Here is an 85,819-nt window from a genome sequence, read left to right as displayed (position 1 = left end):
TCACCCGAAGGCGCGCACGACTTGCATGTGTTAGGCCTGCCGCCAGCGTTCGTTCTGAGCCAGGATCAAACTCTCAAGTTGAAAGACCGTTGCCAGTCTATCCTTGACGTTCGAACCTCTGCACATCCTTTGTTTGTGCTACCGCTTCGCTACTTGAGCACGTATGCCGCATAGCTCGACCGGTATGGCTCACCCGGCTAAGGAAGAGCCCAAACAAAGAGTCATCTGTTTGATGTACATCGTTCCAAGGGAACGAAGTCCATACAAACAGTGAAGCTGACACTTCATCATCGGACCGAAGCCCTAGAAGCGCGATATACAGAAGCTTGATCCATCGAAATGAACCAGAGCCGCCCGCATATCTCTTCAGATACCATCAATGTCAAATAGCGTAGAGACAAAAACCGAACCGGTGCGCCCTAACTTGCTCGGCGCGCCCGCCCGTCATTGCCTCAGATTGTTGCCTCGCAGTCCCCGGAGCATCGCCCCGCCGTCCCGTCCGGCCTCCCGATCAGCGCCTCAGCGCCGCCGGTGAAGGGGCTTTTACGGTTACACATCAAAACCCGCAAGCAGTTTTTTGGAGAAATTCGGATTTTTTCGGGAAATCCTACAAAACCTATTGAAGACAATCACTTAAATGGCTCAATTGAGCAGCCATGCCTCCGAAAGGGCGCCCTCCCCCACCTTTCCAGACCGAACCCCGTATCGCTCCGGGACGAATCCGGCCCGGCAAGGGGGGCTGGCTCCGATCAGGGAGACATGCCCACCCCGGTTTCCTCCCTTCACCCGCCCTCTGCCCAGGTGTGACCTGTCCAACAGAGCGACCGGTGCGCTCGAACAAGGCCCGATGGGGCCGGTCCGCTGGCCGGACAAGACGATCTCCGACCAATTCCCCGGTCGACATCTGCTCATATTTTGCGCTACGCGTTCAAATATGGACAACCGTGCCAGGGACGATTTCATGCCGGACGACATCGACGCCAAGCCCCATCCTGACTACTCTGTTCCGCCCGTTGTGCGGGCCCTTGCGGTTCTGCGCCATATCGCGGCCGGCAATCGTTGCCGCAACATGAGCAAGACGGCCAAGGACATCGGCATCAACCGCACGACGCTGATCCGTCTTCTGGCCACGCTCGAAGCCGAGCGCATCATCGAGACCTTGCCGGATGACGGCGGCTATCGTCTCGGGACCGGCTTGATCGCCCTTGCGACAGAGGCGCTGAACGAACGCGGGCTGATCCCCACGGCCCGGCCGATCCTGGCCAAGCTGGTCGACCGGCTCAGCCTCTCTGCACACCTGGGGATACGCGAAGGGCATGAGATCATCTACCTCGCGCGCGAGACCCCGAATTCGCACCTTGCCAGCACCGTGCGCGAGGGCACTCATCTGCCCGCCCATGCCACGACGATCGGGCGCATCCTGTTGGCCGAACTGTCGTCGGCTGATCTGCGGACACTCTACAGTGCCCATCCGCTGGAGGCCTACACGAACAAGACCCGCACCAGCCTCGAGGAACTCGAGAACCAGCTGGCCGAGGACCGGGCGCGTGGCATGTCGTGGAGTGTCGCGAACTTCGAACGCGAAATCGGATCGGCGGCCGTGGCCGTTTATGACCACCAGGGGCGCGCCATCGCGGCCATCAACGTGACCGGTCACGTCAGTGCCTTTGCGCCGGACAGCCCGCAGGCCGGCCAGATCGAGGCAGACCTGAAATCCGCGGCACGAGAGATTTCCGAGGCGCTTGGCTATCGCGGCTGGGCCTCGGAGCAGATCTAGGCGCGCGCCGGTAACGCGCGCGCCTTTTCAGAGATAGGTATAGCCGAAGGACATCCCGAAGGCAGCCGGTTTCAGGGCGCCGTTCCCCTGCCGTGCCCCGCGCAGCCAAAGGCGCCCGTGCACCTGGGTTTCGGCCAGGTCGGCATCGGCTGGCAGCGCGGCATCCTGGCACCACAGACCGCCCAGCCATTCGCTGTCGCGAAAGCTGGTCGGCCCCTGCATGGACACCTGCGCCAGCGAGCAGTTGCCATAGCCCACCGCGCCCGAGAAATCGGCCTCTGCCTCAAAGCGCGCGCCATCGAAGCGACCGATGCCTCTAAACTCGATCCCCGAGAAACGGGCGGCACCGTCAAACCGGGCACCTTCGAAACGGGCGTCATTCAGGAAGACCGCGCCGCCGAAATCCACACGCCCGCCAAACCGCACATCCCGCAACCAGCTGAGCCCCAGGAAGCGTGCGCCCCGGGCGTCGATGCCTTCGGGGAACCTGGCTCCGGAAAGGTCGAAGCCCGCGACCTCGCAGCCAGACAGGTCCAGCCGCCCCTCGCAGGTCACCCCGCGCAGGTCGGCGTGTTCACCGTGCCGCCAGGGAGCGACGAGCCTTTCGCGCAGTTCCGCGGGGGTCATCAGGCTGCCTCGCCCAGCTTTTCCGATACCTCGGCGATGACAGCTTGGGCCCAGGGAAAGGCCAGGTCTTCGGCCATGTCGCTGCCGGAGGCATCATGCGCCACGCGTTCACCCACCTGGTGGGCGCCGTGCGCAATCATCAGTTCCGCCAGTTTCTTGGGGCCGTGGTTGAAGGTCTCGTCGTATTCGCTGTCGCCCAGGCCGAAAATCGCGAAATGGATCGCCGCCAGGTCCGGCTTTTCCGCCGCCATCGCATCCGCAAAGGGCTGGGCCGAGGCAGGAAGGTCACCATCGCCATAGGTCGAACAGACCAGCAGGTAAAAGCAGTCCGCGTCGAAATCCGCAGGCGCGAAATCCTCGAGGTTGGAGATTTCGACCTCGTGGTCTCCCTCGATCTCGGACTGGATGTCCTCGGCCAGCATTTCTGCGTTGCCAGTTTCGGTGCCGTAAAGGATGGTGATCTTCATTTCGTCGTCTCCCTTGCTCCTGCAACCCCGAGCATTGTCTCCCGGGTGGCGAGTTTGGTGCGGCAGCGCCCCTCAGGCGCGGCCTCTGTTTCGGCGGCGTCGATGCGGCTCCAGCCAGAGTAATCGACGATATTGTCCAATCCGTCGAACACCTGGCCGCCCATACGCGCCGGATCGGCCGAGAGGTCATCAAGGATGACCGATGCTAGCGCCTGCGCGTCGGTACGGTTCTCGGGGATCGTGCCGCGCGGACCGCGCCGGAACCATCCCGCCGCGAAAAGTCCGGGCGCCAGGCGCCCTGCTTCGGCATCGGCGGCCTCGGCGACCAGCGCATCGCGCGGAAGGCCCGGCGCCGCCTCGAAACCGATGGCGGTCAGGACGGATGTGCAGGGGATGACCTCTTCGCCACTTTCCGTGTCGAACCGTACCGCCTGCACCTGCCCTTCGCCTTCCACCGCCTTCGGCGTCAGGCCAAAGCGAAAGATGATCCGCTTGGCCCCACCCCCATGTCCGTGGATCGCCGTCAGCGCCTCCAGTGTCTTCAGTTCGACCGGGTCGTCGCTGTCACCGGCGCCGACCACCTCGATCCGCACATCCGAAAGCTTGGCCAGCTCCTTGACCATGACGGCGTCGAACTTGGCCCGCGCCGCAGGCGACCGCCCGGTGATGGTGATCGTCTCGATACCGCTTTGGGCCAGCCAGCGGCTCGGCCCGTCGCCAAGGTCGGAGCCGTCCAGCTCCTCCGGCGCCTTGGCCAGCAGCCTCAGCAGGTCGATGGCCACGTTACCATTGCCGACGATGACCGGATGCGCACCCAGGTCGGGCAGCTCCTCGGCGTCCGGATGTTCGAACAGCGCCCGGGTCAGCCGACCGGCGCCATAGACACCCGGCAAATCGTCACCGGGCACACCCAACCTGCGGTCCGTCGAGAGACCTGCCGCCAGCACCACGGCATCATAGGCCGCGCGGAGATCGTCCAGCGTCACATCCCGTCCGATCGCCACGTTGCCGAAGAATCGCGCCCCCTGGCGTTCGAAGACCCGCGCAAACTGACGCGCGACCCCCTTGGTGCCCTGGTGATCCGCAGCGACGCCATAGCGGACCAGCCCGTACGGCACCGGAAGTTGGTCGATCAGGTCGACCTGCAGGTCAGGCGCCTTCTTCAGCAGCGCCTGCGCCAGGTAGCAGCCCGAAGGCCCGGCGCCCACGATTGCGATCTTGCCGCTCATGACGCCTCCAGCGCGGCACCGGCCCAGGGATGGGGCGCACCGCTCAGATCGGTGTAGAAACTCTTTTGCGTCATGTAGGCGCGCAGGCCCTGGCGGCCCTTTTCGCGTCCGATGCCGCTGTCCCCGTCACCGCCGAAGGGTGTCGAGATCGAGAACTGCTTGTAGGTGTTGTGCCAGACGGTCCCGGCCTTGATTGCGCTGCCGATGCGCCAGGCACGCGGAAAGTCTCGCGTCCAGATTCCGCAGGCCAGTCCATAATCATTGTCGTTCGACAAGGCGATGACATCGGCCTCGTCGTCGAATGGCATGACGACCAGCACCGGTCCAAAGACCTCTTCACGGCAGATCCGTGCCGTGTTGTCGACCCCGGCAAGGATGGTGGGCAGGTAATAGCTGCCCGCTGAATAGTCTGCGCCTTCGGGCGCTGCACCACCGCAGAGCAGGTCCGCCCCCTCGTCCAGCGCACGGGCAACGTGGTCCGCCACCTCGGCCCGGTGGTCCATGTGGATCAGCGGCGCCACCTGCGTTCCCGCCTCGAAGGGGTGGCCCACCTTTAGCGCGCGGGTCGCCGCGACCAGCCGTTCGACAAAGCCGTCATAGATCGACCGCTCCACGAAAAGGCGCGATCCGGCGATGCAGCTTTGCCCCGAGGACGAGAAGATCCCGAACAGGATCCCGGCAATCGCCATATCCATGTCCGCATCTGCAAAGACGATGGTGGGCGACTTGCCGCCAAGCTCCAGGCTGACCGGCATCAGTTTCTCCGCCGCCTTGCGCGCCAGGGTCCGCCCCGTCGAGGTGCCGCCGGTAAAGCTGACCTTGGCGATGTCGGGATGTTCCACCAGCAGGTTGCCGATCTTGCGCCCCGACCCGGGCAGGACGGAAAACAGGCCCTTGGGCAATCCGGCCTCATCCACGATCCGCGCCAGTTCCAGCGCCGTCAGGGGCGACCAGGAGGCGGGTTTGAGGATCACGGCATTGCCCGTCGCCAGTGCCGGCGCCACCTTCTGCGCGTCCGAGGCGATGGGCGAATTCCACGGCGTGATGGCGGCGACGACACCCAGCGGCTCATGCACCGACAAGGTCATCGCCGTTCCGCGCCGCGCCGTCAGATCGTCGTCCATCGTCTCGGCCACGGCGGCGAAATAGCGGAAGGTCCCCGCCGCCGAGGCAGCCAGCGCGGCTGTTTCGGTCAGCGTCTTGCCGGTGTCGCGGGATTGGATGCGCGAAATCCGTCCGGTGTTCGCCTCGATCCCGTCGGCGATGCGGTACAGGACCCGCGCCCGCTCAAAGGGTTTCAGCGCGCCCCAGGCGGGCTGCGCCGCCTTGGCCAGGGCAATCGCCTCTTCGCCATCGGCGGTCGAGGCACCGCGCAGCACGCGGTTCACCGTACCGTCCGCCGGAAAGACCGATGTGATCTCGGCCCCCTGCCCCTCGCGCCAGGTGCCGCCAAGGTAAAGCCGCCCGTCCGGCAGTGTCGTGTCCATCATGTTCATCAGATCACCACTGGGTTCATGCGGTTCCGGATCTCTCGCAGGACCGAGTAGACCGTCGAAACGCTGGTTTTCACGTTGCCTGCCGAGGGCAGGTTCTCGATTTCCATCGTGTAGTTCGCCACAGGCGAGCGCACGTCGTAGGAATGCACGTTGCCGGGCGCCTCTGGGTCCGCGATCAATTCGACCTGCGTCTCCTCGAAACCGGCCCCGGCCAGGGCCAGCGCCGCCGCGACATTGGCATTCTTCGGGAAGGCGCGCGCGGCATCCCGCGCCGATCCACGGAAAAAGACCTCGCGCGTGGTCAGGGTATCGAGGTCAAGCGTTTCCCCGGCAGGCGTCCCCGCCCAGGCCTTGGGCGGCTTGATCCCGCGATAGGTGACTTGCAGTTCGCCTGTTGCCGAGAGCGCCGACAACAGGTCCAGGCCGCCGACCGCGCCTGCGGGCAGCACAATCCGCGCCCCGCCCTCCTTGGCGGCTGCGCGCAACTGGGCCTCCAGCGCCGGATCCGACATGGCGCCGACAGAAACCTGCACCATGTCTACCCCCGCGCGCAGCACCACAGGCCCGTGTTCGGATACCGCCGCATGGCCCGCGCATTCCACGATCAGATCGGGCGTTTCGGCCAGCAGCGCTTCGGCACTGGTCACTACCACGGCCCCGGCGGTCTCGGGCACGCTGCCCTCGCGGCCCGGACGCACCAGAACCGCCAGGTGTGCCGGGGCAAGCCCGGCCTTCTGCATCAGGTCCAGCAGCGTGGCGCCGATGTTGCCAAAGCCGATCAGTCCCAGACGCATGTCGTCAGTCCTCTTTCTGCGCGGCACCGGCGGGCGGGCCTGCAAAGGCTTCGGCAAAGGGACCGATGGCGATCATGTCCACCTCGATCAGCTGCGGACCTTCGGCGGCCAGCGCGTCGTCCAGCGCCGCCTCGAAGGCGTCAAGCGCGCTGACCTTGCGATGCGGCAGGCCGATGGAGGCGCAGAAGGTCCCGAACTCAGGCACGCGGATCGCCGAATAGTGCCGGCGGCTGTCGTATTGCGCATCCTGGATGTTCTGGATCACGCCATAGGCCTGGTCGTTCATCAGGACATAGACCAGCGGGGCGTTCTCATCGACGGCGGTGATCGCCTCGGCCAGGCCCAGCATCGTACCGCCATCGCCCAGCAGGGTGATCGCCTTGCGGCCTTCACCACAGGCCAGCGCCGCGCCGATCCCCATCGAGACCCCCTGACCGATGCCCCCACCCAGCGCATGCACGCCCTGGGTCGGCTCGCTGAGCCGGACATACCGGTTGCCGAAGGTCGAGTTGGAAATCGTCACGTCACGCACCCAGGCGTGGCCGCCCTCGACCACCTTGGCGCTGAGCGTGTCGGCCACGGAGGAATAGTGGCCAAGCCGGTCGCGCAGGGCGCCTTCGGCCTTGGCCCGCGCCTTGGCAATATCGAAGCCAAGGTTCGGGTCGGTGTCGAGTTTCGCGGGCAAAAGCTCCAGCACGCGCGCCAGCGTGTCCGCCGCGTCGCCGTGGGCGAACAGGTCCACCGCGTAGTTGCGCCCGCCCTGCGAGGCATCCGCGTCGATCTGGATCAGCGGCTTGGGCAGCGGCATCTCATTGTTGCGGGTCTCGTTGCCGCGCAGGCGCGACCCGATGACGATCATCAGGTCACTGCTCTGGTAGAGGTCGACCGCTTCCGGCCCCATGTTGAAGGCGCCCAGCGTGCCCGGCTCTTCCTCGGAGACCACGCCGCGCCCGTTGGTCGAGGAGACGACACCGACACCGCGCCGCATCAGTTCCGTCGCCTCTGCCACGGCGCCGCGCGCGCCGCCACCCAACCAGATCAGCGGACGCTTGGCCTGCTTCAGGTGGTTGGCGATTTCCTCGATCACCGCGTCGCACACGCGGGGCACGACCGGCACCGGCGCAAATTGCGTTCCCTGCGGCGCCGCAAGGCTGCGCTGCACGTCCACCGGGATCTCCAGCGACACCGGACCGCTGGGCGCCGAAAGCACCGCCGAAACAGCCGCGGTCAGCGCGCCGATGGCGCCATTCGCGTCCCACATGCGGAACACCGCCTTGGACACCCCGCGCAGCATCTCTGGCTGGCGCGGCACGTCGTGGATCGCCGCGCGGTCACGGTCGGCATAGGCCAGGTCGACCTGGCTGGTGATGTGCAGGACACGGCTGCCGGCGGTCAGCGCCTCGGCCTGCGCGCCGGCGGCATTGCCCGCCGCGGTCCCGGTGGACGTCAGGCAGACGCCCATGCCACCAGACACCCGTGCATAGGCATCGGCCATGTTCATCGCGCCCGCCTCGCCCCGTGCCGGGACGAACCGGATACGACCCTGCCGCGCCACCGCGTCGAGGATCGGCATGTTGTGGATCGAGATCACGCCGAACATCGTCGTGACCCCCACATCTGCGAGGTAGCGGGCAATAAAATCGCCGACCGTCTCGGTCTGCTGAATGGCTTCGTGTTTCATACCCATCTCCCTAGATGTGCCGTGCCAGGCCGCCCGAAACGTCAAGCTGGGCGCCGGTGATGTAACTGGCCGCGCGCGAGCCGAGGAAGGCAATCGCGTTGGCGGCCTCTTCGGGGTCGCCGAGGCGGCCCATCGGAATGCCTTTCTTTTCGGCCAGCGCGCCGTACCAATCGGCGCGGCTGACGCTCTGGTCCTCTCGCGCGGCAAAGCGGCGGGTCCATTGGCCGGATTCGATCAGCCCCATGAGGACCGAATTGACGCGCACGTCGGGGGCCAATTCGACGCTGAGCGATTTCAGCATGTTCTGAACCCCCGCGCGGGCCGAAGAGGTGCAGACCATGTGCGGTTCCGGCTGGTAGGCCAGCAGCGAGTTGACCGCGACGATCGCGCCTTGCGCCTCACGCAACATCGGCAGGAAAGCCCGGACCGGCAGCACCTGGCTGAAGATCTTCAACTCGTATTCGTCGCGCCAGTCCTGGTCGCTGGTTTCGGCGAAGGTCGACAGACGCCCCTGGCCCGCGTTGTTCACCAGCAGGTCGCAGCGGCCAAAGGTCTGCTTCACCTCGTCGGCAAAGCCGTTCACCTCATCCGCGTCCAGCACAGAGAAGGCTCGGGACAGAACGCGATCCTCGCCGTAGTCCCGGCGCAGCACGCTGGCCACGTCCTCCAGCCGCGAAGCGTTGCGCGCACAAAGCGCGACCCTGGCGCCCGATCCCAACAGGACCCGCACAGTGGCAAGGCCGATGCCCGAGGATCCGCCGGTGACGACCGCCACCGATCCTTCGTATCCGAAATTCATTCCGCTGCCCCCCGGTTGCGTTGTGCCAGTTCCGGCCAGCCCGGATCGGGCCGCCCCTGCATCACCGCGCGTTGCGCCGGTGTTGGCGGGCCGGCGGTCATCCAGCGGTCCATCAGTTCGGGATTGTCGCGCGGCCAGACCTGCGCCTCATGCGTGGTCTCGTCGATCTGCTGCAGTTCCGAGGTGAACTCGATCACAAAGCCCGAGGGCGAGACGAAATAGGCGAAGGGATTGTTGCCCGGCCCGTGACGGCCCGGCCCCCAGGTGGGCACATGGCCCTTCTGCTTCATCCGGCCGATGGCACGCATGAATTCGTCGATCGTCGGCAATTCAAAGGCGACGTGGTTGACGCTTGCATAATGCGCGCGGACCAGGGCGATCGAGTGGTGGTCGGTGTTACAGCGCAGGAAAACCATCTGGTCGGCCGAGTAATCCGAGGTGCGGAACCCCAGAACATCCTCGTACCAGGCCTGCACGCCTTCCATGTCCGGCGTGTTCAGCACCACGTGGCTGACCTTCTTCGGCTTGGACCAGTCCGGTTCCTCGGGCAGTTGCCGGGCCTCGGTGCGGAACCGCAGGCGGCGCATGTCCGGGTCGAGGACCTCGAAGCCATAGCCACCGGCCCAGTCGTCGAACTCTGCCGGGGCGCCCAGTACCTGCGCGCCTTTTGCCACGCATTGCGCGTGCAGCGCGTCCGTTTGTGTGCGGTCGGGCATGGCGAAATGCACGTATTCGATGCCAAAGACATCGCCCTCGGTCAGCCCGTAGAGAAAGGGCTCGGTCCCGGTGCCGCGCAAAAGCGCGGTGCCGTCGTCGCTATGGGCCAGCTTCAGGCCCCACATGTCCTCGTAGAAGGGCAGCGTTTCCGCCAGGCCCGGGCCGCGCATCATGATGCCGCGCAGGCTGCCGGTACGGATCGGGGTCTCGCTCATCGGGTTTCCTCCTTCGTTCCGCCGGTCAACCGGCTGTCTCGGTGTGCGCGGCCAGCGCGGCGGCGAATGCCGCCGGGGCCTGCAGGTAAAGCGCGTGCCCCGCGTCGGGCACGATGGTCAGGCGCCCCTGCGCGGCGCGATGCAGCGCGGCAAAGGCGCGGCGGGCGCCATCGGGGGGCGTAACCACGTCTCCGGCGCCGACGATCACGTCGGTCGGCACCATCAGCCGTTCGGCATCATCCAACAGCCGGCCCGAGGCCAGCATCCGCGCGGCCTGCCCGTAGCCGGGCAGCGTGACCTGCGACATGGCCGCCTGCACCAGGGCGACATGGCCCGGGTTCGCGTCAGGGTCATGCACCAGCCGCGCGGCGCGCAGGGCGGCGAACTTTGCGGCGCCAAGACGCTGAAGGTCGTCGATCCGCGCCTGGGCGGCGGAACTAAGGCCACCACCCCGCGGCACGCCATGCCCCAAAGCGGGCGAGGCCAGGACAAGGCGGCTGACCCGGTCGCGGTGCGCCGCGGCAAAGGCCGCGCCCATCAGCGTGCCCAGCGAGTGCCCGGCCAGCATGACCCGGCGCAGACCCAGCGCGTCGCAGAAAGCCTCCAGCGCGCGGGCGTAGTCGCTGGCCAGCGGCCAGTCCATCCCAAGCGGCGCAGAGGCTCCATAGCCCGGCGCGTTCCAGGCGATCACCCGGCGCGTCGCATCGATATGATCCAGGAGCGGGGTAAAGGAAGCCGCCTGCGATCCGATGCCATGCAGCAGAACCAGCGCCTCGCCCTCGCCCGCGCGCTCGAGATACTCGATCCCGGCGGCGGTTTTCGTTTCCCAGCCGGTCATTTGAACACGAACCCGTTGTTGACGGGCAAAACCTGCCCGGTGAGCGTCAGTGCCCCTTCGCTCAGCAGAAAGGCCACGACATCGGTGATCTCTCCCGGCGCCTGCGGCCCGGGGACGGCGCGGCCGTCGGAGTACTGGCGGTGGCGTGCCTCCGGGACGTAATCGGTCGACTCGGTGGTCAGGATGCCCGGCGCAACGGCGCTGACACCCACCCGGTCCTTGCCCAGTTCGCGGGCCAGCGAGCGGGTCATCGACATGACTGCCCCCTTGCTGGCGACATAGGACATGAGATTGGGCGCCCCCCAGAGCGCAGTGTCCGAGGCCACGTTGACCACCCGGCCCGAGCCGGATGCGCGCAGCATCGGCGCGGCGGCGCGGGTCATCAGCCAGGTGCCGCGCACGTTCACGCGTTGCACCAGGTCCCAGCTGTCGATCTCGATTTCCTCGAAGCCGATGCCGCCGATGCCGGTGGCAATGGCACCGTTGTTGACCAGCCCGTGCAGCTTGCCTCCCGTGGCCTTGCCGACGGACCCCGCCAGCGCGGTGATCGACGCGGGATCGCCCAGGTCGACGGGCAGGAACTGCGCGCCGACCTCCTTGGCGGTGGCGCGGCCCTCGTCCTCGGCGATGTCCGCCAGGATCAGTTCCGCACCGTGGCCCGCGAGGCAGCGGGCGATTTCCGCCCCCAGCCCCCGCGCCGCGCCGGTCAGCAGGATAAGACGTCCTTGCAGCATCATCACTCTGCCGCCACGCTGTCCTGCTTCAACTCCGCCTCGACCTGCGCCTTGGCGGCACGGGTCAGGATCTGGCGGATACGGCTGACGCCCAGGTCATGCTGATACAGCATCTCGCGCTTGCGGGCGTCGTCGGGCATGCCTTCCAGCATCACGCGGTCCTGTTCCAGCACGTCCCAATGGGTCTTTTCCATCTTGGCACGGTAGAGGAAGCGCCAGCTTTCGCGCGCCATCCCCTCGACCTGGCGCATCCGCCAGAAAAAGACCTTGGTTGTGGTCTCGTCCATCGGGGTGACAAAGCCGATGATGCGGAACACGCCCCCCGGCCCCGCCGCCGGCGGATAGGGGATTTCGAGAAAGCAGAACATGTCGCCCGGGTAGACCTCGAACTCGGTCCAGTCGAAATTCTCGCCGGTCTGGCCGACGCGCTCGATCCGGAAGCCGTTGTCGGTCTTGTCCAGCTTCATCAGGTCCTGCTTGGACCCGTAGGCAAGGGTAAAGCTCTCGGCGTGCAGGTAGCAGCCGTGCATCGGATCGGCGAGGTTGTCGAGCGCGTAGCGATAGTTCGACTCCCAGACCGAGGTGCAGAGGAACCCGGCCCAGGCGTCGTCGCTCATGACGTCGGGCATCACCAACTCCGGCGCCTCCGGCCGGTCGATGGAGGGGACATAGACAAAGACCGCGTCGTTGGCCTCTGTCACCTGGAAGGACTTGACCGCCTTGCGGCCTTCCAGCGCGCATTCGGGCATCGCGGGCACCTGGACCACCACGCCGTCGCCGTCCACGACCACGCCGTGATAGCGGCAGGCGACATGGCCCTCGTGGACCTCGCCGTAAGACAGCGGCGCGCCGCGATGGGGGCAGAAGTCCTCGATGCAGCGCAGCTTGCCCGAACCGTCGCGCCACAGCACGATCTTGTCACCCAGCAGCTTGGTGCCGTAGGGGCGCGAGGCCTTCACCTCGACCGATTTGCAGACCGGGTACCACTGGCCGCGCAGACCTTCGTTCACGCGCTTTTCGATCAGGGCTTTCTTGTCGATGGCAGTCATTGTCATACTCCCTTGGGAATGCGTCCGCCGCTCAGCCGTGGGCCTTGGGCAGGTAATGGAGAACACGCTCTTCGATGCGCACGAGGGCCGAGTAGAGCACGAAGCCGATCACGGTCAGCAGGATGATGGCGTTGAAGACCATCGCGGCATTCGCCTGTCCGCCACCGTAGGAAATCAGGAACCCGAGGCCGGTGTTGCCGCCCACCAGTTCGCCCACCGTCACGCCGATCACGGCCAGTGTGGAGGCGATGCGCAGGCCGGCCATCAGGTTCGGCACGGTCGAGGGCATCTCGATCTTCCAGAAGATGCCGAAGCGCGACAGATTGTAGGCACGGGCCAGGTTGATCAGGTCGCGGTCGACGGTGCGCATGGCCTGCAGCACGTTGACGAGGACCGGAAAGAACACGATCAGCACCGTCACCAGCAGCTTGGGCATCGAGTTGTAGCCGAACCACATGATGAAGAGGGGCGCAAAGGCGACCTTGGGTGCGATCTGCAGCGCCAGGATGTAGGGCGACAGGACCTTTTCCCAGAAGGCGGACATGCCCAGCAGGTAGCCCAGCACCGCGCCCAGCAGGCTGCCGATGGCAAAGCCCAGTGCCGTGTAGAGCGCGGTCGACAGGATATGTGCCCAGAGCCCCTCGAAGGCCCACATGCGCTGGAATTCGGCCAGGCAGTCGCTCAGCGTGGGGATGATGAAGCGCGGGACATCCAGCGCCGGCGGCAGGAATTCCCAGGCCAGCAGCACGAGGGCCAGCAATGTCAGGCTGACGATCGTTGTCATGTGACGCTGCGCCATGCTTGGTCTCCCGGTTGCAGATTTGTGTTTGGTCGGGCGGGTCCCTTGGGCCGGGGCCTTCGCCCCGGCCTGGATTTGCGTTGCGTCGGTCATTTCACGAATTCATTGGTGTAGAGGTCTTCGATCGGCACAGCGGTGCGCACGATGCCGCGATCGACGTAGAAGGTCTGGACGGCCTTGATCCGCTCGGGATCGAAGGTGCCCAGGGGCTGGTTTTCGCCTTCGGGATAGATCAGCGAGGCGTAGGCGCGCATCACGCCCTCGACCATCTTTTCCTTGCCGCTGTGCTGCGGAACAAAGCTGACGTAGTCCTTGGCGGCCTGCTCGGGATCGTCCTGGATGTCGCGGATGCCCTTCAGGACCGCATTCACGAAACCGCTGACGATCTCGGGGCGTTCCGCGATGGTCTTGTCAGAGGCGATAATGGCCTGCGCCATCGCCGGGAAGACGGCGTCGACCGGCATCTGCTTCATCTCGACACCCGCGCCCTCGACGGCGGCGATCCACTCCGGCACACCGGAGAATGCATCGAGGTTGCCGGCAATGGACAGCTGGATGATGCCACCCGGGCCAACGGCCTGGATGTCGACGTCATTCTTGGTCAGCCCGACGGAGGCGAGCACGCCCAGCAGGTTGTAATAGGTGGTGTCCTGGAACGAGAGCACGCCGACCGACTTGCCCTTGAGATCCGCCGGGCTTTCGATGCCGCTGTCGGCGCGCCATGCCAGCTGGGTCAGGCCACGGCCGCCCAGCAGGGCCACGCCGCGGATGTCCAGACCATTGGCCCGCACGATGATCGAGGTGTCGCCGATGCCGCCGCCAAGGTCGGCATTGCCCAGAGCAACCTGCGTCGCCACATCCGCGCCGCCCTTGCCGACGCGAAAGGTCACGTCAAGGCCGGCCTCTTCGAAGTACCCCTTGCCCTTGGCAAGTTGGAACGGCGCGAAGGCCGGCAGGAAATCCGGCGCCGGGAACAGGTAGGTCACCTGCTCTGCCGCGCTTGCGAAAGAGGCCGAAACGGCCATTGCAGCGGCGGCGATCGTGTTGATGAACGTGTGTTTCATGTCTTTTGACTCCCTGCAGTCAGGCTGCTTTTTCTTCGAGCTTCAGTAGTTTGAAGAGCTGCGCGGCATAGTCGGCCACTTCGGGCAGCGTGCGCCGCTTGATCGGTTCGTCGCGGTGTGGCAGGTCCACCTTGATGTCCGCGATCACCGTGCCGGGACGTTCGCTGAGGACCAGGATGCGGTCGGACATCAAAACGGCCTCTGCCAGGTCATGGGTGATCAGCAGCGTGGTCTTGCCCGCCTCGGCGATGGTCTTGGCAAAGGAGTTCTGCAGCAGCAGCTTGGTCTGCGCGTCCAGCGCCGAGAACGGCTCGTCCAGCAGGATGATCTCGGGGTCGATGGCGAGGGTGCGGGCCAGTGCCGCGCGCTGCCGCATGCCCCCTGACAGTTGATAGGGATACTGCTGGTCGAACCCTTCGAGGTGGCAGTGCTTGAGCTCCTGCATGGCGCGTTCGCGGCGGGCTTCCTTGCCGACGCCGCGCGATTCCAGCCCGAATTCGATGTTCGAGATGATGTTGCGCCAGGGCAGCAGCAGGTCCTTCTGCAGCATGAACCCGACATGGGTATTGGGGCCCGTGACCGGCTCGTCGCTGACCAGCACCTGGCCCTCGGTGGGCTGGTAAAGGCCTGCTGTCATCGACAGGATCGTGGACTTCCCGCAGCCCGAGGGGCCGACCGCCGAGACGAATTCGCCCTCTTCGACGCGAAAGTTCACGTCCTTGACGGCGGTCAGTTCCTCGCCGGAATTGGTCGGGAAGCGCTTGGTGACGGAACGGAACTCAAGCGCCATAACCCTGAGCCTCGTATGCTGCGTCCAGGTCGGCGTTGATCGCCTTCAGCTCGTCGCCCAGCAGCGCCTCCGTCCAGTCGGTGCGGCCCGACTTGGGCGCGGTCACGCCCTGATCCGCCAGCGCGGCGGCGACCTTGGCAAAGTCGTGCTCGCCGGTGCCGTAGATTTTCATCAGGGCCTCGGCCAGGGCCATTTCCGCCGGTTCCAGGTCGCGCCCGCGGCACTGGTTCGCCAGTGCCGGGCGGCTGGTGTCCTGTGCGCGCTCCGTGAGCCTGTCCTTGAATGCGTCATGTCCACTCATGTGCCGGTCTCCCTTATCCATCGTGGCTTGCTTTATCGCGTCGCGTCTTTGCGATGTGTTCATATTTTAACATGATGTTCAAATATAGACTGCCTGACCGCCCTGCGTTCTGTCAACGAATTTCCGCGGATCGCGCCAGCCAAAGGCACCCGCATTGACAGATGCCCGCAGATCCGACACTGATTATATCTGAACAAGATGTTATTTTATGAACACTTGCGGAGAGGGAGACACCTTATGAATGCCTTGAAAATTGCTATTGCCGGCGGGGGTGTAGGCGGGATGGCGGCGGCCATCGCGCTGCAGTCACACGGCCACCAGGTCGCGATCTACGAACAGACTTCGGCCTTTGGACGAATCGGCGCCGACGTGAACCTGACGCCGAATGCCGTTCATGCGCTGGACGGACTGGGGACGGGAATCGGTGACCGGCTGCGCGAAACCGCGGCCCGCCCGGAATACCGCATCAGCCGGATGTGGGACGATGGCCGCGAGACCTCGCGCCTGCCGATGAGCGCGGCGGCCGAGGAGAAATACGGTGCCCCGCAGCTGACCATCCACCGCGCGGACCTGCTGAACGCCCTGCAGGATGCCCTCGCACCCGGCACCATCCGCTTTGGCGCGGCGGTCGCCGGGCTGGAACAAGGGGAGCAAGGCGCCACACTGCTGCTGAAGGACGGAAGCCGCCACGCGGCGGACGTGTTGATCGGTGGTGACGGCATCCATTCCGCCCTGCGCACGGCGATGTTCGGCCCCGATGCGCCGCGCTTTACCGGGCTGGTGTCCTGGCGCGCGGTTGTTCCGCGCGCGGCGGTGGCCGAGTTGCCCAACCTCGACAGTTTCACCAAGTGGTGGGGGCCGGATTCGGACCGCCAGATCGTCACCTTCCCGCTGACCGGCGGCGAAGAGATATTTGTCTTTGCCACCACGCCGCAAACGGACTGGAGCGAGGAAGGCTGGACCCTGCCCGGCGACATCGCGGAGCTGCGCGCCGCCTACGCCGATTTCCACCCCGAGGCCCGCACCCTGCTGGAGGCCTGCACAGAGGTCACGCGCTCGGCCCTGCACGTCCGCGAACCGATGCCGCGCTGGTCACAGGACCATGCCGCCCTTCTGGGCGACGCGGCGCACCCGATGGTGCCGTTCATGGCCCAGGGCGCCTGCATGGCGATCGAAGACGCGGTCGTTCTGGCCCGTGCACTCTGCGACGGTCCGGAGACTGTGCCCGAGGCGCTGAAGGCCTACGAGGACGCCCGCCGCGACCGCACGGCGGCGATCCAGCGCGGCTCGCTGGCGAACGAATGGCTCAAGGAAGGCGGGAACGCCGACTGGGTCTATGGCTATCACGCCTGGACGGCACCGCTGGGCGAACCGGCGCCCGTGTGACGGGCGGCGCGACGCGAAATCAACAGGGGTGCTGATGTCAGCGCCCCTGTTGCGACAATCTTGGCAAATAGCCTGACGGAGAGCAGTCTTCAGCTACGACTATCGAGCCGACGTGGACGCAGTTGTCGCATCGCGAATGGCGGAAGAGCGCACGGCGCGGACGCGAACAACATTGACGCCAGTACGGGTGCGACCTCTATAACAGCACGGAGTTCATTCGCCTGGACCCTTTTTTTCTTCGGGAGATCACTTTGAGTCCATTACTGATAGACCGGGACGTTGCACTAAAGCTGAACGAAACCGAGCCACCGAGTTATCAACTCTACGACTGCTTCGAAGACTTCTTTCCGCCCGAGATTGAAAAACGCATTCGGGAGCTTAATCAGAGCTTCCCCTTGATGGGTTTGAAGGCACAAGTCGCCGCAGGGCAAATATCCTACGGTCAATGGCTTCTTTACACGACAGTGTGTCTTACCGGGCAAATCACCAACGGCGGAGTCGAGGGTTTTCTTGCCAATTGCCCCGGGTTGATACTAGATGCGGCCGTTCTTCTTGATGAATGGGCCAAGCCCGAACTTTCGACAGCGTACAAGACCACGGCGGAACCATTTCTAAAGGTCATCCGGTCTTATGCTGAGTCGAATCCAACTGCGACCGGCAATGAACTCGATCAGTTCTGGGACAGCTTCGAAGCTGCTTTCAATCATTTTGACGAGGATGCCTCAGAAAAAATTGAAGATTCGCTGTACGACGGAGGCCGCAAAGACGACCCTGAGAACTGGTTCTTTGCACTAGACGTTCGTGTTCTCAAGTTCGTTCTCAAAAACAGGGATCACTTTCAAAGATCGACGTAGCTCTTTGGGCGGTGTTGGAACGTCCAACCTGGGCTCCAACCCGTCATTGAGGAGTTGTCCACTCAGGGCCACCAGTCGCACTCAGCCCTTGGCCAGCACTCTGAAAGACGAAAAGCGGGGCACCCGAAGGCGCCCCGAAGTCCAAACAGGGAGTGACGGGCTGCTCAGGCCGCCTTGTAGGCCACGCCGTCGTCCGACGAGGTTCCGATCACCGTCCAGACGGTCGCATGACCGGCCGAGTTGTTGCGGAACCAGTGCTTGCGGCCTGCCGGCGTCTTGACCAGGTCGCGCGGCCCCAGTTCCACCTCGACGGTTTCACCGTTTTCTTCCCAACCCACGGTCAGCGAGCCCTCGATCACCATCATCGCGTCCTCGACCGGACGGGTGAAGGCCTGCACGCCGGTGCGGCTGGGCACGCCCCACATTTCCTTGCGGCAGGTGTCGTTGGCGATGCCGCCCTCGCCCACATAGACCTTGCGGGTGAACCCGGCCTCTTCCCAGATCGTCGGCGCCTCTGCGTGACGGATGACGAATTTGCCCATCAATTGCTGCAGTTCATGCGTGCCGTTCGGGTCGAACGGCATGGTCTTGCCCGGCTCGGCGCCAAAGCTGCGCGCCAGTTCGGGGGCGTGCTCCTTGGGGTGGTAGTGGTATTTCGGCGGCAGCGGCTTGCCCACGTCGACCGAGATCGACATCAGCACCGGCTCGGGGCCATCGACGCGAAAGCCGTGGCCGACCTCACGCGCGTTCAGGATCATGTCCTTGGGGCCAAGGTTGACCTCGACCACTTCGCCGTCACGCTCCCAGCCGACGATCAGCGCACCGTCGATGATCAGAAAGCTCTCTTCGATCTCGTGGCTGTGGCAGGCGGCGTATTTACCGTGTTCCTTGTAGATCAGCGACAGGGTGAAATTGTCCGGCTTCATCGTGCTGGTGTCACCGACCTTGGGCGAGCCGCCAGAGCCGATATAGCGCATCTGCGCGCGGGCCAGGTCGGGGAAACCGGCGTTGGACGGGAAGGCGTTCCAGTCGAACTGCTTGTCGGTGAAACGGCCGGTATGGGCGGACAGCTCGGCGGCCAGGGTCGAAACCGCATCGGTCTTGATGTTCATCGGGTGTTTCCTCTTGTCGTGTCGCGCTTCAAATTCGATGCGATACGGGTAGCAAAACCGCGTTTTACATCCTATACGCCGTTTCATGGACAAAACGCGCTTGCCTCGAACCAACCTTGATCCCGCCGAGGATCGCTATCTTGTTCCCGGCCTCATACGGGGCCTTCAGGTGCTGACTGCCTTCACTCCCGAACGCCGGGAAATGTCCCTGTCCGATCTCGCGCGCGAGATCGGGCAAAGCCGGTCCGCCGCCTTCCGGTCCGTCTACACGCTGGCGCAGATGGGATACCTGTTGCACGACGAGGCGCGAAAGACCTATGCGCTTGGCCCTGCGGTGATGCGGCTTGGCTTTGGCTATCTTGCCACGCGCGAACTGGTTGAGATCGCGCTGCCCGAGCTGGAACGTCTGCGCGACGAAACCGACTGGTCCACGCACCTGGGGGTGCGGGACGGGACGCTGGTTCTGTACATGTTGCGGGTGCCCAGCAGGCTGGGTCTTGGCAGCATCGTCCATGTCGGCAGCCGCCTGCCCGCCGCCAATACAACGATGGGGCGGGTTCTGCTGGCGGACCTGGACGAGGAAACGCTGATCGCGCTGTACCGCGACGCAAACGCACAGCGCACGACCCGGAACACCGCGCCCGGCATGACCGAACTGCTGGCCCAGTGGCGGGCCGACCGCAGCAGCGAAACGGTGACCCAGGTCGGCAGTTTCGAGGCGGGGATCACATCGGTCGCGGCCCCCCTGCGCGACATGTCGGGCAAGACCGTCGCCGCGATCAATGCCACCAGTGCGACAGAGGGTCGGCAGGCCGTACCCGCAGAGGTCAGACGCGCGCTGGAGGACACGGCGGCCCGGATTTCGCGCCTCTTGGGAAACTAGGCAAAGAAAAACCGCCCGGAACAATCCCGGGCGGTCTCCAGTCTCAGGAAGCGCAAGGATCAGTCGCTGATCGAGCCTTCCTCGTCGCGGCGTGCGTGCATCTTGGCCTTGACCCGGGCGCCAATGATCAACGGCAGGACAAAGCCGATGATCGCGATGGCCCAGAGGCCGATGGACAGCGGGCTGTCGACCAGGGTCCACCAGTCGCCGTTGTCGATGGTCACCGCCCGGCGCAGGTTGTTTTCCATCGCGTTGCCCAGAAGTGTCCCGAGGATGATCGGCACCAGCGGCACGTCCAGCTTGCGCAGCACCCAGCCCATGACACCAAAGCCGATCATCACCAGAAGGTCGAAGGTCGAGCCCGAAATGCCGTAGATCCCGACAAAGCTGACCATCGCCACGATGGGCATCAGGATGCGGCTGGGGATCATCAACACGCGGGTGAACAGGCCCACCATCGGGATGTTCATCGCCAAGAGCATGAAGTTGGCGATGAACAGCGCCGCGATCAGACCCCAGACCACGTCCGGGTTCTGGGTGAACAGCAGCGGCCCCGGCGTGATGTTCAGTGCCAGTAGAACCGCCAGCAGAACCGCCGTCGTCCCCGAGCCCGGCACGCCCAGCGCCAGCATCGGCACCAGCGCGCCCCCGGCGGCAGCGTTGTTGCCTGCCTCCGGCGCGGCCACGCCGCGCGGATCGCCAGTGCCAAAGGTGCCTTCCTTGTCGACCAGCCGCTTTTCCATCGAATAGGAGATGAAAGACCCCAGCGAGGCCCCTGCCCCCGGCAGCACCCCGGCGAGGAAGCCCAGGAAAGAAGTGCGCAGCATGGTGGGAGTGGTCTGCTTGATCATCGACATCGGCGGATAGAGCTTGCCGACGGTGATCTTCTTGCCTTCGGCGTCAGAACCGCCGTGACGGTTTTCAAGGAAGATAAAGACCTCGGACAAGGCAAACAGACCGACGATGGCCACGAGGAAATCGAGCCCGTCATAGAGGTGCACCTCGCCAAAGGTGAAGCGCGGCACGCCGGTCTGGGTGTCGACACCAATGGTGGCCAGGCCCAGGCCCAGCGCGGCGGCAAAGGCCGATTTCGCCTGGTTGGTCGAGGACACGCCGCCCAGCGTCATGAAGGCCAGCGCAAAGAGGGCAAAATATTCCGCCGGGCCGAACAGCAGCGCGATCTTGACCAGCTGCGGCGCCAGCAGGATCAGGCCCCAGGTGGCAAAGAAGGCGCCGACGAAAGAGGCGATGCCCGACAGCGACAGCGCCTCACCCGCGAGGCCCTTCTTGGCCATCGGGTGCCCGTCGAGGCAGGTCATCATCGCCGGTTCATCGCCGGGTATGTTCAGCAGGATCGACGAGATCCGCCCGCCGTACATCGCCCCGTAGTAGACCGAGGTCAGCAGGATCAGCGAAGGCGTCGCGCCCAACCCCATCGTGAAGGCCAGCGGGATCAGGATGGCCACGCCGTTCGACGGGCCAAGGCCCGGCAGCGCGCCCATGATCGTGCCCAGAAAGCAGCCCAGCAGCGCCAGCAGCAGGTTCTGCCAGGTCAGCGCGATGGCAAAGCCATCGGCGAGATTTCCAAACATCTCCATTTTTCAGAACCCCCACGGCCCGCGCGCCAGCGACAGACCCAGAACAAGGTGAAAGATGACGTAGATGCCGACAGAGGTGCCGACACCGACAAGCACTGCCTCAAGCGGTGCGGACCCCAGGCGCCATGCCAGGTAGGCGGCGGCAAAGGCGGTGGCCACGACAAAGCCCGCGACGGGCAGCATCTCGGCATAGAGGATCAGCACCACGACCGAGGCAAAGACCTCGACCAGGCGGCCAAGCGCGGGCCAGTGCGGCTCGGCATCCGGGCGCAGCACGATCACCAGGCTGGACAGGCCCAGGATGGCGGCAATGATCAGGGGGAAGGCCTTTGGGCCGACGGCATCCGAGAGAAAGCTTTCCTCGATCGCAAGCGCGGCAAAGACATAGCCGATGGCGAGGAGAATGCCGACGACCCCGAAAATACGATCGCTCATGGCGGTCTCCTTTTCCGGGTGTCAGGTAGAAGGTCGGGCGCCGCACATCCGCGCGGCGCCCTGCATCAGGCAAGCGGCGGGCGCTTACTTGATGATGCCGATTTCCCTGGAAATCGCCTGGATCTGCGCAACCGAGTCGGCCACGAAGCTCTGGAACTCGGCGCCCTGCAGGTCCAGCGGGGCCAGGCCGTTTGCGGCCATCACGTCTTTCCACGCGTCCGAAGCGTAGAGATCGGCGATCTTGGACACCCATGCGTCATAGGCCTCGTCACTCATGTCGCCGGGGGCGTAGAAGCCGCGCCAGTTGGCGCCGATGGCGTCGATGCCCTGCTCGCGCGCGGTCGGGAAGTCGGCGAATTCGCCGGGCAGACGCTCGGGCGACAGGACCGCGATCACCTTGATGTCACCGCTGTCGACAAAGCCCTTGGCTTCGGAGATGTCCCCGGTGAAGGCCTGAACCGAACCGGCCAGCAGCTGGGTCACGGCCTCGCCGCCGCCGTCAAAGGCGATGTACTTGACCGAACGCACGTCGCTGATGCCATAGGCATTGGCTGCGATCAGGACCTTCAGGTGGTCCCAGCCACCCACGGCCGAGCCACCAGCCACGGAAACCGAGGTCGGGTCCGCCTTGATCTGGTCCAGCAGCGCCGGCAGGCTGTCGACTTCGCTATCGGCGGAAACGGCGATCACGCCGTAGTCCGCGCCGATGGTGGCCAGCCAGCGCACCTGGTCCATGGTGTTGCCCGGGTAGGCGCCTTGCGCGAGGCGGGTCGCGGTCGCTGTCGAGGCCGCCACGATCAGGTCATCCTCGTCGTTGCGCTTGTTCACCACTTCTGCAAAGGCCACGCCACCGCCGCCACCGGCGAGGTTGACGACCTGCATGGTCTTGTCGATCAGGCCAAGGTCCTGCATCGACTTGCCGACCTGGCGGCAGGTAAAGTCCCAGCCGCCGCCCGGGTTGGCCGGGGCGATGCATTCGGGGTTTTCCTGCGCCTGCGCCGCGACGGCGGAAAACGACAGGACAAAGGCGGCCAGTGCGCCACGGGTTGCGGAAAATTTCATGTGGTCCTCCAACACTCTGGCCGGACGCACTCCTCTGCATCCGGTCCGGTCCCCGCGCCATGAACGACTCTGCGCCCTTTTCCGCGGGTTGTGGATGTGTAACCAATGATCCTGTCATGAACCTGTCAGCCATAGGACAGAATGACATGAGAGGGAGGCCGCGGCGATGCGCGTGCTCATGATCGAAGACGCCGAGGATCTGGCCGAGGGCGTGATCCGGCAACTGGCCCGGTCCGGCATGGTCTGCGACCTGGCCCCCACGATCGAGGCCGCCCGCGACTATCGCGCAGTACAGGATTACGACGCGCTGATCGTGGACATCAACCTGCCTGACGGCTCCGGCCTCGGCTACCTGCGCGACATCCGGCAAGGCGGCAACCGCACTCCGGTCCTGATGCTGACCGCGCTGGCAGATGTGGACGACCGGGTGACGGCGCTGGACGCGGGCGCCGATGACTACCTCAGCAAACCCTTCGATCAGCGCGAGCTGGAGGCCCGACTGCGCGCGCTGGTCCGGCGCGAAGCGGACCGCAAGTCCCAGCAGATCACGCTGGGCCCGCTGGTCTACGCGCCCAACGACCGCAGCGCCACGCTGGAGGGAAAACGCCTGGACCTGACCCGGCGCGAGGCGGCCCTGCTGGACGCGCTGATCCGGCACCAGGGGCAGTACCTGTCCAAGGCCCGGCTCTACGATTCCCTCTACGGGTTCGACGATGCCGACGTCGGCGTGAACGCGATCGAGCTGTATATCGCGCGGCTGCGCAAGAAATTCGCCGACAGCCCCGTCAGCATCGCGACCCAGCGCGGTGTCGGCTACCGGATCGGGCTGGATGGCTGAGGCACGCATCCAGCGCAGCCTGGTCGCCCGCGTGCTGGGCGCGGTGCTGCTGATCCTGCTGCTGGGCGGATTGCTGGTGACGGTCTCGACCTGGTGGAACGGCAGACAGGCCGCGCGCCAGTCCTATGACCGCATCCTGCTGGGCGCCGCCAGCGACATCGCGGAATCGATCCGCATCCAGAACGGCGCACCTTTTGTCGATCTCCCCGTCTCTGCCTTTGAACTGCTGGCGCAGGCCCCCGAGGACCGCATCTATTATGCCGTGCGCGGCCCCGACGGCACCTTCATCACCGGGCTGGACGAGACCTCGGCCATTGCGGCCCCGGATCGGGCCGGCATAGCACCGGGCTATTTCGATGCGCCCCTGCAGGGGGAACCGGCGCGGTTTATCCAGGTCACGCGGCGCTTTGCCGAGCGGGAATATTCGGGATCGGTCGAGGTCATCGTGGGCCAGACCCTGCGCGCGCGGCAGGACATGACGGCGCGGCTGGTGCGGGATGCGCTCTGGCCGATGGGCGTGGCCGGCGTTGTGTTGCTGGTCATGTCCTGGTTCGTGATCCGCTCTGCCCTGCGCCCGCTCGAGGCGATCTCGGTCGATCTGGCGCTGCGCGACCCGAACGACCTGACGCCGATCCCCGTCGACCGCCTGCCCCGCGAATTACAGGTCATGCTGGGGGCGATGAACCGTTTCATGGGGCGGCTCGACCGGCAGGTCGACGCGATGCGCAACCTGATCTCGGACACCGCCCACCAGTTGCGCACCCCGGTCGCCGCGATCCGCGTCCAGGCCGAGGCGGCGCAGGCCGAGACTGGGAACGAGGGAGCAGACAGGGCGCTGGGCCGGCTGCTGGCACGCAGCCGGTCGTTGAGCAAGCTGCTGGATCAGCTCTTGTCCCGCGCAATGGTCATCCACCGCACCGACAGCGCCCCCCGCCGCCCCGTCGACCTGCGCGAGATCGCGCTGGAGATCATCGAGCGGGACGAGCACCAGGCCCTGGCCCCCGGCGCCGAGGTGCGGCTGGACATCAGCGATGCGCCGGTCATGGTCCTGGCCGATGCCTTTTCGCTGGGCGAGGCCGCCAAGAACCTGCTGGCCAACGCCCTGCGTCATGGCAAGGCCCCGGTGACCATTGGCGCAGACCAATCCGGCAAGAGCGCCGCGATCTGGGTGCGGGACAGCGGGCCTGGCCCCGGTCCGGAAATTGCACAACGGCTGGGCGACAGGTTCAACCGCGACCGCGCCTCTGGCGAGGCCAGCACGGGGTTGGGCCTGTCCATCGTGACCTCTGTCGCCGCAGCCTTTGGCGGTTCGGTCGAGATGGCCCGCGACGACAAGGGCTTTCGCGCGTCACTGGTGCTGCCCGCGGCGCCTGGGGAGGCAGATGAATGATCGTCCTCAGGACACTTCTTCCCTGGCTTATGGCGCTTGCATTTCTCGTCACGGGGGCTGCGGCGCAAGAGATGGAGGACAGGGCAGAATTCGGGTCTGGCGAGACCCGGCTGCTGCTGCGCTCGACCACCGATATCGCCATCCTGCGCCCGGTGATCCAGCTCTTTGCTGACCGGAACCCTGACCTGACCATCGTGTATGAACAATGGGGGTCGAACGATCTCTTCGCGCTCAGCCGTGCGGGTTGTCGTGAAGAAAGCGAGCCCGCCGATGCGGTCTTTTCCTCGGCGGTGCAACACATGGTCTGGCTGGTCAATGCCGCCTGCGCGCGGCAGGTCCAGTCACCGCTGGCCAGCGCCCTGCCCCCGGCCCGCCGCTGGCGCAACGAGCTGTGGGGCATCACCACGGAACCGGCGGTCATCGTCTACAACAAAGCGGCGATTTCGGGGGCCGAGGTGCCGCGCACGCGTTTTGCCCTGCTTGACGCCATGCGCACGCGGCCAGAGTTCTTTCGCGGGCGCATTGCCACCTATGACATCGGGGCCTCGGGGCTGGGGTTTCTCTTTGCCTATGCCGACAGCCTCGAGGCGACCAGTTTCGGTTCTCTGCTCGAAGGGTTCGCGCGGATCGAGGCGGTGGCGACCTGCTGTTCCGCCGAGATCATCCGGGGGGTCGCCGAGGGCCGGTATCTCATGGCCTACAACGTGCTGGGGTCTTACGTTCTGGGCGATCAGAGCGGCGAGATCGGGTTCATCCTGCCCGAGGATTACACCCTCCTCCTGTCGCGCGCCTACATGATCCCGCGGCAGGCCCGCCAGCCCGAGGCCGCCGAGCGACTGCTGGACTTCCTGCTGTCCACGCCCGTGCAGGCACAACTCGCCGATGCCGGGCTGGTCAGCCCCATCGACGACGCGGAAAATGGGCTGGCGCCCAGCGCACGGCGGTTCATTCCGCTGTCGCCAGCCCTGCTGGTGGCAATGGACCGTAACCGGCGCGCGGCGCTCTTCGCCATCTGGGACGATGCCTTTCGCCGCGCCACCGGCCCCTAGCAGACAGGCATCACGACCCGACGACGCCGCGCGCCGCAAGCGCCGCAATGTCCTCGGGGCCGTAGCCCAGCACGTCCGCCAGAACCTGCGGCGTGTTCTCGCCCAGCAGGCTGGGCGCGCGGGCTGCGGCGGGACCTTCCCCGTCAAACCTTATCGGGCCACGGACCAGGCGCATCTCTCCCTGGCTGGGGTGACGGACGGTTTCCACCAGGGCCCGGTCCTGTACATGCGCCTGTTCCAGTGCGTCGCCGATGGACAGGATCGGCGCGCTGGGGACGTCGTATTCGCCGAGGCGGGCCAGCCAGTAGTCCGTCGTCTCCTGGGTCATCCGCCGGTGGATGATCTCATGCAGGGCGTCGCGGTTGGCCAGTCGCGCGTCATAGAGCGCGAACCGGGGATCCTCGATCAACCCGTCCTCGCCCAGGCAGCGTGCGAAATTATGCCAGAACCGTTCCGTCAGGCAGGCCACGATCACATGGCCGTCCGAGGTCGGGAAGGACCCGTAGGGCACGATGCTGGGGTGCTGCGTGCCGACAGGCTGCGGGCTTTGCCCGGTGACGAAATAGATCTGCGACAGGTATCCCTGCAAGGCGATCAGGCTGTCCAGCATGGCCACCTCGACGTGCCGCCCCTTGCCGGTCACATTGCGCTCGTGCAGCGCCGCCAACAGACCGAACAGCGAAAAGATGCTGCCCGCCATGTCGCCCAGAGGCACGCCCAGCTTGTTCGGGGCCTGTCCCGGCTCGCGGTTGACGCTCATGACGCCGGAGAGGGCCTGCGCCACGATGTCGAAGGCGGGCTTGTCACCCAGCGGGCTGTTCTCGCCGAAGCCCGAGATCGAACAATAGATCAGGCCCGCGTTGTCCTGGCGCAACTGTTCGTACCCCAGGCCCAGGCGGTCCATCACGCCGGGGCGGAAATTCTCCAGCACGATGTCGCTTTGCCGGGCGAGGTCACGCGCGATCTGCACACCTTCCTCGGACTTCAGGTTCAGCGCGACGCTTTTCTTGCTGCGGTTCAGGGCGATGTAATAATGGCTCAACTCGCCGTGGAACGGAGGAAAGTTGCGGGTCTCGTCGCCCTTTCCGACCGGCTCGATCTTGATCACCTCTGCGCCGAGGTCGGCCAGCACCATGCTGGCATAGGGACCGGACAGGATGCGCGAAAAATCCAGGACCTTGATGCCGGCAAGCGGTCCGCTGGAAGGGGAAGGCTGGGTGTCGGTCATGTGGTGCGTCCTGTCTTCGAGGTGATTTTCATGATGGCCGAGGCGGTGGCCACGGGCCCTGTTTCGCTGTGGATCTCTGCATCGACGAAGATCAAGGACCGGGTGGCATGGCGGATCTCGGGCCTGATCTTCAGGAAGTCGCCGACCCGCGCCGCACCCAGGAACCGGCTGTCCATCTGGACCGTGACCGTGGGCTGACGATCGGCGGCCTTCCAGGCAAGGATGGCGATCGCCTGGTCCAGCAAACTGGTCAGCACGCCGCCATGCACCAGCCCGATGTGATTGCCGTGGCGGTCATCGGTCTGGAAGCCGTATGTCCCCCTGTCCCCGGCATCCGTAGCGCGCAGCAAGGGCCCCATCAGCGCCATGAACCCCTTGATGTCCAGCGGCCTCCATTCCCCGGTGTCCGTGTCAGTCACGCCTCAACTCCCCGCGTCGATCTGCAATTCCTGGATGTGGTCCCGGATGCCCTGCATGGCCCGGGTCAGTTTCGGCACCTGCTTGTCCTTGAGCCGTTCCGAGATGCCGATGGCGACGATGGACCGCGTCATGCGTCCGCTGTTGCCGAAGACGGGCACCGCCACGACGGTCACGCCCGAGATATAGGTGCCCTGGTCCACGGCATAGCCGCGCTCGCGCGCCTCGCGGATCTCCTGCACCCAATCCTCGAATGCGGGGGGATGATCCCAGACCAGACGGTCGAACTCCTGCCTGAGGGTCTGCTCATCCTCTACGTTGAAGGCGGCGAACAGGCGCCCCGTGGCGCTGATGAGCGCGGGAAAGCGGCTGCCCAGGTCCACCTGCAGCCGGAACGGCATGCTGGATTGCGACAGGGCCACGACGATCATCTGGTTGGGTTCCGAGAGCTGCGTGGCGATGCTGGTCACGCCGAACTTCTGCGACAGCTCGGACAGCTGCGGCTGGATCAGGGTCGAGAAACTGTTGCGCTGAAGCGCCGAGCGGGCCAGCGGCAGGATGCCGATTCCGATCGTGTAGCGCTTGGTCTGCGAATCGAAATCCACCATCCCCTCGTCTTGCAGGACACGCAGGATGTGCAGGCAGGTGCTGGGCACCAGATCCAGCTCGCGCGCCATCGGGTTGACCCCCACCGGTTCCGGCGACCGGGCCAGAAACCTCAATATTGCAAGGGCCCTGGTGACTGCCGGCACCTGCCGTTTCGTCGTCGATCCCGCCTGTTCACTGGTCATGCCTACCTCTCCGAACCACCGATTTTCATTGCCTATATACAATAATAACAGCGTATTGACAATAGATGACTGCAATCCCTACCGTTGTCAACGAACCGGACGGACACCTCGTGTCGATCCGCACACGAGACCTTGGGAGGCAGACAGGAATGACCCGCCTGACGGAATTCACGTCGTACGAAGACGCCAAGAAACACTATTCGAAGGACCGCCTGTGGGAGCTGTTCGACGGCACGCGGGAGCGGTTCAACATCGCCCACGAGTGCATCGACCGGCATGTCGACGGGAACAACGTGGCGCTGCGGGTGGCCCATGCGGATGGCCGCGACGAGGTCATCAGCTTCGAGGAAATCTCGCGCCGCTCGTCCCAGATCGCGCATTTCCTGCAGGGCTGCGATGTCGGCAAGGGCGACCGCGTCGCGGTGATGATCGACCCCTCGCTGGCCTTCTATTGCGCGCTGTTCGGCGTCATCAAGGCCGGTGCGGTTGCGGTGCCGATGTTCTCGCTTTTCGGGCCGGACGGCATCCGTCTGCGGGTCGGCGACTGCAAGCCCGAGGTCTTTTTCACCAACGCGGAGAAGGCGCCGGAAGCCGTCGAAGGCGGCGCCAGGAATGTCATCGTCGTCGACCAGGAGTTCCTGGACGGGCTGAATGATCTGCCCGCAACCTTTGACTGGGACACAACGGGCCGCGACCTGGCGGTTCTGCAATACACCTCGGGCACGACGCGCGCCCTGCCGGCGGCGGTGCAGCACAGCCACCAGTCCATCGTCACGCTGATGGTGGCCGCGCTTTATGCCACCGGCATCCGCCCCGGCGACCGGTTCTTCTGTCCGTCGTCGCCCGCATGGGGCCACGGGTTGTGGCACGGCACGCTTGCGCCGCTGGCATTGGGGGTTTCGACCGGTACTTTCAGCGGCAAGTTCGATCCCGTCCGCCTGTTGAAGGCGCTGCAGGATTTCAGGATCACCAACCTGACCGCTGCGGCCACGCATTACCGGATGATGCGCAACTCCGGCGAGGCAGAGAGCTACAGCTACAGTTTCGACAAGCTGTCCTTCACCGGAGAGCCCATCGACTCGGAAACCGCGCATTACGTCGAACGGGTTTTCGGGACCAAGGTGCGGTCGATGTACGGCACGACCGAGATCGGTGTCATCATCGCCAACTATCCCGGCGCCGACGACCTGGAAGTGCGCGATGGCGCGATGGGCAAGGCCGTTCCCGGCGTCGAGGTCGAAGTGCAGCGCGCCGACGGCAGCCCGGCGGATCCCGGCGAAACCGGCGAGCTGATGGTCAGGAAGCGTGGCGAATGGTTCCCGACAAAGGACCTCGGCCGCGTGGACGAGGATGGCTATTTCTACCACGGCGGCCGCGCGGACGACGTCATCATCTCGGCCGGCTGGACAATCGGCGCGGTCGAGGTCGAGGACGCGGTCCTCAGCCACCCGGCAGTGGCCGAATGTGGCGTGATCGGCGCGCCGGACGCGGTGCGCGGCCTGGTCGTCAAGGCCTACATCATTCTCAAGGCGGAAGAGACCGAGGGCCTCGTCGAGGACATCCAGAACCACGTTCGCGCCCGTCTCGCCCGTCACGAATACCCCCGCCAGATCGAGTTCGTCAGCGAGCTGCCCAAGACCCCTGCCGGCAAGGTCAACCGCAAGATCCTGCGCGATCAGGAAGCCAAGAAATTCGAAGCCGCGGAATAACCCGCGCGCCCCGAGAGAAGTTCTGAGGAGAGAAACATGAACGACATGACCCACAAGAAATTCCCGAAGATCACGCAGGAAGGCCTGGACGACCTGCGCCAGCGCATCGGCGTGAAGATCGAGAAGACGGTTGAGCCCTGGTGCTACGAGGCGACCCGCGACAACATCCGCCACTACGCCCACGGCATCGGCGACGACAACCCGCTGTGGTGCGATCCCGAATATGCCAAGAGCACGAAATACGGCGACGTGATCGCCCTGCCCTCTTTCCTCTTCGCGACCAACCGGATCATCTCGGGCTATGTCGGCGGCCTGCCGGGCGTGCATGCCATGTGGTCGGGCGCCAACTGGAACTGGCACAAGACGATCACCCGCAACATGGAATTCCGCACCGAGGCGGTGCTCAAGGACCTGGTCGAGCATGACACCCGGTTCGCGGGCCGCGCCGTGCAACAAATCTACCACGTCGATTTCTACGATGCCGCGACGGGCGACCTTGTGGCCGATGCCGACAGCTGGTGTTTCCGCACCGACCGCGACCAAGCGCGCGAGAACGGCACAAAGTACACCGAGGCCAAGGAAAAGGGCCGTCGCGTCTGGACCGAGGAAGAGCTGCAGGAATACTACAAGTACTACGAGCAGGAGACGGTCCGCGGCTCCGAAACCCGCTACTGGGACGACGTGGCCGAGGGTGAAGAGCTGCCGACGATGGTCAAGGGTCCGATGACGGCCACCGGCTTCATCGCCTATGCCCAGGGCTGGGGCGGCCTGTACATCCGCGCCAACAAGCTGGCATGGCAGCTACAGCAGAAGCACCCCAGCGCCGGACCCAAGAACAAGTTCGGCATTCCGGACTGCCCCGAGCGTGTTCACTGGGAAGAGGAATTCGCCCTGGAGGTCGGCGCCCCCGGTGCCTATGACTACGGCCCCGAGCGCACCTCCTGGCTGACCCACCAGGTCACCAACTGGATGGGCGACGACGGTTTCCTGCGCCAGGCCAAGTGCCAGGTCCGCCGGCACAACCCCGAGGGTGACATCATCCTGATCCACGGCACCGTGATCCGGAAATTCGAGGAAAACGGCCGTTTCCTGCTGGAAATTCAGCAACGCGCGGAACAGCAGGATGGCGAGCTGTCGGCCATGGGTTCGGCCATCGTCGAACTGCCCAAGCGCTAAGATCGGAATACCGCAACGGCAAGGGAGGCATGGCCGATGCTTGATAAAGTTCTGAGCAAGATAGAAGACGTCCTGCACCTGGTGGGCTGTCTGAGCCTTGTCGCCGTCGCGGGTCTGATCAACGCGGACATCCTCTTACGCTTGTTCGCGAACCGCCCGGTCCAGATCCAGTTTGAACTAACCGAACTGTACCTGATGCCGGCGCTTGCAACCCTGTCGCTGTCGCGGGTTTTCCGCGATGGCGGCCATCTGGCACTGGAATTCACCCCCGAACGCCTTCCCGGCCCGATCGGCGTGGTGATTTCCAAACTTCGCTTGTTGTTGCCCGCGGCGTTCTTCGTCGCGGTGACGGCAATGTCCGGAAAATTCGCCCTCGAAGCCATCGTCCACGGGGACGTGGAATACGGGGTGGTCGATTGGCCGCTCGGGTGGGCCTATGCCTCCATCCCCCTGGGATGTGGCGTTCTGGCCCTGCGGCTGCTGCATAACGCGCTGTTGAAGCGCGATCTTGCAGTGACCTGAATTCAGTTCAAACGGGAGGAGAAACCGATGAAATTGATGACCACTTGCCTTGCGGCCGTGACCGCCGCTTTGACCTTTGCCACGGCTGGCCAGGCGGAAACCCTGCGGCTTGGCGATTTCCAGTCGACCAGCCACATCGTGTCCGTCGAGGGCACGACCAAGTGGATGGCCGCGGTCGAAGAGGCCACCGACGGCGCGATCACCTTCCAGCACTTTCCCTCGCAGCAGGCCGCCAAGTCCAAGGCACAGCTCGATGCGGTGAACAACGGCATCCTTGATGCTGCGCTGCTGGGCACGCCGTACCACGCCGATGTTCTGCCGCTGAACTCTGTCGTCGCACTGCCGGGGTTCTACACCACCGCCGAACAGGGCACCAAGGCCCTGCAGGCCATGCTCAAGGACGGACCGCTGCGCGAAGAAATCCTTGCCGCGGGTGTGACGCCGATCTTCGGTTTTGTGCTGCCGCCCTACCAGGTTCTGGCCAAGGCGCGCCTGGGTCAACCCGCCGACTGGGACGCGCAGGATATCCGCACCTCGGGGTCGACGCAGGCGATGACCGCCCGCGCGCTGGGTGGCGTCGGAATCTCGATCCCCGGACCGGAAGTCTATACCGCCGTGGAACGCGGCCGTCTTGATGCCGTTCTCTTCCCGCTTGCCTCGGTGCCCGGCTACAAGCTGAACGAGGTCGTCGGCCATATTTCGACCAACGGGTCGTTCGGCGGCTACAGCTTTGTCATGGTGATCCGCAGCGACCTGTTCGACGGGCTGCCCGAAGAGACACAGGCCGAGCTGTTGCGTCTTGGCGATGAGAGCGCCCTGCACGTGGCGCAGGCTCAGGATGCCTCGGTGTCCGAGCTGATCGAAGAGTGGAAGGCCGAAGGCATCGACACCTACGAGTTCACGGACGAGGAACTGACTGCCGTGAAAGATGCGCTGAGTGCGGTCAGCCTGGACTGGGTCGAGCGGATCAAGAGCGACAATGCTCAGGCCGTTCTCGATGCCTACGCGGCCCAGACCAGCCAGTAATCCGACATCTAAACGGACATGAAGACAGCCGCCCGCGGCGGCTGTCTATCACTCTAACGCGCACAGGCCACTTATGCTGACCTTTCTTGCCATACTTGTCGTTTTGGCTGTCTTGATGACGTTTCGCGTTCCCATCGCTTTTGCCATGGGGATTTCCGGGACCATTGGCCTTGCGGCCCAACTGGGACCGCGCCCGGCCTTTGCGGTGCTGGAGCGGACATTCTTCGATACCTCCGCCTCTTTCATCCTGGTCGCCATCCCGCTGTTCATTCTCATGGCCGAACTGCTGACGGCGGGGGATGTCACCCGGCGGGCCATCATCGCCTGTCAGGCCTGGATCGGCCACGTCAAGGGTGGGCTGGCCATGGCCACCGTGGCCGCATCGGTCATCCTCGCCGCCCTTGTCGGCAGCTCCACTGCCTCGACCGCGGCGATGTCCGCCTCGGCCTTTCCGCAGATGCGGGCGCACAGGTATTCGGATCGGCTCGCGGCCGCGGTGGTCAGCGTCGGCGGTACGCTCGCCGTGGTGGTCCCGCCCTCGATCGTGCTGGTGGTCTACGGCGTGTTGACCGAGACCTCGATCGGCAAGCTGTTCATTGCCGGGATCATTCCGGGGCTTCTAACCGCCACCGGCCTGGCCGTGGTCATCAAGATCATTGCCGAAACGACCGACCAGGCGCCCAAGGGCGATCCTTTCGTCCTGAAAACCGCGGTCAAGGAAAGCCGTCATGTGATCCCGATGGTTCTGCTCATGGTGGCGGTGATCGGCGCGATCTACGGCGGCATCGCCTCGCCCTCCGAGGCGGCGGCGCTGGGGGTCATGGGGTCGCTGCTGATCGTGCTGGCGCAACGCACGCTGAGCTTTGTCCAGTTTAACAATTCCATCAGCAGTTCGATCCGCGCGACGGTGATGATCGTGGCCATCGTCGCCTGTTCGGCGATCTTCTCCAACTACCTCGCCTTTACCCGCATTACCCACAGCATGCTGGAGTTCGTGGCCGTCACCGAGATGCCGCGCGAGGTGATCATGGGGATCATCATCCTCGTGCTGCTGGTGATGGGCATGTTCATGGACCAGCTGGCGATCCTGTCGCTGGCGATGCCCCTGGCCTTTCCCACGGCCATGGCGCTTGACTATGATCCGATCTGGTTCGGGATCGTCGTGACCAAGACGGTTGAGATCGGTCTGCTGACACCGCCCTTGGGCCTGAATGCCTATGTCGCCGCCTCGCAGACCCGCGTTCCGCTGGGAACGATCTTTCGCGGCATCCTGCCTTTCCTGGCGATGGAGGTCCTGGTCCTAATCCTGCTGCTGTGCTTTCCGCAGATCACGCTGTTCCTGCCGGACCTGATGCTGCGGTGAACGGAAATGGCGCCGGGCCGCCCGTGGCTGGCCCGGCGCATCACCCCGATCCCTACAGGATAAAGTCGTCGGCGGTCAGGCCGCTGACGCCGACCACCCGGATACCGCCGTCGGCGCTGCCATCGCCATCGGTATCGAACTGAACCACGGTTCCGCCGCCTGCCGTCTCGATCAGCTGCAGTTCCGGCGCGCCGGTGCCGGTGAAACCATCCGTCCCGCGAAAGCTGAAGGCACCCGGCACAACGCCGGCCAGGTTGATCACGTCCAGCCCCTGTTCGAAATCCAGGATCTGGTCCCGAGCGGCGCCCAACCCGGCCTCGGCGGCAGAGGCGAACAAGAAGACATCCGCATCCGCGCCCCCGGTCAGGAGATCGGTGCCCGGGCCGCCGATCAGCAGGTCTTCGCCCGCGCCCCCGTCCAGCACATCGGCCCCGCCGTCACCGCGCAGGACGTCGTCACCGTCACCGCCGGACATCGTGTCGGCGCCCTGACGCCCGATCAGCACGTCACCGCCCGCGCCGCCCTCGATGACATTGCCCAGGTGGTTGCCACGCAGCACGTCCCCAAAGGCAGACCCCAGCAGGTTCTCGACCGACAGGTAGGTATCGCCACGCGCGTCGCCCGTGTTCAGCGTCGGATCGACGAGGTCGGCGATCAGGCCTCCGCCCGCCGATGCGTAGACCGCCGTATCGGACCCCGCTCCGCCGATCAGCCGGTCCTCCCCCGCGTCCCCGGCAAGGGAGTCGTCGCCATCATAGCCGATCAGCGTATCAGCCCCGGCCAGGCCGGACAGCAGGTTCGACGCGCCATCGCCGCGCAGGCTGTCGCCGTAGGCGCTACCAATCAGGTCTTCCACGTCGAGATAGCTGTCCCCCGCGGCCTCGCCCGTGTTCAACCCGGCATTGCCAAGGTCGGCGATCACGGACCCGGCGGCATTGGCGTAGCTGGCCGCGTCTGTCCCGGTGCTGCCGATCAACCAATCGGCGCCCTGCCCGCCCATCAGCGTGTCGTGGCCGCCCCGGCCCACCAGCGTGTCGTTCCCGGCCAGACCCGACAACAGGTTGGCGCCGGCGTCGCCGCGCAGGCTGTCGGAATGGGCAGAGCCTTCGAGGCTCTCGATCCCGATGTAGGTATCGCCACGCGCCTCACCCGTGTTCAGCGCTGCATTGGCAAGATCAGCAATCAGCCCGGCCGCCGCCCCGTCGTAAGAGGCCATGTCCATCCCGGTATTGCCCACCAGCCAATCGGCCCCGGACCCACCGTACAATGTGTCGTCGCCCTCCATCCCGTTCAGGATGTCGTTGCCGTCACCTGCATTCAGGCCGTTGCCCAGCGCGTTCCCGAACAGCCGGTCATTGCCGCCCGCACTGGTCAGGTGTTCGATGCCCAGAAGAACATCCACTCCGCGCCCGGTGTCCTGCGGACCCGAGATGCGCAGGTCGACCGTAACCGCGTCATCTCCGGCAAAGCTCGCGGTGTCCTCGCCCATGCCGCCGACCAGGCTGTCGTCCCCCGCGCCGCCGGTCAGGTCATCGTCGCCCGCGCCGCCCTCGAGCGTGTCGTTGCCCGCGCCGCCGTTCATCACGTCGTTGCCGCCGCCCGCCTGCGCCACGATCACGGGGACGGGACCGACGCCGCTGATGGTTTCCGCCAACAGGGGATCGCCGCCCATCGCATCCTCCATCCGTCCGGTTGCGGGATCGGGCACCCAAAGCGTCACCAGCCCCGGCTCCGTCGCGGGATCCACCGGCGACAGTGCCTTTTGCGCCACTTCCGTCGCGCCCAACGCCCGGTTCCAGACCCGGACTTCGCCGACTTCGCCCCGCAGCACCTGGTTGCTGTCGAAGGCGCCGTTCACCTGGTCCTGTTCCTGCCCGATGATCAGCGTACCCCCGGCGGTCAGCCCGCCGATGGTCGATCCGACGATCACGTTGGAATAGACGCTTTCGCCATCATAGTAGAGGCTGAAGGAGGCATTGCCGCCGGAGTCCGGGGTGACGGACAGGGTGATGCGATGCGCCTGGCCGTCGAAGAGACCGGCCAGCGGAACATTTGTCACGTAGTGCCGGCCATTAATCCAAAGCTCCATCCCGCCTGTCGGTGTTCCGATGAGCAGCAGTTCATTGGTGCTGCCCGGCACGGCGTAGGACAGGAACGAGGTCTGCATGCTCCCCGGCGCTTCTGTCGCGCGGAACGTCATGTCCACGGTGAAGGAGCCGCCGGGCATGTCGTCATACCCCTGCAGCCGCAGCATCTGGTCGCGCGTTCCATCGGCGTTCATGGCAAAGGCCGGCGTGTCGATCCCGTCGACCAGGTGGTCATTGCCGTCGCCGCCCGACAGCGTGTCGTTGCCGCCAAGACCCACCAGCAGGTCGTCACCCGCATCGCCGCTCAGCTGGTTGCGGGCGTCATCGCCGGTCAGACGGTCGTCCGAAAGCGACCCCGAGACTTTCTCGATCCCGCCGAAGGTATAGCTGTAGGCGACCCCGGTCGACAGGTCGCGAAAACCTCCGATCCCGTCGCGCAGGTGGATCGCGGCCTGGCCAGGCGTCTGGACGGGCTGCCAGTCGGGCGTTCCGTCCGACAATTCGCCGGTCTGGTTGGGGCCAAAGCTGGCGGTGTCGATCCCGGCGCCGCCCTGCATGTCGCCGCCGCCCATGCCGACCACCAGCAGGTCGTTGCCACTGCCGCCGCGCAGGGAATCCAGCCCCTCGCCCGCAAAGAGCACGTCGTTGCCCAGCCCTCCGTCGATCAGGTCATTTCCCGCCTGTCCGTTGAGATTGTTGCCCAGGTGGTTGCCCGTCAAATTGTCGCCATGCTGGCTGCCGCGCAGGTTCTCGACGCCGCTGGTCTGGATAGTGGCATTGCCTCCCTGCGAAAGATCCAGCGTCACCGGCCCGTCGAAACCGCTGAAATCCGCCACGTCCGTACCCGGCCCGCCGGACAGGGTGATCTGCCCCGGACCGCTGAACAGGCGCAGGATGTCGTCCCCGCGACCACCGGACATCAGGTCGTTGCCGCCGACATCTATGCCGCCTTCGGCATTGCGCAGGTCGTCGTTGCCATCACCGCCAAGGATACGGTCGTCGCTGCTGCTGCCGATCAGTGTATCGTCACCGTCCTCGCCGGCCAGCACGTCCAGGCCGCTGCCCGAATGGCCAAGGATCACGTCATTGCCCAGCCCGCCCCGCAGGTGGTTCGCCCGGTCGTTGCCGGCAATGAAATCGTTCTGGTCACTGCCGATGACGGCCTCGAACCCCTTGATCTCGATATAGGACTCTCCCAGCAACAGATCGAAACTGCCGCCTGGTGCGCCCAGCTGCCGCTGCAGGCTGTCGAAGGCGGCATAATCCGTCGCCCCCGGCAGCTGCGTGGTGCCGGGTTCATGTCCTTCGGCCACGCCCTTGTAGCCCAGCTTGAGCGGGTCGCCGATGTACTCGCCACTCAGGTCGATCGCCCAGCCAAGGTCGCTGCCCGAAAAGTCCAGCGTGTCGACCTCGGCGCTGCCGGCTGGCTCGGCGTCTGCGCTGCCATCGACCAGCAACCAGCCCTGGCGGGTGATCTCGACCGTGTCATCGCCGCTGCCGCCTTCCAGGTTGGTGCGCCCCTGCGCGGGCCGGAACCGGTCATCGCCCGCGCCGCCATCATAGAAATCGTGGACTGTAAAGCTGTTCTGAGGGTCCGCCGTGTCCCAGATCGGGCGAAAGTTGCGCGCGCCGCCCTCGAAGAGGTCATCGCCCTCGCCCCCGAAATAGACATCCTGCCGGTCAGAGCCGATGAAGGTGTCGTTGCCTTCGGCGCCAAAGACCTGGAACGACCCCTCGATCCGGTCGGTGCCGATCAGGTTGCCCGTGCTGTCGTACTTGCGGATCAGGTTCTGCGCCCCGTCGACCCGCAGGTGGTGGGGCAGCATCGCGTCGATCTCTGCCGGGCTGAGGCCGACCGCGGCCAGTGTCGGGAACATCGGGAAATTGGCCGCGTAGTCGACGCCGCCGTACCAAATGCTGCTGAAGTTGCCGCGCTCATTGATGTAGCTGTCATTGCCCGTGCCGGCCACGATCAGCTTGCGCCCTATGGTCGAGGGATCGGTCGGCTCATAATCCACCGCCGTGGCGATCACGGTGTCGTTGCCCGCACCGCCGATCATCAGGTCGGTGCCCTTGCCACTCAGCAGGGAATCGTTGCCACCCAGCCCGCGCAGCACGTCGTCGTCACCGCGCCCGTCCAACCGGTTGGCGCCATCGTCCCCCCACAGCCAGTCCTCGTTGTCGCTGCCGGTCAGGTTCTCGACCGCAACGTAGAAATCCTCGGAGACGAAGGGCTGCCGGGGATCGCCCGGCGCCAGCAGCGACACGAAATGCGGCCGGTCGGATTCGCCCAGGTAAGAGCCGACATCGCTGTCCGCGCCGCCGTCGATCCTGTCGAACCCGGCCCCGCCTTCCAGGAAGTCGCTTCCATTGCCACCGTAGAGAGAGTCGTTGCCGTCCCGTGCGGCGATGTAATCCATCAGCTCGTACCCGGCGATGCTTTCGGCGCCGTCGGTCCCGAACATGAAATCGCGCGACGGCCCGGTCGGGACTCCGGGCAGGGAAATCCCGTCGCCATCGGTCTCGCCGTTCGCGGCATCGTAGAAATAGTCGAAATCGTCGATGTGAAGCGTGCGATCCTCGAAAATGAAATACTCGACGTTGCTTATGACATCGGTGCCCAGATCCGGCGCATCGGAGGCGCCGTGCGTGTGGCTGACGAGAATGTCGCCGGTGACCGTGTCGCGCTTGATGCTGAACTCGCTCAGGTTGCCCTGCAGGATTACACCGTCGGTGCCGGTGCCACCGTCGATGATATCGTCGCCAGCGCCACCGATCAGCACGTCGTTGCCCGCCCCGCCGTGAAGGACGTCATCGCCCAGCCCGCCCGAAATCAGGTCATCGCCGCCCTGCGCAAAGATGTTCGTGCCCCCGGCGATGATCCCGTTGGGATCGCGCCCCTCGAAGCCGTCATAGCCCATTGCAAGGTTGGCGCTGTCGTCCAGCAGCAGGTTGACCGGATCGAAGGGCGTGATCAGCTTGCGCACCTCGACGGCCAGACGGTCGACGTCGTCGCGCATCCGCGCCATGACATCGGGTTCCAGCGCCACGTCCAGGTTGGGCGCATCCACCACGAGGTCACCGAATTCCACCTCGAAATTGCCCAGGTCCAGGTCGATCCCCTCAAAGAGGCTGAGCTCGGGGATCAGGTCGTTGATCGCATCCGACATCTGGTCGAAGAGGTCGGTGACGCCGAGGCTGTCCAGGATCGGGTCCAGGACCGGGTTGATGACCGCGTCGATCACCGCCTCTGCGGCATCCAGCGCCCATTGCACCGGCTCCAGCGCGTCGTTGAGCACATCCATCGGTGTCTGCAGGAAATCGACCTTGCCGATCAGGTCGATGAAATCCCGGGCCACGCCGATCAGCGTGGCGGCCGTGGACGGGAAATCCCCCAGGATGCTGTCGATCCGCACCTTCAGCGCGTTGATGTCCTCTGCGATATCCGCGATGCCGCTGGTCGACCCGTTGATGGTGCCGGCCGTGATCTCTGCCTGGTCGATCGCGTTCTGCAGCTCGGTCGGAATGGAATAGGCGTTCTCGATCCCGTCGGCGGCATCGGCGATCCCGTTCTCGATGGCCGAAAGCTCGGCCACAGTGATTTCCAGCGCGTCCCTTGCACCTTCCAGCCCGCTGATCAGTGCCTCGACGTTGTTCTTGAAGTCGCCGAACTTGCTTTCCACGTCGATGCCGTTTGCAACGTCATTGGCGCGCTCCTCGACGCTTTCGATCACCCGCTTCAGGAAGGGGGTCACGCTCGACAGCGGCGGCCCGACCTTGGAGATCAGCGCAAGCGCGTTCTTCAACCCCTTGGCAATGCTCTCCAGCTTTTCCGCGTCCTCGTCGATGTCCTCGAGAACCTCGAAGACATCCTTGACCAGCGTCAGCGCGTCAATTGCGCCGTTGACCGCATCCAGGGCCGTCTGCGCGGCGAGCCGCGTGTCCTGCACATTGTCGTCCAGTTGGGAAACTTGGCCAGGCATCGAATCTCTCCGTCAAATCAAGGGCCGGTCTTGCCGGTGTTGCGGTCAGGCTAAATCGATGCGTGCCCACGCAGGATGGGGTAGATCCCCCAATCCATCCGCACCGGTGGAACACCGGCCCGGTGCACACCGCAAGACAATGACGCCGCCTAAAGCCCCGATGTCGGCGCGATCAGCCCTTCGCGCAACGCGTAGGCGATCAACTGGGCGACCGAATGCACGTCCAGTTTCTGCATCAGGTTGGTCCGGTGGCGGTCGACGGTCTTGACGCTGATCCCCAGGATCTGGGCGATTTCCTTGTTCGATCGTCCGGCCACGACCAGGTTCAGCACCTGCCGCTCGCGTTCCGACAAGTCCGGAACCTCCGGCGCCTCTTCCAGCATCCTGCGGAACACCTCGGAGACGTGCCGCCTGCCCCTCAGGATGCCGGGCAAGGCGCCAAAGAGTTCATCGTTGTCCTCGCCCTTGGAAAACAGCCCGTCGACGCCGCAAGAGACCAGTTCCCCGATCTTGCCCGGCGACGTGACCCCGCTCAGCACGACGACGCGTGTTTCAGGCGACCAGCGCCGCGCCTCGATCAGGACCTCCAGCCCACCCGCCAGCGGCATCTGCACGTCCAGCAGCAACAGCGACGGCCGGTGCTGCCGGATCGCGGCGATGGCGCTGAGCCCGTCGGCGGCCTCGGCCACCACCTTGATGCCTGCCGGCTCGACAAGGCCGGGGCTTTCCAGTGCGGCGCGCAGGCCGGACCGGACAATCGCGTGATCGTCCGCTACAACGGCTTGGAAACGGGGCTCTGACATTCGTATGCTCCGCTTGGGGCGCAGGGAGAGGACAACGTGCGGTCAGTCTTAGCACTTTTCCTGGCCTGTTCGATGCTTTTGATCCTGGCCCCGCCGCTGTGCGCAGAGGCGCCGCCGACGATGGTCCTGGACCCAGAGACACCCGCCGTCGAGATCGGGGACAAGATGCGCTTTGCCCCCGGGACAGGCGACACGCTGGCCAGCCTTGCGGATCGCCATACGGCGGGCCACCTGTCGTCCTCCTTTGATGAGACCGTCGCAAAACTGCGGCCCTACCAACCGCTCTGGGCCGTCGTCGAAGTCCAGAACGGCGCCCCCGCGGACGGGCGGCCGCCAGACGACTGGGTACTGGCCTCGGACATATACGGATTGATCGCGCTGGACGTTGTGCTGGTGCGGCTGGGGGCCGAGACGGACCAATTGCTGGCGCATGACATCCGCAAGCCCTTTGCCCCCGGGGATTACACCGTCACCCGGGTTGTCAGCCGCCCCTTCGAGCTGCGCCCGCAAGAGCGCGCGCTGCTGCTGGTACGCATGGTCCACGGCACGGTAGAGGCGCTGGACCTCAGTCTGGAACGCAGCGCCTTTACAAGGGCCAAGGGATTTGCCAGCGGGTTGTCGCTGGCCGGGTTCTATGCCTTTCTCCTGTCCTGCCTCGCCATTTTCGCGGTGTTCAGCGCCATGATGCGGGCGGGGACGGGATTTGCCTACGCCGGACTTCTGCTGCTGGGTCTGGTCTTTGTCGCCTATCTCGACAGCTTCCTGTTTCGCTGGCTCTACCCCGCGCGCCCGGACCTGCATCTGCCTGTCGGACTGGTCCTGCTGCTGGGGATCACCGCGCTGGGGTTCCTGGCCGCCCTCCTGTCCCTGCGTCTGCCCGGTTCGGGGCCCGCCGTCCTGTGGGGGCTGGGGTCCGGAGCCCTGGCCGCGCTGGCCGCAATCCTCGCCGTTCCCTTCGTACCGCCCGAGATCATGGCACCGCTGGCCTACGTGCTGTTGGCCGCGATGCTGGTCGCGCAGGTCTTGGCCGTCTTCCAATGGGAGGGCGCAGGCGACAGGATGCGCCCGATCCTGCGGCTGATCCCTCTGATCGCGCTGATCGGCCTGGGCGGCGTCACAGCCCTTGCCCTGGCCCGTAGCCAGGCCGGGGGGCTGTCGATCCCCTGGACGATCAAGGGCACCTACGCGACGCTGGCGCTGGGGATCATGGCCGGCCTGTCCGCCGGGCTGATCGACATGCGCCGCGCCCACGCCGCGGCCCTGGCCCGCGAAATGGAGGCCGTCCGCAAAGAGGCCGGGGCCATGCGCGACCTGCTGGAGGCGGAACAGAATTATGCCCGCATGCGGGATCTCGCGGACAGCCGCCGGATGCAGATGGCCAGCATGTCGCATGACATTCGCCAACCGCTGAGCGCACTGCGCCTCTCGATCGAGCGCATGGCCCGGGAGGCCCCCCAGGACACGCGCGATCACCTGCGCGAGGCCTTTGACTATATCCAGACACTGACCGGCGGACAGTTGGACGTGGCCCGCGACGAGGTCCGGGCAGAGGCAGAAGATGAAACCGCCCCCTACCCTCTGTCACTGGTGCAGGAGGCGGTCGGCCAGATGTTCCGGGACGAGGCCCGGGCCAAGGGACTGGATCTGCGGATCGTGCCCAGCACGGCCCAAGTGCGGGTTCCCGCGCTGCACCTGATGCGCATCCTGTCGAACCTCGTGTCGAACGCGGTCAAGTATACACATGGAGGGGCCGTTCTTGTGGGCGTTCGGCGGCAGGGGGACAATCTGGCGCTGCAGGTTCTGGACACCGGTCCGGGCATGACCGAGGATGTGCTGGCCAGGAACATGAAAGCCTGGCAGTCCGGCACGGACAGTCAGGGGCACGGGCTGGGGCTGGCCATCTGCCACCAACTGGCGCAGCAGAACGGGCTTGTCCTGCGGGCACGGTCGCGGGTCGGCAAGGGCACGGCCTTTACGCTGGACATACCACCGGAGGCACGATCATGAGACACGGCCCGGCATCCGCCCTACTGACCATCTTTCTCCTGTCCGCGCTGCCGGTCTGCGCGCAGACAGTGGTCCCGGGCGCTGGTCCGGTCAGCCGGGGCGAGGTGGATGCCTTTGTCCGGGCCGATGCCGACAGGGACGGTTTTCTGAGCTTTGCCGAGTTCCGCGTCTTTGTTCGTCTCATGGCGGCCTCGGGCCAGTCGACGGCAATCACGATCCGCAATTTCGGCGCCTATCGCCTTGCCTTTCGCAGGGTGGATGCCAATCGCGACGGGCAGGCCAGCCCGGGTGAGCTGCGGCGGGCGGACGACGGGTTCCGCGCCGAAGGCGGCTAGGCCCCAAGACGGGCGTGTGAATGGGGGATTAGCCCCATGCCTACGCGCGCAGGCGCGGCCTAGGCTGCGGGCATCCGTCAAGGGCATCGCCCAAAGCCGCAGAGGTTTCCCCAGATGCGTCCATGCCTGACTGCCGCGCTTATCGGCGAAGTCCTGTCACAGTTTGCACCGACGGCTTTGCCGGCAGAGCCGCTGCCCGTCGCACCGGCCCCTTTCGAAGAGCCGCAAGAGGTTCTGGTCAGCGGCCAATATGCGGCGGAATGGCCCGAAGGGCGCCGCCTGGTGGTGACCATCCAGATGGTCACGCCGGACCTCATCACGCTGCAAAGGCACAGTTATTCCTCGATCCCGGTGACCTTTCGCAGGGTGGACAAGGGCGTGTTCCGAGACCGGCAGGGGAATAGCCTGTCGGTGCAAGGCCCCGCGCGCCTTACCTGGACGGACCCCACCCAGGAGACCAGCGTAACCTTCCAACGAGAGGCGAGATAGGAGACTTGTAGGTCTAGCTTGCAGCACGCAGCGGCGGCTGCTGGTGGCACGGCCAGGCCCTCTCTCCGGTGTCGCGGGCCCGAATGCGCCAGGCCTCGACCAGGGCGCGCGCCTCGCGGACACCAAGCGCCCGACCGCAGGGCTGCGCCGCCGGGTGCTGTTCCAGCGCCGCTTCCTCGACCCCCAGCGCGCGCGACAGCTTGCGCCGGTCCGCCTTGTCCAGCGTGCGCAGGCTGCGTTCCCGGATCAGCATGGATTCCGCCGGGATGCCCTCTGCGACCAGCAGCATGTGCTGTTCCGTCACCACGTGGATGTAGGTCACGGGGCGGTCCGCCTGTCGAAGACGTACCTGCGGCAGGCCGGTGAACCCCTTGGCCGGGCCAAGCAACGGCTCCGGCCCGTGCGGATCAGTGCCGGGAATGCAGATACGGTGCTGGGGTGAGACCTTGATCCGGCGATGCGGCAGCCCCTCGCCGAAGGCGCCCGGTTCGATCACCACCGGCTGCTGCCCGGCGGCGGGCGACAGGTGACGGGAGCGCAGGGTCGTTGCGACCGTCCCGACCGCCCCCCTGTAGTCCAGCACCTTGGCCCCGGGACCAAGATCCTGCACTGGAACCGGCCCGCGTGGTGTCAGGATATGTGTGTCGGGGCAAAAGCAGATCGTCCCGGTCACGTTCAGGTCGTAGCCGGTCTGGTCAACTGACAGGACCACGGCGATTGACGACAGCAGGTTCGGCGGCCCCTCGGGGTAGACCAGCAGTTTTTCCCCGGTCTCGGTGTCCTTCATCACCAGGACATCGACCGATGTGCCGGTCGGGACAATCAACCCCAACAGATCGACACCAGGCTGTGCCGTGCCCGACCCCATCATTTCCACGGTGCGGCCATCCAGCGTCATCTGCTCGCCCACGTAAAGCTTGCCGTCATTGTCCTCCAACGTGGCGGGGCTGGAGGTGGTGCCGACATCGCTGAGCAGCAGGGTCTGGTTGTCGGAAAAGAAGTTCGCGGACAGCAGGGCGAAGTTCAGCACCTGGTATTGCAGCGAGTAGGACATGCGTCGCGACCTTTCCTGACGTGCCCCCGGACGGGTCCGGGGCGGACGGAAGAGACGATGCGCGAAGACCGTTGTCATTCGGTTAAACCGCGACCGGACAAGGGAACTCGGGGCGCACGCCTGTGCACCCCCGGCCTTCCCGAAAGGTCTGTTCCGCTTTTTTGCGGCTGAACGGTGGGGCGGAACAGGATTTCGTTCACGTCCACGTTCGCCGGTTGCGAGATGGCAAAGGCCACCAAGTCCGACATGGTCGATGCGAGCACCGCGATGTCTGGCACGAATGCGTCGAGCCCCTGCTTGATCTCGTCGATCGAGATGTGGTCGTAAAGCTCCGTCGCCACGGCCCCGGGGGGATCACCATCACCCGGATGTTGTGCGGCTTGACCTCTTGCCGCAGCCCTTGGGACAGCGACCGGACCGCGTGTTTCGTCGCACAGTAAACCGCGCCTGTCACCATGGTGATATGGCCATAGACAGAGGCCATGTAGGGCAGCGCGGCGGACACACCGTAAAGCGTGCCCTTAAGGTTCACGTCGATCATCTGGTTCCGGTCAATGACCTTCTGCGCCTCGATCATCGACAGCGGCATCAGGCCCGCGTTGTTGAACAGCCGTCGATCCGGCCAAAGCTGTCGACCGCCGCTTTGACCAGCGCCTGCATGTCCTCAAGCCGGGTCACGTCGGTCTCGACGGCGATGGCCTCGCCACCCGCGGCCTTGACGTCGGCGACGATTGCGTCGAGGCGGTCCTTGCGGCGCGCGCCCAGGACAAGCTTGGCGCCCTTGGCAGCCAGGACGCGGGCAGTGGCCTCCCCCATGCCACTGGAGGCGCCGATGATGACCAGGCCTTTGCCAGTGATTTTGTCAGTCATTGTCTGTTTCCTTTGCATGACAGCACCCTTGCGGCGCGGCGCATGGCCGTCCGGTTCGGGCAATTTCGATGTTCAGGGATAGATCAGTCGGCGGCTTCGATCCGTACGGCGATCTCGCCCGGGTGTTTCAGGGCGTCGAACGCACCGTCGAACTGTCCCAGCCGCACCAACCCGCAAGAGTCCGAGAAGGGTGCGGTGAAGATGGCCAGGTTCTTCCTAGGCGCGTATTGGGTGATGTCGCCCGCCTTGGGTTCATAGCTGGGCAGAGCATCGGACGCGTCGAGCCTGCGGCCCAGGTCGGCCACCTTCTCGATGCCGTGGTAGTCCGACAGCACGAGGTCCAGTGGAAGCGAGGCCTACAGGGCGGCGGTGATGATCCGGTGCATTGTTCGTGCTCCCTTTCGATGCTCCGGATATAACGCCTTGCCCTCAGGAAAGAATGCACATGATTTTCCTGTCGGCCATGAGCCGCGCTCATGAATGAAAGGGGCGGTTTCCCGCCCCCTCATGAATCAGGCGAAATCGTGTTCGCGAGCGGCAGGCTGCGGATCCGCCGCCCGGTCAGCCGCGCCACGGCGTTGCCGATGGCGCGGCCGTGACCTGGGGCGACCATGTGACGGATGCCGAATATGGCGAACAAGACACGCGCTCTGCGGCGCGGGCCTCATCGGGGCCACGCTGTTTCCGCTGGCCGCCAGTGTCTCGGACACCGTGCTGGAGGGGCTCGATTACCCCTGGGACATCGAAGCGCACGGCGGGATATTCTACATCACCGAAAAGGCGGGCACGCTGGACCTGTTCGACGGGACACGCTTTGCCCGCCTGCCTATCATCACCAGCGCGCCGATCCTGGACGATCGCGGCGGTGGCCTGATGGGGCTGGCATTGCGTCCGGACTTTGAGGAAACCGGACGGGCGTTTCTCTATCACCACACCGGCACGCCGGAGGCGCGGTCAAACCGGGTGATCGAGGTCGTGCGCGACGGCGTCAGTTGGCGCGAGACGCGCGTGCTGCTGGACGATATCCCCGGCCATCCGCTGTACAACGGCGGGCGCGTGGCCTTCGGCCCGGACGGGATACTCTATGTCACGACGGGCTGGACAGAGAACCGCCAGCGCCCGCAGGACATGGACAGCCTGGCGGGCAATTCCTTTCCCGGCTCGCCGGTCTATTCGCTGGGACATCGCAATCCGCAGGGGCTTGCCTGGGGCGCAGACGGACAGATTTATGCCGCCGAACACGGGCAATCCGGCCATGATGAGGTCAACCGGATCGACGCCGGCCAGAACTATGGCTGGCCAGTGATCCAAGGCGACGAAGCCCGCGAGGGAATGCAAGACCCGCTGGTCCATTCCGGGCGCAACACCTGGGCCGCCTCGGGCCTGACCTGGGACGGGGAACGCCTGCTGCTGGCCGGTCTTCGGGCCGGAGGGATCGTTGCGATCACGCCAGAGGAGGGCACGGCGCGCGCCTACCCGGTCGATTGGCGTCTCCGCGATGTCGTCGTGGTCGGCGACCAGGTCTTTGCCAACACCAGCAACCGTTCGCCGCGTCGCGACGGGGCCGCGGACGACCGGATGATCCGGCTGTCGAAATAGGCCTGCACTCTCCATCGCCCCCATGAACAGGGTGCGAATCTAATGAGGGAGATCCCGTGATCTTCGACACACAAACACCGGACTCCCTCATGATCCGCGAGAAAATCAACGACCTGATCGCCTTTGCCGCCGTCGCGGAAGAGCGCAGTTTCACCCGCGCCGCCGCGCGGCTGAGCGTGTCGCAATCGGCGCTCAACGAAACCCGGGACGAGCCCAAGGGCACCCTGCGCATCGTCGCGGTAGAATACGCCATCGAGTCGATCCTCTGGCCGAAACTGTCACCAGTGCTGAAGAAATACCCGTCGGTGAACGTCGAACTGGTGATGGAATACGAATACACCGACCTCGCCCAGGCGCATTGCGACGCGGGCGTACGCTATGGCGACCAGGTGGCCGAGGGGATGATCGCGATGCGCATCGGCCCCGATGAGCGCATGATCTGCGTCGGCGCCCCCCCGATTTCAAGGCCCGTGGCCTGCCGGACGAGCCCGGAGAGCTGACCGAACACGCCTGCATCAACCTGCTGCTGTCGAACCGCGGCGCGCTTTACGCCTGGGAGTTCGAGGACGACTAAGGCAAGGACATCCAGGTCAAGGTGTCGGGCCAGACGACCTTCAACACGATCAACTCGGTCCTGCGCGCAGCCTGCGACGGGCATGGTCTGGCGCTGGTTCCGGAACGGCTGGCCCGCCCCACCTGGACGCGGGCGGCCTGCAAACCCGCCTGGACGCGTTCTGCCCCTCCTTCCCCGGCTTCCATCTCTATTATCCCAGCCGCCAGCGCTCTTCCTCGGCCTTCGAGGTCGTGCTGGAGGCGCTGCGCGAAAAGGCCTGAGGATTGATGAGGCGCAGTCATGAGTGCAGTGATTCAATGCGGCATTAAGATCGCAGGCAGAGGCACCACCTGTTCGGGGTAACGCTGAACAGGAAGGATGTTCCATGAAGACGACCCTTGCCGCCTCTGCCCTTGCGCTGATGAGCACCGCCGCCACCGCCCAGGACCTGGCGACGACGACGCCCGACGCCGTGGGCCATGTCGCCCCCGCGATGAACACCTACAGCACCTACGACATGTTCGGCACGGTCTGGGCGGGCGAGGAACTGGGCCAGCGGGACCGCGCGCTGGTGACGTTTGCGGCGCTCATGACCCGGCACGAAACCGAAGACCTGGGCGCGTTCGCGGCCCTTGCCCTGGACGCGGGCGTGACCCCGGCGGAACTGTCCGAGAGGATCACGCACCTTGCCTTTTACACCGGCTGGGGCAATGCCACCGCCGCCGCGCGCGCATAGGCCCCGGTGTTCGAGGCCCGTGGCGTTGCCGCCGAAGACCTGCCCGTCGCCGATCCGGACCTGTTGCCCCTGAACGAAGAAGCCGCAGCCGCGCACCAGAGCTTTGTGCAGGGCACCTATGGCGAAACCAGCAAGGGCGTGGTCGACTACACGGAGCAACTGCTTTTCCTCGACCTCTGGCTGCGCCCGGACCTGGCACCGCGCGACCGCAGCATGGTGACCGTCGCCGCGCTGATCGCGGCAGGCCAGCCCGACCAGATGAGCTTTCACCTCAACCGCGCGATGGACAACGGGCTGACGCAGGAAGAGGCAGGGGGCGTCCTGGCGCACCTGGCCTTCTACGCGGGCTGGCCCCATGTCTTCTCGGCCATGCCGGTGGCCAAGGAGGTATTCAAAAATCGCGCAGACTGATCCGCAACGGGCGGGCCTGAAGGCCCGCCCAACCAAGGAGCCAGAAGATGAAGATCGCGATTCTGGGATCCGGCCTGATGGGAGCGGCACTGGGCCCTGTCTGGGCACGGGCGGGGCACGCGGTGACGTTCCGCTATGCCCGCAGCGCGGACAAGCTGGCGCGCCTTGCCGACGAGACCGGCGGCGCCCATGCGCCGGTTTCCCAGGCGGTGCAACAGGCGGAGGCGATCCTGCTGGCCGTGCACTGGTCGCGCGTCGACGATGTGCTGTCACAGGCTGGCGATCTGGCGGGCAAGCTGGTGCTGAACTGCTGCGTGCCGCTGACGAGGCCAACGAGGCCCTTGTTTTTGGCCCCGACACCTCTGGCGCCGGGGAACTGGCGCGGATGCGCCCGCAGGCCCGCCGGGTCAGTTGATTCAACACGGCACCGTCGGAAAGCTTCGCGCCGATCCTTGCACGCAAGGGACAGGCCCCCGCCCCGCACCTGCTGACCTATGGTGACGATCCTCAGGCGAAACGGCAGGCGGGCCAGTTGATCCGCGATGCCGGGTTCGAGCCGCCGGACGCCGGAGGGTTGCGCACCGGGCGCTATGCCGAGCCCTTCGCGATGGTCACAGCCGTCCTGGCCTATGACCAGCCGGGCGGCCCGGCCCTGACCTATCGTTTCACGAAACTGGACCGCTACTCCCTGTGCCGCCAAGGGTCCCCCGGCGGGAATCTGCGACCGCGCATCATCACCCGTTCATTTTGGTCTGCACCGGGCCTTTTTTTGGTTAACTGGGACGGGCAAAGCTGACTATGGTCCCGGCAGGGGTCCTTGGCCGCCGATGCTTTGGCCCGAATGCATCATAGCCTTTGAAAGTTGAAACATGTCACAGACCACCTCCGCCACCAAAGCACGCTCTCACCTGGCAGCAGGGGCCAAGCTGGTCGGGGACCTGACGATCCCGGGCCACTTCGAGCTGGTCGGCCATGCCGACGGGCGCATCCGGGCGGATGGAATCACCATCGAGGCCGGCGGCTCTGCCGTCGGAGAGCTGCGCGCCGACACGATCATCGTGACCGGCAAGTTCGAGGGCCAGATCCTGGGCGGCGACGTCAAGCTGAGCGCGGGCGCGCAGGTGTCCGGAGAAATTTCCTACACCACCTTGACCATCGAGAGCGGCGCCAACGTGAACTGCAGCTTCTCGCGGGTCGGCAGCCAGGGCTGAGGCAAACGGCCTTCGCGGGCCGCCTGACAGCGGGAGCGCGCCACGATGGACAAGCTTTCCGTCATGCAAGCCTTTCGCCGCATCGTCGAGCGCGGCAGTTTTGCCCGTGCCGCCGAGGACCTTGGCGTCTCACCCGCGCTGCTCAGCCGGGAGATCAAGCTGCTGGAGGAAAGCCTGGGCAGCACGCTGCTGACACGGACCACTCGGTCGATGTCGCTGACCGATGCCGGGCGCCTGTACTACGATGAAACCAGCGGCATCCTGGATGCCGTGACCCGTGTCGAAACCCGCATACGCGATGGAGCCGGAGCAGTGCGCGGGCATCTCAGGGTGAATGCCTCGTCCTCTTTCGGGCAAGCGGTCATCGCGCCTTTCCTGCCCGATTTCCTGAACACCTATCCCGATCTCAAGCTGACCCTGTCGCTGGACGACCGCGTGGTCGACATGGTCGAAGGCGGGTTCGACGTTTCGATCCGCATTCGCTCGGCCATGCCGGATTCCGCCCTTGTCGCGCGCAAGCTGGGCACGATCCGGCAGAGGATCTTTGCCGCGCCCGCCTACCTAGAACGGGCCGGGACGCCAAAGGCCCCCGAAGAGATCCCAGGTCACCGGGTTGTCGGTTTCCTGCTGGCCAATCACCTGAACAGTTGGACCCTGCACGGCGCGGGCGGCACCCGGACCGTCGACCTGGACCCGCCGGTGCGTGTCGGCAACAGCCTGGTCCTGCGAGACCTGCTGATCGCGGGCCACGGCATCGGCACCCTGCCCGATTTCGTATCAGACGCGCCGGAAGCACGCGGGGAACTGGTACGTATTCTGCCCGACTGGGAACTGACCGCACCGGATATTTTCGCGGTCACCGCATCTCGGCTTGGGATGGACGCGCGGGTAACGGCCTTTCTCGACCACCTGGGCACGGCGCTGCGGGGCTGACATTCTTCAACCAGCGTAAAGAATGATTTGCGCGCGGGCCGGTTATTCCGGCGCCCGCTTTCCACGATCTTCGAGGGCATCACCATTCCAAGCCCAAGAGGATCCCCATGACCCGTGTTCTTGTTCTCTACTATTCCAGCTATGGCCATGTCCGCGCCCTGGCACAGGCCGAGGCAGACGGCGCCCGCAGCGTGCCCGGCACCCATGTCGACCTGCGCCGGGTGCCCGAAACCGTCCCCGAGGAGATCCGACGCAAGGCCGGGTTCATCGAGGATGACACGCCCCTGGCCACGCCCGCCGACCTTGAGGCCTACGACGCCATCCTGTTCGGCACGCCGACCCTGTTCGGCATGATGGCCGGTCAGATGAAGAGCTTTCTGGACCAGGCGGGCGGCCTCTGGGCGCGCAATGCGCTGGTCGGCAAGGTGGCGGGTGTCTTTGCCTCCACCGGCTCGCAGCACGGCGGCCACGAGGCGACATTGCTGTCCTTCCAGATCCCGCTGCAGCACTTCGGAATGCTGATCGCCGGGATGCCCTATACCTTTGCCGGTCAGACCACCGCCGACCGCATCATCGGCGGCGCCCCCTACGGCGCCGGGACCATCGCCGGAGCCGACGGATCGCGCACGCCCACGGAAACCGACCTCTCCGGGGCGCGGTTCCAGGGGGCCCACGTGGCCCGGATCGCCGCGCGCCTGGCCGGTGCCGAGCGACAAGGGGAGGCCGCGTGATGCCCACCCTGACCATCGACTTCTTCCATGACGTCGTATGCTGCTGGTGCTTCAACATCTCGTCGCGGATGCGCACGATTGCCGAAGAGTTCGACCTGACGATCCGGCACCGCAGCTTTGTCCTGCAGGACAGCCGTGCCGAGATGGCCGCTCGCTGGGGCACGCCACAGGCGGCGCGGGACACGATCCTGGGCCATTGGACGGCCTGTCGGCAGGTCAGCGACCAACCCGGACTGATCGACATCGAGGCAATGCGCGCCGCCTCTTTCGACTATCCCCACGGCCTGACCGCCGCGCTGGGATGCAAGGCGGCGGAACGGCTGGACGGACAGGAGGGGCACTGGCGGATGTTCGACCACCTGCAACGCGCCCATCTGTCAGAAGCCCGAGACATCTCTGATCCCGAAACGGTCCTGCAGGTCGCGCGTGACGCCGGATTCGAGGCGGCGGGTTTTGCCCGGCACCTCGCCGACCCCGACACCGCAAGCGCCGTCGAGGCCGACCGCCAGGTGGCCCGCGCGCTGCAAGTCCGTTGCATCCCCGCGCTCATCATCCGCGACACGGGCGCCCGCCTGGTCAATGGCCCGACAGAGGACTTGGCCGCGCAGATCCGCACCGCGCAACAGATCCTGGCCTGAAGGGAGCCGCCCATGCGTTTCCACCTTTTCCGCCGCAATCCCCGATCGCCAGAGTTGCGCGACCTTCCACCCCACCTCTTGCGCGACATCGGACTAACCCCCTGCCCGTTTCGCCCGCCGCATCCCTTTGACCGCCCCTGGTGAGCCGCCTACAAGGAAGCCCAACATGTCACGTACCACCGATATTTTCCTGACCGCGCTTGCCCCGGCGATCTGGGGCAGCACCTATCTTGTCACGACCGAGGCCCTGCCGGACGGGTATCCCGTCACGCTTGCCGCGCTGCGCGCCCTGCCCGCCGGTCTCCTTCTGCTGACAGTCACGCGTTGCCTGCCGCCACGCGCATGGCTGGGCCGGACCTTTTTGCTGGGCAGTTTCAACTTTGCCCTGTTCTGGGTGCTGCTCTTCGTGGCCGCCTACCGTCTTCCCGGCGGAGTCGCCGCGACGCTGGGCGCTGTTCAGACCATGATTGTCATTTTGATGGCACGGGGCTGGCTCGGGACGCCCATCCGGGCCGGGGCGGTCGCCGCTTCGGCGGCGGGGGTCCTGGGCGTGGCCCTGCTGCTGATCGGCCCCGAGGCCCGGCTGGACCCGGTCGGCGTGGCCGCGGGTCTTGGCGGCGCGGCCTCGATGGCGGCGGGCACCGTGCTGAGCCGCAAGTGGCAGCCGCCTGTTTCCGCGCTCAGCTTTACCGCCTGGCAACTGACGGCGGGCGGGCTGATCCTGCTGCCGCTCGCGCTGATCGTCGAGCCACCGCTGCCCCCGCTGACCGCCACCAACCTTGCCGGGTTGACCTGGCTGGGCCTGGTCGGGGCCGCCGCAACCTATGTGATCTGGTTCCGGGGCGTTGCGCGGATCGAACCCGGGGCCATCTCGATGCTGTCGCTGATGAGTCCCCTGACCGCCGTGATCCTGGGCTGGGCCTGGCTGGGACAAGCCCTGACCCCAGTGCAGGCGGTCGGCGCCATGATCGTCCTGGGCTCTGTCTGGGCCGGGCAACGCGCCAATCGTCCAAGCGCTGCGCCCGCTGTCGCGCCGATCCCGGCGGGGGTGAAACCACCGGCCTGAGGGCCGCCCGCGTCTCGACCCGAAAGTGACAACGCCCCTGGGCCCCGGCATCGACCGGGGCCCTTTTGTTTTTGGCCAAGGCAGTCCCGGGCGCGGGTTGAACCCGCGTGGATACAAGCGTATACATATGAGCACATCACGATCATGGACAGGCACATGGAGCATACGGACAACAAGACCAGGCAGGCCGCCGACCCCTACAGCCGGATCGTGGCCGAAATCCGCAAGGGCTCGATCCGTCCGGGCGACAGGCTGATCGAGACCGAGCTGGCGGCGAAATACGGGGTCTCTCGGACCCCGGTCCGGGAAGCCGTGCACAGGCTGGAGGCCGACGGCCTGGTGACACATGTCCCGCGCAGCGGACTGGTGGTGCGCCAGCTGGATTACGCGGAGATCACAGAGCTTTACGCCATGCGCGCGGTCCTTGAAGGTACGGCGGCGCGCTTTGCCGCGCGCTCCGTCTCGGAGGTCGAGATGGCAGAACTGGCCACCATCAACGAAGAGATGCGCGACGCCGAACAGATCGGCGCCGCCTACGAGGCCAACGCCCAGTTTCACCGCGTTGTCCTGAATGCCGCCCGCAACCGGTTCCTGATCCGCGCGGTCGAGGCGGTGCAGAAGACCCTGCTGATCCTCGGTCGTTCAACCCTGGCCGAGGACACCCGGTTCGAAAAGGCCGTGGCCGAACACGAGGCGATCCTGCAGGCCTTGCGCGCGCGGGACGAGGACGGGGCCGAGCGGCTGATGCGGGATCACATCGAGGCGGCGCTGCAGGTCCGCCTGCGGCAATACCGACGGGAGGTGACGGAATGAGCGGGATCGAAAAAGCCGGCTGGGACGTGATCGTGGCAGGCGGCGGCAATGCCGCGCTTTGCGCCGCGATCGAGGCCGCCGAGGCCGGCGCGCGCGTGCTGGTCCTGGAAGGTGCACCAAAGGATTATCGCGGCGGCAACTCTCGCCACACCCGCAACTTTCGCTGCATGCATCGCGGTCCCTTGTCTGTCCTGACCGACAGCTACGGCGAAGACGAGTATTTCGACGACCTTATCCGCGTCACCAAGGGAGAGACGGACGAAGGGCTGGCCCGCCTCGCGATCCGGCAATCCGAGGACTGCCTGCCCTGGATGGAACGCCACGGCGTGCGTTTTCAGCCCTCCCTGTCGGGCACGCTGTCGCTGAGCCGGACCAACGCCTTTTTCCTGGGCGGCGGCAAGGCGTTGGTGAACGCCTACTACAACACGCTGGAGGACCTTGGCGTGACCGTCCGATACGAGGCCCAGGTCACCCATGTGCATATCGCGGACGGCCGGTTCGAGGCGCTGGACGTCACGCTGGATGGCGAGAGCCTGCGCATCCCGGGCCGGGCGCTGGTGCTGGCGTCGGGCGGGTTCCAGTCGGACATCGACTGGCTGGCACGGGCATGGGGCCCCTCGGCGCGCAACTTCCTGATCCGGGGCACGCGCTACAATCGCGGTGTCGTGCTGGCCGATATGCTGGACCAGGGCGCCGAAAGCGTTGGCGATCCGACACAATGTCACGCCGTGGCCATCGACGGGCGGGCGCCGAAATACGACGGCGGGATCGTCACCCGGCTGGACTGTGTGCCCTTTTCCATCGTCGTCAACCGCGACGGCGACAGGTTCTATGACGAGGGTGAGGACGTCTGGCCGAAACGCTACGCGATCTGGGGCCGGTTGGTGGCCGCACAGCCCGACCAGGTGGCCTATTCAATCATCGACTCGCGCTCTGTCGAACTGTTCATGCCCTCGGTCTTTCCGCCGGAAAAGGCCGATACCATCGCCGGACTGGCCGACAAGCTGGGTCTGCCCGCCGACAAGCTGACCCAGACGGTCGAGGCCTTCAACGCCGCTTGCGGCGAGGGGACGTTTTCGCCCCAGGAACTGGACGGGCTGGCGACAGAAGGGGTGGAGCCGCCCAAGACGAACTGGGCCCGCCCCATCGCCGAGCCGCCCTTCTACGGCTATTCCCTGCGCCCCGGCGTGACCTTCACCTACCTGGGCCTGAAGGTGGACGAAACCGCCCGCGTCAGCGGGCCGGATGGGCGCTATGCCAACATCTGGGCCGCCGGAGAGATGATGGCCGGTTCGATCCTGGGACAGGGCTATCTTGCCGGGTTCGGCATGACCATCGGAACCGTCTTCGGACGTATCGCAGGACAGGAGGCCGCCGCCCATGTCGTTTGACGCCGCCACGCAATCCCCCTCGACCGACACGATCGCAGAGGCCCGCCGCCAGGTCGAGATCTGCAACGCCTGCCGCTATTGCGAAGGGTTCTGCGACGCTTTCCCGGCCATGTTCGCAGAACGGGTTTTTGGCGACGGGGACATCGTGCAGATCGCGAACCTCTGCCACAATTGCCGGGGTTGCTACTACTCGTGCCAATACACCGAACCGCATGAATTCGCGCTGAACCTGCCACAGGCGCTGGCCGACGTGCGGGTCGACAGCTGGGACAGGTACGGCAGGCCCAGGGGGCTTGGGGCACTGTTCCAGAGGCACGGAGTGGCCCTGTCCGCCGCGCTGGTTGCGGGGATTGCCCTGCTGTTCCTGGCACAGGCCATGCTGACCCCGGCAAACGGCGAAGGGTTCTACGCGGTGCTGTCCCACACGGTCATGGTGGCGATCTTTCTGCCCGCCTTCCTCTTTCCAATGGTGGTCCTTGCCCTGGGCCTGCGGGCCTATTGGCGCGACGTCGGCGGGGCGCCGGTCCGCTGGACACACCTGCGTCGCGCCGCTCTGCGCGCCGGACAGTTGAAGAACCTCGACGGCGGCCAGGGACAGGGCTGCAACTTTGAAAAGGGCGACCGCTACAGCCAGGCCCGGCGCCATGCCCACCAGGCGACCTTCTGGGGCTTCCTGCTGTGTTTCGCCTCCACCTCCTCGGGCACGCTGATGCATTACCTGCTGGGGCTCGAGGCGCCTTATGGCCTGCTCAGCCTGCCAAAGCTGCTGGGCGTGCCGGGTGGGCTGCTCCTGACGCTGGGCGCCTTCGGTCTGGCGGGGCTGAAGCTGAAGGCCGATCCGCAGCTTGGGGCGCAAAAGGCCTGGGGCGGCGAGATGGCCTTTGTGCTGCTGCTGGGGCTGACCGGCCTGACCGGGCTGATCCTCTATGCGGTCAGCGGCACCGGCGCGGTGCCCGCCATGCTGGCCCTGCACCTGGGCGCGGTGCTGACATTGTTCCTGACCACGCCCTATTCGAAGATGGCGCATGGGTTCTACCGGTTCGCGGCCCTTGTCCGCGACGCGCAGCAATGGCAGGCCTGAGGAGGCCTGCCCCTCAGATCGGCCAGAACAGCAACAGGGCCGGGATCGACACCGCGATCACCAGAACCTCCAGCGGCAGACCCATGCGCCAGTAGTCGGAAAACCGATAGCCGCCAGGGCCAAGGATGATGGTGTTGTTCTTGTGCCCGATGGGCGTGAGAAAGGCGCAGGAGGCCGCAACCGCGACCGCCATCAGGAAGGTGTCCGGGTTGGCGTCCAGCGTTCTGGCAATCGACAGGCCGATGGGCGCGGCAATCAGTGTCGTCGCGACATTGTTCAGGAAATCGGACATGGTCATCGTGACCAGCATCAGAACTGCAAGGCTGACCCAGGGCGCGCTGTCCGCCGTCAGGACCAGGATCTGACCGGCCAGCAATTCCGCGCCTCCGGTCCTTTCGAAGGCTTCGGCCAGCGGGATGAGGCTGGCCAGCAGCACGATCACCTTCCATTCGATCGAATTGTAGACCTCGCGCCCGGTGACAAGGCCCAGCAGGAGGAAGGCAATGACCGCCGCTGCCAGCGACACGGCCAGCGGCAACAGGCCGGCCACGGCCAGCCCGACGGCCCCCACGAAAACCGCAATCGACAGGCCGGCCTTGCGGCGCTGGATCACCTCGGTGTGGCGGCCTTCGATGGGCAGGACGCCCAACCATTCCATGCTGCTTTCGACGTTGCGGGGCGTGCCCAGCAACAGCAGCACGTCCCCCGCCCTGACCCGCAACAGACGGACACGATCCTGAAACCGCCGCCCCTCGCGCGAGACGCCCAGCAGTGTGACCGCGTGCCGATGCAGCAGGCCGAGGCTGCGGGCCGTGTGGCCATTGATGCGCGCATCGTCGGGCACGATGGCCTCGCGCAGGGCCAGGCCCGGCGCAAGCACCCCGCCCTCGTGCTGTTCAGAGCCTGCGAACTCCAGCGATGCCTTGCCCATGAAGGCCTCGATGGACTTGGGCTCGCCCTCGACCACGAGGAAATCGCCGGGCTGCAGGGTTTCGCGGCTGGCCAGCCCGGGGCGGCGCTTGCCGTGGCGGATCAGGCCCAGGATGTGGATGTCCGTATCCTCGGCGGTGGGGTACAGGGACAGGACGGTGATATCCTTTTCACCAGCAGACTCGGCGACCTTGAGTTCGGCGACATAGCGCCCCTTGCGAAAGGCCTGCCCCTGTTCGGCGATCGAGGTGCGCGACGGCAGGAGCCGCCACCCGATGAGCGCGACAAAGACGATGCCCGCGATTGCCACCGTCAGCCCCACTGGCGCGAAATCGAACATCGAGAAGGACTGGCCTAGGACGTCCTGCCGATACTCGGAGATAACGATGTTCGGCGGTGTCCCAATCAGCGTGACCATGCCGCCCAGGATGGTCGCAAAGGACAGCGGCATCAGGCTTTGCCCCGCCGCGCGCTTGGCCTTTTCCGCGGCCTCGACGTCCAGCGGCATCAAAAGCGCCAGCGCCGCCACGTTGTTGATGACCGCTGACAGGACGGCGCCCGCGCTGCCGATGATGGCGATATGCAGGGGCAAGGGGCGTTCCGGGTCGATCACGCGGCTGGCGATCAGTTCCACCGCCCCCGACGAGGACAACCCCCGGCTGACGATCAGGACCAGCGCGATGATGGCCACCGCAGAATGGCCGAAGCCCGAGAACACATCGTCCGAGGGCACCAGCCCAAGGATGGCGCCCAGGGTCAGCGCCCCGAAGGCCACGAGGTCGTAGCGCACACGCCCCCAGACCAGAAGCACGAAGATCACCGCGAAAAGGCCTATGATGAGTGTCTGGTCTTCGGGCATCTGCGGGGCCTCCGGCTTTGTCGGGCACCGCGACAGGCAGGCCCGTCCCGGCACCTGCCACGGTCGTTCCGCGCCAGCCTACCCGCCTCACCATCCGGGCACAATTCCACCCGTGCCGGACCGCCGGCAGGCGCCTGCCGGCTACCCGCCTCTGCCGAGAAACCCCGCCGCCGCCTGCGCCAGCAGGGCCGAGGCGGCCACCCCGTCGATCAACGGGATCGTGGTCCGTTGCGCCAGTTCAGGGGTCAACGGCGCCATGCCAGCGCAGCCCAGGATGGCACAGGCGGCCCCGTCCTCCGCCCGCGCGGCCTCTATCTCGGCCGCGATGCGGGCGACGGTCTCGGGCGCGCCCTTCTCGATGGTCAGCACCGGCAGGCCGCTGGCCCGGACAGAGGCACAAAGACCGCGAAATCCCGATGTGTCGATGTTCTCGTCGATCACGGGAATCGAGACCGGCAAGGAGGTGACGACGGAAAACCGCAACCCCAACAGCTGTGCCATGACATAGGAGGCCTGTCCGATCCCCAACACCGGGCAGCCGGCCTGTGCCTGCGCCTCTGCCAGTCCCGTGTCGTCGAAACAGGCGATCACGATGGCATCCGCGCCTTGATCCCGCGCCGGCCCCAGCCGGGCCAGAAGGCCCGGAACGGCGGTTGCGCCGTCCTCGGGACCCTCGATGGCGGCAGGCCCGTCGCTGTTGGTCATGCCGAAGATCTCTGCCCCGGGCAGGGCGAGCCGCGCCGCCTCGACGATGCCATCCGTCATGGCAGCGGTGGCATTGGGATTGATGTAGGCGATCTTCATACGCCCTTGCCCGCGTCCGATCCCAGCCGCGCGCGGCGCTTGCCCATGACCCAGACGGTCAGCAAGAACAGCCCGATGATGGCAAAGGAGAATACCGTGGTCAGCGTGCCCAGCGCATAGATCACCGGGGTCGTGACGTTGGTCGTCATGCCGAAGATCTCCAGCGGCAGCGTGTTGTAGCTGCCCGCCGTCAGCAGCGTGCGCGCAAATTCGTCGTAGCTCAGCGTAAATCCGAAGAGCGCCACCCCGATCAGCGAGGGCGCGATGATCGGCAGCACGACAAAGCGGATCGTCTGCCAGGCGCTTGCCCCCTGGTCGCGCGCCGCCTCTTCATAGCTCTGGTCGAAGCGGTTGAAGACGGCGAACATGATCAGCAGGCCAAAGGGCAGCGTCCATGTCAGTTGTGACCCGAAACCGCTGGTGGCCCAGTGCACCTTCAGCCCCAGCTGGTTGAAGATCAGCCCGACGCCCAGCGAAATCAGGATCGACGGGATCACCAGAGAGGTGATTGCCGCGTAGAACACCAGGGCGGAACCGACAAAGCGCTTGCGGAAGGCCAGACCGGCCATGACCGAGACGGCGACCGTCGTCACCATGACCATAAGCCCGAGGCCGAAACTGCGCCGGAAGGCACCCCAGATGTCACCCACCGCCTGTTCCTGGAACAGGTCGCGGAACCAGTGGGTCGAGACCCCGTTCATCGGGAAGGTCAGGCCGCCCCTCGGACCCTGGAAGCTGAGGACACCGATGGTCAGGATCGGCCCGTAGAGGAACAGCACGAACAGGCCGAAGAAGGCGGCGAGGACGTAAAAGCTGCGGGGACGTTTTTCCATTGGATCACAGCTCCTTGCGGATGTTGACAAAGCGCAGCAGGATCGCGATCACGATCAGGACCGTGCACAGAAGAACCACCGCTGTCGCCGCCGCCGAAGGGTATTGCAGCAGCGCGATGTCGTTCGAGATAAGCCGCCCGACGTTGGCGCGCTGCGAGCCGGACATGAAACGCACGGTGATGAAATCGCCCATCACCAGCGTGACGACAAAGATGGTTCCGATCATGATGCCCGGCTTGGTCAGCGGCAGGATCACGTGCACCAGCGTCTGAAAGCCGCTGGCGCCATTGTCGCGCGCCGCCTCCAGCAGGGATTTGTCGATGCGCATCATGGTGTTGAAGATTGGCACCACCATGAACAGCGTATAGAGGTGAACAAAGGCCAGGATGACCGAGAAGTCGGAATAGAGCAGCCATTCCAGCGGCTCGTCGATCACGCCCCAGGAAATCAGCGTCTGGTTGGCGATTCCGTTCCGCCCCAGGAAGGGGATCCACGAAATCATGCGGATGATGTTCGAGGTCCAGAAGGGGATCGTGCAGACCAGGAACAGCGCGATCTGCATGGTCAGGCTGCGGACATGGAAGGCCAGGAAATAGGCCACGGTAAAGCCGATGGCCAAGGTCAGCGCCCAGGTGATCAGCGCGTATTTCAGCGTCGCGCCGAAGACCTTGTAGGTCACGGGCGATCCGAACAGGAATTCATAGTTGTCGAACTGGAACGCCGGGTAGATCGAGAATTCCGTCGCGCCCCAAAAGCTGACGACGGCGATCATCACGATGGGCGCGATCAGAAAGGCCAACAGCACGACGGACAGGGGCATGGCCATCAGCCAGCCCAGGACATGCCGGTTCTTGAGAGGGGTCGCAGCCATCTGGCCTCCGCAGGGGTCTGCCCGGATCGGGAATTGGTCAGGATGACCCCCGGACCGCGTACGGCCCGGGGATCTGAAGGGGACCGGGGGGATAACGGACCCGGCCATTCACCGCGTCATGCCGCGATGAATTCGTTCCACTTGCGGACCATGTACTGGTTTTCGTCCATGACGGCGTTCCAGCAGGCCACGCTGCCCATGCGGTCGTAGAAGGAACCGCCGTCGCGGACCTCTCCGGCCTCGGCCAGCTTGTCGCCGGTGGGCGAGGTGATGACGTCGGTGGCTTCCTTGCCCTCGAACCAGTAGCCCCACTCGTTTTCGGTCATGAAGTCCTTGGAGGTCTCCGGCACGGCCGAGTAATAACCCTGGCGCATCAGGTAGCCGCCGACCCAGCCGGAGAGATACCAGTTGATGTAGTCATAGGCGGCGTCCAGCTCCATGCCCGACAGCGAGGACGACAGGCCGATACCGCCGCCCCAGCTGCGATAACCCTCTTTCAGGGGTTGGTAGACGCAGGGGATGCCGCGCGACTTGACCGCGGTGATCGCGGGCGACCACATCGACTGGATCACGACCTCTCCCGAGGCCATCAGGTTCACGCTTTCGTCGAAGGTTTTCCAGAAGGCGCGGAACTGGCCGTTCTGCTTGGCCTCGGTGAAGATCGCCATCGTCTTGTCGATCTCGTCGCGGGTCATGTTGCCCTTGTCGCCGTACTGGATCTCGCCCATCGCCTCGCAGACCATCGCCATGTCCATGATGCCGATCGAGGAAATGTCGAGGATTGAGGCCTTGCCCTTGAACTCGGGGTTCAGCAGCTCGGTCCAGCTTTCGATGGGGCGGCCGATCAGGTCGGGGCGGATGCCCAGCGTGTCGGCGTTGTAGATCGTGGGGATCAGGGTCATCCAGCCGGTTTCCTCGTCGGCAAAGCTGGTGCCGCCGGGGCCGTCGACAAAGCCCACTGTATGCGGTGCGGTGCCCTGCGCGATCTCGCTGTCGGGTGTCAGCTTGCCCGAACGGAAAATGCCCACGATCTTGTCGTAGTTGGCGATCTTCGAGGTGTCCATCGCCTGCAGGTTTCCGGTCGGCCAGACCTTCTTGCAGATCCAGTATTCGATGTCGGCAATGTCAAAGCTGTCGGGCTGGGTGGCCGCGCGCTGGGTGACGCTGTCGGAATCGAGCGCCGTCATTTCCAGTGTGAAGCCCAGGTCCTCTTTCACCTTCTTGGCCACGTCGTTGAGGTTCGACACGCCGGTGCCGAACTGGCGCAGCACGATGTCCTTGGTGTCCTGCGCCCAGAGCATCGGCGCGGGCAGGGTTGTCGCCGCGACGGCCGCGCCGCCTGCCTTCAGCAGCGAACGGCGGGTATATCCAACCTTGGGTTTAGCCATAGTCTTGTCCTCTCTGTTCAGTCGTCTTGTCTTGGTGGTTGATGCGTGATCTCGAAAACGGCGCTTGCCGAACCGCGTTTTTCAGGCGGTCAGGCGATGCAGCCGCGCCTCGTCCCAGCTGAGCCGAACGGCATCGCCGGGATTCTTGGGGGCGGCAAAGAACTGGTCCTCGGGCAAGAGCGCCAACACCTCGTCACCGCCTTCCGTGGTCGTGGACACGGCGACAGAGGCGCCCTGGTACTCGATCGCCATGACCGTGGCGGCCATGCCCTCGTCTGCCAGTTGTACCGCGTCGGCGCGCACCGTGACCTTGCCTTGGGGCAGCGTGATGACGTTGTGACCGCCGATGAACCGGGCCACGAACTCCGTACGTGGCTTTGCCCAGACCTCACGCGCGGGGCCTGCCTGTTCAATCACCGCGTCGTTCATCACCACGATTTCATCGGCCAGTGCCAGCGCCTCGTCCTGACCGTGGGTGACGTGGATGAAGGTGATCCCCAGCTCGCGCTGCAGCTTTTTCAGCTCTGTCCGCATCCGGATGCGCAGGAACGGGTCAAGCGCGGACAGAGGTTCGTCCAGCAACAACACCTTGGGTTCCGTCACCAGCGCACGCGCCAGCGCCACACGCTGCTGTTGTCCACCGGACAGCTGCGCCGGCAAGCGGTCGGCCAGATGGGTCATGTCCACGAGCGCCAGCAATTCGTCCGCCCGCTTGTGCCGGGCGGACCGGTCAACGCCTTTCATACGCAGGGAGAAGGCCACGTTGTCGCGCACCGACAGATGCGGAAACAGCGCATAGTTCTGGAACATCATCGCGGTGCCCCGCTGCGCGGGCGCCAGTGGCGCCACGTCATGACCGTCCAGCAGGATCGACCCGTCGCTGACCTCTTCGTGCCCGGCGATCATCCGCAGGGTCGAGGATTTCCCACACCCCGACGGTCCCAGAAGACAGACATAGCTGCCCGGGGCGAAGACGTGGTTCAGATCACGCACGGCGACAGTTTCGCCATAGCGTTTGGTCAAGTGAACCAGTTCCAGATCATATCCTGTGCGCATGACGCCCCCGTTTGCCTGTCAGGGAAACCTTGTTGCGCTCTTGCCGGGATGGGGGAGCGTTTTCAGCCTCCCGACCCCCGCGAAACACGGATCGGGCAAAAATTGAGCATTCGCGGCATCGCTGTGCGCAAAAATGAACGCAATTTCGTATACAATCATGCGTGCAAGGCTGCGTCCCAGCGCCCGCTTGTCCCCAGGCCGCCGAATCGGAATAACGGAACGCAGAGGTGGTCGTTGGCACAGAGTGACATGAACAAGTTTGAAACGAAGCATTGGACCAGCGACACCGTAGCCGCGGACCTCGAACACGCGATTCACGAACACAGGCTGCCCCCGGGCACCAAGCTGGGTGAGGATGAGCTGGCCGAGGCCTATGGCATCAGCCGCACCATCGTCCGCGCTGCCCTGCTGGCGCTGTCACACCGCCGACTGGTCGAGCTGAAGCGCAACCGGGGCGCCTTTGTCGCGCAACCCACCGTGCGAGATGCGCGCGAGGTATTCGAGGCGCGCGCACTGCTGGAGCCGCGCACCGCGCATTCGGCGGCAGAGCGGATGACGGACGAGGACCTGGCGCTTTTGCGCAGCAATATCGCCAGCGAGCACGAGGCGCTCGACGCCGGAGAGAATGGCCGCGCCCTGTTCCTGTCGGGGCAATTCCACGTCGAGATCGCGCGCATCGCCGATCAGACGACGGTCCAAGGCTTCATCTCGGAACTGATTTCGCGCTCGTCGCTCATCATCGCGCTCTATTGGCGGCGGCGGGCGGCGCTGTGCGAAACGCAGGCGCATCACGCCCTGCTGGACGCCTTTGCCAACCGGGACGGCGCCCTGGCCGAACAACTGATGAAAAGCCACCTTCTGGATCTCGTGGCCTCGCTGGATCTGCGCAACGTCACGCAACCGCCCACCTCCCTGCGCGAGGCCCTGAAAAGATGACACAGCCGAATTGCCGAACCGCGACGCTGGAAGAGATCGAGCTGATGCTAGACTGGGCCGCCGACGAGGGCTGGAACCCCGGGCTGGCGGATGCGCAGGCCTTTCAGGCGGCGGACCCCGAGGGGTTCTTCGTGGCAGAGGTGGACGGAAAAACCGTTGCCGCGATTTCCGTCGTGAACCATTCGCCGCAGATGGCGTTTCTTGGGCTTTACCTCTGCCTGCCGGAATATCGTGGACGGGGAATCGGCTATGCGCTGTGGACACGGGCGCTGACCCACGCCGGGGCGCGCACAGTGGGGCTAGACGGCGTGCCCGCGCAAGAAGCAAACTATGCAAAGTCCGGTTTCGTGCTGGCCGGGCGCACCCGGCGGTTCGAAGGCACGTTGGACCACTGCGATACCGCCGCGAGTCTTGCCGGCGCGGCCGATCTGGATGCCATTACGCGATTGGACAGGGCGGCCAACGGCTATGACCGGCCCGCTTTCCTTGCAGAATGGACAACACAGTCAGGCAGCCGAAAAACGGTCTTGCTGCGGGGGCCGCAGGGGATCACCGGCTTTGCCACCGCCCGCCTTTGCCGGAATGGCTGCAAGATCGGCCCGATCGTGGCCCCGACCGTCGACGAGGCATTGACCCTGGCCCGGCAGGCCGCCTCGGCGCTGGAGTGCAGAGACGTCATCATCGACACGCCCGATATTCCCGGCGGCCTGGGTCAAAACCTGCAAGGCATGGGCTTTGAGGAAAGCTTTGCCACAGCCCGCATGTACCGTGGCCCGGCCCCCTCGCCCGGCCCGACACTGCAGGCCATCGCAACGATGGAACTGGGCTAGAGGCTCAGCCGCGCCGGGGCGGCTCGTTGCCGCCTGCCCCCTTACGCGGTTTGCCCGGGCCTTTCCCCGCACCGCCGGCGCGCGGCCTGCCCGGTTTGCCAGCCGCTCCCGGAGGCGTGAACCGCTTGGACGTGTCAGAGGCCTGCGCCTTGGGCGCCGCGGGCTTGCGCGGACCGCCGTCGGGTTTGGCGCCACGTCCTTTCGGGCCCGCCCCACCCGGTTTGCCGAAGGGCTTGCCCCCGGGCTTGCCCCCGGGTTTACCCGTGGACCTGCCGTCCGGTTTGCCCGTGTATTTTCCCTTGGGCTTGCCGGGGCCTTCCTTGCCGGCGGCGGGCTTGCCCGGCCGCCGCTCCTTGTGGGCCTCACCGTCGGGCCGTTTCGGCTTGCGCGCGACCGGAGCCTCGGGCGCCGTAGATGCGGGCGCCTCGGCAACCGGGGCAGCGGACGCCTCGGCCTTCGGCTCCGGGCGCGGTTTGCCCTTCGGGCGATCATCCGACCGGGCCGGGTTCTTGTGGCCCTGCGGGCGGTCAGGTTTGCGTCCGGCCGGGGCAGGCTTGCGCGGCGCAGAGGTGAATTCCGGCGCGCTGTCCAGTTTGCGGACCGTCACGCCCTCTTGCAGCTCCGCCCCTTCGCCGATCGCGGAGAGGAACCCTGGAACGCTGGCCTCGGCCAGTTCGACATAGCTTTCCGATTGCTGGATGCGGATCGCACCGATGGCGTCCTTGTCCAGGTTCCCCACGCGGCACAAGAGCGGCAACAGCCAGCGCGGTTCTGCCCGGTCGCCCCGCCCGACAGACAGCGCGAACCACGTGCTGGGACCGAAAGGCTTGCGCTCCTTGCGCTCGGGGCGGGCGTCGGGGTCCGCCAGGTCCTCGGGGGCGGACAGGCGCGCACGATGCAGCGCCAGGTAGGCGGCGGCGATCTTTTCCGGTCCGTAGAGATCAAGCAGACGGGCGGCGAAGGCCTCCTGCTCGGGCGTGGTCTCTGCCTCCCAGACGGGATCGGCCAGAAGGCGTTCCTCGTCCTTGCGCAGGATGTCGTCGGCAGAGGGCGGCAGGATCCAGTCGGCCTCAATCTTGGCGAATTTCAGCAGGCGCTCGGCCTTCTTGGTCACCTTGGGCGGCACGATCAGGGCGGAAATCCCCTTGCGCCCAGCCCGGCCCGTGCGCCCGGAACGGTGCAGCAGCCCTTCGGCGTTCGAGGGCAGTTCGGCGTGAATCACCAGTTCCAGCCCAGGCAGGTCGATGCCGCGCGCCGCCACGTCGGTCGCCACGCAGACCTTCGCGCGCCCGTCGCGCATCGCCTGCAGCGCATGGGTACGTTCGTTCTGGCTCAACTCGCCCGACAGGGCCACGACGGAAAAGCCCCGGTTCGTCAGTCGCGCGGTCAGGCGGTTCACCATCGCACGGGTATTGGCAAAGACGATTGCATTCTGCGCATCGTGAAAGCGCAGCAGGTTGATGATGGCGTTTTCCGCGTCCTGTTGGGCCACGCGCAACGCCTGGTAGGCGATGTCGGCGTGCTGCCGCTCGCCGGTGAGCGTGGTCACGCGGACCGCGTCACGCTGGTATTGCTGGGCCAGCTTGGCGATCATCGGCGGCACGGTGGCCGAAAACAGCAGCGTGCGCTTGTCCTCGGGCGCCTCGCCCAGCATGAATTCCAGGTCCTCGCGGAACCCGAGGTCCAGCATCTCGTCCGCCTCGTCCAGCACGATGGCGCGCAGGCTGCCCAGGTCCAGCGAACCGCGCTGGATGTGGTCGCGCAGACGCCCGGGCGTGCCGACGACGATATGTGCCCCCCGCTCCAGCGCACGGCGTTCGTCACGCATGTCCATGCCGCCGATACAGGTCGTCACCCGCGCGCCCGCCTTGGCATAGAGCCAACCCAGCTCGCGCATCACCTGCAACGCCAGTTCGCGCGTGGGGGCGACGATCAGGGCCAGGGGTTCCGCTGCCGGTTCCATTGACTCTGCCTCGCCCAACAGGGTCGGTGCGATGGCAAGGCCAAAGCCCACCGTCTTGCCCGATCCGGTCTGGGCCGAGACCAGCAGGTCCTTGTCCTCGAGGTCGGGATTGGTGACGGCCTCCTGGACGGCGGTCAAAGTTTCGTAGCCGCGCTCGGACAGCGCATCGGCGAGGGCCTGGATCATGTTTGAAATCAGTCTGGACATTTGGGGCGCAGATGCGCGGTCGGCCCGTGCCGACCGGCAAAGGCAAGCCTAGCCCATTATACCCTTGCGGGCCGGCTGTATACCTCTAATCGCGCAATATGTTGGCCGAAACGCCGCGTTCACCCCGCCCCGGCGATCAGCAGGATACCATGCGCGACCAGCGCGGGCCGGTCCTGGCCCTGTATCTCGAAGGTGGACTTCAGTTCGACACGGACGCCACCGTCTCGCGGTTCCGCCGCAATCACCTCCTGTCGCAGCCGGACGAAGGCGCCACAGGGCACCGGCGCGGTAAAGCGCACCTTTTCATAACCATAGTTCAGCCCGGCGCCGCGCCGTTCGATGCGGAACAACTGCCGTTGCAGTCGCGGCGCCAACGCCAGCAGGAACAGCCCGTGCGCGATGGTGCGCCCGTCCGGCTGCTCGGAGGCGGCGCGTTCGGTGTCGACGTGAATCCAATGGTCGTCGCCGGTCAGCTCGGCGAAAGCGTCGATCTTGTCCTGCGTGATGTCCACCCAGTCCGTTGCGCCCGGGCTGGCGCCCTGATGATCGGTGAAATCCATAGGGGTCTGCAGGATCAGCATCTCTTTCCTACCGGCTGGCAGACCTGCCGGTCCACCAATGAATCATTAAATCATAAATATAATTTTTAACTTGCACAAGCGGGCGGTTCTCTTGAAGATACGGTGCAACTTGACGTGTTTTGGAGGGACAGGATGCCCGGGGCTTTGAATCACCTGAAGGTGCTGGATTTCAGTCGGGTCTTCGCGGGACCGTGGACCGCGCAGATGCTGGCCGATTTCGGCGCAGATGTCGTGAAGGTCGAACATGTGAAAGGCGGCGATGACGTACGCCGCATGGGCGTGCCGCACCTTGGGGCCGATGGCGAACCCACCGGAGAGACCTCGTCTTTCCTGGCGATGAACCGGGGCAAACGCTCGCTCGCGCTGGACCTGTCGAAACCCGAGGGGCAGGACATCGCGCGCCGCCTGGTCACCGAGGCAGACGTGCTGATCGAGAATTTCAAGACCGGCACGCTGGCGCGATTCGGGCTGGACTACCAGGAAGTGGCCAAGCTGAACCCCCGGCTGGTCTATTGTTCGATCACCGGCTTCGGCCAGACCGGCCCGATGAAGCACCTGCCCGGCTACGATCCGATCTTTCAGGCGATGAGCGGGCTGCTCAGCATGACCGGCATCTCCGATGGACAGCCGGGCGCGGGTCCCGCGCTGGTGGGCTACTCGATCTCGGACATCACCGCCGGGCAATACGCGGTCTCCGCCATTCTGGCGGCGCTGAATCACCGCGACGCGGTGTCCGGCGAGGGACAGTTCATCGACATCGCCCTGCTGGACACGCAGATCCACGCCGCTTCGCATATGGCGATGAACTACCTGTCCTCGGGCCGCCTGCCCCGGCGCAACGGCACTGCCTCGCAGATCACCTGCCCCTGGCAGGCTTTCGACTGTGCCGACCGCCCGATCATGATCGCCATCGGCAACGACGCACAGTTTTCCCGGTTCGCCGACTACCTGGGCCTGCCCGAGCTGGCGCAGGACGACCGCTATGCCTCCAACCTTGCCCGGGTGCAGAACGCCGACACGCTGATTCCCCAGATCGCCGCCAAGCTGGCCACGAAACAGGCCGACGCCTGCTATGCCGAGCTTGAGGCCATCGGCATTCCCGCTGGGCCGCTCAACAGTTTCGACGACGTCTTTCGCATGGAACAGGTGCAAGAGCGCGGCCTTCTGCAGGAAATGCAGCACGGCAGCGCGGGCCTCGTCCGCTATGTGTCCAACCCGGTGAAATTTTCGGGGCTGGACGCGGGCACCGACATGCCGCCGCCGCGCTTTGCCGAACATACCGACGCGGTTCTGACAGGGCTGGGGCTGGACGCGGATCAGATCGCGGGCCTGCGGGCTGCAGGCATCGTGAAATGAAGGAGACCGGCATGGACGGAAGCATGAACGAGGACTGGCAGGAAAACGCGCGCATGATCGTCGAAAGCGCGCGCGCCGTGGTGCCCGCGGATGGCGCGCTCGACCGGGTCCGCAAGGCGCGGTTCGACGGGGCCGGTTTTGACCGCGCTGTGATGCAGCAGGCTGCCAAACTGGGCTGGCCTCTGATGTGGATCGGTGAAGAGGCCGGCGGCCTGGGCCTGGGCCTGGGCCTGCGTGAGACCTGCGCCCTGATGGAGGTGCTGGGCCGTGGGCTGGTGCCCGAACCGGTGCTGTCCACGATGATGGCCGGCGCGCTCTTGCAGGAGGCACTGCCCGAAACCGTCATGACCGGCGAGGCGGTGATCCTGACTGCCTGGCAGGACGTCACCGGCGCGCTGGACTGGCAGGGCGGTGCCAAGGGCGACCTCCTGATCGGCACCAAGGTCAACCTGCGCGGCGCTGTCGGGACCGATCTCTTTGCCATCGTCACTGACGCGGGCCTTGCCGTTGTGCCCCGCTCCGCCGAGGGCCTGACCATCGAGACAGCAGAGACGCTGGACGGCGGCACGATGGACCGCCTGCACATGACAGGCGTCGCGGCGGACTACTTGCCCTGCGCCCGGGTCGAAGCCGTATTGCAGGACGCGACTCTGGCCCATTCCGCCTACCTGCTGGGCCTCGCGGACCGCGCGCTGGAGATCACGCTGGACTACCTGCGCGTCCGCAAACAGTTCGACCGCCCCATCGGCAGCTTCCAGTCGCTTCAGCACCGGGCAACCGAAATGAAAATCCAGCTGGAACTGACCCGCGCCGCGATTGCCGCCACCGCGCGGCGGTTCGACACCGGGGCGGACGCCGCCACCCGCGCCGCCGGCACCGCCCGTTGCAAGCTGCGCGCGGCAGAGCTGGCCATGCTGGTCGCTCGCGAGGCGGTGCAGATGCATGGTGCGATGGGCATCACCGACGAGGCCGACATCGGCCTGTTCGTCCGCAAGGCCATGACAGAGGCCAATCTCTTCGGCAGCCCGCGCCAACAGCGCCGCCTGCTTGCCACTCGTCTCGTCCAGGAGGAGGCCGCATGACCGCCCTGCCCGATTACAACGCCATGAGCGACGCCGAGTTTCGCCGGACCGCGCGCACCTTTGTCGAAACCAACTATCCGGACATCCCGCGCTATTCGCTCAGCCGCCTGCATTGGGACGAGGTGAAGCCCTGGTACATGGTCCTGTCGGAAAACGGCTGGATCTGCCCCACCTGGCCGCGCGAACATGGCGGCATGGGCCTGAACGCGGGCAAGCACCTGATCCTGATCGAGGAATTCGAACGTTATGGCGCCGCACGCGTGAACGACATCGGCCCGGTCATGCTGGGTCCCTTGCTGTTGAAGCACGGGACAGAGGCGCAGAAGGCACATTTCCTGCCCCGGATTCTGTCCGGTGAGGACGTCTGGGCACAGGGTTATTCCGAACCGGGCGCCGGGTCCGACCTGGCAGCGGTGCGCTGCGAGGCGGTGCTGGACGGCGAGGAATGGGTCATCAACGGGCAAAAGACCTGGTGCACGCTGGGGATGGATGCCAACTGGATCTTCATCCTCGCCCGCACCGACAAGACCGTGAAGAAACAGGCGGGCATCAGCTTCCTGCTGGTGCCGATGGACGCCAGGGGCGTGACCATCCGCAACATCGAGAACCTGGAGCTCGAGGCCGAGTTCTGCGAAGTCTTTTTCGATGACGTGCGCGTGCCCGCAGATCACATCGTGGGCCGTATCAATGACGGCTGGTCGGTGGCCAAGGCACTGCTGGGCCATGAACGGGTCTTTATCGGGGCGCCGCGCCTGTCTGCCGCTGCCCTGTCGCGTCTGAAACGCATCGCCCAACGTGCCGGGGCCTGGGACGACCCCGTCTTTCGGGATCGCTACGTCGCGCTGCAATGCGACGTGCTGGATCTCAGCGACCTCTTCGAGACCTATGTCGACCGGCTGCGCGATGGGCGCGAGATCGGTGCCGACGTGGCCATGCTCAAGATCTTCCAGAGCGAACTGTACCAGCGCATTTCCGAACTGATGATGCAGGTGGCCGAAGAGGACGCGGGCCTGCGCCAAGCCCCCGAGGGCGACCGCCAGTTGCACGCGGCGGCCACATACCTGTCGGCCCGCCCGACGACGATTTTCGGCGGCTCGACAGAGATCATGCGCAATGTCCTGGCCAAGGCCGTGCTGGAGCTTCCAAGCTGACTAGGGTCTATAAACTATAGTTTTGACTTTTAACACATCACGTCTAGTTTCGACCAGAGTTGAAACGGGGAAGAGACCCCCGGATTCGGACCGACCAAGCAACAGGAGGAGTAACGTTGCTGTATTCCAAGTTCATCCGTGGGGCCGCCATCGCCGCCCTTGGCCTTGCCGCGCAGGCCGCCTTTGCCCAGGACGTGACCTTGCCGCGCGCAATGGTCTGGACATCCTATGACCTCGGCTCGACCGGTTATGCCGAAGCCTCGGCAATGGCCGATGCGCTGGACAAGAAATACGGCACCACCGTGCGCCTGACGCCCTCGGGCACGGCCATCGGCCGGATGCTGCCGCTGGCTCGTGGCCGGGCGGCCTTCGGCTTCATGGGCAATGAAATCTTCTTTGCCTCCGAGGCCGATTTCGAGTTCGCCGCACCCGACTGGGGACCGCAGGACGTGCGCGTCCTGCTGGGCCGTCCCGCCGCCGTGGGTCTGATCACCGGCGAAGACACCGATATCCAGTCGATCCAGGACCTGAAGGGCCGCAAGGTCGGTTTCGTGCAGGCCAGCCCCTCGACCCTGATGAACACCAAGGCCGCGCTGGCCTTTGGCGGGCTGACCGTCGATGACGTCGAAGAAGTGATCTACCCCGGCTACGGCGCGATGGTCCAGGGCTTCATCTCGGGCGAGATCGACGCCGTTCCCGTCACTCCCACCGTTTCGGCCCTGCGCGAGGCAGAGGGCGGTCGCGGCGTGCGCTGGCTGGACATGCCCGGATCGGACGCTGCGGGCTGGGAGCGCGTGCGCGCCTCGTCCTCGGTGTTCTCGCCCGTCTCGATGACCGTGGGCGTCAGCATCTCGGAAGAGGACCCGGCGGAACTGCTGGGCTACCGCTATCCGCAGCTGACCACCTATGCCGCAACGGACGATGACGAGGTCTACAACTTCGTCAAGGCCCTGGACGAGAGCTTTGATCTCTACAAGGACGCCAACAAGGTGATTGGCCGCTGGAACGTCGGCGATGCCGGCACCTCTCCGGCGGGCGCCCCCTTCCACCCGGGCGCGGTCAAGTACCTGCGCGAGATCGGCGTCTGGGATGCCGAGGACGACGCCTGGAACGAGGCCCGCATCGCACGGATCGAGGCCGTCAAGACGGCCTGGGCCGCCGCCCGGGAAAAGGCCGAGGCAGACGGTGTCTCAGACGCAGACTGGCCCGACTTCTGGCAAGCCTACCGCGCCGAAGCGCTGGACTGATCCACCCACCGACCGCGCCTGCCGCCCTCACTCCCGGCGGCACGGCACGGTCACGGCGCGGGCCGACCGGCCCGCCGCCGCCCGGCCCCGGCCCGCGTGCCGGCGGCTCTCCCCTCCCGCATTCCGGATACCGCCATGCAGACCGACACCCTTTCTCAGACGCAGGACCAGCCAAAGCCCTGGGCGCAACCCGGCAGCAGGCTGACCGGCCCGGCCTGGTTCACCGTCCTCATCCTGTCGACGACGGGCCTGGCGATCATCATCAACCAGATCTTCAACCTGCAGTTCCTCGGGTTCCGCCCGATCAGCACGGCCTACTATTACATCATCGTCGGCCTGTTCATGCCGGTGGCCTTCCTCAATTCCCCCGCCCGCACCGCCGATGCCGACCGCGTCCGCTGGTACGACTGGCTGCTGGCTGCGGCGGCGCTGGGAACCTGTTTCTATTTCGCCCTTCACGCCAATGACATCCTGACCCGAGGCTGGGAATTCGAGGCGCCCCTGCCGGTGGTTCTGCTGGCCGGACTGCTGGTGCTGATGTCGCTGGAGGCCGTGCGCCGCTGCGCGGGCTTGCCGCTGTTCCTGATCTGCGCGGTCTTCGCGGCCTTCCCGCTCTATACCGGTCACATGCCCGGTTTCCTCTGGGGCGTTCAGATGTCGCTGTCGGAAACCGTGCTCAGCCATTCCCTGGGGGTCGAAAGCATCATCGGCATCCCGATCCGCGTGATCGCGGACCTTCTGATCGGCTTCATCGTCTTCGGCGTGGCACTGACCGTCTCCGGCGGGGGCACCTTCTTCATGGACTTGGCCAGCGCCCTGATGGGCCATGCCCGCGGCGGCCCCGCCAAGGTGGCCATCCTGTCCTCGGGCTTTTTCGGTTCGCTCTCGGGCAGCGTGATTTCCAACGTCATCTCGACCGGTTCGATGACCATCCCGACGATGAAACGCTGTGGCTATCCGGCGGCCTATTCCGGCGCGGTCGAAAGCTGTGCCTCGACAGGTGGCGCACTGATGCCGCCGGTCATGGGCTCGGTCGCCTTTGTCATGGCCTCGTTCATGAACGTGCCCTATGCCGACATCATGGTGGCTGCGACGGTGCCCGCGCTGCTGTTCTACCTTGTCCTGCTGATCCAGACGGATTGCTACGCGGCGCGCAACGGCCTGCAGGGCCTGCCGCGTGACCAGCTGCCCAAGATCTGGGTCGTGCTGCGGTCGGGCTGGATCTTCCTGCTGAGCCTCGGCCTGCTGGTCTTTCTTCTGCTCGCCACCAACGCCGAGGCGAAATCGCCCTTCTACATCACCGTGCTGCTGCTGATCACCGCCCTGGTGCGCGCCCGCAAAAGCGGAGTCCTGACCCCGATCCTGACCCTGCTGATCGAGACCGGGGCCACCATCGGGATGCTGGTGGGCGTACTGGCCGGGGTCGGCATGGTCGTCGGCGCGCTGGCGATCACCGGGGTCGGCAATGCCTTCAGCCGCGAGCTGCTGCAATACGCGGGCGGCAACGTCTACCTGCTACTGGCCTTCGGCGCATTGACCAGCTTCATCCTGGGCATGGGGATGACGGTTTCGGCCTGCTACATCTTCCTCGCCGTGGTGCTGGCGCCTGCCCTGGTACAGGGCGGCCTGTCCGAGATGGGCAGCCACCTGTTCATCCTCTATTGGGCGATGCTGTCTTACATCACGCCGCCGGTCGCGATGGCCGCCGTTGCCGCCTCTTCGATCGCCAAGGCACCCGCCATGCGGACCGGCATCGTGGCGATGCGGCTGGGGGCGATCCTCTTCGTGCTGCCCTTCCTCTTCGTTCTGAACCCCAGCCTGATCCTTCAGGGCGAGCCGCTGGAAATCACCCTGTCGGTCTCGACCGCGATCCTCTCCATCCTGATGCTGTCGGCCGCTTCCGAACGTTACATCTACGTCCTCGGCCGAGGCGCCCGTGGGTGGGAGGCGCTGGTGCTGCTGGCAGGCGGTCTGTGCCTGCTGGTGCCCGACCTCGTCACCGATCTCGTCGGGCTGTCGGCGCTGGCGCTGATCATGGGCATCGGACTTCTCAACAAACCTGCGATGGCGGCCACGCCGGCCAGCCAGAAAGGGATCGAATGACCCGCAACCTCACTGTCCCCCTGCCCGATGGCGGCCAGCTGAACGCCTGTATCGACGGGCCTGACGGGGCGCCCTGGGTGGTCTTTTCCAACTCGGTCATGACCGACCTGTCGATCTGGGACGCGCAGGCCACCGCCCTCGCGGACCGCTACCAGGTGCTGCGCTACGACCAGCGCGGCCACGGCGCCTCCAGCCTGCCCGACGGCCCGATGAGCTTTGACGGCTACGGCGCGGACCTGACTGCGCTGCTGGATCATTGCGGGATCACCCGCTGCGTCCTGGTCGGCCTGTCGATGGGCGTGCCTACCTGCCTGGCCGCCGCCAAGGCCCGGCCGGACCGCGTTGCCGCATTCGTCATCGTGGATGGCGTCTCGCGCAGCGCAGCGGGGCGCGAGGCCTTCTGGACCGAGCGTCGTGAGACCGCGCGTGCCGATGGCATGGCGCGCCTCGCCGCAGAGACCGCGCCGCGCTGGCTGCCCGATGTGGCTGCGGATGCCCCGCTTGCACAGGGCCTGAGCGCCATGATCGCCGCCACCCCGGTCGAGGGCTTCGCCGCCGCGACCCATGCCCTGGCCTCTTACGACCAGTCGGCGGCGCTGTCGGCGCTGACCTGCCCCGTGCTGGGCCTGGCCGGGGAAAGGGATGGCGCCATGCCCGAAGCGATCCGGGCCCAGTTCGGCCCCCTGCCCGACATACGTTTCGACACCATTCCCGGGGCGGGCCATGTGCCCAACTTCCAATGCCCCGAGGCCTTCAATGCCGCGCTTGCGCCGTTCCTGGACGCCGTGGCCCAAGACCAACAGGAGCTTCCGTGATGCCCGGCCCGCTTTCTCATATCCGTGTTCTCGACCTCTCACGCATCATGGCCGGCCCCTGGTGCGGCCAGATCCTGGCCGACCTGGGTGCAGACGTCATCAAGGTCGAACGCCTGGGCGCCGGGGACGATACCCGCCGCTGGGGCCCGCCGTTCCTCAAGGACAGCGCCGGCAACACCACCAAGGAGGCCGGTTATTATCTGTCGGTCAACCGCGGCAAACGTTCGGTCGAGCTGGACCTGAAAACCGAGGAAGGGCGCGATGCCGTCCGCGCCCTTGCGCGCGAGTCCGACATCCTGCTGGAGAATTTCAAGACCGGCACGCTGGGCCGCATGGGACTGGGATATGACGACCTCAAGGAGGTGAACCCGCGCCTGATCTACGCCTCCGTCACCGGCTTTGGCCTGTCCGGGCCACAGGCGAACGACGCCGCCTATGACTTCATGATCCAGGGCATGGGCGGCCTGATGAGCGTCACCGGCGGCCCGGATGGAGAGCCCGGCGGCGGCCCGCAGAAGGTCGGTGTGCCGATTATCGACATCATGACCGGCATGTATACCGCCATCGGCACCCTTGCGGCGCTGGCCAACCGCGATCAGACCGGCAAGGGTGATCACATCGACATCGCCATGCTGGACGTCTCCGTCGCGATGCTTGCGAACCAGGCGATGAACTACCTCGTCTCGGGTCAGAAGCCCGTGCGGCGCGGCAACCGCCACCCCAATATCCAACCGCAGAACGTCTATCCGGTGAAGGACGGTTTCATCGTCCTGGCGGTGGGCAACGACGGCCAGTTCGTCAAGTTCTGCGAGGTCATCGGGCAACCCGCCCTGTCCGGTGACCCGAAATTCGCCACCAATGCCGCCCGGGTCGAGAACCTCGAAGAGCTGGAGGCGCTGCTGATCGCGGCCCTGGCCGACCGCACCATCACCGAGTGGTGCGAGGCCTTTGCCGCGGCGGGCGTCCCCTCCGGCCCGATCAACACCATCGACCGGGTGTTCGAGGAACCGCAGGTCAAGCACCGCCAGATGCTGCGCGACATTCCGCATCCGCTGTCGGGCACGGTCAAGCAGGTGGTCAGCCCGATGAACTTTCTCAACGCGCCGCTGAGTTTCGACAAGGCACCGCCGCTGTTGGGGGAACATACCGAAGAGGTGCTGCAGGCACTCGGACTGGGGGAGACGCAGGCATGAAGACCGGACAGGACACCGCCAAGGTCGAGGGACGCATCAGCTTTCCCGAGCCAGAGACCATGACCGCCGCCCAGCGCGAGGTCTATGACCAGATCATTTCCGGCCCGCGCCGGACGCTGGTCGGGCCTTTGCGCGCCGCGCTGCACAACCCGGTGCTGGCCGATCGCTGGCAACGCATGGGCCAGGTGCTGCGGTTCGAAACCTCGCTGCCGACGCGCCTGTCGGAACTGGCGATCCTCGTGACCGCGCGGCGCTGGAACAGCCGCCTGGAATGGGCGATCCACGCCCGCGACGCGGACCGTGCGGGTCTTGACCCGGCCATCGCCGAGTCGGTGCGCCTGTGCCAGCCGCCCGGCTTCGGCGACGATTCCGAAGCCCGCGAGATCTACGATTTCGCCCGCCAGATCGTGCAGACCGGGGATGTGGCACCCGACACCTATACCGCCATCGTCGCCCGCTGGGGCGAAGTCGGCGCGGTCGAACTGACCGCCGTCATCGGCTACTATTCTCTGGTGGCGATGACGCTCAACGTCCACCGCATTCCCCTGCCCGAGGGCGTCAGCGCCACTCTTCCGGGCGAGGCGGGCGTTCTGGCCGAACTTCCGGCGCCGGCGGGGGCCTGAGCGTCATGTTCCACGACCCCCGGCACGACGCGCACGGGTTGGCGCATGGCCCCTGGATGGCCTTGATTGCCCCCCGTCCCATCGCCTGGATATCAACCGTTTCGGCGGAAGGGGTGCGCAACCTTGCCCCCTACAGCGCCTTCAACACCGTCGCCTCCAAGCCGCCATTCGTGATGTTTTCCTCGGACGGGCCAAAGGACACGCTGGCCAACATCGAGGCGAGCGGGGAATTCTGCGTGAACATCCCCGGCGAAGACCTGAAAGAGGCGATGAACGCCACCTCTGGCAGCTACCCGCCAGAGGTCGACGAATTCGCCATCGCGGGCGTCACCCCCGCCCCCTGCACCAACATCGACGCCCCCCGCGTCGCCGAGGCGCCGATCTCGATCGAATGCCGTCTGGACAAGATCGTGGGGCTGGACACCTCCACCGGCGTGCCCTGCCACAACCGCGTGGTCTTTGGCGAGGTCGTCGGCATCCACATCGCCGACCGCATCCTGCGCGACGGCAAGGTCGCGACAGACCTGCTGCGCCCGCTCGCGCGGCTGGGATACCGCGACTACTGCACAGTGACAGAGACATTCGAGATGATCCGCCCCCAGGTGGACCAGACAGGCACGAGGACTTGACGAAAATGAGCCACGAGACACTGACCCTGGACGTCAGCGACCATATCGCCACCATCACCATCACCCGCCCGCCGGTAAATGCCCAGAACAACCGCTTTCGCGAAGAACTGGTCGAGGCGGTCGATGCGCTTGGCGACCGTTCGGATGTGCGCGCCATCGTGATCACCGGCGAGGGCAAGGCCTTTTCCGCGGGCGCCGACCTGTCAGAACGTCCGACGCAGGACCCCGGTCATTACACCGCGCACAATCGCCGCGTGCGGGCCAGCTTTGACTGCCTGCTGGAATGCCCCAAGCCGATCATCGCCGCCGTCAACGGCGCGGCCATCGGCGCGGGCTGCGTGACCGCCTTGTGCTGCGACATTATCGTGACGTCCGAAAAGGGATTCCTGCAGATGACCGAGGTCATGGTCGGCCTCGCCGGGGGGGTGGCCCATGTGCGGCGCCACTTCGGCGAAAGCGACGCCCGCATGATGATCTACACCGCGCGCCGCGTATATGGCCCCGAGCTGTTGCGGATGAACGTCGCCTCGGCCTGCGTCGCGCCAGAGGACCTTTTGGAGACTGCGCGCGGCATTGCCACCGAGATCGCCAAGGCAAGCCCCTCGGCGGTGCGGGCGGCCAAGAAGTCGTTCCAGGTCACGGAAGGCGTGTCGATCTACGAAGGCTACCGGTTCGAACAGGGCCAGACCAAGGCGTTGTCCACCTCCGAGGATACCGCCGAGGCGATGGCGGCCTTCCGCGAAAAGCGCGCGCCGGTCTTCAAGAGCTGAACGTTCCCCGGGCGTCACTGCCCGGCAGGTTCGAGACACATGGCCGCCAGCCCTTTTGTTCGGGCTTGCGGCCAAGCCGGTTGTTGCGCGATGGCCTTCCCGGGATTTCCGGAATAAGAGAACCGGCAAAGTTTCATCGCGCGGGAAGGACAGCATGATACCCTATCGCTCAAAGACATCGACTTCTGGACGCAACATGGCCGGCGCCCGGGCCCTGTGGCGCGCCACCGGGATGAAGGATGGCGACTTCGGCAAGCCGATCATCGCCATCGTGAACTCCTTTACCCAGTTCGTGCCCGGCCACGTCCACCTCAAGGATCTGGGCCAGATGGTGGCCCGCGAGGTCGAGGCGGCGGGCGGTGTCGCCAAGGAATTCAACACGATCGCCGTGGACGATGGCATCGCGATGGGCCACGACGGCATGCTCTACTCGCTGCCCTCGCGCGAGATCATCGCGGACAGCGTGGAATACATGGTCAATGCGCATTGCGCGGATGCCATGATCTGCATTTCCAACTGTGACAAGATCACGCCCGGCATGCTGATGGCGGCGATGCGCGTCGATATTCCCGCGATCTTCGTCTCCGGCGGCCCGATGGAGGCCGGAAAGGTCAATGTCGACGGCAAAGACATCGCGGTCGACCTGGTGGACGCGATGGTGCAGGCGGCGAACCCCGACCTGAGCGATGAACAGGTCAATGCCTTCGAGGTCAACGCCTGCCCGACCTGCGGGTCCTGTTCCGGCATGTTCACCGCGAACTCGATGAACTGCCTGGCCGAGGCCCTGGGCCTTGCCCTGCCCGGCAACGGTTCGACCCTGGCCACCCACGCCGACCGCAAGGCCCTGTTCCTGGAGGCCGGGCGCCGGATCGTGGATCTGGCCAAGCGCCACTACGAGGGCGGCGACCAATCGGTCACGCCGCGCGGCATCGCCACCCATGCCGCATTCCAGAACGCCATGACGCTCGACATCGCGATGGGCGGATCGACGAACACGGTGCTGCACCTGCTGGCCATCGCCCGCGAGGCCGAAGTGGACTTCACCCTGGACGACATGGACAAGCTGAGCCGAATCACGCCCTGCCTGTGCAAGGTCGCGCCCGCCGTGGGCGACGTGCACATGGAAGACGTGCACCGCGCCGGCGGCATCTTCGGCATCCTCGGGCAGCTCGACGATGCCGGGCTGATCAACCGCGACGTCTCGACCGTACATGTGCCCACGATCGGCGAAGCCATCGACCAGTGGGACATTGCGCGCACCAAGGACAACAAGGTGCACGAACTGTTCAGCGCGGCGCCGGGTGGCGTGCGCACCACAGAGGCCTTCAGCCAGGCCAGCCGCTATCGCAGCCTCGACACGGACCGCGAAAACGGCGTCATCCGGTCCAAGGAACACGCCTTCAGCCAGGACGGCGGCCTGGCCGTGCTGTTCGGCAACATCGCGCAGGAAGGCTGCGTGGTGAAAACCGCGGGCGTGGACGACAGCATCCTGAAATTCAGCGGGCCGGCCAAGGTCTGCGAAAGCCAGGACGAGGCGGTGAACCGGATTCTGGGCAAGGAAATCCAGGCCGGTGACGTGGTCATCATCCGCTATGAAGGGCCGCGTGGCGGGCCGGGGATGCAGGAAATGCTCTACCCGACCAGCTACCTGAAATCCATGAAGCTGGGCAAGGCCTGCGCCCTGATCACCGACGGCCGTTTCTCCGGCGGCACCTCCGGTCTTTCGATCGGTCACGTCTCGCCCGAGGCTGCCGAAGGCGGCAACATCGGCCTGCTGGTCGAAGGCGACATGATCGAGATCGACATCCCCAACCGGACGATCAACGTGGCGCTCAGCGACGAAGACCTGGCAGCGCGCCGCGCCGAGATGGAGGCCAGGGGCGACGCCGCCTGGAAACCCGCCAAGCCGCGCAAGCGCAAGGTCAGCCGCGCGCTCAAGGCCTATGCCTCGCTGGTGGCCAATGCCAGCCACGGGGCCGTCCGCCTGGACCCGTGATCGCCTGAGACGGCTGGAAACAGATGCGCCCCGAACCGGACTGCCGGTTCGGGGCGCATCTTCTTTGAACTGACGGGGGCGCGCGGACCAGTCCCGCTACCGCAGCTTGACCTCTATCTTCATCATGTCGCCACGATAGATCCCGTTGGCCAACATGATGATGTCTCCGTTCTGGTTGACCACCGTCCGCTGCACGCGGGCAATCGGATCACCGATCGAGATGTTCAGCTGCGAAGCGGTTTCAAGGTCTGCCGCGCCGATGGTGACGATCTGGTTGGCGTTCACCACCGTCTGCCCGGGCAGATCCGCCACCAGCCGCATGGCCGTGACCTTGGTGTAATTCTCTTCCGGGATCAGGTCGCAGATGCGTTCATCGACGTAGACATCGGCCAGCAGAAAGGCCAGGTCGTCACGACTATGCCTGCGCTTGAGATGCCGGTAGGCCGGTGCGGCATTGCCGATATCACCATCATGACGGGGCAGTTGCGCGCCAAGTTCATCGCCCAGGATCTCGATCACCGCGTTGTCGCGCGCGATCAGCAGGCCCGTCCAGTCGGTCTTGACCTCGCACCAGAGGTCGCGCTTGGGCTGTTCGACGACAAAGGTGCCCTTGGCACGGTAGCGCTCGATCAGGCCTTCCTTTTCGAGGATGTCCAGCGATTGCCGGATCGTCATCGTCGCCACGCCGCATTGATCGGCCAGTTCCTTGACCGTGGGGATCTTTTCCCCCACTTCCCACTCGCCGCTTTCGATCCGCTGACGGAACAGGCTGGCAAGCTGGATGTATCGCGACACGTTGCTCTTTTGCAGCGCCTTCACGGTCGCATTTTCAGACTTCATACCGGCCATCGCGCCCTCTTTGCCACTGTCACACAAGGATAGAGGGAGCTGGACGCTTCTTCAATCAATAAAACTAGTTTTTAGATCAAGCACCGGGCGCGGGAACCATGACCGCGCCCGGGCCGTGTTCAGAATGCCAGGCGGCCCAGGGTGATTTCGTTTTCCCCCTCGCCCTGGTCGTTGACCACCGGGTTCGCGGAGACGGAGGCGCGCGCGGCCATCTCCGCCTCCCAAGCGGCCAGCGCCGGGAAATGATCGCGCCAGCCGCAATCGGGCCAGCGGAAATCCAGCTGTCCCAGCGCACAGATCACCGCCACATGGCCGATCCCGAAACCCGATGCTCTCAGATCCGGAACCTCGGACTCCAGCCGGGCCATCGACGCACGCACCTTGGCCAACCATCCTTCTGTTACCGCTTCCCAAGGGCCGGTTTCACGGGTCAGTTCGGTGCGCCAGAGCAGCAGGATATCGGTCAGCCCGTCGCCCAGCGCCTGCCAGGTCAGCTGGTCCACCCGCGCCGTTGGGTCCGCAGGAAACAGGCCGGTCCCGGCCCGCAGGTCGAGGTATTCGCAGATCACGCGGCTGTCGAACAGCGCCTTGCCCTCCTCGGTGACTAGGGTGGGGATCTTGCCCAAGGGGTTGTCCGCCATGACCGCCTCGTTCGGCGGCAGCGGCATGGCCACCACGGACCGCACCTGCTCCACCTGTTCCGTCAGGCCGGTTTCCTCCAACACGATCATGACCTTGCGCACGAAAGGAGAGCGCGGCGACCAATGCAGTTTCATCATCTCAGGCGGCCTCCAACCCGATGGCGATTCCCTGTCCCACGCCGATGCACATGGTGGCAAGCGCACGTTTCCCCTCGCCCCGCGCCAGCGCGCGGGCGGCGGTGCCTGTGATCCGGGCGCCAGACATGCCCAGAGGATGACCAAGGGCAATGGCCCCGCCGCGCGGGTTCACATGATCCGCGTCATCCGGCAGGCCCAGCCGCCGCAACACCGCCAGCGCCTGCGAAGCGAAGGCCTCGTTCAGTTCCACCAGGTCAAAATCCGCGGGCGTCAGCCCCTGCTGCGCACAGAGTTTTTCCGTCGCGGGTGCGGGCCCCATGCCCATGATGCGTGGCGCGACCCCGACGGTGGCCCCGCACGTGATCCGCGCCAAGGGCGTCAGCCCGTGGCGTTTCACCCCCGCCTCGGTCGCCAGGATCAGCGCCGCCGCACCATCGTTGACACCAGAGGCATTGCCCGCCGTGACCGACCCGCCTTCACGGAAGGGGGCCGGCAGTTTGCCCAGCTTTTCCAAGGTCGAAGCGCGCGGATGCTCATCCGTGTCAAAGACCAGCGGGTCCCCCCGCCGCTGCGGCACCTGCACCGGGATGATCTCTTCGCCCAGCACGCCCGAGTCGATGGCCGCCGCCGCCCGTTCCTGCGAGCGCAGGGCAAAGGCGTCCTGGTCGACGCGCGAGATACCGAAATCGGCGGCCACGTTCTCGGCCGTTTCAGGCATCGAGTCCGTCCCGTAGAGCCGCTGCATCACCGGGTTGATGAAGCGCCAGCCAATGGTCGTATCCTCGACGCTGTTGGCCCGGGAAAAGGCAGAGGTTGCCTTGGGCATGACAAAGGGCGCACGGCTCATGCTTTCGACCCCGCCGGCGATGGCCAGGTCACCCTCGCCCACGGCCAGCCGTCGCCAGGCCGCCAGCACCGCATCCATGCCAGAGCCGCAGAGCCGGTTGATCGTGGTGCCGGACACCGTCTCTGGCAAACCGGCCAGCAAGAGCGACATGCGCGCAACGCTACGGTTGTCCTCGCCCGCCTGGTTGGCGCAGCCATAGATCACGTCCACCACCTCTGCCCAGTCCAGCGCCGGGTGGCGCTCCTGAAGCGCCTTCAACGGCAAGGCGCCAAGGTCATCGGCGCGGATACCGGACAGGCTGCCGCCATAGCGGCCGATGGGTGTTCGGATGTAATCGCAGATATAGACAGGCTGCATCATTGGCCCTCCGTCGGGATGTCGATCTGGTCGAGTGTCCGGGCAACCGGCCCGGCGCGGAAACCGTGGCCCACGGCCTGCGCGAGGTCGGCCAGATCGGCCTCCAGCGCCGCGCGGTCCTGCCGGGCCGCCCAATACAGCGGCCCGCCACGCCAGCGGGGAAAGCCATATCCATTGGTCAGCACCACGTCGATGTCCGACGCCCGCTGCGCGATCCCCTCGTCCAGCAGGCAGGCCGCCTCGTTCACGATTGCCGCCAGCAACTGTCGCTGGATCGTCTCTGCGTCATAGCTGCGCGGGGAAACCCCGGCGTCGGCACGCGCCGCCGCGATCAGGGCGGCGACCTCCGGGTCAGGTACTGGTTTGCCGCCTGAATGATCGTACCAGCCCTTTCCCGTCTTGCGGCCCAGCCGCCCGGCCTCGCAGAGGCGGTCGGGGATGGTGACATAGCGCGCCTTCGGGTCGCGTGTCGCGGCTTGCCGCTTGCGCATGGCCCAGGCGATATCCAGCCCCGACATGTCCGAGACCGCAAAGGGCCCCATCGCAAAGCCGAAAGCCTTGGCGGCGGCATCCACCGCCTCGGGTGCGGCCCCATCCAGAACCAGCAGTTCGGCGCGTCGGCGATAGGCGGCATAGATCCGGTTGCCGACAAAGCCCTCTCCCACGCGGGCCACCACCGGCTGCTTGCCCAGCCTGCGGGCCAGCTTCAGCCCGGTTGCCAGAACGGCCTTCGAGGTAAGTTCGGCGCGGACCACCTCGAGCAGTTTCATCACGTCGGCGGGGCTGAAGAAATGCAGGCCGATCACGCGGTCGGGACGGGACAGGCCCTGCGCCATCTCGTCGATGTCCAGGTAGGACGTGTTGGTTGCCAGGATCGCATTGTCTGGCAGATGTTGTTCCAGGCTCGCCAGCAGCGCCGTCTTGACGGCCATGTCTTCAAAGACCGCCTCGATCACCAGGTCGCAGCCCGCCAGGCCCGCGTGGTCCATCGTGCCGGCGAGGGCCGCCTTGCGCCCCTCTGCCACCTCCTGCGACAGGCGCCCCGAGGCCACCTGCCGGTCGATCCCGGCCCTTGTCCGCTCCAGCGCGCTGGACAGCGCCTCCTGATCCCGTTCGACGAGGACCACCGGCAGGTCGGCGGCGAGGAAGGCGCGGGCAATCCCCTGCCCCATCGTCCCGCCGCCGACCACACCGACGCGGGTCACGTCGCGGGCCTGCGCCATGTCCAGACCATCGACAGAGGCCGCCTTGCGCTCGGCGAAGAAAAGATTGCGCAGGGCGAAGGCATCGTCGCTCAACCGCAGCCGATGAAAGACCGCGCGTTCCTCGGCAAGCGTCGCATCGGCATCACCACCAGAGGCGCGGACCAGCCGGATCGCCTCGGCCACGTTGGGCCTCTTGCCGCCGCGCGCCAGCATCTTGGTCGCCACGGCATCAATGGCCTCGGGCGTTTCCTCTGGCGGTGTCAGGTTCTTGGCAAGGCGCTTGCCGCGCCCCTCGGCCAGGATGGCAAATGCCGCTTGCAGCAGGTCCCCCTCGGCGATGGCGTCGATCAGCCCGATCTCCTGCGCCTCTTCGGCGGGGATGCGGGAGGCACGACAGATCAGGTCGATGGCGCGGGACTGGCCGACAAGGCACGGCAGGCGCTGCGTCCCGCCCGCGCCCGGGATGAAGCCCAGCGACACCTCCGGCAAACCGACCTTGGTGCCCGGCGCCGCGATCCGCCAGTCACAGCCCAGGGCCAGTTCCAACCCGCC

At 65.7% G+C, this 85,819-nt stretch carries 82 protein-coding genes, 1 rRNA gene and 1 pseudogene (1 of these 84 cut by a window edge); 42 read left to right on the top strand and 42 right to left on the bottom strand.

Features of this window, described 5'->3' with window-relative positions:
- A 16S ribosomal RNA gene (locus tag G9Q80_RS02635) occupies positions 1–81 on the bottom strand; the annotation flags it as partial.
- Between the two features lie 880 nt (positions 82–961).
- Here G9Q80_RS02635 and G9Q80_RS02630 point away from each other — a divergent pair.
- Positions 962–1,777 carry an IclR family transcriptional regulator gene (locus tag G9Q80_RS02630; protein WP_043147185.1) on the top strand — a complete coding sequence of 272 codons (816 nt, stop codon included), beginning with the start codon at positions 962–964 and terminating at the stop codon, positions 1,775–1,777.
- A gap of 27 nt (positions 1,778–1,804) precedes the next feature.
- On the opposite strand, the gene G9Q80_RS02625 is transcribed toward G9Q80_RS02630, so the two are convergent.
- The 15 genes from G9Q80_RS02625 to G9Q80_RS02555 all read right to left on the bottom strand — a co-directional run bounded on the left by G9Q80_RS02625 (position 1,805) and on the right by G9Q80_RS02555 (position 15,377).
- Positions 1,805–2,404 carry a pentapeptide repeat-containing protein gene (locus G9Q80_RS02625; protein WP_088716391.1) on the bottom strand — a complete coding sequence of 200 codons (600 nt, stop codon included), beginning with the start codon at positions 2,402–2,404 and terminating at the stop codon, positions 1,805–1,807.
- Entirely contained in the window at positions 2,404–2,871 is a 468-nt protein-coding gene (locus G9Q80_RS02620) for a flavodoxin domain-containing protein (protein ID WP_088716392.1), read from the bottom strand. Before G9Q80_RS02620 ends, G9Q80_RS02625 begins: the two co-directional genes overlap by 1 nt.
- Positions 2,868–4,100, bottom strand: a complete 1,233-nt coding sequence (locus G9Q80_RS02615) for an FAD-dependent oxidoreductase (RefSeq protein ID WP_088716393.1) — start codon at positions 4,098–4,100, stop codon at positions 2,868–2,870. The genes G9Q80_RS02620 and G9Q80_RS02615 overlap by 4 nt, the downstream gene beginning before the upstream one ends.
- Positions 4,097–5,590: an aldehyde dehydrogenase gene (locus G9Q80_RS02610; protein WP_246870449.1), complete on the bottom strand. Its 1,494-nt coding sequence runs from the start codon at positions 5,588–5,590 to the stop codon at positions 4,097–4,099. Before G9Q80_RS02610 ends, G9Q80_RS02615 begins: the two co-directional genes overlap by 4 nt.
- Positions 5,591–5,595: 5 nt before the next feature.
- A complete protein-coding gene (locus G9Q80_RS02605; protein WP_088716395.1) occupies positions 5,596–6,390 on the bottom strand; it encodes an aspartate dehydrogenase in 795 nt (264 codons plus the stop codon).
- A gap of 4 nt (positions 6,391–6,394) precedes the next feature.
- Complete coding sequence (locus tag G9Q80_RS02600; RefSeq protein ID WP_088716396.1) at positions 6,395–8,071, bottom strand: thiamine pyrophosphate-binding protein; 1,677 nt, start codon at positions 8,069–8,071, stop codon at positions 6,395–6,397.
- A gap of 10 nt (positions 8,072–8,081) precedes the next feature.
- Positions 8,082–8,870 carry an SDR family oxidoreductase gene (locus G9Q80_RS02595; protein ID WP_088716397.1) on the bottom strand — a complete coding sequence of 263 codons (789 nt, stop codon included), beginning with the start codon at positions 8,868–8,870 and terminating at the stop codon, positions 8,082–8,084.
- Positions 8,867–9,802, bottom strand: a complete 936-nt coding sequence (locus tag G9Q80_RS02590) for a VOC family protein (RefSeq protein ID WP_088670779.1) — start codon at positions 9,800–9,802, stop codon at positions 8,867–8,869. Before G9Q80_RS02590 ends, G9Q80_RS02595 begins: the two co-directional genes overlap by 4 nt.
- Positions 9,803–9,827: 25 nt before the next feature.
- Positions 9,828–10,640, bottom strand: coding sequence for an alpha/beta fold hydrolase (locus G9Q80_RS02585; RefSeq protein ID WP_088716398.1), 813 nt, complete (start codon positions 10,638–10,640; stop codon positions 9,828–9,830).
- Positions 10,637–11,377 carry an SDR family oxidoreductase gene (locus G9Q80_RS02580; protein ID WP_198550024.1) on the bottom strand — a complete coding sequence of 247 codons (741 nt, stop codon included), beginning with the start codon at positions 11,375–11,377 and terminating at the stop codon, positions 10,637–10,639. The genes G9Q80_RS02585 and G9Q80_RS02580 overlap by 4 nt, the downstream gene beginning before the upstream one ends.
- Positions 11,377–12,423, bottom strand: a complete 1,047-nt coding sequence (locus G9Q80_RS02575; RefSeq protein ID WP_069211056.1) for a Rieske 2Fe-2S domain-containing protein — start codon at positions 12,421–12,423, stop codon at positions 11,377–11,379. The genes G9Q80_RS02580 and G9Q80_RS02575 overlap by 1 nt, the downstream gene beginning before the upstream one ends.
- A 31-nt stretch (positions 12,424–12,454) precedes the next feature.
- Positions 12,455–13,222: an ABC transporter permease gene (locus tag G9Q80_RS02570; RefSeq protein ID WP_198544072.1), complete on the bottom strand. Its 768-nt coding sequence runs from the start codon at positions 13,220–13,222 to the stop codon at positions 12,455–12,457.
- A gap of 89 nt (positions 13,223–13,311) precedes the next feature.
- Positions 13,312–14,286 (bottom strand): ABC transporter substrate-binding protein, encoded by a 975-nt coding sequence (locus G9Q80_RS02565; protein ID WP_088716399.1) that lies wholly within the window; start codon positions 14,284–14,286, stop codon positions 13,312–13,314.
- A 19-nt stretch (positions 14,287–14,305) separates the two neighbouring features.
- Complete coding sequence (locus G9Q80_RS02560) at positions 14,306–15,076, bottom strand: ABC transporter ATP-binding protein (protein WP_088716400.1); 771 nt, start codon at positions 15,074–15,076, stop codon at positions 14,306–14,308.
- Positions 15,066–15,377 carry a recombinase-like helix-turn-helix domain-containing protein gene (locus tag G9Q80_RS02555; protein WP_088716401.1) on the bottom strand — a complete coding sequence of 104 codons (312 nt, stop codon included), beginning with the start codon at positions 15,375–15,377 and terminating at the stop codon, positions 15,066–15,068. Before G9Q80_RS02555 ends, G9Q80_RS02560 begins: the two co-directional genes overlap by 11 nt.
- 198 nt (positions 15,378–15,575) lie before the next feature.
- Here G9Q80_RS02555 and G9Q80_RS02550 point away from each other — a divergent pair, with 198 nt between their 5' ends.
- Together G9Q80_RS02550 and G9Q80_RS02545 are read left to right on the top strand one after the other, a co-directional pair.
- Positions 15,576–16,763: an FAD-dependent monooxygenase gene (locus G9Q80_RS02550; RefSeq protein WP_349237761.1), complete on the top strand. Its 1,188-nt coding sequence runs from the start codon at positions 15,576–15,578 to the stop codon at positions 16,761–16,763.
- A 251-nt stretch (positions 16,764–17,014) separates the two neighbouring features.
- Positions 17,015–17,617, top strand: coding sequence for a DMP19 family protein (locus tag G9Q80_RS02545; protein ID WP_088716403.1), 603 nt, complete (start codon positions 17,015–17,017; stop codon positions 17,615–17,617).
- Between the two features lie 164 nt (positions 17,618–17,781).
- On the opposite strand, the gene G9Q80_RS02540 is transcribed toward G9Q80_RS02545, so the two are convergent.
- Entirely contained in the window at positions 17,782–18,729 is a 948-nt protein-coding gene (locus G9Q80_RS02540; protein ID WP_069208665.1) for a cupin domain-containing protein, read from the bottom strand.
- Positions 18,730–18,814: 85 nt separating this feature from the next.
- Here G9Q80_RS02540 and G9Q80_RS02535 point away from each other — a divergent pair, with 85 nt between their 5' ends.
- Positions 18,815–19,612 (top strand): IclR family transcriptional regulator, encoded by a 798-nt coding sequence (locus G9Q80_RS02535; RefSeq protein WP_088716404.1) that lies wholly within the window; start codon positions 18,815–18,817, stop codon positions 19,610–19,612.
- Between the two features lie 59 nt (positions 19,613–19,671).
- Here the strand turns inward: G9Q80_RS02535 and G9Q80_RS02530 are convergent, their stop codons facing one another.
- The 3 genes from G9Q80_RS02530 to G9Q80_RS02520 all read right to left on the bottom strand — a co-directional run bounded on the left by G9Q80_RS02530 (position 19,672) and on the right by G9Q80_RS02520 (position 22,707).
- A complete protein-coding gene (locus G9Q80_RS02530; protein ID WP_069208664.1) occupies positions 19,672–21,210 on the bottom strand; it encodes a tripartite tricarboxylate transporter permease in 1,539 nt (512 codons plus the stop codon).
- A gap of 3 nt (positions 21,211–21,213) precedes the next feature.
- Positions 21,214–21,645 (bottom strand): tripartite tricarboxylate transporter TctB family protein, encoded by a 432-nt coding sequence (locus G9Q80_RS02525; RefSeq protein ID WP_074623034.1) that lies wholly within the window; start codon positions 21,643–21,645, stop codon positions 21,214–21,216.
- 84 nt (positions 21,646–21,729) lie between these two features.
- Positions 21,730–22,707 (bottom strand): Bug family tripartite tricarboxylate transporter substrate binding protein, encoded by a 978-nt coding sequence (locus G9Q80_RS02520; protein ID WP_088716405.1) that lies wholly within the window; start codon positions 22,705–22,707, stop codon positions 21,730–21,732.
- Between the two features lie 166 nt (positions 22,708–22,873).
- Here G9Q80_RS02520 and G9Q80_RS02515 point away from each other — a divergent pair, with 166 nt between their 5' ends.
- The 3 genes from G9Q80_RS02515 to G9Q80_RS02505 are packed head-to-tail and all read left to right on the top strand — an operon-like array spanning position 22,874 to position 25,984.
- The gene (locus tag G9Q80_RS02515; RefSeq protein WP_088716406.1) at positions 22,874–23,545 is read left to right on the top strand and encodes a response regulator transcription factor; all 672 of its coding nucleotides are present in this window, start codon (positions 22,874–22,876) and stop codon (positions 23,543–23,545) included.
- Entirely contained in the window at positions 23,538–24,935 is a 1,398-nt protein-coding gene (locus G9Q80_RS02510; protein WP_088716407.1) for a sensor histidine kinase, read from the top strand. The genes G9Q80_RS02515 and G9Q80_RS02510 overlap by 8 nt, the downstream gene beginning before the upstream one ends.
- Positions 24,932–25,984, top strand: coding sequence for an ABC transporter substrate-binding protein (locus G9Q80_RS02505; RefSeq protein ID WP_088716408.1), 1,053 nt, complete (start codon positions 24,932–24,934; stop codon positions 25,982–25,984). The genes G9Q80_RS02510 and G9Q80_RS02505 overlap by 4 nt, the downstream gene beginning before the upstream one ends.
- Before the next feature lie 10 nt (positions 25,985–25,994).
- On the opposite strand, the gene G9Q80_RS02500 is transcribed toward G9Q80_RS02505, so the two are convergent.
- The 3 genes from G9Q80_RS02500 to G9Q80_RS02490 are packed head-to-tail and all read right to left on the bottom strand — an operon-like array spanning position 25,995 to position 28,420.
- Positions 25,995–27,212 (bottom strand): CaiB/BaiF CoA transferase family protein, encoded by a 1,218-nt coding sequence (locus tag G9Q80_RS02500; protein ID WP_069208660.1) that lies wholly within the window; start codon positions 27,210–27,212, stop codon positions 25,995–25,997.
- Positions 27,209–27,631, bottom strand: coding sequence for a PaaI family thioesterase (locus G9Q80_RS02495; RefSeq protein WP_232788289.1), 423 nt, complete (start codon positions 27,629–27,631; stop codon positions 27,209–27,211). The genes G9Q80_RS02500 and G9Q80_RS02495 overlap by 4 nt, the downstream gene beginning before the upstream one ends.
- Positions 27,632–27,634: 3 nt before the next feature.
- Positions 27,635–28,420, bottom strand: a complete 786-nt coding sequence (locus tag G9Q80_RS02490; RefSeq protein WP_088716409.1) for an IclR family transcriptional regulator — start codon at positions 28,418–28,420, stop codon at positions 27,635–27,637.
- Between the two features lie 149 nt (positions 28,421–28,569).
- Between G9Q80_RS02490 and G9Q80_RS02485 the strand changes: the two genes are divergently transcribed.
- The 5 genes from G9Q80_RS02485 to G9Q80_RS02465 all read left to right on the top strand — a co-directional run bounded on the left by G9Q80_RS02485 (position 28,570) and on the right by G9Q80_RS02465 (position 34,216).
- Positions 28,570–30,129, top strand: a complete 1,560-nt coding sequence (locus G9Q80_RS02485; RefSeq protein ID WP_088716410.1) for an acetate--CoA ligase — start codon at positions 28,570–28,572, stop codon at positions 30,127–30,129.
- Between the two features lie 36 nt (positions 30,130–30,165).
- Positions 30,166–31,305 carry an FAS1-like dehydratase domain-containing protein gene (locus G9Q80_RS02480; RefSeq protein WP_088716411.1) on the top strand — a complete coding sequence of 380 codons (1,140 nt, stop codon included), beginning with the start codon at positions 30,166–30,168 and terminating at the stop codon, positions 31,303–31,305.
- Between the two features lie 36 nt (positions 31,306–31,341).
- Entirely contained in the window at positions 31,342–31,827 is a 486-nt protein-coding gene (locus tag G9Q80_RS02475) for a TRAP transporter small permease (protein WP_088716412.1), read from the top strand.
- Positions 31,828–31,854: 27 nt separating this feature from the next.
- The gene (locus tag G9Q80_RS02470; RefSeq protein WP_088716413.1) at positions 31,855–32,853 is read left to right on the top strand and encodes a TRAP transporter substrate-binding protein; all 999 of its coding nucleotides are present in this window, start codon (positions 31,855–31,857) and stop codon (positions 32,851–32,853) included.
- A 73-nt stretch (positions 32,854–32,926) separates the two neighbouring features.
- Positions 32,927–34,216: a TRAP transporter large permease gene (locus G9Q80_RS02465; protein WP_088716414.1), complete on the top strand. Its 1,290-nt coding sequence runs from the start codon at positions 32,927–32,929 to the stop codon at positions 34,214–34,216.
- Between the two features lie 52 nt (positions 34,217–34,268).
- Here the strand turns inward: G9Q80_RS02465 and G9Q80_RS02460 are convergent, their stop codons facing one another.
- Together G9Q80_RS02460 and G9Q80_RS02455 are read right to left on the bottom strand one after the other, a co-directional pair.
- Positions 34,269–40,286: a LamG-like jellyroll fold domain-containing protein gene (locus G9Q80_RS02460; RefSeq protein ID WP_088716415.1), complete on the bottom strand. Its 6,018-nt coding sequence runs from the start codon at positions 40,284–40,286 to the stop codon at positions 34,269–34,271.
- Positions 40,287–40,435: 149 nt separating this feature from the next.
- Positions 40,436–41,089, bottom strand: coding sequence for a LuxR C-terminal-related transcriptional regulator (locus G9Q80_RS02455; RefSeq protein WP_088716416.1), 654 nt, complete (start codon positions 41,087–41,089; stop codon positions 40,436–40,438).
- Positions 41,090–41,125: 36 nt separating this feature from the next.
- Here G9Q80_RS02455 and G9Q80_RS28535 point away from each other — a divergent pair, with 36 nt between their 5' ends.
- The 3 genes from G9Q80_RS28535 (at position 41,126) to G9Q80_RS02440 (ending at position 43,920) form a co-directional block, all read left to right on the top strand.
- Positions 41,126–43,096, top strand: coding sequence for a sensor histidine kinase (locus G9Q80_RS28535; protein ID WP_133066448.1), 1,971 nt, complete (start codon positions 41,126–41,128; stop codon positions 43,094–43,096).
- Positions 43,093–43,431, top strand: coding sequence for an EF-hand domain-containing protein (locus G9Q80_RS02445; protein ID WP_088716418.1), 339 nt, complete (start codon positions 43,093–43,095; stop codon positions 43,429–43,431). The genes G9Q80_RS28535 and G9Q80_RS02445 overlap by 4 nt, the downstream gene beginning before the upstream one ends.
- Positions 43,432–43,545: 114 nt before the next feature.
- The gene (locus tag G9Q80_RS02440) at positions 43,546–43,920 is read left to right on the top strand and encodes a hypothetical protein (protein WP_088716419.1); all 375 of its coding nucleotides are present in this window, start codon (positions 43,546–43,548) and stop codon (positions 43,918–43,920) included.
- Positions 43,921–43,933: 13 nt separating this feature from the next.
- On the opposite strand, the gene G9Q80_RS02435 is transcribed toward G9Q80_RS02440, so the two are convergent.
- The 5 genes and pseudogenes from G9Q80_RS02435 to G9Q80_RS28370 form a co-directional block, all read right to left on the bottom strand.
- Positions 43,934–44,974: a Hint domain-containing protein gene (locus G9Q80_RS02435; protein ID WP_157903876.1), complete on the bottom strand. Its 1,041-nt coding sequence runs from the start codon at positions 44,972–44,974 to the stop codon at positions 43,934–43,936.
- Between the two features lie 74 nt (positions 44,975–45,048).
- Positions 45,049–45,315: a Rossmann-fold NAD(P)-binding domain-containing protein gene (locus G9Q80_RS28530; RefSeq protein ID WP_223306273.1), complete on the bottom strand. Its 267-nt coding sequence runs from the start codon at positions 45,313–45,315 to the stop codon at positions 45,049–45,051.
- A gap of 29 nt (positions 45,316–45,344) precedes the next feature.
- Positions 45,345–45,790: pseudogene (locus G9Q80_RS02430) on the bottom strand (SDR family oxidoreductase); the annotation flags it as partial.
- 137 nt (positions 45,791–45,927) lie between these two features.
- Positions 45,928–46,188, bottom strand: a complete 261-nt coding sequence (locus tag G9Q80_RS02425) for a cyclophilin-like fold protein (RefSeq protein ID WP_157903877.1) — start codon at positions 46,186–46,188, stop codon at positions 45,928–45,930.
- A 161-nt stretch (positions 46,189–46,349) separates the two neighbouring features.
- Complete coding sequence (locus G9Q80_RS28370; RefSeq protein ID WP_261394855.1) at positions 46,350–46,484, bottom strand: hypothetical protein; 135 nt, start codon at positions 46,482–46,484, stop codon at positions 46,350–46,352.
- 71 nt (positions 46,485–46,555) lie between these two features.
- On the opposite strand from G9Q80_RS28370, the gene G9Q80_RS02420 reads away from it, so the two are divergent.
- The 14 genes from G9Q80_RS02420 to tcuB all read left to right on the top strand — a co-directional run bounded on the left by G9Q80_RS02420 (position 46,556) and on the right by tcuB (position 57,007).
- Complete coding sequence (locus tag G9Q80_RS02420; protein WP_232788291.1) at positions 46,556–47,443, top strand: PQQ-dependent sugar dehydrogenase; 888 nt, start codon at positions 46,556–46,558, stop codon at positions 47,441–47,443.
- 89 nt (positions 47,444–47,532) lie between these two features.
- A complete protein-coding gene (locus G9Q80_RS27980; protein ID WP_232788292.1) occupies positions 47,533–47,943 on the top strand; it encodes a LysR family transcriptional regulator in 411 nt (136 codons plus the stop codon).
- Positions 47,944–48,381: 438 nt separating this feature from the next.
- Positions 48,382–48,732: a carboxymuconolactone decarboxylase family protein gene (locus G9Q80_RS27975; protein ID WP_232788293.1), complete on the top strand. Its 351-nt coding sequence runs from the start codon at positions 48,382–48,384 to the stop codon at positions 48,730–48,732.
- Between the two features lie 6 nt (positions 48,733–48,738).
- Positions 48,739–49,143 carry a carboxymuconolactone decarboxylase family protein gene (locus G9Q80_RS27970; RefSeq protein WP_232788294.1) on the top strand — a complete coding sequence of 135 codons (405 nt, stop codon included), beginning with the start codon at positions 48,739–48,741 and terminating at the stop codon, positions 49,141–49,143.
- A 47-nt stretch (positions 49,144–49,190) separates the two neighbouring features.
- Complete coding sequence (locus tag G9Q80_RS27785; protein WP_198550026.1) at positions 49,191–49,634, top strand: NADPH-dependent F420 reductase; 444 nt, start codon at positions 49,191–49,193, stop codon at positions 49,632–49,634.
- A gap of 41 nt (positions 49,635–49,675) precedes the next feature.
- Positions 49,676–49,939 (top strand): NAD(P)-binding domain-containing protein, encoded by a 264-nt coding sequence (locus G9Q80_RS27780; protein WP_198550027.1) that lies wholly within the window; start codon positions 49,676–49,678, stop codon positions 49,937–49,939.
- A gap of 73 nt (positions 49,940–50,012) precedes the next feature.
- Complete coding sequence (locus G9Q80_RS02400; protein ID WP_052244708.1) at positions 50,013–50,354, top strand: bactofilin family protein; 342 nt, start codon at positions 50,013–50,015, stop codon at positions 50,352–50,354.
- Positions 50,355–50,399: 45 nt separating this feature from the next.
- Positions 50,400–51,287: a LysR family transcriptional regulator gene (locus tag G9Q80_RS02395; protein ID WP_088716422.1), complete on the top strand. Its 888-nt coding sequence runs from the start codon at positions 50,400–50,402 to the stop codon at positions 51,285–51,287.
- Between the two features lie 107 nt (positions 51,288–51,394).
- Positions 51,395–52,018, top strand: a complete 624-nt coding sequence (gene wrbA / locus G9Q80_RS02390) for an NAD(P)H:quinone oxidoreductase (protein ID WP_088716423.1) — start codon at positions 51,395–51,397, stop codon at positions 52,016–52,018.
- The gene (locus tag G9Q80_RS02385; protein WP_088716424.1) at positions 52,018–52,656 is read left to right on the top strand and encodes a DsbA family oxidoreductase; all 639 of its coding nucleotides are present in this window, start codon (positions 52,018–52,020) and stop codon (positions 52,654–52,656) included. The genes wrbA and G9Q80_RS02385 overlap by 1 nt, the downstream gene beginning before the upstream one ends.
- A gap of 166 nt (positions 52,657–52,822) precedes the next feature.
- Complete coding sequence (locus G9Q80_RS02380) at positions 52,823–53,722, top strand: EamA family transporter (protein WP_088716425.1); 900 nt, start codon at positions 52,823–52,825, stop codon at positions 53,720–53,722.
- Positions 53,723–53,878: 156 nt separating this feature from the next.
- Positions 53,879–54,535, top strand: coding sequence for a GntR family transcriptional regulator (locus G9Q80_RS02375; protein ID WP_088716426.1), 657 nt, complete (start codon positions 53,879–53,881; stop codon positions 54,533–54,535).
- The gene (gene tcuA, locus G9Q80_RS02370; RefSeq protein WP_088716427.1) at positions 54,532–55,926 is read left to right on the top strand and encodes an FAD-dependent tricarballylate dehydrogenase TcuA; all 1,395 of its coding nucleotides are present in this window, start codon (positions 54,532–54,534) and stop codon (positions 55,924–55,926) included. Before G9Q80_RS02375 ends, tcuA begins: the two co-directional genes overlap by 4 nt.
- Complete coding sequence (gene tcuB / locus G9Q80_RS02365) at positions 55,916–57,007, top strand: tricarballylate utilization 4Fe-4S protein TcuB (RefSeq protein ID WP_088716428.1); 1,092 nt, start codon at positions 55,916–55,918, stop codon at positions 57,005–57,007. Before tcuA ends, tcuB begins: the two co-directional genes overlap by 11 nt.
- Positions 57,008–57,020: 13 nt before the next feature.
- On the opposite strand, the gene G9Q80_RS02360 is transcribed toward tcuB, so the two are convergent.
- The 6 genes from G9Q80_RS02360 to G9Q80_RS02335 all read right to left on the bottom strand — a co-directional run bounded on the left by G9Q80_RS02360 (position 57,021) and on the right by G9Q80_RS02335 (position 63,748).
- Entirely contained in the window at positions 57,021–58,796 is a 1,776-nt protein-coding gene (locus tag G9Q80_RS02360) for an SLC13 family permease (RefSeq protein ID WP_043144837.1), read from the bottom strand.
- A 141-nt stretch (positions 58,797–58,937) separates the two neighbouring features.
- A complete protein-coding gene (locus tag G9Q80_RS02355) occupies positions 58,938–59,600 on the bottom strand; it encodes an aspartate/glutamate racemase family protein (protein ID WP_088670749.1) in 663 nt (220 codons plus the stop codon).
- Positions 59,597–60,433, bottom strand: a complete 837-nt coding sequence (locus G9Q80_RS02350) for an ABC transporter permease (protein WP_088716429.1) — start codon at positions 60,431–60,433, stop codon at positions 59,597–59,599. Before G9Q80_RS02350 ends, G9Q80_RS02355 begins: the two co-directional genes overlap by 4 nt.
- 4 nt (positions 60,434–60,437) lie before the next feature.
- Positions 60,438–61,304, bottom strand: coding sequence for an ABC transporter permease (locus G9Q80_RS02345; protein WP_088716430.1), 867 nt, complete (start codon positions 61,302–61,304; stop codon positions 60,438–60,440).
- A gap of 116 nt (positions 61,305–61,420) precedes the next feature.
- Positions 61,421–62,692: an ABC transporter substrate-binding protein gene (locus G9Q80_RS02340; protein WP_088716431.1), complete on the bottom strand. Its 1,272-nt coding sequence runs from the start codon at positions 62,690–62,692 to the stop codon at positions 61,421–61,423.
- Positions 62,693–62,773: 81 nt separating this feature from the next.
- A complete protein-coding gene (locus G9Q80_RS02335) occupies positions 62,774–63,748 on the bottom strand; it encodes an ABC transporter ATP-binding protein (RefSeq protein WP_074623008.1) in 975 nt (324 codons plus the stop codon).
- A 249-nt stretch (positions 63,749–63,997) separates the two neighbouring features.
- Between G9Q80_RS02335 and G9Q80_RS02330 the strand changes: the two genes are divergently transcribed.
- Complete coding sequence (locus G9Q80_RS02330) at positions 63,998–64,684, top strand: GntR family transcriptional regulator (RefSeq protein WP_088670745.1); 687 nt, start codon at positions 63,998–64,000, stop codon at positions 64,682–64,684.
- A complete protein-coding gene (locus G9Q80_RS02325) occupies positions 64,681–65,514 on the top strand; it encodes a GNAT family N-acetyltransferase (protein ID WP_088716432.1) in 834 nt (277 codons plus the stop codon). The genes G9Q80_RS02330 and G9Q80_RS02325 overlap by 4 nt, the downstream gene beginning before the upstream one ends.
- A gap of 4 nt (positions 65,515–65,518) precedes the next feature.
- On the opposite strand, the gene G9Q80_RS02320 is transcribed toward G9Q80_RS02325, so the two are convergent.
- Complete coding sequence (locus G9Q80_RS02320; protein WP_088716433.1) at positions 65,519–67,663, bottom strand: DEAD/DEAH box helicase; 2,145 nt, start codon at positions 67,661–67,663, stop codon at positions 65,519–65,521.
- Between the two features lie 140 nt (positions 67,664–67,803).
- Entirely contained in the window at positions 67,804–68,265 is a 462-nt protein-coding gene (locus tag G9Q80_RS02315; RefSeq protein ID WP_088716434.1) for a MaoC family dehydratase, read from the bottom strand.
- A 132-nt stretch (positions 68,266–68,397) separates the two neighbouring features.
- On the opposite strand from G9Q80_RS02315, the gene G9Q80_RS02310 reads away from it, so the two are divergent.
- From G9Q80_RS02310 to ilvD, 11 genes are all read left to right on the top strand, one after another.
- Positions 68,398–69,621: a CaiB/BaiF CoA transferase family protein gene (locus tag G9Q80_RS02310; protein ID WP_088716435.1), complete on the top strand. Its 1,224-nt coding sequence runs from the start codon at positions 68,398–68,400 to the stop codon at positions 69,619–69,621.
- Between the two features lie 11 nt (positions 69,622–69,632).
- On the top strand, positions 69,633–70,703 hold the full coding sequence (locus G9Q80_RS02305; RefSeq protein ID WP_088716476.1) for an acyl-CoA dehydrogenase family protein: 1,071 nt from the start codon (positions 69,633–69,635) through the stop codon (positions 70,701–70,703).
- Entirely contained in the window at positions 70,700–71,854 is a 1,155-nt protein-coding gene (locus G9Q80_RS02300) for an acyl-CoA dehydrogenase family protein (protein WP_088716436.1), read from the top strand. Before G9Q80_RS02305 ends, G9Q80_RS02300 begins: the two co-directional genes overlap by 4 nt.
- A gap of 116 nt (positions 71,855–71,970) precedes the next feature.
- Positions 71,971–73,101 (top strand): TAXI family TRAP transporter solute-binding subunit, encoded by a 1,131-nt coding sequence (locus G9Q80_RS02295; RefSeq protein ID WP_088716437.1) that lies wholly within the window; start codon positions 71,971–71,973, stop codon positions 73,099–73,101.
- A gap of 135 nt (positions 73,102–73,236) precedes the next feature.
- A complete protein-coding gene (locus G9Q80_RS02290) occupies positions 73,237–75,204 on the top strand; it encodes a TRAP transporter permease (protein WP_168246323.1) in 1,968 nt (655 codons plus the stop codon).
- Positions 75,201–76,019 carry an alpha/beta fold hydrolase gene (locus G9Q80_RS02285; RefSeq protein WP_088716438.1) on the top strand — a complete coding sequence of 273 codons (819 nt, stop codon included), beginning with the start codon at positions 75,201–75,203 and terminating at the stop codon, positions 76,017–76,019. The genes G9Q80_RS02290 and G9Q80_RS02285 overlap by 4 nt, the downstream gene beginning before the upstream one ends.
- Positions 76,019–77,212, top strand: coding sequence for a CaiB/BaiF CoA transferase family protein (locus tag G9Q80_RS02280; RefSeq protein ID WP_088716439.1), 1,194 nt, complete (start codon positions 76,019–76,021; stop codon positions 77,210–77,212). Before G9Q80_RS02285 ends, G9Q80_RS02280 begins: the two co-directional genes overlap by 1 nt.
- Positions 77,209–77,835, top strand: coding sequence for a carboxymuconolactone decarboxylase family protein (locus G9Q80_RS02275; protein ID WP_088716440.1), 627 nt, complete (start codon positions 77,209–77,211; stop codon positions 77,833–77,835). The genes G9Q80_RS02280 and G9Q80_RS02275 overlap by 4 nt, the downstream gene beginning before the upstream one ends.
- Positions 77,836–77,840: 5 nt before the next feature.
- Positions 77,841–78,464, top strand: a complete 624-nt coding sequence (locus G9Q80_RS02270) for a flavin reductase family protein (RefSeq protein ID WP_069208621.1) — start codon at positions 77,841–77,843, stop codon at positions 78,462–78,464.
- A 5-nt stretch (positions 78,465–78,469) separates the two neighbouring features.
- The gene (locus G9Q80_RS02265; RefSeq protein WP_088716441.1) at positions 78,470–79,234 is read left to right on the top strand and encodes an enoyl-CoA hydratase/isomerase family protein; all 765 of its coding nucleotides are present in this window, start codon (positions 78,470–78,472) and stop codon (positions 79,232–79,234) included.
- 154 nt (positions 79,235–79,388) lie between these two features.
- A complete protein-coding gene (gene ilvD, locus G9Q80_RS02260; RefSeq protein ID WP_069208619.1) occupies positions 79,389–81,230 on the top strand; it encodes a dihydroxy-acid dehydratase in 1,842 nt (613 codons plus the stop codon).
- A gap of 96 nt (positions 81,231–81,326) precedes the next feature.
- Here the strand turns inward: ilvD and G9Q80_RS02255 are convergent, their stop codons facing one another.
- From G9Q80_RS02255 to G9Q80_RS02240, 4 genes are all read right to left on the bottom strand, one after another.
- The gene (locus G9Q80_RS02255; RefSeq protein ID WP_229754926.1) at positions 81,327–82,070 is read right to left on the bottom strand and encodes a GntR family transcriptional regulator; all 744 of its coding nucleotides are present in this window, start codon (positions 82,068–82,070) and stop codon (positions 81,327–81,329) included.
- 128 nt (positions 82,071–82,198) lie between these two features.
- A complete protein-coding gene (locus G9Q80_RS02250; RefSeq protein WP_232788295.1) occupies positions 82,199–82,858 on the bottom strand; it encodes a glutathione S-transferase family protein in 660 nt (219 codons plus the stop codon).
- Between the two features lies 1 nt (position 82,859).
- Complete coding sequence (gene pcaF, locus G9Q80_RS02245) at positions 82,860–84,062, bottom strand: 3-oxoadipyl-CoA thiolase (RefSeq protein ID WP_088716479.1); 1,203 nt, start codon at positions 84,060–84,062, stop codon at positions 82,860–82,862.
- On the bottom strand, positions 84,062–85,819 hold the 3' portion of the coding sequence (locus G9Q80_RS02240) for a 3-hydroxyacyl-CoA dehydrogenase NAD-binding domain-containing protein (protein ID WP_168246322.1). The gene runs 327 nt beyond the window's last position; 1,758 of the gene's 2,085 nt are visible here — the last part of the coding sequence; the start codon falls outside the window, past its right edge; its stop codon occupies positions 84,062–84,064. The genes pcaF and G9Q80_RS02240 overlap by 1 nt, the downstream gene beginning before the upstream one ends.

This window comes from Mameliella sp. LZ-28 (assembly GCF_012274245.1).
GTDB classification, from domain to species: Bacteria; Pseudomonadota; Alphaproteobacteria; order Rhodobacterales; family Rhodobacteraceae; genus Antarctobacter; species Antarctobacter albus.
The sequence above is the reverse complement of the archived record's forward strand: the minus strand, read 5'-3'. Positions and strand labels throughout refer to the sequence as shown.

Bases quoted from the DNA above. Each gene is read 5' to 3' on its own strand.
- G9Q80_RS02630 (WP_043147185.1), top strand. From the start codon at position 962: ATGCCGGACGACATCGACGCCAAGCCCCATCCTGACTACTCTGTTCCG.
- G9Q80_RS02625 (WP_088716391.1), bottom strand. From the start codon at position 2,404: ATGACCCCCGCGGAACTGCGCGAAAGGCTCGTCGCTCCCTGGCGGCAC.
- G9Q80_RS02620 (WP_088716392.1), bottom strand. From the start codon at position 2,871: ATGAAGATCACCATCCTTTACGGCACCGAAACTGGCAACGCAGAAATG.
- G9Q80_RS02615 (WP_088716393.1), bottom strand. From the start codon at position 4,100: ATGAGCGGCAAGATCGCAATCGTGGGCGCCGGGCCTTCGGGCTGCTAC.
- G9Q80_RS02610 (WP_246870449.1), bottom strand. From the start codon at position 5,590: ATGATGGACACGACACTGCCGGACGGGCGGCTTTACCTTGGCGGCACC.
- G9Q80_RS02605 (WP_088716395.1), bottom strand. From the start codon at position 6,390: ATGCGTCTGGGACTGATCGGCTTTGGCAACATCGGCGCCACGCTGCTG.
- G9Q80_RS02600 (WP_088716396.1), bottom strand. From the start codon at position 8,071: ATGAAACACGAAGCCATTCAGCAGACCGAGACGGTCGGCGATTTTATT.
- G9Q80_RS02595 (WP_088716397.1), bottom strand. From the start codon at position 8,870: ATGAATTTCGGATACGAAGGATCGGTGGCGGTCGTCACCGGCGGATCC.
- G9Q80_RS02590 (WP_088670779.1), bottom strand. From the start codon at position 9,802: ATGAGCGAGACCCCGATCCGTACCGGCAGCCTGCGCGGCATCATGATG.
- G9Q80_RS02585 (WP_088716398.1), bottom strand. From the start codon at position 10,640: ATGACCGGCTGGGAAACGAAAACCGCCGCCGGGATCGAGTATCTCGAG.
- G9Q80_RS02580 (WP_198550024.1), bottom strand. From the start codon at position 11,377: ATGATGCTGCAAGGACGTCTTATCCTGCTGACCGGCGCGGCGCGGGGG.
- G9Q80_RS02575 (WP_069211056.1), bottom strand. From the start codon at position 12,423: ATGACTGCCATCGACAAGAAAGCCCTGATCGAAAAGCGCGTGAACGAA.
- G9Q80_RS02570 (WP_198544072.1), bottom strand. From the start codon at position 13,222: ATGGCGCAGCGTCACATGACAACGATCGTCAGCCTGACATTGCTGGCC.
- G9Q80_RS02565 (WP_088716399.1), bottom strand. From the start codon at position 14,286: ATGAAACACACGTTCATCAACACGATCGCCGCCGCTGCAATGGCCGTT.
- G9Q80_RS02560 (WP_088716400.1), bottom strand. From the start codon at position 15,076: ATGGCGCTTGAGTTCCGTTCCGTCACCAAGCGCTTCCCGACCAATTCC.
- G9Q80_RS02555 (WP_088716401.1), bottom strand. From the start codon at position 15,377: ATGAGTGGACATGACGCATTCAAGGACAGGCTCACGGAGCGCGCACAG.
- G9Q80_RS02550 (WP_349237761.1), top strand. From the start codon at position 15,576: ATGTTATTTTATGAACACTTGCGGAGAGGGAGACACCTTATGAATGCC.
- G9Q80_RS02540 (WP_069208665.1), bottom strand. From the start codon at position 18,729: ATGAACATCAAGACCGATGCGGTTTCGACCCTGGCCGCCGAGCTGTCC.
- G9Q80_RS02535 (WP_088716404.1), top strand. From the start codon at position 18,815: ATGGACAAAACGCGCTTGCCTCGAACCAACCTTGATCCCGCCGAGGAT.
- G9Q80_RS02530 (WP_069208664.1), bottom strand. From the start codon at position 21,210: ATGGAGATGTTTGGAAATCTCGCCGATGGCTTTGCCATCGCGCTGACC.
- G9Q80_RS02525 (WP_074623034.1), bottom strand. From the start codon at position 21,645: ATGAGCGATCGTATTTTCGGGGTCGTCGGCATTCTCCTCGCCATCGGC.
- G9Q80_RS02520 (WP_088716405.1), bottom strand. From the start codon at position 22,707: ATGAAATTTTCCGCAACCCGTGGCGCACTGGCCGCCTTTGTCCTGTCG.
- G9Q80_RS02515 (WP_088716406.1), top strand. From the start codon at position 22,874: ATGCGCGTGCTCATGATCGAAGACGCCGAGGATCTGGCCGAGGGCGTG.
- G9Q80_RS02510 (WP_088716407.1), top strand. From the start codon at position 23,538: ATGGCTGAGGCACGCATCCAGCGCAGCCTGGTCGCCCGCGTGCTGGGC.
- G9Q80_RS02505 (WP_088716408.1), top strand. From the start codon at position 24,932: ATGATCGTCCTCAGGACACTTCTTCCCTGGCTTATGGCGCTTGCATTT.
- G9Q80_RS02500 (WP_069208660.1), bottom strand. From the start codon at position 27,212: ATGACCGACACCCAGCCTTCCCCTTCCAGCGGACCGCTTGCCGGCATC.
- G9Q80_RS02490 (WP_088716409.1), bottom strand. From the start codon at position 28,420: ATGACCAGTGAACAGGCGGGATCGACGACGAAACGGCAGGTGCCGGCA.
- G9Q80_RS02485 (WP_088716410.1), top strand. From the start codon at position 28,570: ATGACCCGCCTGACGGAATTCACGTCGTACGAAGACGCCAAGAAACAC.
- G9Q80_RS02480 (WP_088716411.1), top strand. From the start codon at position 30,166: ATGAACGACATGACCCACAAGAAATTCCCGAAGATCACGCAGGAAGGC.
- G9Q80_RS02475 (WP_088716412.1), top strand. From the start codon at position 31,342: ATGCTTGATAAAGTTCTGAGCAAGATAGAAGACGTCCTGCACCTGGTG.
- G9Q80_RS02470 (WP_088716413.1), top strand. From the start codon at position 31,855: ATGAAATTGATGACCACTTGCCTTGCGGCCGTGACCGCCGCTTTGACC.
- G9Q80_RS02465 (WP_088716414.1), top strand. From the start codon at position 32,927: ATGCTGACCTTTCTTGCCATACTTGTCGTTTTGGCTGTCTTGATGACG.
- G9Q80_RS02460 (WP_088716415.1), bottom strand. From the start codon at position 40,286: ATGCCTGGCCAAGTTTCCCAACTGGACGACAATGTGCAGGACACGCGG.
- G9Q80_RS02455 (WP_088716416.1), bottom strand. From the start codon at position 41,089: ATGTCAGAGCCCCGTTTCCAAGCCGTTGTAGCGGACGATCACGCGATT.
- G9Q80_RS02445 (WP_088716418.1), top strand. From the start codon at position 43,093: ATGAGACACGGCCCGGCATCCGCCCTACTGACCATCTTTCTCCTGTCC.
- G9Q80_RS02440 (WP_088716419.1), top strand. From the start codon at position 43,546: ATGCGTCCATGCCTGACTGCCGCGCTTATCGGCGAAGTCCTGTCACAG.
- G9Q80_RS02435 (WP_157903876.1), bottom strand. From the start codon at position 44,974: ATGTCCTACTCGCTGCAATACCAGGTGCTGAACTTCGCCCTGCTGTCC.
- G9Q80_RS27980 (WP_232788292.1), top strand. From the start codon at position 47,533: ATGATCCGCGAGAAAATCAACGACCTGATCGCCTTTGCCGCCGTCGCG.
- G9Q80_RS27975 (WP_232788293.1), top strand. From the start codon at position 48,382: ATGAAGACGACCCTTGCCGCCTCTGCCCTTGCGCTGATGAGCACCGCC.
- G9Q80_RS27785 (WP_198550026.1), top strand. From the start codon at position 49,191: ATGAAGATCGCGATTCTGGGATCCGGCCTGATGGGAGCGGCACTGGGC.
- G9Q80_RS02400 (WP_052244708.1), top strand. From the start codon at position 50,013: ATGTCACAGACCACCTCCGCCACCAAAGCACGCTCTCACCTGGCAGCA.
- G9Q80_RS02395 (WP_088716422.1), top strand. From the start codon at position 50,400: ATGGACAAGCTTTCCGTCATGCAAGCCTTTCGCCGCATCGTCGAGCGC.
- wrbA (WP_088716423.1), top strand. From the start codon at position 51,395: ATGACCCGTGTTCTTGTTCTCTACTATTCCAGCTATGGCCATGTCCGC.
- G9Q80_RS02385 (WP_088716424.1), top strand. From the start codon at position 52,018: ATGCCCACCCTGACCATCGACTTCTTCCATGACGTCGTATGCTGCTGG.
- G9Q80_RS02380 (WP_088716425.1), top strand. From the start codon at position 52,823: ATGTCACGTACCACCGATATTTTCCTGACCGCGCTTGCCCCGGCGATC.
- G9Q80_RS02375 (WP_088716426.1), top strand. From the start codon at position 53,879: ATGGAGCATACGGACAACAAGACCAGGCAGGCCGCCGACCCCTACAGC.
- tcuA (WP_088716427.1), top strand. From the start codon at position 54,532: ATGAGCGGGATCGAAAAAGCCGGCTGGGACGTGATCGTGGCAGGCGGC.
- tcuB (WP_088716428.1), top strand. From the start codon at position 55,916: ATGTCGTTTGACGCCGCCACGCAATCCCCCTCGACCGACACGATCGCA.
- G9Q80_RS02360 (WP_043144837.1), bottom strand. From the start codon at position 58,796: ATGCCCGAAGACCAGACACTCATCATAGGCCTTTTCGCGGTGATCTTC.
- G9Q80_RS02355 (WP_088670749.1), bottom strand. From the start codon at position 59,600: ATGAAGATCGCCTACATCAATCCCAATGCCACCGCTGCCATGACGGAT.
- G9Q80_RS02350 (WP_088716429.1), bottom strand. From the start codon at position 60,433: ATGGAAAAACGTCCCCGCAGCTTTTACGTCCTCGCCGCCTTCTTCGGC.
- G9Q80_RS02345 (WP_088716430.1), bottom strand. From the start codon at position 61,304: ATGGCTGCGACCCCTCTCAAGAACCGGCATGTCCTGGGCTGGCTGATG.
- G9Q80_RS02340 (WP_088716431.1), bottom strand. From the start codon at position 62,692: ATGGCTAAACCCAAGGTTGGATATACCCGCCGTTCGCTGCTGAAGGCA.
- G9Q80_RS02335 (WP_074623008.1), bottom strand. From the start codon at position 63,748: ATGCGCACAGGATATGATCTGGAACTGGTTCACTTGACCAAACGCTAT.
- G9Q80_RS02330 (WP_088670745.1), top strand. From the start codon at position 63,998: ATGAACAAGTTTGAAACGAAGCATTGGACCAGCGACACCGTAGCCGCG.
- G9Q80_RS02325 (WP_088716432.1), top strand. From the start codon at position 64,681: ATGACACAGCCGAATTGCCGAACCGCGACGCTGGAAGAGATCGAGCTG.
- G9Q80_RS02320 (WP_088716433.1), bottom strand. From the start codon at position 67,663: ATGATCCAGGCCCTCGCCGATGCGCTGTCCGAGCGCGGCTACGAAACT.
- G9Q80_RS02315 (WP_088716434.1), bottom strand. From the start codon at position 68,265: ATGCTGATCCTGCAGACCCCTATGGATTTCACCGATCATCAGGGCGCC.
- G9Q80_RS02310 (WP_088716435.1), top strand. From the start codon at position 68,398: ATGCCCGGGGCTTTGAATCACCTGAAGGTGCTGGATTTCAGTCGGGTC.
- G9Q80_RS02305 (WP_088716476.1), top strand. From the start codon at position 69,633: ATGGACGGAAGCATGAACGAGGACTGGCAGGAAAACGCGCGCATGATC.
- G9Q80_RS02300 (WP_088716436.1), top strand. From the start codon at position 70,700: ATGACCGCCCTGCCCGATTACAACGCCATGAGCGACGCCGAGTTTCGC.
- G9Q80_RS02290 (WP_168246323.1), top strand. From the start codon at position 73,237: ATGCAGACCGACACCCTTTCTCAGACGCAGGACCAGCCAAAGCCCTGG.
- G9Q80_RS02285 (WP_088716438.1), top strand. From the start codon at position 75,201: ATGACCCGCAACCTCACTGTCCCCCTGCCCGATGGCGGCCAGCTGAAC.
- G9Q80_RS02280 (WP_088716439.1), top strand. From the start codon at position 76,019: ATGCCCGGCCCGCTTTCTCATATCCGTGTTCTCGACCTCTCACGCATC.
- G9Q80_RS02275 (WP_088716440.1), top strand. From the start codon at position 77,209: ATGAAGACCGGACAGGACACCGCCAAGGTCGAGGGACGCATCAGCTTT.
- G9Q80_RS02270 (WP_069208621.1), top strand. From the start codon at position 77,841: ATGTTCCACGACCCCCGGCACGACGCGCACGGGTTGGCGCATGGCCCC.
- G9Q80_RS02265 (WP_088716441.1), top strand. From the start codon at position 78,470: ATGAGCCACGAGACACTGACCCTGGACGTCAGCGACCATATCGCCACC.
- ilvD (WP_069208619.1), top strand. From the start codon at position 79,389: ATGATACCCTATCGCTCAAAGACATCGACTTCTGGACGCAACATGGCC.
- G9Q80_RS02255 (WP_229754926.1), bottom strand. From the start codon at position 82,070: ATGAAGTCTGAAAATGCGACCGTGAAGGCGCTGCAAAAGAGCAACGTG.
- G9Q80_RS02250 (WP_232788295.1), bottom strand. From the start codon at position 82,858: ATGATGAAACTGCATTGGTCGCCGCGCTCTCCTTTCGTGCGCAAGGTC.
- pcaF (WP_088716479.1), bottom strand. From the start codon at position 84,062: ATGCAGCCTGTCTATATCTGCGATTACATCCGAACACCCATCGGCCGC.